General features: G+C 62.6%; 97 protein-coding genes, 2 pseudogenes and 1 riboswitch. Of the genes and pseudogenes, 21 read left to right on the top strand and 78 right to left on the bottom strand.

All coding sequences use genetic code 11. The annotated features are described in order from the left end of the window. Positions 1 to 606: 606 nt before the first annotated feature. Together guaA and HMPREF2808_RS06565 are read right to left on the bottom strand one after the other, a co-directional pair. Positions 607 to 2175 (bottom strand): glutamine-hydrolyzing GMP synthase, encoded by a 1569-nt coding sequence (gene guaA / locus HMPREF2808_RS06570; RefSeq protein WP_070521516.1) that lies wholly within the window; start codon positions 2173 to 2175, stop codon positions 607 to 609. Positions 2176 to 2199: 24 nt separating this feature from the next. Continuing rightward, positions 2200 to 3126, bottom strand: a complete 927-nt coding sequence (locus HMPREF2808_RS06565; RefSeq protein ID WP_070521519.1) for a LysR family transcriptional regulator — start codon at positions 3124 to 3126, stop codon at positions 2200 to 2202. A gap of 74 nt (positions 3127 to 3200) precedes the next feature. Between HMPREF2808_RS06565 and HMPREF2808_RS06560 the strand changes: the two genes are divergently transcribed. Next, a complete protein-coding gene (locus HMPREF2808_RS06560; protein WP_246818525.1) occupies positions 3201 to 4181 on the top strand; it encodes an EamA family transporter in 981 nt (326 codons plus the stop codon). 47 nt (positions 4182 to 4228) lie between these two features. On the opposite strand, the gene HMPREF2808_RS06555 is transcribed toward HMPREF2808_RS06560, so the two are convergent. Both HMPREF2808_RS06555 and guaB read right to left on the bottom strand, forming a co-directional pair. Beyond that, positions 4229 to 5389 carry a GuaB3 family IMP dehydrogenase-related protein gene (locus HMPREF2808_RS06555; RefSeq protein WP_070521525.1) on the bottom strand — a complete coding sequence of 387 codons (1161 nt, stop codon included), beginning with the start codon at positions 5387 to 5389 and terminating at the stop codon, positions 4229 to 4231. Between the two features lie 9 nt (positions 5390 to 5398). Continuing rightward, positions 5399 to 6913 (bottom strand): IMP dehydrogenase, encoded by a 1515-nt coding sequence (gene guaB / locus HMPREF2808_RS06550; RefSeq protein WP_070624286.1) that lies wholly within the window; start codon positions 6911 to 6913, stop codon positions 5399 to 5401. Between the two features lie 149 nt (positions 6914 to 7062). Between guaB and HMPREF2808_RS06545 the strand changes: the two genes are divergently transcribed. Continuing rightward, positions 7063 to 7437, top strand: a complete 375-nt coding sequence (locus tag HMPREF2808_RS06545) for a DUF5319 domain-containing protein (protein ID WP_070521533.1) — start codon at positions 7063 to 7065, stop codon at positions 7435 to 7437. 85 nt (positions 7438 to 7522) lie between these two features. Here HMPREF2808_RS06545 and HMPREF2808_RS06540 read toward each other — a convergent pair whose 3' ends face one another. Both HMPREF2808_RS06540 and HMPREF2808_RS06535 read right to left on the bottom strand, forming a co-directional pair. Then, on the bottom strand, positions 7523 to 8362 hold the full coding sequence (locus tag HMPREF2808_RS06540) for a hypothetical protein (protein WP_070521536.1): 840 nt from the start codon (positions 8360 to 8362) through the stop codon (positions 7523 to 7525). A 118-nt stretch (positions 8363 to 8480) separates the two neighbouring features. Beyond that, positions 8481 to 9098, bottom strand: a complete 618-nt coding sequence (locus tag HMPREF2808_RS06535) for a sigma-70 family RNA polymerase sigma factor (protein ID WP_070521539.1) — start codon at positions 9096 to 9098, stop codon at positions 8481 to 8483. A 348-nt stretch (positions 9099 to 9446) separates the two neighbouring features. Here HMPREF2808_RS06535 and HMPREF2808_RS06530 point away from each other — a divergent pair, with 348 nt between their 5' ends. Beyond that, positions 9447 to 9746 carry a WhiB family transcriptional regulator gene (locus tag HMPREF2808_RS06530; protein WP_070521542.1) on the top strand — a complete coding sequence of 100 codons (300 nt, stop codon included), beginning with the start codon at positions 9447 to 9449 and terminating at the stop codon, positions 9744 to 9746. Between the two features lie 222 nt (positions 9747 to 9968). Here HMPREF2808_RS06530 and HMPREF2808_RS06525 read toward each other — a convergent pair. The 5 genes and pseudogenes from HMPREF2808_RS06525 to HMPREF2808_RS06505 form a co-directional block, all read right to left on the bottom strand. After that, a pseudogene (locus tag HMPREF2808_RS06525) lies at positions 9969 to 12243 on the bottom strand (excinuclease ABC subunit UvrA). A gap of 169 nt (positions 12244 to 12412) precedes the next feature. Next, a complete protein-coding gene (gene groL, locus HMPREF2808_RS06520; RefSeq protein WP_070624285.1) occupies positions 12413 to 14035 on the bottom strand; it encodes a chaperonin GroEL in 1623 nt (540 codons plus the stop codon). An 18-nt stretch (positions 14036 to 14053) separates the two neighbouring features. Then, complete coding sequence (groES, locus tag HMPREF2808_RS06515) at positions 14054 to 14353, bottom strand: co-chaperone GroES (RefSeq protein ID WP_167595557.1); 300 nt, start codon at positions 14351 to 14353, stop codon at positions 14054 to 14056. A 140-nt stretch (positions 14354 to 14493) separates the two neighbouring features. Continuing rightward, on the bottom strand, positions 14494 to 15768 hold the full coding sequence (locus HMPREF2808_RS06510) for an FtsX-like permease family protein (RefSeq protein ID WP_070521546.1): 1275 nt from the start codon (positions 15766 to 15768) through the stop codon (positions 14494 to 14496). Beyond that, positions 15752 to 16357 carry an ABC transporter ATP-binding protein gene (locus HMPREF2808_RS06505; protein ID WP_070521548.1) on the bottom strand — a complete coding sequence of 202 codons (606 nt, stop codon included), beginning with the start codon at positions 16355 to 16357 and terminating at the stop codon, positions 15752 to 15754. The genes HMPREF2808_RS06510 and HMPREF2808_RS06505 overlap by 17 nt, the downstream gene beginning before the upstream one ends. 112 nt (positions 16358 to 16469) lie before the next feature. On the opposite strand from HMPREF2808_RS06505, the gene HMPREF2808_RS06500 reads away from it, so the two are divergent. Both HMPREF2808_RS06500 and HMPREF2808_RS06495 read left to right on the top strand, forming a co-directional pair. After that, positions 16470 to 17600 carry a sensor histidine kinase gene (locus HMPREF2808_RS06500; RefSeq protein ID WP_070624284.1) on the top strand — a complete coding sequence of 377 codons (1131 nt, stop codon included), beginning with the start codon at positions 16470 to 16472 and terminating at the stop codon, positions 17598 to 17600. Continuing rightward, positions 17597 to 18232 (top strand): response regulator, encoded by a 636-nt coding sequence (locus HMPREF2808_RS06495; protein ID WP_070521553.1) that lies wholly within the window; start codon positions 17597 to 17599, stop codon positions 18230 to 18232. The genes HMPREF2808_RS06500 and HMPREF2808_RS06495 overlap by 4 nt, the downstream gene beginning before the upstream one ends. 34 nt (positions 18233 to 18266) lie before the next feature. On the opposite strand, the gene HMPREF2808_RS06490 is transcribed toward HMPREF2808_RS06495, so the two are convergent. The 9 genes from HMPREF2808_RS06490 to glmS form a co-directional block, all read right to left on the bottom strand. Beyond that, complete coding sequence (locus HMPREF2808_RS06490; RefSeq protein ID WP_070446512.1) at positions 18267 to 18695, bottom strand: hypothetical protein; 429 nt, start codon at positions 18693 to 18695, stop codon at positions 18267 to 18269. Positions 18696 to 18773: 78 nt separating this feature from the next. Beyond that, positions 18774 to 19826, bottom strand: coding sequence for a tRNA (adenosine(37)-N6)-threonylcarbamoyltransferase complex transferase subunit TsaD (gene tsaD / locus HMPREF2808_RS06485; protein ID WP_070624283.1), 1053 nt, complete (start codon positions 19824 to 19826; stop codon positions 18774 to 18776). Beyond that, positions 19820 to 20314, bottom strand: coding sequence for a GNAT family N-acetyltransferase (locus tag HMPREF2808_RS06480; RefSeq protein WP_070624282.1), 495 nt, complete (start codon positions 20312 to 20314; stop codon positions 19820 to 19822). Before HMPREF2808_RS06480 ends, tsaD begins: the two co-directional genes overlap by 7 nt. Further along, complete coding sequence (gene tsaB / locus HMPREF2808_RS06475) at positions 20311 to 21003, bottom strand: tRNA (adenosine(37)-N6)-threonylcarbamoyltransferase complex dimerization subunit type 1 TsaB (protein WP_070624281.1); 693 nt, start codon at positions 21001 to 21003, stop codon at positions 20311 to 20313. Before tsaB ends, HMPREF2808_RS06480 begins: the two co-directional genes overlap by 4 nt. Further along, a complete protein-coding gene (locus HMPREF2808_RS06470) occupies positions 21003 to 21572 on the bottom strand; it encodes a hypothetical protein (protein WP_070624280.1) in 570 nt (189 codons plus the stop codon). Before HMPREF2808_RS06470 ends, tsaB begins: the two co-directional genes overlap by 1 nt. Positions 21573 to 21642: 70 nt before the next feature. Beyond that, positions 21643 to 23235, bottom strand: a complete 1593-nt coding sequence (locus HMPREF2808_RS06465; protein ID WP_070624279.1) for an aspartate:alanine exchanger family transporter — start codon at positions 23233 to 23235, stop codon at positions 21643 to 21645. Position 23236: 1 nt separating this feature from the next. Next, complete coding sequence (gene tsaE / locus HMPREF2808_RS06460; protein ID WP_070521575.1) at positions 23237 to 23701, bottom strand: tRNA (adenosine(37)-N6)-threonylcarbamoyltransferase complex ATPase subunit type 1 TsaE; 465 nt, start codon at positions 23699 to 23701, stop codon at positions 23237 to 23239. Further along, complete coding sequence (alr, locus tag HMPREF2808_RS06455) at positions 23691 to 24797, bottom strand: alanine racemase (RefSeq protein WP_070624321.1); 1107 nt, start codon at positions 24795 to 24797, stop codon at positions 23691 to 23693. Before alr ends, tsaE begins: the two co-directional genes overlap by 11 nt. 25 nt (positions 24798 to 24822) lie before the next feature. Beyond that, a complete protein-coding gene (glmS, locus tag HMPREF2808_RS06450; RefSeq protein WP_070624278.1) occupies positions 24823 to 26694 on the bottom strand; it encodes a glutamine--fructose-6-phosphate transaminase (isomerizing) in 1872 nt (623 codons plus the stop codon). 106 nt (positions 26695 to 26800) lie between these two features. On the opposite strand from glmS, the gene HMPREF2808_RS06445 reads away from it, so the two are divergent. Then, positions 26801 to 27622: a dienelactone hydrolase family protein gene (locus HMPREF2808_RS06445; RefSeq protein ID WP_070597131.1), complete on the top strand. Its 822-nt coding sequence runs from the start codon at positions 26801 to 26803 to the stop codon at positions 27620 to 27622. Positions 27623 to 27694: 72 nt separating this feature from the next. Here the strand turns inward: HMPREF2808_RS06445 and HMPREF2808_RS06440 are convergent, their stop codons facing one another. From HMPREF2808_RS06440 to eccCa, 10 genes are all read right to left on the bottom strand, one after another. Then, on the bottom strand, positions 27695 to 27913 hold the full coding sequence (locus HMPREF2808_RS06440) for a hypothetical protein (protein ID WP_070521584.1): 219 nt from the start codon (positions 27911 to 27913) through the stop codon (positions 27695 to 27697). Positions 27914 to 28270: 357 nt separating this feature from the next. Further along, on the bottom strand, positions 28271 to 29962 hold the full coding sequence (locus HMPREF2808_RS06430) for a zinc metalloprotease (protein ID WP_070624277.1): 1692 nt from the start codon (positions 29960 to 29962) through the stop codon (positions 28271 to 28273). Beyond that, positions 29962 to 30273, bottom strand: coding sequence for a hypothetical protein (locus HMPREF2808_RS06425; protein WP_070563739.1), 312 nt, complete (start codon positions 30271 to 30273; stop codon positions 29962 to 29964). Before HMPREF2808_RS06425 ends, HMPREF2808_RS06430 begins: the two co-directional genes overlap by 1 nt. A 139-nt stretch (positions 30274 to 30412) precedes the next feature. Further along, on the bottom strand, positions 30413 to 31756 hold the full coding sequence (gene glmM / locus HMPREF2808_RS06420) for a phosphoglucosamine mutase (protein ID WP_070530775.1): 1344 nt from the start codon (positions 31754 to 31756) through the stop codon (positions 30413 to 30415). A 163-nt stretch (positions 31757 to 31919) separates the two neighbouring features. Then, a complete protein-coding gene (rpsI, locus tag HMPREF2808_RS06415; RefSeq protein ID WP_070521636.1) occupies positions 31920 to 32456 on the bottom strand; it encodes a 30S ribosomal protein S9 in 537 nt (178 codons plus the stop codon). After that, a complete protein-coding gene (rplM, locus tag HMPREF2808_RS06410) occupies positions 32456 to 32899 on the bottom strand; it encodes a 50S ribosomal protein L13 (protein WP_010189505.1) in 444 nt (147 codons plus the stop codon). Before rplM ends, rpsI begins: the two co-directional genes overlap by 1 nt. Before the next feature lie 432 nt (positions 32900 to 33331). Then, positions 33332 to 33619 (bottom strand): WXG100 family type VII secretion target, encoded by a 288-nt coding sequence (locus HMPREF2808_RS06405; RefSeq protein WP_070521638.1) that lies wholly within the window; start codon positions 33617 to 33619, stop codon positions 33332 to 33334. A gap of 71 nt (positions 33620 to 33690) precedes the next feature. Further along, complete coding sequence (locus tag HMPREF2808_RS06400; RefSeq protein ID WP_070521640.1) at positions 33691 to 34008, bottom strand: WXG100 family type VII secretion target; 318 nt, start codon at positions 34006 to 34008, stop codon at positions 33691 to 33693. A 177-nt stretch (positions 34009 to 34185) separates the two neighbouring features. Then, on the bottom strand, positions 34186 to 35316 hold the full coding sequence (locus HMPREF2808_RS06395; protein ID WP_070624276.1) for a type VII secretion-associated protein: 1131 nt from the start codon (positions 35314 to 35316) through the stop codon (positions 34186 to 34188). Beyond that, complete coding sequence (gene eccCa / locus HMPREF2808_RS06390; RefSeq protein WP_246818524.1) at positions 35313 to 39041, bottom strand: type VII secretion protein EccCa; 3729 nt, start codon at positions 39039 to 39041, stop codon at positions 35313 to 35315. The genes HMPREF2808_RS06395 and eccCa overlap by 4 nt, the downstream gene beginning before the upstream one ends. A gap of 129 nt (positions 39042 to 39170) precedes the next feature. Here eccCa and eccD point away from each other — a divergent pair, with 129 nt between their 5' ends. Both eccD and HMPREF2808_RS06380 read left to right on the top strand, forming a co-directional pair. Beyond that, entirely contained in the window at positions 39171 to 40502 is a 1332-nt protein-coding gene (eccD, locus tag HMPREF2808_RS06385; protein ID WP_070624274.1) for a type VII secretion integral membrane protein EccD, read from the top strand. Beyond that, positions 40499 to 41743, top strand: coding sequence for a S8 family serine peptidase (locus tag HMPREF2808_RS06380; protein WP_083309039.1), 1245 nt, complete (start codon positions 40499 to 40501; stop codon positions 41741 to 41743). The genes eccD and HMPREF2808_RS06380 overlap by 4 nt, the downstream gene beginning before the upstream one ends. Here the strand turns inward: HMPREF2808_RS06380 and eccB are convergent. The 13 genes from eccB to secY form a co-directional block, all read right to left on the bottom strand. Next, positions 41634 to 42893 (bottom strand): type VII secretion protein EccB, encoded by a 1260-nt coding sequence (gene eccB, locus HMPREF2808_RS06375; RefSeq protein ID WP_070624273.1) that lies wholly within the window; start codon positions 42891 to 42893, stop codon positions 41634 to 41636. The two genes, HMPREF2808_RS06380 and eccB, sit on opposite strands and share 110 nt — an antisense overlap. A 55-nt stretch (positions 42894 to 42948) precedes the next feature. Beyond that, positions 42949 to 43806, bottom strand: coding sequence for a tRNA pseudouridine(38-40) synthase TruA (gene truA, locus HMPREF2808_RS06370; protein ID WP_070521662.1), 858 nt, complete (start codon positions 43804 to 43806; stop codon positions 42949 to 42951). Positions 43807 to 43821: 15 nt separating this feature from the next. Further along, positions 43822 to 44655 (bottom strand): trimeric intracellular cation channel family protein, encoded by an 834-nt coding sequence (locus tag HMPREF2808_RS06365; RefSeq protein ID WP_070565043.1) that lies wholly within the window; start codon positions 44653 to 44655, stop codon positions 43822 to 43824. Positions 44656 to 44756: 101 nt separating this feature from the next. After that, positions 44757 to 45278 carry a 50S ribosomal protein L17 gene (gene rplQ, locus HMPREF2808_RS06360; RefSeq protein ID WP_070565046.1) on the bottom strand — a complete coding sequence of 174 codons (522 nt, stop codon included), beginning with the start codon at positions 45276 to 45278 and terminating at the stop codon, positions 44757 to 44759. Between the two features lie 78 nt (positions 45279 to 45356). Continuing rightward, positions 45357 to 46367 (bottom strand): DNA-directed RNA polymerase subunit alpha, encoded by a 1011-nt coding sequence (locus HMPREF2808_RS06355; RefSeq protein WP_070521667.1) that lies wholly within the window; start codon positions 46365 to 46367, stop codon positions 45357 to 45359. A gap of 69 nt (positions 46368 to 46436) precedes the next feature. Further along, the gene (gene rpsD / locus HMPREF2808_RS06350; protein ID WP_010189536.1) at positions 46437 to 47042 is read right to left on the bottom strand and encodes a 30S ribosomal protein S4; all 606 of its coding nucleotides are present in this window, start codon (positions 47040 to 47042) and stop codon (positions 46437 to 46439) included. A 21-nt stretch (positions 47043 to 47063) separates the two neighbouring features. After that, complete coding sequence (gene rpsK / locus HMPREF2808_RS06345) at positions 47064 to 47468, bottom strand: 30S ribosomal protein S11 (protein ID WP_010189540.1); 405 nt, start codon at positions 47466 to 47468, stop codon at positions 47064 to 47066. A 3-nt stretch (positions 47469 to 47471) separates the two neighbouring features. Further along, positions 47472 to 47840, bottom strand: a complete 369-nt coding sequence (gene rpsM / locus HMPREF2808_RS06340; protein ID WP_010189542.1) for a 30S ribosomal protein S13 — start codon at positions 47838 to 47840, stop codon at positions 47472 to 47474. A 185-nt stretch (positions 47841 to 48025) separates the two neighbouring features. Continuing rightward, the gene (gene infA / locus HMPREF2808_RS06335; RefSeq protein ID WP_003854422.1) at positions 48026 to 48244 is read right to left on the bottom strand and encodes a translation initiation factor IF-1; all 219 of its coding nucleotides are present in this window, start codon (positions 48242 to 48244) and stop codon (positions 48026 to 48028) included. A gap of 222 nt (positions 48245 to 48466) precedes the next feature. Next, complete coding sequence (locus HMPREF2808_RS06330) at positions 48467 to 49258, bottom strand: L,D-transpeptidase (protein ID WP_070624272.1); 792 nt, start codon at positions 49256 to 49258, stop codon at positions 48467 to 48469. Between the two features lie 51 nt (positions 49259 to 49309). Next, positions 49310 to 50104, bottom strand: coding sequence for a type I methionyl aminopeptidase (gene map / locus HMPREF2808_RS06325; protein WP_070624271.1), 795 nt, complete (start codon positions 50102 to 50104; stop codon positions 49310 to 49312). Positions 50105 to 50118: 14 nt separating this feature from the next. Beyond that, positions 50119 to 50664 carry an adenylate kinase gene (locus HMPREF2808_RS06320; RefSeq protein WP_070624270.1) on the bottom strand — a complete coding sequence of 182 codons (546 nt, stop codon included), beginning with the start codon at positions 50662 to 50664 and terminating at the stop codon, positions 50119 to 50121. Further along, complete coding sequence (gene secY / locus HMPREF2808_RS06315; RefSeq protein ID WP_070521679.1) at positions 50664 to 51989, bottom strand: preprotein translocase subunit SecY; 1326 nt, start codon at positions 51987 to 51989, stop codon at positions 50664 to 50666. Before secY ends, HMPREF2808_RS06320 begins: the two co-directional genes overlap by 1 nt. Before the next feature lie 380 nt (positions 51990 to 52369). On the opposite strand from secY, the gene HMPREF2808_RS06310 reads away from it, so the two are divergent. Then, positions 52370 to 53677 carry a class I SAM-dependent methyltransferase gene (locus HMPREF2808_RS06310; protein ID WP_070521682.1) on the top strand — a complete coding sequence of 436 codons (1308 nt, stop codon included), beginning with the start codon at positions 52370 to 52372 and terminating at the stop codon, positions 53675 to 53677. A 17-nt stretch (positions 53678 to 53694) separates the two neighbouring features. Then, positions 53695 to 55176, top strand: a complete 1482-nt coding sequence (locus tag HMPREF2808_RS06305) for an FAD-binding oxidoreductase (RefSeq protein ID WP_070624269.1) — start codon at positions 53695 to 53697, stop codon at positions 55174 to 55176. A gap of 12 nt (positions 55177 to 55188) precedes the next feature. On the opposite strand, the gene HMPREF2808_RS06300 is transcribed toward HMPREF2808_RS06305, so the two are convergent. From HMPREF2808_RS06300 to rpsH, 7 genes are all read right to left on the bottom strand, one after another. Then, positions 55189 to 55527 carry a hypothetical protein gene (locus tag HMPREF2808_RS06300; RefSeq protein ID WP_070624268.1) on the bottom strand — a complete coding sequence of 113 codons (339 nt, stop codon included), beginning with the start codon at positions 55525 to 55527 and terminating at the stop codon, positions 55189 to 55191. A gap of 140 nt (positions 55528 to 55667) precedes the next feature. After that, positions 55668 to 56114, bottom strand: coding sequence for a 50S ribosomal protein L15 (rplO, locus tag HMPREF2808_RS06295; protein WP_070521691.1), 447 nt, complete (start codon positions 56112 to 56114; stop codon positions 55668 to 55670). Positions 56115 to 56117: 3 nt separating this feature from the next. After that, positions 56118 to 56303: a 50S ribosomal protein L30 gene (rpmD, locus tag HMPREF2808_RS06290; protein WP_039673747.1), complete on the bottom strand. Its 186-nt coding sequence runs from the start codon at positions 56301 to 56303 to the stop codon at positions 56118 to 56120. Between the two features lie 3 nt (positions 56304 to 56306). Then, positions 56307 to 56933, bottom strand: coding sequence for a 30S ribosomal protein S5 (gene rpsE, locus HMPREF2808_RS06285; protein WP_070521694.1), 627 nt, complete (start codon positions 56931 to 56933; stop codon positions 56307 to 56309). 40 nt (positions 56934 to 56973) lie between these two features. After that, positions 56974 to 57375, bottom strand: a complete 402-nt coding sequence (gene rplR / locus HMPREF2808_RS06280) for a 50S ribosomal protein L18 (RefSeq protein ID WP_070521697.1) — start codon at positions 57373 to 57375, stop codon at positions 56974 to 56976. 3 nt (positions 57376 to 57378) lie between these two features. Next, complete coding sequence (gene rplF, locus HMPREF2808_RS06275; protein ID WP_070521700.1) at positions 57379 to 57915, bottom strand: 50S ribosomal protein L6; 537 nt, start codon at positions 57913 to 57915, stop codon at positions 57379 to 57381. Between the two features lie 14 nt (positions 57916 to 57929). Then, positions 57930 to 58313, bottom strand: coding sequence for a 30S ribosomal protein S8 (rpsH, locus tag HMPREF2808_RS06270; protein ID WP_070521703.1), 384 nt, complete (start codon positions 58311 to 58313; stop codon positions 57930 to 57932). Positions 58314 to 58623: 310 nt separating this feature from the next. On the opposite strand from rpsH, the gene HMPREF2808_RS06265 reads away from it, so the two are divergent. Further along, complete coding sequence (locus HMPREF2808_RS06265) at positions 58624 to 58872, top strand: DUF6457 domain-containing protein (RefSeq protein ID WP_070624267.1); 249 nt, start codon at positions 58624 to 58626, stop codon at positions 58870 to 58872. After that, positions 58869 to 59720, top strand: coding sequence for a formate dehydrogenase accessory sulfurtransferase FdhD (fdhD, locus tag HMPREF2808_RS06260; RefSeq protein WP_070624266.1), 852 nt, complete (start codon positions 58869 to 58871; stop codon positions 59718 to 59720). The genes HMPREF2808_RS06265 and fdhD overlap by 4 nt, the downstream gene beginning before the upstream one ends. On the opposite strand, the gene HMPREF2808_RS06255 is transcribed toward fdhD, so the two are convergent. The 6 genes from HMPREF2808_RS06255 to HMPREF2808_RS06230 form a co-directional block, all read right to left on the bottom strand. After that, a complete protein-coding gene (locus HMPREF2808_RS06255; RefSeq protein ID WP_070624265.1) occupies positions 59689 to 60474 on the bottom strand; it encodes a formate/nitrite transporter family protein in 786 nt (261 codons plus the stop codon). The genes fdhD and HMPREF2808_RS06255 overlap by 32 nt on opposite strands. Before the next feature lie 148 nt (positions 60475 to 60622). After that, positions 60623 to 61174, bottom strand: a complete 552-nt coding sequence (gene rplE, locus HMPREF2808_RS06250; protein ID WP_070521728.1) for a 50S ribosomal protein L5 — start codon at positions 61172 to 61174, stop codon at positions 60623 to 60625. 1 nt (position 61175) lies between these two features. After that, positions 61176 to 61490: a 50S ribosomal protein L24 gene (gene rplX / locus HMPREF2808_RS06245; RefSeq protein ID WP_005527724.1), complete on the bottom strand. Its 315-nt coding sequence runs from the start codon at positions 61488 to 61490 to the stop codon at positions 61176 to 61178. 4 nt (positions 61491 to 61494) lie between these two features. Next, the gene (rplN, locus tag HMPREF2808_RS06240; RefSeq protein ID WP_070521731.1) at positions 61495 to 61863 is read right to left on the bottom strand and encodes a 50S ribosomal protein L14; all 369 of its coding nucleotides are present in this window, start codon (positions 61861 to 61863) and stop codon (positions 61495 to 61497) included. A gap of 435 nt (positions 61864 to 62298) precedes the next feature. Then, entirely contained in the window at positions 62299 to 64305 is a 2007-nt protein-coding gene (locus tag HMPREF2808_RS06235; RefSeq protein ID WP_070530803.1) for a sucrose-specific PTS transporter subunit IIBC, read from the bottom strand. Between the two features lie 112 nt (positions 64306 to 64417). Continuing rightward, positions 64418 to 65731 (bottom strand): glycoside hydrolase family 32 protein, encoded by a 1314-nt coding sequence (locus HMPREF2808_RS06230; RefSeq protein ID WP_070624264.1) that lies wholly within the window; start codon positions 65729 to 65731, stop codon positions 64418 to 64420. Positions 65732 to 65752: 21 nt separating this feature from the next. Here HMPREF2808_RS06230 and HMPREF2808_RS06225 point away from each other — a divergent pair, with 21 nt between their 5' ends. Together HMPREF2808_RS06225 and HMPREF2808_RS06220 are read left to right on the top strand one after the other, a co-directional pair. Next, positions 65753 to 66622, top strand: coding sequence for a carbohydrate kinase family protein (locus HMPREF2808_RS06225; protein ID WP_070624320.1), 870 nt, complete (start codon positions 65753 to 65755; stop codon positions 66620 to 66622). Then, a complete protein-coding gene (locus HMPREF2808_RS06220; RefSeq protein WP_070624263.1) occupies positions 66619 to 67011 on the top strand; it encodes a hypothetical protein in 393 nt (130 codons plus the stop codon). The genes HMPREF2808_RS06225 and HMPREF2808_RS06220 overlap by 4 nt, the downstream gene beginning before the upstream one ends. Here HMPREF2808_RS06220 and HMPREF2808_RS06215 read toward each other — a convergent pair. The 12 genes from HMPREF2808_RS06215 to rpsJ all read right to left on the bottom strand — a co-directional run bounded on the left by HMPREF2808_RS06215 (position 67008) and on the right by rpsJ (position 73087). Beyond that, complete coding sequence (locus HMPREF2808_RS06215; protein ID WP_070624262.1) at positions 67008 to 67730, bottom strand: hypothetical protein; 723 nt, start codon at positions 67728 to 67730, stop codon at positions 67008 to 67010. The two genes, HMPREF2808_RS06220 and HMPREF2808_RS06215, sit on opposite strands and share 4 nt — an antisense overlap. Positions 67731 to 67918: 188 nt before the next feature. Beyond that, positions 67919 to 68200, bottom strand: coding sequence for a 30S ribosomal protein S17 (gene rpsQ, locus HMPREF2808_RS06210; protein ID WP_070521746.1), 282 nt, complete (start codon positions 68198 to 68200; stop codon positions 67919 to 67921). Between the two features lie 2 nt (positions 68201 to 68202). After that, positions 68203 to 68433 (bottom strand): 50S ribosomal protein L29, encoded by a 231-nt coding sequence (rpmC, locus tag HMPREF2808_RS06205; protein ID WP_005276944.1) that lies wholly within the window; start codon positions 68431 to 68433, stop codon positions 68203 to 68205. Further along, a complete protein-coding gene (gene rplP, locus HMPREF2808_RS06200; RefSeq protein WP_070521748.1) occupies positions 68433 to 68849 on the bottom strand; it encodes a 50S ribosomal protein L16 in 417 nt (138 codons plus the stop codon). Before rplP ends, rpmC begins: the two co-directional genes overlap by 1 nt. A gap of 3 nt (positions 68850 to 68852) precedes the next feature. Then, complete coding sequence (gene rpsC, locus HMPREF2808_RS06195) at positions 68853 to 69599, bottom strand: 30S ribosomal protein S3 (RefSeq protein ID WP_070446580.1); 747 nt, start codon at positions 69597 to 69599, stop codon at positions 68853 to 68855. Then, positions 69599 to 69961, bottom strand: a complete 363-nt coding sequence (rplV, locus tag HMPREF2808_RS06190) for a 50S ribosomal protein L22 (RefSeq protein ID WP_010189645.1) — start codon at positions 69959 to 69961, stop codon at positions 69599 to 69601. The genes rpsC and rplV overlap by 1 nt, the downstream gene beginning before the upstream one ends. Positions 69962 to 69964: 3 nt before the next feature. After that, positions 69965 to 70243 (bottom strand): 30S ribosomal protein S19, encoded by a 279-nt coding sequence (gene rpsS, locus HMPREF2808_RS06185; RefSeq protein ID WP_010189646.1) that lies wholly within the window; start codon positions 70241 to 70243, stop codon positions 69965 to 69967. A 13-nt stretch (positions 70244 to 70256) separates the two neighbouring features. Beyond that, a complete protein-coding gene (gene rplB, locus HMPREF2808_RS06180) occupies positions 70257 to 71093 on the bottom strand; it encodes a 50S ribosomal protein L2 (protein ID WP_070563577.1) in 837 nt (278 codons plus the stop codon). 35 nt (positions 71094 to 71128) lie between these two features. Next, complete coding sequence (rplW, locus tag HMPREF2808_RS06175) at positions 71129 to 71431, bottom strand: 50S ribosomal protein L23 (RefSeq protein ID WP_046648478.1); 303 nt, start codon at positions 71429 to 71431, stop codon at positions 71129 to 71131. Continuing rightward, a complete protein-coding gene (gene rplD, locus HMPREF2808_RS06170; protein ID WP_010189650.1) occupies positions 71431 to 72093 on the bottom strand; it encodes a 50S ribosomal protein L4 in 663 nt (220 codons plus the stop codon). Before rplD ends, rplW begins: the two co-directional genes overlap by 1 nt. Next, a complete protein-coding gene (rplC, locus tag HMPREF2808_RS06165) occupies positions 72090 to 72746 on the bottom strand; it encodes a 50S ribosomal protein L3 (protein WP_070521756.1) in 657 nt (218 codons plus the stop codon). The genes rplD and rplC overlap by 4 nt, the downstream gene beginning before the upstream one ends. Positions 72747 to 72781: 35 nt before the next feature. Beyond that, positions 72782 to 73087 carry a 30S ribosomal protein S10 gene (gene rpsJ, locus HMPREF2808_RS06160; RefSeq protein ID WP_003848085.1) on the bottom strand — a complete coding sequence of 102 codons (306 nt, stop codon included), beginning with the start codon at positions 73085 to 73087 and terminating at the stop codon, positions 72782 to 72784. 648 nt (positions 73088 to 73735) lie between these two features. Between rpsJ and HMPREF2808_RS06155 the strand changes: the two genes are divergently transcribed. The 7 genes from HMPREF2808_RS06155 (at position 73736) to HMPREF2808_RS06125 (ending at position 78021) form a co-directional block, all read left to right on the top strand. Next, on the top strand, positions 73736 to 74221 hold the full coding sequence (locus HMPREF2808_RS06155) for an Asp23/Gls24 family envelope stress response protein (RefSeq protein WP_070527779.1): 486 nt from the start codon (positions 73736 to 73738) through the stop codon (positions 74219 to 74221). A gap of 1 nt (position 74222) precedes the next feature. Continuing rightward, positions 74223 to 74528, top strand: coding sequence for a hypothetical protein (locus HMPREF2808_RS06150; protein WP_070527776.1), 306 nt, complete (start codon positions 74223 to 74225; stop codon positions 74526 to 74528). A gap of 32 nt (positions 74529 to 74560) precedes the next feature. Beyond that, positions 74561 to 74755: a hypothetical protein gene (locus tag HMPREF2808_RS06145; RefSeq protein ID WP_010189668.1), complete on the top strand. Its 195-nt coding sequence runs from the start codon at positions 74561 to 74563 to the stop codon at positions 74753 to 74755. Further along, entirely contained in the window at positions 74755 to 75642 is an 888-nt protein-coding gene (locus tag HMPREF2808_RS06140; protein WP_256388855.1) for an Asp23/Gls24 family envelope stress response protein, read from the top strand. The genes HMPREF2808_RS06145 and HMPREF2808_RS06140 overlap by 1 nt, the downstream gene beginning before the upstream one ends. Next, positions 75635 to 76213 carry a DUF6286 domain-containing protein gene (locus HMPREF2808_RS06135; RefSeq protein ID WP_070624261.1) on the top strand — a complete coding sequence of 193 codons (579 nt, stop codon included), beginning with the start codon at positions 75635 to 75637 and terminating at the stop codon, positions 76211 to 76213. Before HMPREF2808_RS06140 ends, HMPREF2808_RS06135 begins: the two co-directional genes overlap by 8 nt. Next, positions 76206 to 76772 carry an Asp23/Gls24 family envelope stress response protein gene (locus tag HMPREF2808_RS06130; RefSeq protein WP_070624260.1) on the top strand — a complete coding sequence of 189 codons (567 nt, stop codon included), beginning with the start codon at positions 76206 to 76208 and terminating at the stop codon, positions 76770 to 76772. The genes HMPREF2808_RS06135 and HMPREF2808_RS06130 overlap by 8 nt, the downstream gene beginning before the upstream one ends. A gap of 88 nt (positions 76773 to 76860) precedes the next feature. Further along, positions 76861 to 78021 carry an HNH endonuclease signature motif containing protein gene (locus tag HMPREF2808_RS06125; protein ID WP_070624318.1) on the top strand — a complete coding sequence of 387 codons (1161 nt, stop codon included), beginning with the start codon at positions 76861 to 76863 and terminating at the stop codon, positions 78019 to 78021. Between the two features lie 363 nt (positions 78022 to 78384). On the opposite strand, the gene HMPREF2808_RS06120 is transcribed toward HMPREF2808_RS06125, so the two are convergent. The 10 genes and pseudogenes from HMPREF2808_RS06120 to HMPREF2808_RS13500 all read right to left on the bottom strand — a co-directional run. Next, on the bottom strand, positions 78385 to 79188 hold the full coding sequence (locus HMPREF2808_RS06120; RefSeq protein WP_070624259.1) for a hypothetical protein: 804 nt from the start codon (positions 79186 to 79188) through the stop codon (positions 78385 to 78387). A 108-nt stretch (positions 79189 to 79296) separates the two neighbouring features. Further along, the gene (gene tuf / locus HMPREF2808_RS06115) at positions 79297 to 80487 is read right to left on the bottom strand and encodes an elongation factor Tu (RefSeq protein ID WP_010189688.1); all 1191 of its coding nucleotides are present in this window, start codon (positions 80485 to 80487) and stop codon (positions 79297 to 79299) included. Positions 80488 to 80856: 369 nt separating this feature from the next. After that, positions 80857 to 82983 carry an elongation factor G gene (gene fusA, locus HMPREF2808_RS06110; RefSeq protein ID WP_070525756.1) on the bottom strand — a complete coding sequence of 709 codons (2127 nt, stop codon included), beginning with the start codon at positions 82981 to 82983 and terminating at the stop codon, positions 80857 to 80859. Between the two features lie 301 nt (positions 82984 to 83284). Next, entirely contained in the window at positions 83285 to 83752 is a 468-nt protein-coding gene (gene rpsG / locus HMPREF2808_RS06105; RefSeq protein ID WP_070525758.1) for a 30S ribosomal protein S7, read from the bottom strand. Positions 83753 to 83758: 6 nt separating this feature from the next. Then, on the bottom strand, positions 83759 to 84130 hold the full coding sequence (gene rpsL, locus HMPREF2808_RS06100; RefSeq protein WP_005286791.1) for a 30S ribosomal protein S12: 372 nt from the start codon (positions 84128 to 84130) through the stop codon (positions 83759 to 83761). A gap of 251 nt (positions 84131 to 84381) precedes the next feature. Beyond that, entirely contained in the window at positions 84382 to 84984 is a 603-nt protein-coding gene (locus HMPREF2808_RS06095) for an isopentenyl transferase family protein (RefSeq protein ID WP_070525760.1), read from the bottom strand. A gap of 56 nt (positions 84985 to 85040) precedes the next feature. Next, positions 85041 to 85763: an energy-coupling factor transporter transmembrane component T family protein gene (locus tag HMPREF2808_RS06090; protein WP_070525764.1), complete on the bottom strand. Its 723-nt coding sequence runs from the start codon at positions 85761 to 85763 to the stop codon at positions 85041 to 85043. Positions 85764 to 85851: 88 nt separating this feature from the next. Beyond that, on the bottom strand, positions 85852 to 87288 hold the full coding sequence (locus tag HMPREF2808_RS06085; RefSeq protein ID WP_070624258.1) for an ABC transporter ATP-binding protein: 1437 nt from the start codon (positions 87286 to 87288) through the stop codon (positions 85852 to 85854). A 121-nt stretch (positions 87289 to 87409) separates the two neighbouring features. After that, entirely contained in the window at positions 87410 to 88054 is a 645-nt protein-coding gene (locus HMPREF2808_RS06080; protein WP_070624317.1) for an ECF transporter S component, read from the bottom strand. After that, positions 88043 to 88220: riboswitch (TPP riboswitch) on the bottom strand. It overlaps the preceding gene by 12 nt. Positions 88221 to 88682: 462 nt before the next feature. Further along, positions 88683 to 89110 (bottom strand): annotated as a pseudogene (locus tag HMPREF2808_RS13500) (hypothetical protein); the annotation flags it as partial.

Here is an 89110-nt window from a genome sequence, read left to right as displayed (position 1 = left end):
CCCCGCCGATTCCCATCGAAAGCCCGGCCCCCCCGCCGCGTTCCGCGCCGGGGCGAGCACCAGGCACTGCTCGCGCATCCTCAGATCCGCCAACATCCGGCCCGCCTGATCCGCGTTCCGGTCCGGCTGACGGCTCCAGCCCTGGGGCGCCGCCGCATAACTCCGGCGAACCTCCGGACCCCGCCACCGAGTTCATGAGTTCAACCAGCCCGTGAATCGTCGCCCGAGTCCCCAGGTCGAAGTCCAACCGGTCGCCGGATCAACAGGATCGATGGGTCGTAGGACGCCGGCTCACCGGCCTGCGACGCCTTAGCAACAAACAGCCGCTTTCACCAGCCGCCCGCTGAGAATTTTCGCTCGGCGTGCGGCTACTCGCGCGCGCGTTAAAGAGGTATGCGAGAGCTCTCGCCCGATTCGCGGAGCTGTACAGCAACGAGGCAACACAAACGCTCTACTCCGCGCCTCGGTCGGAGCTTGTGGCGACAAAGACGGTGCCAACGACAAGCCACGCGGGCTTGGTACCAGGGGCCGAAAACGGGAGCGCAGCCGCGCCCTGTTAATTCAAGGCACGGCCGCGCTACGCAGCGTCTGGGAGTTTGCTTCGCTTTACTCCCACTCAATGGTTCCCGGCGGCTTCGACGTCACGTCGAGCACTACTCGGTTAACTTCCTTGACCTCGTTGGTGATGCGGGTGGAAATCTTCTCCAACACGTCGTACGGCAGGCGGGTCCAGTCCGCAGTCATGGCGTCTTCGGAGGATACCGGGCGCAGGACGATCGGGTGTCCGTAGGTGCGGCCATCGCCTTGGACGCCGACCGAGCGGACGTCGGCAAGCAGCACCACCGGGCACTGCCAAATCTCGCCATCCAGGCCAGCGTTGGTCAGCTCAGTACGCGCGATGAGGTCTGCCTGGCGCAGGGTCTCCAGGCGCTCCTCGGTGACCTCACCAATAATGCGGATGCCCAGGCCCGGGCCCGGGAACGGCTGGCGTGCCACGATTTCTTCCGGCAGGCCCAGTTCGCGGCCAACCGCACGGACCTCGTCCTTGAAGAGCAGGCGCAGCGGCTCGACGAGCTCGAACTCGACGTCGTCAGGCAGGCCGCCCACGTTGTGGTGGGACTTAATGTTCGCGGTACCATCACCGCCGCCGGACTCCACCACGTCCGGGTAAAGCGTGCCCTGCACCAGGAACGCGGCATCCTGGCCGTCCAGGGCTTGGTCGACGACGCGCTCAAAGGAGCGGATGAACTCCGCACCGATGGCCTTACGCTTAGCCTCCGGCTCGGTCACACCAGCCAGCTTGGAAAGGAAAGCCTCGCGCTCATCAGCGGTGATGAGCTTCGCGCCAGTCGACGCCACGAAATCCTTCTCCACCTGCTCACGCTCGCCCGCGCGCAGCAGGCCGTGGTCGACGAAGACACAGGTCAAACGGTCACCAATAGCGCGCTGCACCAGGGCCGCGGCCACGGCGGAATCCACGCCACCGGACAGGGCGCAAATGGCATGGCCGTCCTCACCAATCTGCTCGCGCACATCCTCAATGAGGCGCTCCGCAATGTTCTCAGCAGTCCAGTTCTGCTCCAGGCCTGCTACCTCCGTCAGGAAGCGCGTGAGCACCTCTTGGCCGTGCGGCGAGTGAAGAACTTCCGGGTGGTACTGCACGCCGGCCATCTTCTTGGACAGGCACTCGAAGGCGGCCACGGGAGCGCCCTCGGAAGAGGCGGTGACTTCAAAGCCCTCCGGGGCTTCAGAAACCGAATCGCCGTGGGACATCCACACCTTGTGCGTATCCTCGAGGCCCTTGTGGAGCACACCGCCAGACACGGTCATGTCCGTGCGGCCGTACTCGCGGGCACCCGTGGAGGCCACGGTGCCGCCCAGGGCTTGGGTCATGGACTGGAAGCCGTAGCAGATACCAAAGACCGGGATGCCGAGCTCGAGCAGCTCCGGCTTCAGTGCGGGGGCGCCGTCCGCGTATACGGAGGACGGGCCACCGGAGAGGATCAGCGCGGCCGGGTTCTTGGCCTTGATGTCCTCCACGGAGGCGGAATTGGGGACAACCTCGGAGTAGATGTTGGCCTCACGCACGCGCCGGGCGATGAGCTGCGCGTACTGGGCGCCAAAATCCACCACGAGGACAGGACGCGGGGTTGTATTTGGGTTAGTCACGGTCATCAGTTTAACGCAAGAACCCACACCCTAGACCGCAGGGAGTGGCCCAAAATCTTTAGCGGTGGCAGCCGCCTTGCTCAACGCGGCCCGAAACGCCCGCAAGGCGGGGTGTCCCTCGCGCCCGGCGCGCACCGCGGTGTAGAGCGTGCGGGTGGGATTACCAGGCAAGGAAACCACGCGCACGCCCTCAATTTCGTCGAGGAAAAGGTCCGAGATCACCGCCACCGCGTGTCCGGTGCGCACCAGGTGCGCATGTAGAAAGGGGTCCGGGGTTTCATAGAGCACGCTGGGGTTAAAGCCATGCCTGCGGCACAGCCGGTGGACGAACCGCCCCAATAAAAACTCCTCCGGGTCCATGGCAAAGGGGATTTCCTCGTCATGCGCTGCAAAATCCTCTAAGCGCAACTCGCTCCAGGGCCCGGTGAGTGGGGTGATGAGGCGGAGGGGGTCGTCGAGAAGCAGCTCCCGGTGGGTGTGCTCATCCGTGGCGGGCATGTCCGACTCGTACTCCTCACCCAAGATGAGGTCCACCTCCCGGCGCGCCAGCAGCTCCATCGCGCCATCGGCTTCACGCTGAATGATCTGCACGCGCAGGTCCGGGTACTCCCTGGCCAACTCCGTCAGCGCCCGCGGGACCAGCGAGGACATGATGGTTTGAAAGGTCGTGACCTTAATCGTGCCCCGCACCGCGTTGGTTGACGCAATGACCTGCGACTCCGCCTCATCCGCCAACGCGAGCATTCGCTCCGCGTAGGAGGCCAGGATTTCTCCCTGTTCCGTCAAACGCACGCGCCGGCCGACCTTTTCATAGAGCGCCACGCCGACGTCCTTCTCACACTGCGCCAACTGCTGGGAGATGGCCGAGTGCGTATAGCGCAGCGATTCCGCCACCGCAGTGACGGTGCCGAGGCGGTGCAGCTCGTAGAGAATGCGGAGGCGGTGCAGGTCCAACATGGCAGAATCCCTAACGGGTACGTGTTAAAAACTGTAGATAGACTAACAGTTCTTCCCACCCCACAATGGACTGCATGACCAATCCGTTTGCCGTTCTGTGCGTCATCGGCTCGTGCATTTCCCTCCAGCTCGGAGCCAGCCTCGCCATCCAGATTTTCCCCATTGGAGGCCCCTGGGGCACCGCCTCGCTACGCTTGCTCTTCGCCGCTGTGATTCTGCTCTTCATCGCGCGCCCGCGCGTGCGCGAGTGGAGCCGCGAGAAGTGGATCTCCGCCACCATTTTCGGCCTCACGCTGGGCCTGATGAATGGTTCTTTCTATGCCGGCATCGAGCTCGTCGCGCTGGGCCCGGCGGTCACCATCGAGTTTCTCGGCCCGCTGCTGCTGGCGGCATGCCTCTCCCGCTCGCTTCGCGACGCCACCTGCGTCGCCCTCGCTCTCATCGGCATGGGCCTGCTGGGGTTGGACTCCTTCAACGGAGACCCCCTCGACCTGCGTGGGGTTTTCTTCTTGCTGTGCGCGGGTGCGATGTGGGCCGCCTATATCTTGGCCAGCAAGAAGGCGGGCGCTCTCTTTAGCGGGCAGGATGGTTTGGCCGTGGCCTTCCTCATCGGTGGCCTCGTGCTCCTGCCTGTCGGCGGGCGCGGCGCGGTGGCTTTGGCCAGCGACCCAACCCTCCTATTGCTCGCCCTAGGCACGGGCGTGCTGGCCTCGCTCATCCCCTATTCGTTGGAGTTCATTGCGCTGCGCAGGCTCGCCCCCAACGTCTTTTCCATCCTCATCGCCCTGGAACCTGTCTTCGCCGCACTCTTTGGCTGGCTCCTGCTCTCCCAGAATGCCTCCCAGCTTAAGCTGGCGGCTATCGGCCTGGTTGTGGTGGCCTCGGTGTTGCAAACCATGGTGCCGGCGCGCGGGCGCGTGGTATTCCGCAAGGTAGCGCTGCGCCCACGCCGCCTAAAGAAGCCCCAGCTGCCGTGGCGCCCGAAATCGCGCGCCAGCGACTCTAACGCTACGGCCACTGAGGCCAGCGCCACGGCCACTGGAGCGGTGACATAAACTCCGCCCCGAGCTTTGTTGAGCGGAGCAGCGTTACAACGGGCGGGCTAGCGAACGGCCAAGCCCACCTTCTGGAAGGACTTCAGGTCCGTGTAGCCGCACTTGGCCATAGCGCGCTTGAGCCCACCGACCAGGTTGAGCTCACCCAGCGGCTCGTTGGACGGGCCGTGGAGCACGACTTCAAGGGAGGTCGCTGAAGCGTCCTCGGCGGTGCCAGAAGCGTCAACTCCGGAAGCGTCGGTGCCGAGGAGGGCACCAGCCACGCCAACCGGCTCGATGATGCCGCGCGGGAAACGCGGGTGGCCGGCCGTGGACGGCCAGTACCAGCCCTTGCCGCCGGCCTCCGCCGCGCGGGCCAAGACTGGCCCGAGAACGACGCCATCGGCACCACAAGCAATGGCCTTGGCGATGTCTGCGGAGGTGAAGATGTCGCCGTCGGCAAGCACGTGCACGTAGCGGCCCCCAGTCTCATCCAGGTAATCGCGGCGTGCGGCCGCGACATCCGCGATGGTCGTCGCCATGGGGATATCAATGCCGACGGTCTCCGGGTTGGTGTTCACACCGGAGCCGACGATGATGCCCGCGGCACCGGCGCGCATGAGGTGCAGGGCCGTGGTGTAATCCGCCACGCCGCCGGCAATCACCGGGGTATCCAGCGAGCCGATGAACTCCTTCAAGTTGAGCGGCTCGCCACCGGTCTGCACGTGCTCAGCGGAGATCAAAGTGCCGTGGATGAACAGCAACTCTGCGCCGGCCTTAATAACCACGGGTGCCAGCTCGCGGGCGTGCTGCGGGGAGACACGCACGGCCACGGTCACGCCGGAATCGCGCACCTGCGCGATGCGCTCGGCCAGCAGCTCTTCGTTCAAGGGCGCTGCGTGCAGCTCCTGCAGCGTCGACAGGTCACCGTAGTTCTCCGTCACGCGGGCAATCGCGCCCTCCAGATCCTCGTGGCGGCCCCACAGGCCTTCCGCGTTGATAACGCCCAGGCCGCCCTGCTTGCCCATCTCGATAACAAACTCGGGGGTGGCCAGCGCATCGGTCGGCGCCGAGACAAACGGGACCTCGAAGGTGTACGCATCGATGTGCCATGAGGTGTCCACGTCCTTGGAGGAACGGGTGCGGCGAGTCGGCACCAGGGAGATCTGGTTCAGGTCATAGGTGCGGCGAGCCTCACGGCCCACGCCGATTTCTACGTAATCGCGCATGATTAGTCCTTAGCGGTAGTTCGGAGCTTCGACGATCTGCTGAAGGTGGTGCGGGTGAGACTCCTTGAGGCCCGCGGCGGTGATCTGGACAAACTGCTTGGTCTTGAGCTCGGCCAGGGTGGCGGAGCCGGTGTAGCCCATGGAGGCGCGCAGGCCGCCGACAATCTGGTGCACGATGGCATCGATGTCACCGCGGAATGGCACGCGGCCCTCCACGCCTTCCGGCACCAGCTTGTCCTCGCTCTTGACGTCAGCCTGGAAGTAGCGGTCCTTGGAATAGGAGCGCTTCTCCCCCGTCAGACCGCGGCCCTGCATGGCGCCCATGGAGCCCATGCCGCGGTAGCGCTTGTACTGCTTGCCCTGGACCACGACGATATCGCCCGGCGCCTCCGTGGTGCCGGCCAGCATCGAGCCCAGCATGACGGTATCGGCGCCGGCAGCCAGCGCCTTGGCAATGTCACCGGAGTACTGCATACCGCCGTCACCGATAGCCGGAACGCCCGCCGGGCCGGCCACCGCAGCGGCCTCCATGATGGCGGTGATCTGCGGGGCACCCACGCCCGCCACCACACGCGTGGTGCAGATGGAGCCCGGGCCAATGCCAACCTTGATGGCGTCGGCACCAGCCTCAATCATGTCGCGCGCCGCAGCACGAGTGGCCAGGTTGCCGCCGACGACGTCAACGCGGTCGCCGAAGTCCTTCTGCACGCGGGAGACCATCTCCAGCACGCGGTTGTTGTGGGCGTGGGCGGAGTCGACGACGAGGACGTCCACGCCGGCGTCGACAAGCTGGCCTGCGCGCTGGTAGGACTCCTCACCGGTACCGATGCCCGCCGCCACGAGCAGGCGCCCGGAAGCATCCTTGGAGGCGTTGGGGAACTGCTCAGTCTTGACAAAGTCCTTGACGGTGATGAGGCCGACGAGCTTGTTCTCATCGTTGACGATGGGCAGCTTCTCCACCTTGTTGGCGGACAGCAGCTCCAGCGCCTCCTCCTTGCTGACGCCCTCCTTGGCCACGACGAGCGGCATCGGCGTCATAATCTCGGAGACCTTGCGGGAGAAATCCGGCTCGAAGCGCATGTCACGGTTGGTGCAGATACCCACGAGGGTGCCCTGCTTATCGACGACCGGCAGGCCCGAAATCCGGAACCGCGCGCACAGCGTATCGACTTCATCGATGGTCATCTCCGGGGAAGCCGTGACCGGGTCGGTCACCATGCCGGACTCGGAGCGCTTGACAATCTCTACCTGCTGGGCCTGATCCTCAACTGACAGGTTGCGGTGCAGGACACCGATGCCGCCCTGGCGCGCCATGCCGATGGCCATGCGGGCCTCGGTCACCGTGTCCATCGCGGCGGAAGCCAGGGGCACGCCGAGGCGAATGTTGCGCGTAAACTGCGCCGAGGTATCCACCTCGGAGGGAACGACGTTGGATTCTGCCGGAAGCAGCAGGACATCATCAAAGGTAAGGCCGTAGAGTGCAATCTTGTCGGGGTTGTCTCCGCCGGTGTGGACGTGGCTCATGAGGGTGGGGCTCTCCTAAACTGACCAGATAGTTTTATGCGGTAGCCCTCACTGTAGTGCGTGGACGCCCCGTAGTGGTAGCCGTGGGTAGAGGAATAGGTATCTATAGGGAATTGCCATGCGCGCACGGAGTCAATAGGCTCGCAGGCGTGAACTTTTTCGCCAACATGCCCCGCGATCCTTTCGCGGACGACCCCAACGACCCAGCTTCCTTCCTCGAGGAGGATGATCACGTCGAGCCGCTGTCCGAGGAGGACCGTCTCGCCGTCATCCACGATCTGGCCATGGTCCAAGAGTTTGCGCGCGTGCTAAGCCCGCGCGGCATCGATGGCATCTTCTTTTTCTGCGAGGACTGCGAGGAGAACCACTTTTACGAGTGGGACATCATGGCCTCCAACATGCAGGCCACGCTGGCAGGCCAGCTAGCCCCCGTGCACGAGCCGGGCGCGGAGCCGGACCCGATGCGCTACGTCCCTTGGGATTATGCGGTGGGTTATCTCGACGGCATGGATTCGCGCTACTAGCTGCGGTCAGCGCGGTAGAACTACCGCGCGTTAAACGGAAAGAACCTCTTCCCTCCTGTTGCGGGGGAAGAGGTTCTTTGTGGTTTTATTGCTGGAATTGCGCCGGCGGGAGCTGGCCATTATCCGTGGCGCCATCCGAAGCTCCGTCGGAGTTGTCGCCTTGCGGAGGTGTTGCCTGATCGCCGCCCTGCTGGCCTGGCTCCGGCTGGTTCTGCTCCGGTGGGCTCAGCGGGTTGCCCGCCGAAACCGTGCGGGTCACCACGACGGTGGAAACCGCAGTCTCTGTCTGCGTTACGGTTTCCGGCTCCGGCGGCTGCTGCTCCTCCACTGGGGCAGGCTTCTCCACGGTCTGCGTCTGCGTCACCGTGGCGCTGGGCTGCTGCTTCGTGGTACGAGGGGCCTCTGCCTCACGTTCCCGCTTAGCCTGGTCCACCATCTTCCGGGCTTCTTCAAGCAACTGGCGGGTGCCATCCATGTCGCCTTGGGCGGAACGCTTCTCCATCTCATCGAGCGTTCCGGCAAGCTCCACTACGGACACATCGTGCTCGTCCGCGCCGAAGAGCGACTGGTTCACTCCGTAAAGCGGAGATCCCGGGCCGGCGTTGACGACCACAGCGCCGGTACCTGCGATGAGCAGCGTAGCTGCGGCCGCCCCGATGAGTCCGTGCATGAAAGGCTTGCTTCGACGGCGGCGTGCCGCGCCGAGGGAAATGATCTCCGGCTCTTCCTCCGCGCCCTCAATGAGAGGGGCCGGAGGCATCTGCTTTTCGACGTCCCCGCGCAGCTCCAGCAGAAGCCCCGCCAGTTCATCACCGCCATCGGAGGGATCTGTTCCTTCGGAGAGAGTAGTGAGGAATGCATCATCATCAACCAAGGGCTGCAGCTGCTCAGCGACACCCTGCTGAGGCTCGTCCTTCTTTGCCATGATGACCTCCCTTCCTTATTAGAGAATTATTAGTTTGTCGGTGCCAAGTGCCGATGGCTCACTGCTAGCTCTGGGCTAGCCCAATTACTGGTTCACTCTGCTGGTTCACATTGTTGGTTCACTGCGTCTCGTGCGAATCGAGGGATTTGCGCAATTGCGCGAGTGCACGATGCTGCGCCACGCGGACTGCGCCAGGGGTGGACTCCACAATTTCCGCGGTCTCCTCTGCCGACAGCCCCACGAACACACGCAAGATGATAATGTCCCGGGCCTTGTCACTTAACGTATCGAGCATGGCCCGCACTCTGTTACTACCGTCCACGGCAAGGGCGGATTCTTCGGGGGTAGCGTCCTGAGCAGCATCCTCCGGAAGGTCTTCCGTGGGGTGAGTGTGGTCGCGGCTCAGGGCGCGGTGGGCATCGGTCACCTTGTGAGCAGCAATGCCATAGACGTAGGCCATAAACGGGCGGCCCTTATCTTTGTACGTGCCAATAGACGTCGCCACCGCCAAACAGATCTCCTGCGCCACGTCCTCCGCCGTGGGCTGGCGGTGGCCGCCGATGCGCGCGCGACAATAGCGCAGGACCTGCGGGTGAATGATCCGCATGATGCGCTGGAGGGCGCGGCGGCTACCGTCGACGGCCAGCGGAACGAGGTCCGCTAATTCCTTATCGCTGTCGCGCTTCGCCGCCGTTGAGGAGCCGCTCGCGTCTGTAGCCTGAGTAGCCACTGCCATCCTTGCCGTTCTGCTTTTGCTCTTCTGCTTAATGCATTACTTCATATTCTGTATGAACATCATGGCATAACCTTTTGGCGAAACCCCAAAACGACGGGTCTCATCCCCAGCTTTGACCCCACTAGAAAAAGTTCATACACCGTTCATCTTAGCCTTAAGCGCAGGTCACAGGGGCTCCAGTTGAGGAGTTTCAGCCAGTTATACCTGCATGTCAGCATTGCGTAACGCGCTGTTTACCCAAGGGGGACACACTTCAATCTCGTCTCACTTCGCCTCGGCGTTCACGGGGGCGTGCCCGCAACGCGCCCCGCGCCTGGGCACTCTATCTTTGGCAAAGGAGAATCGAACGTGTCTCAGTCCTTCCTGCTCCCCGGGCCGAATACGGACTTTTGGGATTGGCAGCTTCATGGCGCATGCCGTGGAGAAAACTCTGACGTGTTCTATCACCCGGACGGCGAGCGCGGACGCGCCCGCGCCCAGCGCGAGAACCGCGCCAAGGCTATTTGCAGCACCTGCCCGGTCATCGAGATGTGCCGCGAACACGCTCTCGCCTCCGGCGAGCCCTACGGCGTGTGGGGCGGCATGAGCGAGTCGGAGCGCGTCGTCGCCCTGCGTTCTCGTCGCACCCACGCGGCCGTCGGCGCCTAGTCCGCTTCTGCCAGCTCCCAGCCTTGGGGTCGGACGGCAAACCACCACCTCTATTGGCTGGACGCGACAAGGCTGCTCTCCCCACTGGATGAGCCCGCCGTGGGCCGTCGCGCAGCGGGCCTTTTGCGAAGTTTCTTTAAGTAGCATCACGCCCCTCCCCCACCTGCACTGATATCCAACAGCCAGCACGGGCAAGGGGCAGCGGGTGAAAGACGCCAGTTTTTACAGCGCCTGCGCTAGGTAGCGGGCGGTCAGCGTGTCCTTGTCGAGGAACTCGCGCGGCGAGCAGGCCGCCACAACCTCGCCGCCGGCTGAGCCCGCGCCGGGACCGAGATCAATGATGTGGTCGGCGTGCGCCAGGACGGCGCGGTGGTGTTCGACGCAGATGAGGGTGAGATGGTCGTCGACAAGCGTGTCAAAGAGGCGCAGCAAGGTGTCGATATCTTTCTGATGCAGGCCCACCGTCGGCTCATCGAGCACGATGATGTCCGCAGTCGCCTTGCGGTCGCACAACCGCACCGCCAGCTTCAGCCGCTGGCGCTCGCCGCCGGAGAGCGTCGAGAGCGGCTGCCCCAGCGTCAGGTAGCCCAGCCCCACGGCAACGAGCTGCTCACACACGCGCTTGGCGGCAGTAACTTTGGCCTCGCGGCAAAACTCCACGGCTTCAACCGCGGGAAGCGCGAGTACCTCCGCGATGTTCTTGCCCGCCAGCTCGTAGCCCAAAACGTCGGCAGCAAAGCGGCGGCCCTCGCACACCTCGCAGGGCACATCCGCGCTGTCCATCACACCGAACTCCACGGTCACCACGCCAGCGCCGGAACAGGCCGGGCACGCGCCCTCCGAGTTGAAAGAGAACATTCCCGGCGTGGCCCCATCGTTGGCCTTGGCGAAGGCCTTGCGCAGCGCGTCCATCGCACCTGTGTAGGTGGCCGGGTTCGAGCGCCGCGAGCCAGACAACGAAGACTGGTCGACAACGAGGATGCGGTCGTCGTCCGGCAGGCATTCCCTCAGCGATGACTTTCCGGATCCCGCAACGCCCGAAATGACCGTGAGCACGCCCAATGGAATATCCACGTCGACGCCCTTGAGATTGTTATGGGACGCCCCACGGATTTCCAGCGCTCCGGTGGGCTCGCGTACCTCCTCCTTCAACGCCACCTTCCCGCTGACGGACGGTGCAGCACCGCCAGAAAGGATCTCGCCACCTTCCACACCGGCGCCGGGGCCAAGCTCGACGACGCAATCCGCAATCGCCATCGTCTCCGGGTTGTGCTCCACCACGAGCACGGTGTTTCCCTTATCGCGCAGCTGCAGGAGCAGCTCGTTCATCCGCGTGACGTCATGCGGGTGTAGGCCAGCGGTCGGCTCATCAAAGACATAGGTGACGTCCGTGAGCGCCGACCCGATGTGCCGCACCATGCGCGTGCGCTGCGCTTCGCCACCGCTCAGCGTTCCCGTCGGGCGCGCCAGCGTCAGGTAGCCCAGCCCCAAATCCAGGGCGGCCTCCAACCCACGCAGCGGGGCCACGGCAAGCGGTGAGTTGATGGTGCGGAGCCATGCGGAGGCGTCGGCAAGCTCCATGGCGCAGACATCCGCGATGGAGACGCCGTTGAGGTAGGACTCGCGCGCGTGCTGCGCCAAGCGCGTGCCGTGGCACTCCGGGCAGTCGACGAAAACCACCGCGCGCTCGACAAAGGCCCGCATGTGCTTTTGCAGGGACTCCACGGGCTTGCTCAGCACGTTGGTTTTCAGGCGCGTGACCAGCCCCATGTAGCTCATGTTGACGCCACCGACCTTGACTTTGGTCTCGGTTTCGTACAGGTCGCGCTTCTGTTCCGCACTAAAGTCCTTGACAGGTACATCCGCCGGGTACAGCCCGGACTCGGCGTAGGCGCGCCACATCCACGAGCCCACCTTCATGCCGGGGTACATGATGGCGCCGTCGTTCAACGCCAGAGTCTCATCAACGAGCTGGCGCTTGTCGACGTCCCCCACTTCCCCCCCTTCCCTCACACCTCGGGCACATGCCGCCGGTGCGCTCGAAGCGGCGGACTTCCTTCACACCGTTGACCTCGATGGCGCCCTGCCCGGAGGCGGAGGGCACGTTGAAGGAATAGGCCGCGGGGCCGCCGGCGCGGGGCTCGGCTAGGCGTGAGAAGAGCACGCGAAGGTGCCCGGTGATGTCGGTGGCGGTACCGAACGTCGAGCGCGCGGAAGCCGCCATGGGCTCCTGGCCCACGACGATGGCTGCGGTGAGCCCTTCCAAGCGGTCCACGTCGGGGCGGGGTGGGGCCTGCATGAAGCCCTGCACGAAGCCGGGATAGGTCTCGTTGATGAGACGCTGCGGTTCAGCCGCAACGGTATCGAAGACCAGCGAGGTCTTGCCGGAACCAGACACGCCGGTGAAGACGGTGAGCTTGCGCTTAGGGATGCGCACGTCCACGTTCTTGAGGTTGTTTTCGCGGGCGCCGGTGACGGTGATGAATTCTTGTTCCACGGCTCAGCAGTCTAGTACCGGGGCGGAGATTCCCGCCCCCACGGCGAAGGCCCGCCGCCCCGCAAAAATGCGGGTTAGCGGGCCTTCCTTACGGCAATGTGGGAACCCTTGTGGCTACGCGGGAACCCTTGTGGTTGTGCGGGAAACGAATGTTTCCCGCACGCACGGTTTAGTGCGCGTGCGAGTGCGCGTGCGCAGCCTGTGCCGGCTCTTCCTCGGCGGGCTTCTCCACAACGGAAGCCTCGGTGGTGAGCACCATGCGGGCCACGGAGGCGGCGTTAACCACGGCGGAGTGGGTGACCTTCACCGGGTCGATGATGCCCTGCTCGAGCAGGTTGCCGTACTCCAGGGTGGCAGCGTTGAAGCCCTCGCCGTTGGCCTTCTCGGCAACGTGGGCGACCACGACGGATCCGTCCAGGCCTGCGTTTTCGGCGATCCAGTAGGCCGGGCGGGTCAGCGCGCGGGCCACGGCCAGCACACCGATCTTGGCCTCGCCCTCGAAGCCCTCGGCGAAAGCCTCGAGCTCCTGGGAGATCTGGACCAGCGCAGAGCCGCCGCCAGCAATGACGCCCTCTTCAACGGCCGCGCGGGCGGCGTTGATGGCGTCCTCGACGCGCAGCTTGCGCTCGTTGACCTCGGTCTCGGTAGCAGCGCCAACGCGGATGACGGCAACGCCACCGGACAGTTTGGCCAGACGCTCCTCCAGCTTCTCCTTATCCCAGGTGGAATCGGTGCGCTCGATTTCGCGGCGCAGCTGCTCGCGGCGCTCCTCGACGGCCTCTGCCGTACCTGCACCATCCACGATCACGGTGTCCTCCTTGGACACGGTGACGCGGCGAGCGGAACCGAGAACCTCCGGGCCGACCTCCTTGAGGTTGATGCCAACCTCCGGGTCGACGACGGTAGCGCCGGTGACAACAGCCAGGTCATCCATGAAGCCCTTGCGGCGCTCGCCGAAGTACGGGGACTTCACGGCGGCGACCTTGAGGACCTTGCGGATGGAGTTCACCACGAGTGCCTGCAGCGGCTCGCCCTCGATGTCCTCAGCGATGATGAGCGTCGGGCGCGAGGACTCCGCGATCTTCTCCAGCAGCGGCAGGAAGTCCGGCAGGGAGGAGATCTTGTTGCGGACGAGGAGAATTGCGGCGTCGTCAAGCACGGCGTTGTAGGTCTCCTCCTCCGTCGCAAAGTACGGGGAGAGGTAGCCCTTGTCGAAGGAAATGCCCTCGGTGACGTCCACGGTGGACTCGATGGTCTGGGACTCCTCGACGGTGACGACGCCGTCCTTGCCCACCTTGTCCATCGCGCCGGCGACCATCTCGCCGACCTCCGCATCGCGGGAGGACACGGTGGCAACCTGGGAGACCTCCGCGGAGGAGTTCACCGGGGTGGCGCGCTTCTTGAGCTCCTCGACGACCTTCTCAGCCGCCGCGGCGATGCCCTTGTTCAGCTCAATGGGGTTAGCGCCGGCGGCAACGTTGCGCAAACCTTCAAAGACGAGCGCCTGGGCCAGCAAGGTGGCGGTGGTGGTGCCGTCACCGGCGATGTCGTTGGTCTTGACGGCCACGGACTTCACCAGCTGGGCGCCAAGGTTCTCAAACGGATCATCGAGGTCGATGTCGCGGGCGATGGTGACGCCGTCATTCGTGACGGTCGGGCCACCGAAAGCCTTGGACAGCACGACGTTGCGGCCGCGCGGGCCGAGGGTGACCTTGACGGCGTCGGCCAGCGTGTCTACACCGCGCTGGATGCCCTCGCGGGCCTCCTGGTCAAATGCAATCAGCTTTGGCATAGGGTTAATCGCCTACTTTTACTTCTCGATGACTGCGAGCAGGTCGCGAGCGGACAGCAGGAGGTACTCCTGGCCGTCGTACTTCAGCTCGGTGCCGCCGTACTTGGAGAAGATGACGGTGTCGCCCTCGTTGACGCCAACCGGGACGACCTCGCCCTTGTCGTTGGTGCGGCCCGGGCCGACAGCGACGACGGTGGCCTCCTGCGGCTTCTCCTTCGCGGAGTCCGGGATAACCAGGCCGGATGCAGTGGTGGTCTCAGCTTCAACGATCTGGACGAGGACCTTGTCCTCCAGCGGCTTGATGTTTGCCATGATGATTTCCTCCAAAGTGTTCCTAGTGCGCGTCCACGTGGACGCGCGCGTGCCGGTTGTGGGTGTCCAGCACAGCCGTCGTCGCGGGTGAACAACTGTGGGTCAAAACAACCTGCCTAGCACTCTACCCTCGCGACTGCTAGCCCTCAACGTTGTGGGCCGCTAACCCGTTCGCCCTCCGCGAACGACGCGACTCGGGTGTGTACAAAGCCGGCCAACGCCAGCTTGACGACGCCCAGGGCAATAAACATTGCGCCGAATATTACGGCGAAGGACGGCCACCACAGCTCCTCCAGGATTGTCCGACCGAGTGCCTCTTGTGGGGTAAGGAGGCGGTGGAGTGGGAGGAGCGTCGCCAAACACAGCGCCCAGACCACGCCGGCCGCAGTCAGGGTGAGGCACGCCGCCTCCCCCACTTGCACGCGCGCCCAGGCCGAGGGGGCGGCGCCCGCCAAGGTGAGGCCACGAATATCGGCCGCGATGCGCCCGTGCATAAGCAGCGAGGTAAGCACGGCGCCCACGATGCTAGGTGCGAAGACTGGACCCAAAAGGGCGAGGAAGGCCTGCCACGAGGACAGGGTGCCTCCGGCGCCTGCGTCGTTCCCAAAGCGCAGGCCCGAGCCGACGGCGACGATAAAGCCGCCGACGAGCACCCACGGCACGATGTGCGGGGTGGAAAAGCTTCGGCGCACGCGCACATTAGCCCCAGCGATGCCGGCCGCGCGGGTCCATTGATCCAGGACGGGCATAAGCCAGGGCAAAAAGAGCGCGACAAGGATGACCAAGCCCATCTCGGCCGAGAGGAGGTCACCGGGATCATCGATGTGTAGGCATCCATAGACCGTACTGCCGACAGCAACGGACGCGAGCAGGAATTTCACCATGAGCCACGCCGGGTGTGCGGTGGCGTGCGGCCGAAAGACTCGGCGCAGTGGAGGCAGCGCTCCGACTAGGGCCGCGGACATGCAGACAACTATCGCAATACCAACGACCTGGCCTGTAATCGCAATGTCTGGCAAAGGGATGCCGTCGCTGCGCAGGGCGCGCACGCACGGCGCGAGCAGTGGACGGGCCGGCAGCACACCAAGAAATCCGGCGGCCGCGCTGACCACCGCGACTTGGCCCAGAATGAAAATCAGGATCATCCACCCAGGCATGCCCACCATGCGCCAGGAACGGTAGACCGGCTCGCGCTCAGCGATGATAAGGCGCATCTGCGAGAGCGTCACCAGCACTACCACGCACAGTGACATGCCCAGCACTGTGCCGCCCAGAGGCCCAGCGGGGTTTTCTTCGGCTCCGGGGGAAGCGACCAGCATGGCTAGCGCTAGGGTGCACGAGGTGGAAGACACCACCAGGGTCAGCGCTACGGCCAGCCACGATAGCCAATTGGACTGTAAGTCCTTAAGCCACACCAGCATGGGCCACCTCCTCCAAGGAAATGACCCGGTCGGCCGCCTCGGCGGCAAGGTGCGAGTGAGTCACCATGATCACGCTGGCTCCATCGCGGGCAACGGCGTGAAGGTGGGAAAGGACGGTGGAAGCGGTGGCGTCGTCAAGCGCGCCCGTGGGCTCGTCAGCGAAGATATAGGGCGCTTGGGCCAGCAATGCCCGGGCGACAGCCACGCGTTGCTGCTGCCCACCAGAAAGCTGTGCGGGCAGGCGGCTCTCCAATCCAGCGAGACCGAGCGAATCGAAGACCTCTGCCACACGGCCGCGTGCAGGGCGCCGGCCGGAAAAGCGCGCCGTCAAGGTGGCATTGCGTTGCGCGTTGAGGGATTCCAGCAGGTTGTAGTCTTGGAATACAAATGCACGCTGCTTGCGCCCCGGCGCGTTGACTCGGCCGGAAGTGGGCTTATCGAGCCCGGATAACAGGTTCAGGAGCGTGGTTTTGCCGCTTCCCGATGGCCCCATGATGGCAACGAATTCGCCTGGGGCGATAGACACATTGACGCGATTGAGCACGGTGCGGCGGCCGTAGCGCTTACTAAGGTTTTCTGCTTTTAACATGCCTTTGATTCCACTCGGCCACGCACAACAATGACATGGGGCGGGCTGCCCGAAAAATGGTGGAGCTAGCTCCACTGCCCTTCCACCGGCATGGCGGATAGGGTCGAAGACTATGCGAACCTTCAAAGCCTGTGCGTGGAGCCTCCTCCTCGGCATGCTGTGTATCCCAACCTTGGTGATTTCGGTGCTGATGCTGCCGTGGATCCCGTTGGTGGGTCGCGCCGCGGAACTTGTCGGCCGGTTGGGCGCGCAGTGGATGGGCGTGGAAATTCCACCCCGGCGCGCAGATCGATGGTTTGATTGGCAGCAGTTCTATCACCTCGTGTTGCAGTTATTGATTTCGACTGCATGCTTTACCGCGTGGACGGCCCTGGGTTTCACAGCGGGTGTGCTAGCGATAGCGCCATTCGTACCTAAGGCCGAGTTCTCCGTTGGCGAGTGGTCCACCTCCAACCGACCGCTTATTTTCTTAACCTGCTGGCTGGCTGCTCTGTTGCTTGTGTTGTTACTGGTAGGTCTCAACCGCCTCTTGGTCTCAGCGTCGGTCTCGCTGACCCGACTGGCATTGAGTCCTTCGGCCGAGGAAATGGCGGCCTCGCGTGCCACGCTTATCGATGCCTTCTCCGGCGAGCGCCGCCGCATCGAACGCGAACTGCACGATGGCCCGCAGCAGTACCTCACTGCGCTCAAGCTCAACTTGGCCGCGGCAAAACTACAAGCCCCGCCCCAGGCACAGCAGGCCTTGACTGACGCAGAACATAATGCCTCTTTGGCTCTGGCTTCATTGCGGGCGACAGTGCGTGGCATTGCGCCGCAGGTGCTTTTCGACGACGGGCTTATCCCCGCCCTCGACGAGTTACTCGCCCATTCCGGGCTTGAGACCACACTTCGCGTAGAGGGCGCTGAGAGCTCGATAGACGAGACCACAGCACTGCTGGCCTATCATGCAGTCGCCGAGGCGCTCACAAACGCCTCTAAACACGGCGCAGCCACCGAAGCCGTGGTAACGGTCGCTTTTAGGGATATGCTGCGCCTAGAAATCGTAGATAATGGCATGGGCCCCACGGCCAAAGAGCCGGACGGTGAGAGTGCAGCTGTGGGTTCGGGCACGGGCCTCGCCGGGCTGCGTGAGCGTGCTGCTGCACTCGGCGGCACAGTAACCTTTGGTGCTGATAGCACCAAAGCTACGGGTAAAGGCGGCGGCCAGCTGCTGGTCAAACTACCGCTGAAGGAGGCGGAATGAAGTTACTACTCGCAGAAGATTCCGCGCTCCTGCGCGCGGGTCTGGAGCAACTACTCGGTGCTCTCGGTCATAGCGTCACGGCGGTCACAGATGCCGAAGCACTGCGCGCCATCGCAGTGCAGGAAGACTTCGACCTCATTATCAGCGATGTGCGCATGCCGCCCACGATGACCGATGACGGGCTTCAAGCCGTGCACGATCTGCGGGCAGCCGACCCCACCCAACCCGTGGTGGTGCTGAGCCAATACGTAGCGGCAAGCTATCTCGACCGCCTCCTGGAGCACGGCGGATTCGGGTACCTACTCAAGGAGCGCGTTTCTGATGTTGAAGAATTCGTGCGCACGCTTGACGATGTCGCCCGCGGCGGCACCGTGGTGGACCCAGAGGTGGTCACGGCGCTGCTTTCTGCAAGGCACACTGGTCTAGCCCGGCTCACCGCTCGCGAGCGGGAGGTACTGGGGCTTATGGCCCAAGGATTGAGCAATAAAGACATTGAAGACACGCTCGTCCTTACCTCCGGAGCAGTAAGCAAGCATGTCTCCAATGTATTTATAAAGCTCGGGTTTCGACCCGAGGACTCCAACCGGCGGGTGAAGGCCGTATTGGCATGGCTGCGCCACACCGAGCGCTAGAAAAGCGCTGAGGCCCTACAAACAAGGGCTGGAATTAGACCTGTCGGTGGGAGTTCAGCACAGCCGCGCGCCACAGCTGGTACTCCTCCGGGTTGTCCTCGCGGTAGTTCTTCACCGCGCGGATGCCGTGCTCCACGGCCTCGACGACCTCGTCGATGTTCTTGTCGTCACCGTCGGCCGCAACAAAGATGACTGGGCCGCAGATTGAGCGGATTGGGTCCTGCAGGAAAGCGGAGTTGCCGGTAGCCGCAGCGTTGCGGGCCAAGGAGGCCACCGGGTTCGGGTCGGCGTCGTCAGCCTTCGCGTTCGGGTTAAACAACGCCGCGTAGGTCTGGCCATCATCCTGGAAGGCCACGGAAACGCGATCCTCGGTGGTACCACCGAGGAATTGATTTGCCTGTTCGAGCTCAAACTCGATGATGCGGCGGGACAGATCAGGGTTAACGAGGAATCCAGTGGTCATAACGGTGTGAGCTCCTTGTGTGTGAGCCGGACGATTATCGGTCATCACACTACCGGCACCCTGGGGGTTGCGCATCCGCTAGCGCGCGGCGGCCACGAGCGGCACTTCCACCTCAAGCTGCGTATCGGTCCCGCATGCCAGGCCGGAGGGTTCTGCGCCTTCGTGAATGAGCTGGGCGGCCACCGCCGCGATCATCACGCCGTTGTCGGTGCACAGCTTGAAGCGCGGCACACGCAGCTCGATTCCCGCGGATTCGCAGCGCTTCGCCGCCAAGGCGCGCAGCCGCGAATTCGCAGCCACGCCGCCGCCGAGCAGCAGCACCTTGGCGCCAGTGTCCTGGCAGGCGCGCACGGCCTTGGCGGTCAGCACATCCGCCACCGCCTCTTGGAAGGAGGCGCAGAGATCCTCAACCTGGACCGTGGTGCCCTCGCGCTCGGCCTTTTCCACGTGGCGGGCTACTGCCGTTTTGAGCCCCGAGAAGGAGAAGTTGTGGCGGTTGGGCCCGCGCAGGTCCTCGGCCTTGGACAAACCACGCGGCAAATCGATGGTGGGCTCGCCTTGGGCGGCCAGCTTATCGATGACCGGCCCTCCCGGATACCCCAAACCCAACAGGCGGGAGACTTTGTCGTAGGCTTCGCCGGCGGCGTCGTCAAGCGTGGTGCCCAGTTCCTTCATGGGCTTGCCCACGGCTTCGACCTCGAGCAGCTGGGTGTGGCCACCGGAGACGAGCAGCGCTACCGAGTGCGGAAGCTCCTCGCCCTCCAGGTTGGCCACCGCGACGTGCCCGCCGAGGTGGTTGACGCCGTAGAAGGGCACGCCCCACGCGGAGGCGAAGGCCTTGGCTGCCGACGCCCCGACGAGGAGCGCGCCGGCCAGTCCCGGCCCCACGGTGGCGGCCACTGCATCTGGCTTCTCGACGCCCGCCTCCTCCAGCGCCGCCTTCATCACCTGCGGCATCGCTTCAAGGTGGGCGCGGGAGGCAATCTCCGGCACCACGCCGCCGAAGCGCGCGTGCTGCTCCATGGAGGAGGCGACGACGTCGGCGCGGATCTCCATGTGGCCGTTGTCAGACAGCTCGATGATTCCCACGCCGGTTTCGTCGCAGGAGGACTCGATGCCGAGGATTAACATCTCTCACTCTTTCGTGGTCGGTACATGGTGTGGGCGTCCGCGCCGGAGGGCTGGTAGTAGTTGCGGCGCAGGCCGTTGATGACAAAATCATAAGCCTCATAGAGGCGAATGGCCGGATCGTTGCCCACGCGAACCTCAAGGAAGATGGGTGCATCGTGGGAATCTGCAAGCTCGACGATGGCGTCCATCATCAGCCGCGCGATACCGCGCCGTTGGGCCGCGGGGTCGACGCCGATGGTGCGGATTTCGTATTCCGGCCAGGCCGCGGGCCCCATCCGCCCCACGCCGGCGTAGCCGAGAGCTTCGCCGCGGTCGTCGTTGTGGTCATCGCGGTTGACGCCTGCGTCAACCGCCCAGTAGGTGGTGTGCCCCGCCGCGATTTCCTGCTCGAAGGCACGCGCCGGCCAGGGAGTTTCACCGGGGAAGAGTACTTTTTCTAGTTCGGCGCAGCGGGGTGCGTCCTCAAGCACGAGTGGACGCAGCCTCATGATGCCGGTGTTTCCCCGATGCCGCCGACCAAGGCGGCCGAGCGCGGCTTCGCCTTCGGCTCCACGGCATCGGGACGGCGCAGGTACAGCGGGACGAGCGGCGCGGGCTCGGCAGAAAGATCAGCGCACGCAACCAGTCCCGCCGCGCGCGGGGTAGCCCACTCGCGGGGAAGGCCGGCGATACCTTCCGGAAGGCGCGGGGCAATAGACTCGGGGAACACCAGGCGCGTGGTATCCGCGCCCGACACCCCAGCGGCGCCCAGTTCCAGGGCCTCCGGCTTCGACACGTTCGGGCCGCTGAGACGCTTACCGTCGGCGTAGGTGGCCCAGTAGACCTCTTTGCGGCGGGCATCGATGGCCACCAGCCACTCCCCCGCGCGCCCGTGCGCGATGGCATCCAATGTGCACACGCCATGCACCGGCAGGTGAAGAGCCACCCCCAGAGCGGAAGCGGTAGCCATGCCCACGCGCAGGCCGGTAAACGGTCCGGGCCCCGTGCCGACGACGATGGCGGAGAGGTCGGAGTAGGTCAGGGAGGCGTCGGCAAGCAGCTCCTCGATAGCGGGGATGAGCTGCTCGTTGTGAGCGCGCGTGCCGCTAATGACGCGGTCGATACTCTCCCCGGTGTCGGTATCAACGATGCCCGTCACCAGGTCCGTGGTGGCGGTATCGAGTGCAAGAACCTTCATTAGCCTGCGAGGTGCCAGTCGGTGTCGACGTAGTCGGGGTTGTTCTTACCCATCTGCTCCACGTAATCCTGGGTATCGCGAATAAACTGCAGCGGCTGGCCCTGCTGGAACGGCAGCAGCGGCGGGATGTCCTGCTTGGCTGCTTCCGGCGACTTCAGCTGCTGCAGCAGACCATCACACAGGTCCACCTGTGCGCGCGGGAGCTTCTCCGCCTTGAATTCACCGGTCTGCGAAGCCAGCAGGATGTAGTTCACGTCATCAGGCACGGCCCCGTCGGCGAAGTCAATGCTCAGGTTCTTCGTCTCCACGCCGCCCTTCTTGAGCTGCTCCTCGGTGGCACCCGGGCAGACGGCGGCGACCGCACCCCACGCCTGGCCGTACACATCCTGCGGGATAAACATGGCGAAGTCCAGGTTCTTCGGGTACGCGCTCAGGGACTGGGCGACTGTCGACGGCTCCTTCGTCTCCGCCTGCGCTGGCCGGACCATCGGCAGCACGATGAGGGCGGCAAGGAATACGGCGAAGCCGCCGATAACGACAGTGGTGATGAATTGACCAAGCTTGTTCATAAAGGTGTTTTAGCTCCTCACGCGGGGGTAGCGGGAATAAACAGTACGGGGATATCCTACGCGACAACCATCAAACAATAATCAAGGCCAAGACCTGGCACATGAGAATCTTTCCGATCATCGCCGTGGGGTACACGGTGGCATAGCCGCGCTCTGCCAGCTGAGTACCGGTTTGCGGGTTGAGGTAGGCCATGATCGCCGGGTTCGTGGTCATGCCGGCGGCGATGCCCATCGACTCATCAAACTTGAGGCGCAGCGCCAGCATGGACACCGCAACGATGCCGATGGCAGAAACCAGCGTCAGCACAATGCCCACGCCCATGTACTTCAGGGAGGTCGGATCCGACAAGGCATCGCGGAACTGGCCGCCTGCCGACGTACCCACGCCCGCCAAGAACAAAGTCAACCCCAGCGTGGAAATCGTCTGCTTGGCGTGGAAAGGAAGCTGCCAGTTAATCGGGCCCGAGCGGCCCAGCGCGCCCAGGATGAGGCCGACGACGATGGGTCCGCCACCAAAGCCGAAGGACAACGTAGTGCCGCCCGGAAGCGGGATCGGAATAGCGCCGAAGAGCAGACCGATGAAGAGGCCTAGGGCAAAGGGCAACAAATCGACATTGCCGAGCTTGGCTTCGGAGTCGCCGAGGAAACGGCGGACGTCGTCAAGCCTGCCCGGCGCGGTGATGACGCGCACGCGGTCCGAGTAGTGCAGGACGGTTTCCTCGTTCGGCACGACGTCGGAGTCGCCGCGGCGCACGCGCGCGATGAGGAAGCCTTCCTTCACAGTGTCCAAGTCCTTGAGCTGATAGCCCGCAACACGTGGGCTGGACACGGTCAGGCGCCGGTAGACCAGACCATCCTCCTCATGAAGGTTGATGTGGATCTCCTCACCCAACTGGGAAATCGCGCTATCCAACGCGGGCGCTGTGCCGTTGAGCAGGAATTCCATGCCGGCACGCAGCGGGAGCTCCGGGTAGGCCAGGTCGTGCTCGTGCGGGTTGTTCACATGGCGGGTGGCGATGACGCGCTCACCGGTCACCTCTTGGAGGTCCCCCACCGTGGCGTCGAAGTCACGGGTCAGGCGCACTGCCCGCCACTCGAGCGGTTCTGCGATCATGCCCTCGGCGCGCGCGTCCTCAATGTGGTTCACGCGCAGCACCTTGGCGCCAATCGCGGCAACCAGAATGGTTCCGATGATGCAGCCCGGGTAGGCCAGGGAATAGCCCACCACCGGGGTGCTATCGCCGCCCAAGGCTTCGACGACCGCGGCCATACCAGGCGTCGAGCTCACCGACCCCGCCAGCGTGCCCACGCTGATCGCCGGGTCGAGATCAAACATGCGCATCGCCAGGGTGGTCAGCCCCGCCAACACGAAGAAGAAGACGATGACCACCATGGACATCTTCCATCCACGCCGGCGGAAATCCTGGAAGAAGCTACGGCCGAAGTTCAGGCCGATGACATACACGAAGATGGCCAAACCAAATTGATACACGAACGCCGGGACCACGATGTCCGGGTTGGCCGCGGACAAGCCTAAGGCCACGAACATCGCAGCGGCGGCGCCGAGCGAGATGCCGAAGACATTGATCTTGCCGACGGCTAATCCCACCGCCATGATGAGAAAAAGCGTGAGCAGGGGCTGTTCAGCAAGGAAAGCCAGCACGTTAATTCACCCATTTCCATGTGAATACGCGGACGTCATCGTCCGAATCGCGGTTGATTGTAACGGCGAGGTACGAGTCAGATAGCCGCTCCATGAAGCCCCCGCCCCATTCGGCGACGACGACGGCGTCCTCTATTTCGGTGTCTAAGTCTAGACTGTCCAGCTCCCCCAACGGATCCTCTGAATGATCCAAGAGGCGGTAGGCATCCACGTGCACCAACGTCGGCCCGCCCACGCGCGAGGGGTGCTCGCGCGCAATGACGAAGGTCGGCGAGGTCACCCGCCCCTTCGCCTGCATTCCGCGGGCAATACCCTGCGTGAAGGTGGTTTTCCCGGCGCCCAGGGGACCATCAAGAATAACCAGGTCCCCGGCCTCTAAAGCCGCGCCCAGCTCCTCGCCGAAGGCCTGAGCATCCTCCGGAGTGGCCGCCTCGCGGTGTCCTTCGTGTGGAAAATCACTGCGCATCGCTAGCTCCTTCGCGGTATGTGCGCTGGGTGCGCCCAGTGGGGCGGCACAGTACTTCGTAGTTGATGGTCCCGGCTGCCTCGGCCAGCTCGGTAGCGCTCATGCCGCCACGGCCAAAGATAACGGCTGTCTCCCCGGCGCGCACACCGTGGGGATTAGCCCCAAGGTCGACGACAATCTGGTCCATACAGACCCTGCCCACCTGCGGGTAGAGCTCGCCGCCGATGCCTACCTGCAGCGCCCCTTGAAAGGCCCGCGGCAGCCCATCGGCATAGCCCACGCTGACGGTGGCGAGTTGACGGTCGCTATCCGCGGTCCAGGTCAAGCCGTAGCAGGTGGACTCCCCCGCCGAAATCGGCTTCACCGCAACGACGGACGCTTCCCAGGTCATGGCAGGCTTCAGCCCATGGTCGCGCCCGGCCACCGGTTCGAGTCCATACAGGACCAGCCCGACGCGCACCTGCTCGAAGCGCGCCGAAGGGCGGGTCAAGGCCGCGGGCGAGTTGGCCAGATGGTTCAGCGGGCACTCAAGCCCGACCTCACGGGCAAGCTCTAGGGCCTGGCGGAACTCCGTTTCCTGATGATCATTGTGCGGGTGCTCCGGCTCGTCCGCACAAGCAAAGTGGGACATGAGGCCGAGGACGGTGATGTGGGGGGTGTCGGCAAGCAGGCGGAAGGTCTCCTCCCACGCGTGCTTGTCGACGCCCGAGCGGTGCATCCCCGTCTCCACCATCACGAAGACTTCGGTGGGCGCATCAGTGGCGGCGATGAGCGCCTGCGCGTGCGCCAAAGAGGGAATGCCGATCTGGATACCAGCGGCAAGGGCCGGGGCGAGGTCCTCCGTCGGCTCCCACAGCCAGGCAGCGATGGGAAGGGTGTCAATGACCTTCCGCAGCGCCACGGCCTCGGCCAGCGTGGCCACCCCGAAAGCGTCCGCCCCTGCCTTCGCCATGACCGGGGCGCAACGCTCGATGCCGTGGCCATAGGCATCCGCCTTGACCACGCACATGAGGCGGGCCGGGGCCACCGCCTCCTTCACGCGAGCGACATTGTGGGCAATAGCGTTGAGGTCAACGGTGGTTTTCAACATGCCCACCATTGTGCCACTTAAGGGTGCGGCGCTATTCGACGGTCACCGACTTCGCCAGGTTGCGCGGCTGGTCCACGTCGTAGCCCTTGGCAGTTGCCACACCGCAGGCGAAAATCTGCAGCGGGACGGTAGCCAGCAGAGGCTGCATGAGCGTCGGCGCCTGCGGGATGCGGATGATGTGGTTGGCGTAGGCCTCGACGGCCTCGTCGCCCTCTTCCGCGATGACGATAGTGATGGCACCACGGGCGCGGATCTCCTGGATATTGGAGACGACCTTGGAATGCAGGGAATCCCGGCCGCGCGGGGAAGGCACGATGACGAAGACCGGCTGGCCCTCTTCGATGAGCGCGATGGGGCCGTGCTTGAGCTCGCCGGCGGCGAAGCCCTCAGCGTGCAGGTAGGCGATCTCCTTGAGCTTGAGCGCGCCCTCCAGCGCGACGGGGAAGCCGACGTGGCGGCCTAGGAAGAGCACCGACTTGGCGTTCTCCATGGCGTTGGACAGGTCGTAGACCTGCTGCTCGTTGTCGATGATTGCCTGAACCTTATCCGGCATATCACGCAGATCCTCGAGGACGGAGTTGACCTCATCGGAGAACATGTTGCCGCGCAGGCGAGCCAGGTAGAGGCCCAGCAGGTAGGTCGCGGTGATCTGCGCCAGGAAGGCCTTGGTGGAAGCCACGGCGATCTCCGGGCCGGCGTGGGTGTACAAGGCGGCGTCGGACTCGCGCGGGATGGAGGAACCCTGGGTGTTGCAGATGGCAATCACCTTGGCGCCCTGCTGGCGGGCGTGGCGCACGGCCATGAGGGTATCCATGGTCTCGCCCGACTGGGACAGGGCCACAACCAAGGTCTTTTCGTTGACGATCGGATCGCGGTAGCGGAACTCGTGGGCCAGTTCCACCTCGCACGGGATGCGGCACCAGTGCTCGATGGCGTAGCGCGCGACGTGTCCTGCGTAGGCGGCGGTGCCGCAGGCGATGACGATGATCTTGTCGATGGACTTGAGCACCGACTCCTCGATGCGAATCTCATCGAGGACCAGGTTGCCGGTCTCATCGAGGCGGCCCAGCAGCGTATCGCGCACGGCTGCCGGCTGGTCGTGGATTTCCTTCTCCATGAAGGAGTTGAAGCCGCCCTTTTCGGCCGCGGCGGCATCCCACTTGATCTCGAAGGGCTTGCCCTGGGCGGGGTTGCCCTCATAGTCGGTGATCTCGACATCATCCGCGGTGATGGTGACGACCTGATCGTTGTCCATCTCCACGGCGGACTTGGTGTAGTCGATGAAGCCGGAGACGTCCGAACCCAGGAAGTTCTCCCCGTCACCCAGGCCGATAACTAGCGGCGAATCGCGGCGCGCGGCCACGATGCGGTCTGCCTGCTCGGCGTGGATAGCCAAGAGGGTAAACGCGCCTTCCAGGCGCTTGCCGGTCAGCTGCATGGCCTTGGTGAGGTCACCGCCGGCCTCGTTGTGGAACACATCCGCCAGGAGGGTGGCGGCGACTTCGGTGTCGGTCTCGGAAACGAAGTTGTGGCCCTTGGCCTCCAGCTCGGTCTTGAGCTCGGCGAAGTTCTCGATGATGCCGTTGTGAACGACGGCGAGCTTGCCGCCATCCACCACGTGCGGGTGGGCGTTCAGATCGGTCGGGCCCCCGTGAGTGGCCCAGCGGGTGTGCCCGATGCCCAGGACGGAATCCTGAAGCGGACGCGCGGCGATTTCGGCTTCCAGCGCGGCGACCTTTCCGGCCTTCTTGCGCCAGCCGATCTTGCCATCGGCGTACATTGCGACGCCTGCTGAGTCATAGCCGCGATACTCCAGTCGACGCAGGCCCTCCAGCACAACGTCTAGGGCAAAGTACTCACGGCCATCGGTGTTATGGCCAATGTATCCAACGATTCCACACATAGGTCGAAATTTTACAGCATGATTTAACATGCCGAATCGCAAGGATCCTACTTAATCTCCCGCACTGTTCACCGCTTTGCTTATTCTTTCCTCTATTCTGTAAAGCGTGTCTGCGAATTTGAAGAAGCATCTCGGTACGTTGTCTAAGCGCGGCCCGCACCGCGTCCTCGTCGGAGACCTGTCTTATGCAGGGCTTGAGGGCAAGGTGTACACCCCGGTTGAGGGCAAGGGCCTGCCCGCCGTGGCGTTTGCCCACGACTGGACGAAGAGCATCAAGGACTACCACGCCACCCTGCGCCACTTGGCCAGCTGGGGCATCGTAGTGGTTGCTCCGGATACGGAGACGGGCGTCTTTGCCAAACACCGCGACTTGGCTGCCGACCTCGAATCGGCCCTGCAGATTGCCGCCGGCGTTAGGCTGGGCGCCGGCAAGATTTCGGTCTCCGCTTCCAAGCTGGGTGTCTTTGGCCACGGTATGGGCGGTGGCGTGGCCACCCTGGCTGCCGTGGATAACCCGAAGGTCCGCGCCGTCGCGGCCCTCTACCCTGCCGATACTTCCCCGTCCGCAGTTCAGGCCGCACACACCGTGAAGGCACGCGGCCTCGTTATTGGCGCGGGCCAAGATGATATCTTCCGCGCGGGAAACCCCGCGAAGCTGGCCAACGCCTGGGGCGGTCCGGTGGCTTACCGCGAAATTGCTAAGGGCACGCAGTCCGGCTTCAGCGAGGACAAGCTCTTCAAGTTGGCGCTTGGCTCCGGCTTCTTCCAAGGTTCCGCAGTCGAAACTGCCCGCGGCCTTGTCACTGGCTTCTTCCTGTCCACCCTCGCTGGCGAATCCAAGTACGACGACTTTGCGGCTGCCGACGCCTCCGCCAAGGGCGTCGAGAGCTTCGTCGGCGAAGACCTCACCAAGCGCGCTGGTTTCTAGCACGACAGGAGTGGTTTCGACGAGCTAGCACCGCAAGGCGCACATGTGCTCCGACTAAAGCAGGACGATCGTTTATTCGTCCTGCTTTAGTCGTTTTAACCGAGGAACCTCAATGAAAAGCCAAGCGATAAGTGCAATGCCCGGCAGAAGCAACTGAGCGGCTGTCCACAGTTTTATGTGGGCCATTTCTCTGTCGTATTTAATCTCAATGCCAAGCACAACAAAAGCCACCAAGAGGTACAGCATGGGAAGAACGCCCCACAAGACGTCATAAAGCCAAGGAACTGTCATGCGGTCTTCCTCCAAACCCTGGTTGATACGTACAGCGATTACTCACGCCACGGTAGCACCTGGGGCTGCTGGCGCACAGAGGAGTTTCCCGGTTTCCGTGTCACCCGCGCCTGAGCACCGATTGCACTTGACCGCGCGGGCGGCCCCGCCCCTGCCCCTGGCTTTGGCCGTGCCCTACACCCCTGGCGGCTGGGCTTCGCCTCTGTGGGTCCGGGTGCACTTGGGTTTGGGCCGCGCGCTGCGCAGATCTTTCCAGCTCATCCTGTGCCTTAGCCATGGCTTTCTCAAACTCCAGTAGCCGTGCTGCTGTGCGCTCGCGGAATCCGCGCGCGAACTCATCAAAATCATTGTGCGGCATTACCACTGCCCTGCCTTTCGTGCGTGTACAGACGATGTCTCTGAGCTTTCTTGCGGCGCTATGTCTGGTGCGGCCTCAGTTGCGGGAGCGGGCCCTGGCGCTGGCTCGGATGCGGGTGCTGGCGCAGGATCCGGTGCTGGCACCGGTGCTTCCGCTGCTTGCATGTGTGCGAGCTTCTCCGGCGGTGCTTCTGGCTCCGGGACGTTGTTCAGCTCCGGCGGTGGCGGCGTAACACCATTGTCAGGAGCAGGTTCCGGCGCAGGCGGCGGACAGGGCTCTGGTTCTGGCTGGGGTTCGGGCTCTGGCTCAGGCACCGCCTCCGGTACAGGTTCTGGCTCCGGCAGGTTTTCGATGAAGTCCACAGCCGCCTCGGCCAAGAGGCCCAGCCCCAGGATGGCAACCCCTACGCCGAGGATTCCCAAGCTTCCGCAGCAGGATTCTTCAGGCTTGCACTCACCCGGCTCCGCAACTGGTGGCTGCTCTGGCGCCTCACAGTCTTCACCTTCTACTGGTTCCTCAGGGCACTCCTTCTCCTCAGCCACCGGCTCCATATCCTCCGGGCAGTCAATCACCTCCTGTTGAACGGGTTCGGTGAGACTCTCCACCCCTGCATCAGCTGGCTTCGTTGTTTCTATTTCACGTTGCTGCTCACTGCAACTGCAGGACTGCGCTTCTTTCTCCGCATGGCAGCCGCACGGTTCGTGCTGCACTTCTGGCGCAGTGGATTCCGGCTTGGGCTGCTCTACGGTTTCAATTGGTGTGCTTGGAGGCTGGCTCGGTTTCGCCGGCTGTGGCTTCTCTTCATCCGGTGGGCACTCTTTTTCCTGCGCCGCAGCGGGACGAGTTGGCGCCGGCTCCTCCGGTGGCACTACCGGTTTTTCAACCCCCTGCTCAACCGGTTGCTGCGGCGGGGCAGGTGTGGAAGGAGCCGGTGCGGGAGAAGGCTGCGCTGGCGCAACAGGTTCAGTAGACTGGGCTGGCTTCGTCGACTCACAAGGCTCAGGCTCAGGTTGTGGGCACTGCTTCGGTTTGTCCTCGCAACCACATTCGGGTTCCGGCGGGGTCTCCGGAAGCTCGCGCTCACACACCTCAGAACAGCGCCTCTCAAACTCGCCATAGCAATTCTCGATGGCAGTATCGCGGTCCCGGCAGGTCTGCGTAATAGTGTCATTCGTCTGATCGATAAGGTCTCCACCAATGCTCGAAATCATTGGGACGATGGCCTTTCCCAAAGGGTGCCGCTGCAATAGCATCGTCAGGATATTAAGCAGAGGAATGACAGCGGAGATGAGCTCTGCCACTGCAGAATCGGAAACATCGACCACATCCTCGATGGCCTCGGAGCACTGCTGCGCGGATTCCACCAGGTCATCGGCTTCCTCCCTTTCCTTCTCAAAGTCATCCTGCACGCCGCGAAGGTGATCCATGAGCGCTCCCCCGGCCAGCGATAGGACCGTTCCTAAAAGGAAATCTCGCAAACCATTGCCGCCGCGCCGCGGCCGCCGAGCACCCATCGCCGATGCGGTACTGCTCACCAGGTCATCCGGTTTTATCCCATCGACCGAACCCACCATGTCTCCCAACAAACCAATAGGTGTGCTGGGTCCGGAGTAGCCGCCTAAGCTAGCGGCCTGGAACTGGGACACCGCCTGTGAATAATCACCCAAAAGCGACTTGACCATCGTGGACATCAGTTCATCCCCGCTTCCTGCTCACCAAGCTGGCCAGAAAGGCCACGGTCGATCTCCCCGAAAGCACGCAGCTGTGCGCGTGCAGCATCCGCTGTGGCCGATATGTTGTCCAACCGCCACGCTCCGCGCTCATGCAGCTGGCTCAGCAACGCCTGAATCTGCGCCCCATGCCCGCCGAAGTCCCGGCCCGCGGATGACGCGGGAAAGTTCGGTCTGTCCCCACGATGCGCGTCACTTTGGGCGCGGGTTTGGTCCACGACGGCGTCGAGAAGCCGCGTGGCTTCGTCCTCATCAAAAAATACGTCGGGCATGAGCGCCCTCCTTCTCGTCCACAACAAACAGTGATTCCTGCCCTTATTGGACTGAGAAACCTCCCCTCCGGTTCCCCATCACCCACAAAACACGAAACCCCAGGCCACATGGCCCGGGGTTTAGCGTGGGTGCGTAGAACTAGACTGCAGCAACAACCGCAGCGAGCTTGCCCGCCACCTTGCGCGCCTGCTCCTCTTCAGCAGCCTCCACCATGACGCGGAAGAGCTCCTCTGTGCCGGACGGACGTAACAGAACGCGGCCTGTGTTTCCAAGCTCCGACTCGGCGGCAGCGATAGCTTCCTTGACCTCAGGAGCCTTAAGAATGACGGCTTTATCGGACACCGGAACGTTAATAAGCACCTGCGGCAATACCGTCATCACGGAAGCCAGCTCCTTGATGGACTTCCCGGACTTCGCCATGCGCGCCATGATGGACAGGCCAGTCAGCGTGCCATCACCAGTGGTGCAGTCATCCGGCAACACCACGTGGCCGGACTGCTCGCCGCCCAGGGAGTAATCGCCGCGGTTGAGCTCCTCCAGCACGTAGCGGTCACCCACGGCGGTTTCCTTGACCTCGATGCCCTGCTCCTGCATCGCCAGCTTCAGGCCCAGGTTCGACATGACGGTAGCCACCAAGGTGTTGAAGCGGAGATCGTTGTCTTCCTTCATGCCCACGGCGAGGATCGCCATGATCTGGTCGCCGTCAACAACATTGCCCTCGGCATCCACGGCCAAACAGCGGTCAGCGTCGCCGTCGTGAGCCAAGCCCAGATCGGCGCCGTGCTCGACGACGGCCTCCTGGGTCTTCTCAATATGCGTCGAACCGCAGTCCTCGTTGATGTTGAAAGCATTGGGCTTGTTGTGAATGGCAATGACCTCAGCACCCGCAGCCTCGTAGGCCTGCGGTGCCACCTTGGAGGCAGCACCATTAGCGGTATCGACGACAACCTTGATGCCGCTCAGATCCGTGGTCACGACCTCGGCCAAGTGCTTGAGGTAGCGCTCGCGGCCATCGGGGGCCTCCGAAATGATGCGACCAATCTTGGTCGCAGTAGGTCCGTCTTCGGTGAGGCTTCCCATGGCAGCCTGGATGCGATCCTCCACCTCATCAGGCAGCTTCTTACCGCCCGCGGAGAAGAACTTGATGCCATTGTCCGGCATCGGGTTATGGGAGGCGGAGATCATCACGCCGAGATCTGCCCCAAAGTCATCGGTGAGGAACGCGATAGCCGGGGTAGGCAGCACGCCGACGCGTACGACGTCGACGCCACGCGATGCTAAGCCCGATGCGATCGCCGCATCCAGCATCTCACCCGACACGCGCGGATCGCGCCCGATAATCGCGAGCGGTCGACGCTCATAGGACTCACGGTCCGAGGTCAATACCTCCGCCGCCGCCTGTCCCAAGCGCAAGGCCAGGATCGGAGTGAGCTTCTTGTTCGCTAGGCCGCGAACTCCATCGGTTCCAAAAAGTCGAGTCATAGTTGTTCATTATGCCTGCTACCCCATAGCTTCCGCAGATCGGGCCACCAACGATGTCTGTCTATGACTCGCGGCTTCACGTTGTGCAGGCCCTACACATAGCGAAAGCCGCCGCCTCCATACAAGGGAAGCAGCGGCTTTCGAAAAATGCAGTGCGCGAAGATTAACGCTTGGAGTACTGCGGGGCACGACGTGCCTTGTGCAGACCAGCCTTCTTGCGCTCCACGGCACGAGCGTCACGGGTGAGCAGGCCGGCCTTCTTGAGGGCCGGGCGGTCAGCCGGGTTGTAGACGTTCAGTGCGCGGGCGATAGCCAGACGCAGAGCGCCGGCCTGGCCGGTCGGGCCACCACCGTTGACGGTGACCTTAATATCAAACTGGCCATCGCGCTCAAGGATGGTCAGCGGCTGCAGGATGTCCTGCTGGTGCAGCTTGTTCGGGAAGTACTCGTCGAAGGCACGGCCGTTGACGGAGATGTTTCCGGAACCAGCAACGAGGCGAACACGAGCGATGGCGCGCTTACGGCGACCAACGGTCTGGATCGGGCCCTCGTGGATAGCCGGGGCAGCGGTCTCAACCTCAGCCTCGGTATCGGTTGCCAGGGAATCACCGATGGTGTTGGTGAACTCCTCGGTAGCGGCGGTTGCTGCAGCGATGTCGGCAGCGTCGGCTACATTGTTGTCGATGTTCTGCTCGGTCATTACTGTGCCACCTGCTTAAACTCAAAGGTTTCCGGCTTCTGGCCGGCGTACGGGTGCTCCTCGCCCACGAAAACGTGCAGCTTCTTGATGGAGGCGTTGGAAAGCTTGTTGTGCGGCATCATGCCCTTCACAGCTTCCTCGATAACGCGGACCGGGTTAGCGTCCAGGGACTGACCAAGGGTCATGGACTTCAGGCCGCCCGGGTAACCGGAGTGGCGGTAGCGCATCTCGCGCTCGCGCTTGTTGGAAGAAATGTGGATCTTGTCCGCATTCAGGATGATGATGTGGTCGCCGCAATCAACGTTCGGTGCGTACTGGGGCTTGTGCTTGCCGCGCAGCATGTCAGCCACGGTGGAAGCGAGCTTGCCCAGAACCACGTCGGTAGCGTCGATGACGTACCACTTGCGGGTGATGTCACCGCTCTTCGGGTGGAAAGTAGACAAAATGACTCCTTGAAAGTCTGTCTCGGAACTGCCGGCCATCGCTATGTAAGCCTTGACGCGGTACATACAGCGGCCGGTGGAGACCTGCAGCCCGCGCGCACCCACTAACGACGGGGTGCGGACACATAGATGTTTCACTTTAGTACGCAGCAGTTTGAAAACCCAAAACGCCGATATCGCCCCTCACCAACGCCTCCACCTCAATTCATTCGGGGTGGGGTAGAGACAGAAACGTTGATGAGAAGCGATACCGGCGCCTTCACTGGGCGGGCGGTGGAAGCTGAGTCAAGGCGGCGCGTCCAGCCCTTCCATTCCCTGCGCCTTCCTTTCCTAGCCTCCGCGCCTTCCTACCTACCGCTCATCACTCATGGTGGTGAATGGTGTTAAAGAAAAAGCTCACCCACCCAGTTCAAGACTCACAGCCGGGTCGGTTTATCCCCAGCTTGCGGCAGCGCGACGGTTGACGTCACTCATGTTGTCGTTGCCCTGGGAGACCGTGGTGGAGATGGTCGCCAGCACCGTGTTGAGCTCGGCGGCCGCCTTATCCCACTTAGCTTGCGCCGCGTTATATGCCGCAGCGGAATCTCCCTCCCAGGTCGATACCATCGGCTGCAGGGTGGCCTTCAGGTCACCGAGGAGTCCATTGATGCGACCGGAGGTGGAGTTGATGTCGGCTGCGGCGCCGGCGATGGCGCCGAACTGATACTTGATTCCAGACATTGCGTGTTCCTTATCTTCTGTGTGTTCGTGTGTAATTCAACGTGTGCTGTAGTCAGTGAACGCAGCTAGCGCTACAAGGCCAGTCCCGCGCCGCCGACGTTCTCGAAGGACTGGGCGTTATCCGCCTCAACCGTGTCGAAGTTGCGGGCATTATCCCTGATGTTTTCGCTGATGGCGGTTAGCGCTTCACGCAGCTGCTGCGCGGAGGAGTTGTAGCGCTGCATCAGGTTGTCAAAGGAAACCTGCGCGCGGCCTGCCCAGCTGCCGCGAACGGAATCCACAACACCCTGCAGACGGGTGAGCTCACCCTGTACCTCGTCATTGGTGGAGTCGACGCGGCCGGCGGTGGCCACCATTACGTCGGCTTCTGTGCGGAACGTTTGAGTCATGTTCTTCTCTTTCTGTCTTGTTCCCTACCTGGGGTATATCCCTTTTCCAAGGGCTTGGTGTGTGTTTCTTTCCCCCGAGAAGCACCCTGTGTCCTTCTCACCCTTATTGGACTGAGCTAGTGGCTCATCGGTTCCCGCCGCGTTCAAAAATCTTTTAGCTTCGCGGCGTGCTCCCTCCTACTCCTTTTTGACCAGAGATTCCGCAGCCATCCGGCAGGCGGCTTTCTGCACCACGTTGGGCTCAAACTTGGTGTGGCACCCCACGGACATCTGATGGCCCTTGTCCTCCCACATCATCCACGTCACCTGCGAACCGTCTCCAGGGTCCTCGGTATACGTCAGCCGCCCAGATTCCTCGACCGGATCACGGAGGGCGGGATCGGAGTCGATCTGTCCTTTAATCTCGGCGAAGAGGACGTCGACGGGAACGTTGAAGAGCGGATCAGCTGCCAAAAGGATGCGCAAATTGGGGTCTTCGCCGGCCGCAGTGACAAGCCCGTCCTCCACGCTGGTGCGGAATCCCTGCGGGAGTACCAGGGACATCCCTTCCACCTCGATGGCCTGCTGGCCAGGGCGCAGCTGCGTGCTGCCGGATCCCCCGGACTCCGCCTCCGCTGCGGCACCCCCAGGGCGCTCATCCCCATCGGGTGCTGCAGCCGTACCCGGCGCGCCGGCAGCCACAGACGTATTCTCATCCACCTGTTCGGAAGTCGACGCCGCCACTGCTGCATCCTTGCGCCCCACCGCCCACCAGGACACCCCGGCGACGACAACTACCATGACCGCTATCGCGATGTAGAAGGGATCGACGCCTCCCAACAGCGCCGTCCAACGGGATTGCGCTGCGCGATGGGAGCGCAAACGGCGAGCTGCCCGAGGCCGCTCAGCAGTTATCTCCTTCGCACCGTTATATTCGTTCTGATGCTCCCCCACCGCTGAGCGGGAAGCAGCCTGTGATGCGCTGACCGCAACCGGTGCCGGCGGCGGCGATGGTTCTGGCTCTAGGACCGTCGCCCCGGCACCAGCGAGTTGCCGGCGCAGGATACTCACGGCTTCGACACTGACATCCGTTCCGGATGGATCCGCCACCACCTCAACGGTGACGTCCGGCCATTCCGCCCCACAGACTTTTTCTGCCTGGTCAAGGACGGCCTCCAGCGCCCACCCCTCGGCGATTCCCGTGCCGGGCAGGTCATAGCGATAAATCGTTTCCGGGCCTTCATAAATCGTGGCGGCATCGAGCACCGTGACGATCAGCGTGGTCTCTGGCGCGGTTGTCGGTGTTCGCAGTGCGTGCGTCGCGGTCATTGGTTGTCTCCTTTGTTGCCTGTGGTCTGTGGTGGGTTGTGTGAACTATCGGCGCTCGGCACATACACCTGCGCCAAGCCCTGAGATATGCCGCGCAGGACCCATTGGCCGCGGCCTGGCGGCAGCGCTGTTGGCTTGATGCCGAAGATGGCGCCTTCGTCGCGGTCGGCGTCGAGAAGCAGCAGCGCCGGCTGCAGGTCCCGCACCGCAGAGAGGAACTGCCCAAACATCGCGCGCCCGATGCCGCCGGCTTTGCGCGCGAGCACCAGGTGCAGCCCCACATCGCGGGCATGCGGGAGGAGCTCGAGCAGTGGCGCCAGGGCAATGTCGCTGACCAGGTCGAGGTCGTCGATAACCAGGTAGATGTCCGGCCCCTCCCACCAGCTGCGCGCTGCAAGCTGGGCGGGGGTGACCTCGGGGCCGGGAAGGCGCTGTTCCAAGGTGCGCACGGTATCGAGGATGGCTTGGGTGGCCGCGCTTGCCGACGCCCCATACGCCGCCACCATTTCCTCATCCAACGTCCCCAAATGTGCACGGCGCTCATCGATGACCACGAGGCGGGCGGCTTCCCTGCCCAGGTGGCTAATTCCGGCCAGGATTACGCTGAGGAAGTTCGATTTGCCGGAGCCTTGGGAACCAATGCACACCAGGTGCGGCTGTGTGACTGGATCCCAACTAAGGACTTCGAGGTCCGGCCCGCCGATTCCCCAGGCCACCCCGTCCAGTGGCGAGCCGTCATCTGGCTCGGGCAACTCGGTGAGAAGGGCGGGCAGCATCTTCAGCGGTGGAACCGGTTCGGCACCGGCATGCACACCGCAGATGTGGGCGATGTCTTGCGGGGACGTTGCGGCAAACAGCAGGTTCTCCCCTGCCAGTGTGATTCCCCGTCCGGGCGTTGCCGGGAGCTTCTGCTGCGCCTTGCGGTCGATGAGTGAGTCCATTGCTTCACCCAGCCGCAGCTCGATACGGGCCGCGATGAGATCCCGAATAGACGGCCGCAGGCTCGTCCACCGCGCTGCAGCGATCACGACGTGGACGCGGGCGGAGGCGCCGTCGGCGACCAGCTGGGTGATCGGCTCAGCAAGGTCCTCAAAATCCGCGCCGGAGGTGCCGATGTGGTGCCAGCCGTCCACGATGAGGAAGGTGTGGCGGGGCTCCGGGCGGCGCACGAGGCCGGCGACTTCATCAACGATGCGACGGATTTTCTCCGGCTCCTCACGGCCAGCCACCCCGGCCACGTGGGGCAGCCGGTCCAGCACCCGCAGCTGCCCGCCGCCCAGGTCAATGACATAGAAACGCACCTGTCCCGGTGAATGCCGCAGCGCCAGACCGGAGGCGATACTGCGCAGCGCCATCGACTTACCCGACTGCGGTCCACCGCACAGCGCCAGGTGCCCACCTCCTGCCTTAAAGTCCACGGTGAGCGGGTCTTGGCGCTGGTGGTAGGGGCGGTCAATAAGCCCCACCTCGGCGCGCAACTCTCCGCCCGCGCCGGGAGAATCTTCCCGCAAGGAAGCAACGCTGGACAGCTCCACCACGGGCGGCAGGGGAGGCAGCCAGATTCTTCGCGCCGACTGGCCACGCCGAGCAGCCTCATCCCGGGCGGCGGCCACCACGGTGTCCAGGAGCGTGCTCGAGGAATCTACGAGCTCTGCAAATCCGAGTTCTTCTTCCACCGCGCGCTGCCCTGTGAAAAGCTCCACGCGCGCGGCGTGCCGCGCATTCATTTCAGAATCATCAGGCGCTACCCGGCGCGTGACCGGGCCAGACACATAGGAGGCGTGGAAGCGAGTAGGGGCATCGGCATCCGTCTTGAGGTAGCCGGCTCCCGGCTGGGCGGGGAGATGATAGGCATCGACCACGCCGAGAACTTGGCGGGACTCCCCCGCGGAGAAGGTCTTCAATCCGATGCGGTAGGACAGGTGCGAATCCAATCCCCGCAAGCGCCCTTCCTCCAAGCGCTGGGAGGCCAGCAGCAGGTGCACATGGAGCGAGCGGCCAAGCCTTCCCACCGCGACGAAGAGCTCGGCGAAGTCCGGGTGCTGGCCTAAGAGCTCCGAGAACTCATCCACCACGATGACCAACGCCGGCAGCGGTCCGTGCTCGGCCACCGCAGCAGCCGAGGCATTGAACTCGCCCACGTTCGCAAAATTGCCCGCCTTGCGCAGCAGCTCCTGGCGGCGGTTCATCTCGCCGGAGATGGCATCATACATGCGCTCCACCAGGGTCGATTCTTCCTCCAGGTTGGTAATCACGGCGGAGGTATGCGGCAGCTCCTCACACCCTAGGAAGGTTGCGCCACCCTTGAAATCAACGAGCACGAGGTTGAGCTCCTCCGGGCTATGGGTGGCGGCCAGCGCTACGACAAGCGTTCGAAGTAATTCCGACTTTCCGCTGCCAGTAGCACCAATGCACAAACCATGCGGCCCCATCCCGCCCTGCGCGGACTCCTTCACATCAAGCATCAGCGCGTGCCCGGACTCGTCCACGCCGATGGGCACGCGCAGCCGCTCAGCTGGGCTGCGTCCCTGCCACATGCCGGAGGCCTGAAGCGCATCCACGTCCCGATAGCCCAGCAAGGTCGGCAGGTCCGCATCGCGACCGTGCCGGGGCGCTGCCGCAGCATCACTGCCAAAGGGGCGGTGATAGGGCGCAAGCGTACGGGCGCGCAGGAGGGCCGTGGAATCGTCGACAAGCGCACAGCGTCCCAGCTCCTCCTCCCCCGCGGCAGTAACCACGGAGAGCGCGCCCTCCGCCCGCAGGTAGATGCCTTCTTCCTCAGCGCGGCGCCCGAGCGGCGAATGAGGCGTAACGCCCACGGCGATGGTGGTTGTGGGGGTATCCTCCAGCTCGTCACTGCGCGGCATGGCAACACCGCTTGCCTGGTCCTCCTCAACAACGCGGATGCGGAACTGGACTTGGGCCGGATCCCTGGCGTGCGGAAGCCACTTCAGCCACTCCCACTCCTCACCGTGGTACTCAATGCCCACGGTTTCCGGACCGTGCAGCACGGCCAGGTGTAGCAGCAGCGCGCGGGCAACCCCGGCCGCATCCTCGCCGGCCAGGCCAACGATGGGAAAGGCTTGCAGTTGGATGACCACCGGCATGTCCGCCAGCGTTCCCACCGCGCGCACGGTCTGGCGCAAGCTCACCGCGCACACCGGATCGAGGTCCTCCGCCGCGCCCGAATCCGGCACGTTAATGGGCGTGCACAGGGCCATCGGCCCCGTCCCCACCCGCACCTCCAAGGCGTCCGGGGCATCCGCGTCCCGTTCCCACAGGCGCGTTGTCGGAATCAATGCACCAAGCTGCTCAGGGTCAGGGTTGCGGTGTTCTTCATGCGCGCGTTGCGCCGCCCCGCGCTCCAGCGCTTCCTCCCGCAGCGCCTTAAGGTGGCGCAGGTAGGTCCGGCGGGTCTCATCCGGATCCTGCCCGCCTCCCTGCGGGTTAAACATCATGGCCATACTGGCCAGCATCATGAGCGGAAACATGAGGCTCATCGGGCTCATCCGGCGGGCATCCCCCGCACCGAGAACCATGAGCGCCACCATGCCCAGCATGGCCGCGATCATGACCAGCGGCATGAGCAGGCGAACCAGTGGCACGGGTTGAGCGCGAGCCGCCTCCGGCACGGCCTCGGCGTTAATCCTGCCCTGCGGCAACGGCGGTGCCGGCTCCCGATAGGCCGGCTGCCCAGTGTCCACGACGCGTGTGGGTACGCGCATGTCAAAGTCCTTCCCCCCGAAGTACTCCACCGCCTCCTGAAGCGGTGGACAGCGTGCCACCAGTAAGCCACAATGTGAGGCAATGGGCAAGGGGTTGCCCAGAAATTTTTCTCGGGGGAGGTACATTCCATGACTCGCGCACTCGCGCATTCTGTCCACGTCACCGTCCGTATCCACGCAGGTCATACTCGCAAAGAGGCGGACATATCCTTGCCGCTTTCTTCCAGCCTCGGGGAGGTGCTGGGGGAACTGCTCGTGCTTGTCGACGTCCCACCGGCCCCCATCCTGTGGCGCGCTACCACCGCGGCGGGCAAGACCATTTCGATGACCACACCACTGGACCGCACCAGCGTGGAAGACGGTTCCGTCCTCGTGCTCAGCCCCGATGAGCCATCGCCGGCGCCGATTGTGCGCGATGCCGCGGAGGCGCTCGCTGCCGACGTCTCTGCAGCGCAGTTTTCCGGCCTGGCCGGGTTCTGGGGCGCGGCGGGGCTCATCGCCGTCGGCGCGTTGCTTGCCGCCGCGCTGTCTCCCGCGGTTGGCTGCACCGCCGCTGCGATAATCGGCTTCGTGCTCGCGGCGTGGACCCGGCGCGGCTCCCTGCTCGCGGCCTCCCACGTGGCTGCCGGGCTGGCGGGGGCGCTGGCCACTGGGGTGCGCTTCTTTGCTGGCCCATCCGGAACCGCGATTCCGGCCGCGCCACTCGTGGCTGCGGCGGCGGCCGTGGGGACTGTGGCGGTGCTCTCCCATCTGGTGCGCATCGGCGGAATACGTGCTCGGGCAAGTGCCGCGACGTGGTGCCTGCTCGTGCTCATCGGCCTGCTTGGCCCCGCTCCGCTGCTTGCCGCCACCGTGGCCCTGCTCGCAGGCGCTCCCCTGTTCACCACGCGGCTCGCTGGCCTCCGGGTGCCACAACTTCCCACCGCCGGACAAGACCTGAGCATCTCCGATGAGGACCCTACGGATAACTCGCTCAAAGCCCGGCGCGCCGGGCAGGCCTACGAGGGAATCGCAGTGGGCTGCGCGCTGGCGGGCGTTCCTTCCCTTCTCCTCGTCGCGCTCAACGCTCACGAGAGCGTAACCGTCATTGTTTCCCAAGCCCTGTGCCTGAGTGTCGCGGGCGGTGTCATCGTGCATGCGGCACGCCACGCCCGGCCCGTCGCCGCGTGGGCGCTGGGAATCTATGGCCTTGCCGCTGCGTGTGCCGCGGTGGCCGTACCTCTACGCGAGTGGCAGCTGCTTTCCGCCCCAACGACGGGAACGTGGGTGCTCAGCATCGTTGCGGGTCTGGTCATCGCGGCCATGCTGTCCATGCCTGTGTGGGCAGGCAAGCTACGGCAGATTGAGCCGACCACCATTGTGTGGTTCGAGCGCGCCGAAGCTCTCGCCCTGGCCGCGTGCCTTCCGCTGGCCGCGCACGTGGCAGGACTCTTCGAGCTCATTCGGGGGTTGGGATCATGAATACCCTGACCCGAATAGGCGCTGCCGGCGCTGCGCTTGGTGTTTTCCTGGCTTGGGGTACCAGTGCTCTGTGTGCGCCCGTAGCCGTCGCCCGCGAACCGGATACCGCCTGCGCGAAGGCCACGCTCGCCACGGCAGGGCCACAGCCTTCCGCGCAGTACTCGGAGTACCGGGCACGGCTGCATTCTTTTGCCACGGGTGCTGGGGTGAAGGTCGCGGTCATCGATACCGGGGTGGCCGCCCACCCACAACTACGGGTGACGCCAGGAGCAGACTTCGTGACCCCGGAGGAGCCTGACCCGCTGCGGGACTGCGACCTGCACGGGACGGTGGTGGCCGGCGTCATCGCAGGCAAGGACCTCGGCGTGGCCCCGGATGCGGAAATCTACTCCATCCGGCAGACCAGCTCGCACTACCGGGCCCCAGCGCCGGACAATGGTGAGGCGGACCGCGCCGGGTCCGGCACGCTGGCCAGCCTGGCTGCCGCCATCGAAGACGCCGTCAGCGCGGGGGCTCAGGTCATCAACGTCTCCGTGGTGTCGTGCGTTCCACCGGAGGCCGCCACGCGGGTCGATCGTTCCGCCTTGGACGCGGCGCTAGAGCGCGCGGAAGGGGCTGGGGCGGTGGTTGTGGCGGCGTCGGGAAACGCGACGGCCGGCGGCTGTGAAAAGGATGACGTGGTCTTTCCCGCGGAAGCCGACACCGTCCTCGCGGTTGGTGCTCTGGCCACGCCGCACGACCTCGCGGAGTATTCCATCACGGCACCCCTCAGCGCGGAAGGCAGCGTTCCCCTCGCGCTGGAGCCCAGCGGCGGATGGGCCACGGGAAAGGAGGACACCGTCTTTCAGGGAACGTCCTTTGCAGCTCCCCTGGTCAGCGGCACGATCGCCTTGTTGGCGCAGCGCTACCCCGGGGACTCCCCAGCGCAACTGCGCCAGCGCATCATTGACTCAGCAGAGCCCGGGCATGGGGTGGTTGATCCTCTCACAGCAGTGACCTATCGGCCCGCGAGCGAATCCCGTGAGGAGCGTGCCGTCGCGGTGAGGCCGCAGGCGGCGCCACCCGCCAAGGGCTGGCCAATTGTTCGCCTTCTCCTCGGCGCCGTGGCCATCCTCGCCCTCGTAGCCACCCTCAGTGCTCAGACTCTAAGGCCTCCGCGCGGCTCAAAGCAGAGCCTTCCGGCAGCAGCCGCAGGATCTCCCACGGCACCCGCTCCGGTTCCCCCACACCCAGTGCTTTAAGCTCTGCCGCGCTAGCCAACTCGTGGCGCCTGCCGGTGGCGGAAACCACGTGGTAGCCGTGCCCGCTGTCCACGCCCACGCCGGCCTGGAGGCCGGCGAAACGCTGCGCGGCCGAGTCCCCCGGCAAGTCCACCGTGGCCGCCACCGGCCGCATAGTTCCGGCACCTTGCTTGTGAGTTGCGCACAACCAGCCTTGCTCAGGGGACAGGAAGTCCACACGGGTGGTGGGGAGGTTGAAGGACGGTGGGACGTCGCCCAGCGCGGCCACCTCCTGCGCCTGCGCAGGCAAACGCTGTGCGCCCAGGCCGACCAGCATCTCCGCCTGTGTGGGGGTGATGGAGAAAACACCCTGCTCCGTGCGCGCCCAGAGCTGCTCACCAGTATCCAGAATCTCCGGCGGGGCGGCCGGAAAGCTCAGCGGCTCCAGTTCGGCAAATGTGTTGAGCAGCTCCGCGGGCATGGCCCACACGGCGGTCTCCGCGGTCATCCCCAGCGCGCGCCGCAGAACCCGGCCTTGTGTGCTCGTAGCCTCGGGCAGCACGACGCGCCCCTGGCCGGTGAGCAGCCACTGCGTGCCATCGGTTTCCACTACGGCAGCGTGCTCTTCATCGAACCTGGGAACAGCGCGGTGCGCAACCACGGTCACGGTGCCAACGCGGCTGCTGGATTGCCAGTTCGCGCCCTGTGTTGATTCTTCCAAGCAGGCCGACCATCCTGGTTCCTGCCCAGTTGCGCTTGCAAGAAGGTTGGGGGCGTCTGCAATCCCCAGCGGGGTGCCCAGGCTCATCTCTTCTAAGAAGCTATCCCCTGCCACATGCGGTTCGACCGGCTCGTTGGCAATGAGTCTGGCCGAAGCCAAGTTAGCCACTGGATGATACGTGCCGTTGACCAGCGCTAAGAGCTGCCCTTCGGAGGAACGCACGACGGGCGCATCGCCGGGTTGCGGGTCCGGCTGCATCCAGGCGATGAGCCCCGAGCCAAGACTCAAGAAGGCTACTGCGGCTACCCCGCCCAGCAGGGCGCGTTGGCGCCTTTTCAATGGATCATGAATCATACGGATATCCCCGAACACGAGTCCGTGCTCGAGGCGGCGCAATAGAAACTTGTGGCCCGATACCTGGGCCTTGGTAGTTGGCAACGCGCGTGCCATGAGAATCCTCCCCCGAATCGCAGCGCCACCCTCCCACGGCGCAGTGGGTTCTAGATTAACCCAACTCGGTGTCCTCCGCAGCGCGACGACCACGGGTCATCTCCGCGCGCGCGGCTAACTGGTCCGCATCGGGATAGTCCACGCCCACCAGGCTCAAACCTTGAGCATCAGCAAGCGGGATCTCTGAGGACCGGCTTTCTTCCCGCAGCATATGGGCGGCGAAGTCAACTCCGCGCGAGCCCTCCCCCACCCGCAAACAGCAGCCCACCAACGAGCGCACCATGGACCAGCAAAAGGCATCCGCGGTTACGTGCGCCTCGTAGAGCTGCGGCTCCGCGGGCGTCGACACGTCCTTCCACTCAAAGGCAAGGAGCTCGCGAATGGTCGTGGCGTGCGGCTTCGCCTTGCAGAAAGCCACGAAGTCATTGAGCCCCACCAGCTGATCGGCCGCGGCCTGCATTAGCTCCAGGTCCACTGGCTTGAACCACGTCGCGGTATCGCGTGCGCGAGTCGGAAGTGCACCGCGCGGATGGGTGGTGATGCGGTAGACGTAGCGGCGGCGTAAGGCAGAAAAGCGCGCGTCGAAATCTGCGGGAACTTCGGTGCAGGCGTGGACGCGGACGTCGGCAGGCAGCAACTTGGCCAAGCGCTTCACCAGCTTGGTGGGATCGCCGTCAATGCTGCGCTGTCCCAGCGCCGCCCGTGTGGTATCTAAGTGCGCCACCTGACCGCTGGCATGCACTCCGGCATCGGTGCGCCCAGCCACGGTGAGCTCCACTGGGTGGCGCAGCACCATGCTCAGCTTCTCCTCAACGGTCTGCTGAACAGTGCGCAGGCCGCCCTTCTGCTTGGCCCACCCGTGGAAGTCGGTGCCGTCGTAGGCCAAGTCTAGGCGAAGGCGAACGTTAGTCATGGATGCTGATTCTACCTAGTCGTTGGCATTCCACTCGCGATTGAGTTCCCAATCCTGGGCCGCGTGCTGGCGCTTCGCGCTCTTGCTCACGCCCAGCTTGCTCAAAGCGGCATAGCCAGCCCGCTTGGGGTGCTTTAGATTCTTCTTGGCCTGGCCGGCTTTGCGCTTGGCCTTGCGGGCGCCATCCCGAACAATGCGGGCAGACAAGCGCAGGCGCGGGTCCATGGGTTGTTCGGCTCCCCGGTATTCAAACACCGGCAGCGACCATCCAAAGTAGATCGCAGCCACGCGCAGCGCCAGCGCTAGGCATACCGTCACGACGCCAGCGACCTCATCGCTGAGCCCCAGCTCCATCAATCCCGCATAAGAAAAGGCTGCAAGAACAGAAATGGAGGCGTACAGCTCGGCGGACAAGACCAGCGGGATACGGTCGGACAACAAGTCACGCAAAATACCGCCAAAGACACCGGTCAGCACCGCAGCCACGGCAGCGATAATCAACCCATGGCCATGTTCCAAGGCCTTCTGAGCACCAAGGACACTGAATACCGCAAGGCCCAGGGCGTCGAGAAGCAAGAATACATGCCGGAAATAGTGCATTAGGAAGGACATATAAACCGTGGCGACGGCGGCGGCCACCACGGCCAAGAGGAAGCGCGGTTCCGCCACCCACGTCAACGGGTAGGCGCCCAGCACCATGTCGCGGATCGTGCCGCCGCCCAATGCGGTGACTGCGCCCAACATGATGACGCCAAACAGATCCATCTTTTGCCGGCCAGCGGACAGCGCAGCGGTCATCGCCTCGGAGACGATGCCGATTACGTACAGCACAGTAAACAGCGGGGTCATAGAGTATACGTTCTGGTCGGGGTTATATAGCCCAGAAAGCATAACAAAAGGCCGCAGCCCCACCTAAGGTGGTACTGCGGCCTAGTTAAGGCGAGAGAAGTTTACTTCTCCTCGGACTCCTCAGCAGCGGTCTCCTCGACCTCTGCCTCGGTTGCCTCTGCCTTTGCTTCCTCAGCGGATTCAGCCTCAGCCTCTTCAGCCTTAGCTTCCTCAGCCTGCTTGGAGGCAGCAGCGCGGGTAGCGCGGTTAGCCTCGGAGGTCACGGTCTCCTCGAGAACGAGGGAGATCTGGGACATCGGGGCGTTGTCGCCGGAGCGGTTGTCCAGCTTGATGATGCGGGTGTAGCCACCCTCACGGTTCTCGAACTTCGGTGCCAGCTCGTCGAAGAGGTAGGCAACGACATCCTTCTGCGGGATGAGCTTGAGAACTGCGCGACGGTCAGCAACGGTGCCGGCCTTCGCCTTGGTGATGATCTTCTCGGCGTAAGGACGAAGCAGCTTCGCCTTAGCGTCGGTGGTCTTGATTGCGCCGTGCTCGAACAGGCTCGCTGCCAGGTTGCTCAGCAGGTGCTTCTGCTGGCTGGCGGAGCCGCCGAGACGCGGACCCTTCTTGGGGGTAGGCATTGTGTACTCCTCGTGTGCGGATTAAGTGAGCGCGCGACGGGGCGCACAAGTCGCGCCGTCACGATTCAGTGGAATTCTTTACTCGGAATCGTCGGAAGCCGGGTCTTTGAAGTCGCCGGTTTCTGCGTCGTAGCCTTCGAGCTGGGTCGGGTCGAAGTCCTCAGGGGTGTCCTTGAGAGCCAGGCCCAGGTTAGCCAGCTTGATCTTTACCTCATTGATCGACTTCTGACCGAAGTTGCGGATATCCAGCAGGTCCGATTCGGTGCACTCTGCGAGCTCACCAACGGTGTGGATTTCCTGGCGCTTCAGGCAGTTGTAGGAGCGGACGGAGAAGTTCAGATCCTCGATCGGCATGCTGTAGGCGGCGATGTACTCCGTCTCCTGCGGGGACGGGCCAATCTCAATGCCCTCAGCAGCGGTGTTCAGCTCGCGGGCCAGGCCGAAGAGCTCGACCAGGGTGCCACCGGCGGAAGCCAGGGCGTCGCGTGCGGAAATCGAGTTCTTGGTCTCGACGTCGATGATCAGCTTGTCAAAGTCGGTGCGCTGCTCAACACGAGTAGCTTCGACCTTGTAGGAGACCTTCAGCACCGGGGAGTAGATCTGGTCGACCGGAATGCGGCCGATTTCCCCGGAAGTGGAGGCAGCCGGGACGTAGCCACGGCCGCGCTCGACGACGAGTTCCATCTCCAGCTTGGCGGAATCATTCAGCGATGCGATGTGCAGATCCGAGTTGTGGATCTCCACGCCAGCCGGCGGCTGGATATCGCCTGCAGTCACCTCACCCGGGCCTTCCTTGCTCAGGTACATAACCACCGGCTCGTCAGAGTCGGAGGACAGAACCAGACCCTTGATGTTCAGGATGATTTCGGAAACGTCTTCCTTCACGCCGTTGATGGTGGTGAACTCGTGGAGCACACCATCAATCTTGATGGAGGTTACTGCCGCGCCCGGGATGGACGAGAGCAGCGTGCGACGAAGCGAGTTACCGAGGGTGTAACCGAAGCCCGGCTCGAGCGGTTCGATGACGAACTTGGAGCGAGACGAGTCGATGAATTCCTCGGTGAGCTGAGGACGCTGGGAAATAAGCATGGAGTTTCTCCTTGTCGGCGCCCGCTATATGACGCCGGTAGAAGGGGTAAAGATGAAAGTGTCGAAGGATTACTTCGAGTAAAGCTCGACGATGAGCTGCTCCTGCAGCGGAACGTCGATCTGAGCGCGCTCGGGCAGCTGGTGCACGAGGATGCGCAGGGTGTCCGGAACGACCTGCAGCCACGCCGGAACGTTGGCGTCTACCAGGCGGTCCTGAGCCTCTTCGAACCATTCCATCTTCTGGGAACGCTCACGAACATCGATGATGTCATACTGCGTAACGCGGAAGGACGGAACGTTGATCTTCTTGCCGTTCACGGTGAAGTGACCGTGGGAGACAAGCTGGCGAGCCTGGCGGCGGGTGTTGGCCAGACCAGCGCGGTAGATCACGTTGTCGAGACGGGACTCGAGCAGAACGACGAGGTTGTCACCGGTCTTGCCCGGGAGACGGTTAGCCTCGGCGTAGTAGCGGCGGAACTGACGCTCCAGCACACCGTAGGTGTACTTTGCCTTCTGCTTCTCCTGGAGCTGCAGCAGGTACTCAGATTCCTTGATGCGGTTGCGGCCAGCCTGTCCCGGTGGGTACGGGCGGCGCTCAAATGCCATGTCGCCGCCGACCAGGTCGACGCGCAGACGGCGAGATACGCGGGTAGCGGGGCCAGTATAACGAGCCATTTTCTTACCTCTTCCTTTCCCTTAAACCTTGCGGCGCTTGGTCGGACGGCAGCCGTTGTGCGGCTGTGGGGTGGCATCCGTGATCGAGGAAACCTCGAGGCCTGCAGCCTGCAGGGAACGGATGGCGGTCTCGCGGCCGGAGCCCGGACCCTTGACGAAAACGTCAACCTTCTTCATACCGTGGTCCATGGCCTTGCGGGCCGCGTTCTCAGCAGCCATCTGCGCTGCGAACGGGGTGGACTTACGGGAACCCTTGAAGCCAACGTGGCCGGAGGATGCCCAGGAGATGACAGCACCGTGCGGGTCCGTGATGGACACGATGGTGTTGTTGAAGGTGGACTTGATGTATGCGTGGCCAGCGGCCACGTTCTTCTTTACGACGCGACGACCACCACGGCGCGCGCCGGAACGAGTCTTAGGTGGCATGTGTTACTTCTTCTTTCCTGCGATCGTCTTCTTCGGACCCTTGCGCGTACGAGCGTTGGTCTTGGTGCGCTGACCACGAACGGGCAGGCCACGACGGTGGCGGATGCCCTGGTAGCAACCGATTTCAATCTTGCGACGGATGTCAGCCTGAACCTGGCGGCGGAGGTCACCCTCGACCTTCCAGGTAGCTTCGATGACGTCACGCAGCGCCGACAGCTGATCATCGTCGAGGTTGTCGGTGCGCAGGTCAGGAGAAATGCCGGTCTTTTCCAGCAGCTCCTTGGCACGGGCAGGCCCGATGCCGTAGATGTAGGTGAGAGCAACCTCCATGCGCTTGTTGCGCGGGAGGTCAACACCAGCTAGACGTGCCATATGGCTAGTCCTTTCGGGTTGTTACGATGGTTTTCTCCTCATCCGTCCCCCGCCACGCATACGCTTCGCCCCGGGCCGTGCCGGGGAACTGTGGGCATGCTTAGCAGCGTGGGCTCAGGCCATCGCAGCCTGAGGTAGAAAGGGACGCATCAAGTGCGTCCCGTGGGTGAGGAGGCTTACTGTCTTTACTTGTAGCGGTAGACGATGCGTCCGCGGGTTAGGTCATAAGGAGACAGCTCCACGACAACGCGATCCTCCGGGAGGATGCGGATGTAGTGCTGACGCATCTTGCCCGAAATGTGGGCAAGTACCTTATGCCCGTTGTCGAGCTCGACGCGGAACATTGCGTTGGGCAGGGGTTCGACGATGCGACCCTCAACCTCGATTGCGCCTTCCTTAGCCATAACCTCTACTTTTCTGGTGGAGTTCTCCGCGCCGCGCTTGGCGACGCCCCCACCTGCATGTTTGGTGTCTACTGCCTGGTGTCCTCCACAACCACTTTGGCTGCGTACAGACACCAGCTCTAAAGCATACGCTGCGGATACGTGTTTTCCAAATATAAAACCTCCCATCGTCCGAAGGCGCGGGAGGTATGCGAGACAGTCGGCTATCTTGCCGCTGCGGTTCTAGTAGATGAAGACCTTGGAACCCATCGGCACATCGTTCCAGTAGCGGACGGCGTCCTGGTGGGTCAGGCGTACGCAGCCATTGGACTCATAAGCCGGGGAGCCCTCGTGGAAAGCGTGGCCATTGTTGGTGAAGTACATGGCGTAGGGCATCGGCGCGTTTCCGAACTCCCAGGAGATCTCGTCCTTGATCTTGCGGTTGATATAGAACGTACCGGCCGGGGTCTCCTCACCTGGCTTACCGGTAGACATACCCTGAGCAACGTAGGTCACGTTGCCGTTGCCGTCCTGCAGCCACGAGCGGCGACCGGCGCGATCCACGCAGATGCGGGCGTCAGCCGGGCACGGCCCAACGTCGAAGCGCTGAGCCTGACGCTCAGCCTCAGCCTTGCGGGCAGCCTCTTCAGCAGCTGCCTTTTCGCGTGCAACCTGCTCAGCATGGGCACGCTCAGCTGCTTCGCGAGCCGCACGAATCTCGGCGTTCTTCTGCTCAATGAGGCCCGGGAAGACCAGTTCAATGGCACCGTCGATGACGGGGCGCAGGGCATCAGCGGCCTGCGGGTTAACGTTGTTCAGCGTCTCCAGCATCTGGTTGCGGCTGTTCCACGCGTTCTCACGGGTCTGGCCGGCAAACTCATCAATCTGAGATTGGAAGTCGGAGGACAGGGAATCAATCGAGGGGACCGTCTGTGCGTTTGCGGCGGGGGCAACCGAGAGAGTGGCGGCTACCAGGCCGATTGCGGTGGCGCGACGTAGGGAACGAGCACCAACAAAGGAGCGAATCTTAGACATGTGGAGAAGTATAAACCTTCCTCCACGGTTTTCCTACCTGAATGTTGCGTTTTAGTAACGCTGTGTCAGAATTCGAGGACCATTCTCCGTTGCCGCCACGGTGTGTTCCCAGTGGGCAGCCAGCGATCCGTCGAGGGTGACAACGGTCCAGTCGTCGTCAAGCACGGCGTTGTCCTCAGTGCCCAGCGCCAGCATAGGTTCAATGGCCAGGACGGAGCCCTCCTGGATGATGGGTCCGCGCCCTGCCTTGCCTTCATTGGCCAGGTAGGGGTCTTCGTGCATTTCGTGGCCGATACCGTGGCCGCCGTAGCCGTCAACAATAAACAGGTCCACGCCGAACTTATCCTCGGCACGGTAGGTGGCCTGTTCGAGGGCTGCGGAGACGTCGGTAAGCCGGTTGCCGGGGACCATGGCCTTAAGCCCTTCGTGGAGGACCCATTCGGTGGCATCAGACAGCGCCTGCGCCTCAGAGAGGAGCTTGCCGACGCCAAACGTCCACGCGCTATCCCCCACCCAGCCGTCGAGCGTAGCGCCACAGTCGATGGAGACGAGGTCCCCTTCAGCGAGGACAATCTCCTTGCTGGGTATGCCATGGACAATGACGTCGTTCACTGACGCACAGATGGACCCCGGGAAACCACCGTAGCCCTTGAATGTGGGCACCGCGCCGGCATCTCGAATGGTCTGCTCGGCCACTTCGTCGAGCTCGAGCGTGCTCACGCCAACTGCAGCGGCGGCACGCACCGCCTGCAGGGCGCGGCCGACGATTTCGCCAGCCGCCTGCATGGCATCGAGCTCGCCCGGAGTGCGGGCCGGAATCGTTTTAGTGCGTCGACGAAAAGCCATGACAAAAAGACGGGCTACTTGCCCATTGCCTTCAGGGTACGCTCGTTGATTTCCTCAACGGTTCCCTCAGCCTTGATGGAGATGATGGCATCGCCATAGTGCTCGATGAGCGGGAAGGTCTCCTCGCGGTAGACGCCCAGGCGTGTGCGGATGGTCTCCTCGGTGTCGTCCGCGCGGCCACGGGCGAGCATGCGCTCGACCACGACGTCCTCGGATACCTCAAAGTTCAGCACGCCGTCGAGCTTCAGGCTCTTGTCGGAGAGGAGCTTCTCAAGAATGTCGGCCTGCTCCACGGTGCGGGGGAAGCCGTCGAGAAGGAAGCCATCCTTGGCGTCATCCTGGTTGAGGCGGTCCTCCACCATGCGGGCGGTGACATCGGTCGGCACCAGCTTGCCGGCATCGATGTAGGACTTAGCCTCGACGCCGAGCGGGGTGCCCTCACCAATGTTGGCGCGGAAGAGGTCACCGGTGGAGATGTGCGGAACGCCGAGCTTTTCGCTGAGGAGGGCGGCTTGGGTGCCCTTGCCGGCACCGGGAGGGCCAAGGAGTACGTAACGCATTACTTAAGCAGTCCTTCGTAGTTGGATTGTAGGAGCTGGGACTCGATTTGCTTGACCGTGGTCAGGGCCACCGAGACCATAATGAGGATGGCAGTACCGCCGAAGGCGGAAGTGCCGCTGGCACCTGCGCGGCCCACGCCGAGGTCCAGAAGGATATTCGGCAGAACAGCGATGAGCGCCAGGTAGATCGAACCGACGAACAGAAGGCGGTTCATGACGAATCCCAGGTATTCGGCGGTCGGCCGACCCGGGCGGATACCCGGGATAAATCCACCATACTTCTTCATGTTCTCCGCCTGTTCAGCAGGGTCATACTGAACCGAGACATAGAAGTAGGAGAAGAAGATGGTGAGGACGAAGTAGAGGACGATGTACTGCCAGGAGCTCGGAGCCTGCAGGTGCGCAATCACGTTGCGCTGCCACCAGTTATCGGACACGCCCGGGGAGCCGGAGTTGACGATCTGGGTGATAAGCACCGGCATGTAAATCAGCGAGGAAGCGAAGATAACCGGGATAACGCCGGCCTGGTTGACCTTGAGCGGCAGGTAGGTCGACGAACCACCGTACTGGCGACGGCCAACCATACGCTTTGCGTACTGCACCGGAATGCGGCGCTGCCCCTGCTCGATGAAGGTGATGCCCACGACGAGGACGATGAGGCCGGCGACCACCATGGCGAAGACGAGGCCACCGTTGTTCTGCATGATGCTGACACCATCGGTGGGAAGGCGGGTAGCAATACCGGCGAAAATCATCAGCGACATACCGTTACCAATGCCCTTCTCCGTAATCAGCTCACCCATCCACATCACGAGGATGGCGCCGGAGGTCATGGTGATAACGAGCACGACGAGGGTAAAGAAGTTACGGTCCTCCGCCAGGACGCGGACGCCTTGCCCCAAGAGTTGCTCGCGGTCCGCCAGGGCCACAATGCCCGAGGACTGCAGAAGCGCCAGCGCCAGGGTGAGGTAGCGCGTGTACTGCGTCATCTTGGCCTGACCGGACTGCCCCTCCTTCTTCAACTGCTCGAAGTGAGGAATCACCACGGTGAGCAGCTGCACGATAATCGACGCCGTAATGTACGGCATGATGCCGATGGCGAAGATAGACAGCTGCAGCAGCGCACCACCGGAGAACAGGTTGATCACCGAGTAGAGGTTGCCGGATTCCTCCGTGAGGTCACGAAGGCGGCCGGCGATGGTGGCGTAATCAACGCCCGGCGACGGGATCTGCGCGCCAACGCGGTAGAGGATAATCAACACGAGCGTGAAGATGATCTTCTTACGCAGGTCGGCATCTTTAAAAGCCTGCAAAATGGCGGACACTACTTAATCCTCCTGGCCTACCGCGCTTGTTGTGCGGTTCGAATTCGCCGCGCACGGGGGTGGATCTCATCTGTTCCCAAAAGCTAAGAGCCCTCTTAAGGCATCTCATAGGAACGGTTGAACACTTTTGACCCCATTACCCTACCAGCCTTGGCCACTTTCGCCACATTAACCCCGCACATGGCCGCCCGGAGGTCCCCTTTTTAGTTTCTCCCTTAGCGCTATCCCCGGATTGGGCCTACCATTGCCTGTGTTGTCTGAAGGCAATGTCCTTACAAGATTTCTACGTCTTTTCGACCTCCCCCGAGACGCCCGGGGCGTCTCGGAGTATGGCCGTTCTTTTTCTGCCAGCCAATGAACCGAAAGAAGTATGTAGTTTTATGAGTAAGCGATTCTCTCCAATGACCGTGGCCGAGATTATCGATACCTTCGTCCCCAGCCCCAACCCCTTCCGCTGGGAGGCTTTCGATGGTTCCGCCACCGGCCCAGCCGATGCGCAGTTTACCGTCAAGATCAACAACCTCCAGGGCTTGGCCTATATCGCGACTCACCCAGGGGATGTAGGATTTGCCCGCGCTTATGTCACCGACGGCATCACTGTCGAGGGCGAACACCCGGCGCACCCCTACGGCATCTTCGATGCGCTGCACGCCATGTATGACAAGTTCACCCGCCCGGACGCGAAGACCTTGGCCAGGGTGGCACGCTCCCTGGCCTCGATGGGAGCTTTCCAGATCCAGCCGGTCCCGGAAGTCGAGCGAGCCTCGTGGCTGCGCCGCAAGCTGCACGAAGGATTGTCCAAGCACTCCAAGGAACGCGACGCGGACGTCATCTCCGATCACTACGACGTGGGTAATGACTTCTACGAGCTCTTCCTCGGTGACTCGATGACGTATACCTGCGCCTACTACCCCTCCCCCGACGCCACGCTGGATGAGGCCCAGGAAAACAAGTATCGCCTCATCTTCGACAAGTTGCGGCTCAAGGAGGGTGACCGCCACCTGGACGTCGGCTGCGGCTGGGGCGGCATGGTGCGCTACGCCGCCAAGCGCGGTGTGAAGTCCCTCGGCGTAACCCTCTCCAAGGAGCAGGCTGAGTGGGGCCAGGCCAAGATCAAGGAGGAGGGTCTCGAGGACCTCGCGGAAATCCGCTTCATGGACTATCGCGATGTCACCGAGGAAGGCTTCGACGCTATCTCCGCCATCGGGCTACTCGAGCACATTGGCGTCAAGAACTACCCGGACTTCTTTAGCTTCCTCAACGGCAAGCTCAAGCCGGGTGGATTGATGCTCAACCACTGCATTACCTACCCGGATAATCACAAGACTCCGAAGGGCGGCTTCATTGACCGCTATATCTTCCCCGACGGTGAGCTCTCCGGCTCCGGCACCATCACGAAGTGCATGCAGGATGCCGGCTTCGAGGTTGTCCACACGGAATCCCTGCGCTTCGACTACATGCGCACTCTGCACGATTGGTGCGAGAACCTCAAGGAGACGTGGGAGGAGGCCTGCTCTCTGGTGGGCCTTCCCACCGCGCGCCTGTGGGCCATCTATATGGCCGGCTCCGAGTGGGGCTTCGAGCACAACATCATCAACTTGTACCACTTCTTGGGAGTCAAGCTGGGTGAGGCCGGTTCTCGTTCCGGCGTGCCCGAGCGCCGCTGGTGGGAAGATTCGCGCTTCTAAAGACTTAAAGGAGTTCTATGCTGACTGATCTCATTCGCAATCACCGCAGCGTCGATGCCGTGGAGATCCCGCCGGTGGGCTGGAAAGCGCACGAGGAGGGCGTCGATAAGCTCCTGCGTAGCTTCCGCGCGGTGCCGAAGGACAAGCGCGTACGTCTAGCGAAGAAAACCTCGAATCTTTTCCGCGGGCGCAGCGGCGAGCAGGTGGGGCTCGACGTGTCCGGTCTGAGTGGGGTCATTGAGGTCGATCCGATTGCGCAGACCGCCGAGGTCCAGGGCATGTGTACCTACGAGGACCTTGTCGACGCCACCTTGCCGCACGGCCTGATGCCCTTCGTGGTGCCGCAGCTCAAGACCATTACGCTCGGCGGCGCGGTGACGGGCATGGGCGTGGAGTCCACGAGCTTCCGCGATGGATTGCCGCACGAATCCGTGCTGGAGATGGACATCCTCACCGGTACTGGCGAGATTCTCACGTGCTCACGTGAGGAGAACGTCGATCTCTTCCGCCTCTTCCCCAACTCCTACGGTTCCTTGGGCTATGCGGTGCGCCTCAAGATTGAGCTGCGCGCGGTGAAGCCTTACGTGGAGCTGCGGGAGGTGCGTTTCCACGACTTTGAGTCCTTGGCACGCGCGCTTGACGACGTCTCCCGCACCCACTCCTATGACGGCGTCGATGTCCACGGCCTAGATGGCGTGGTCTTCTCTCCGGAGGAATCCTACCTGGTCATGGCCCGTTTCACGGAGGAGGAGGGCCCAACCTCCGACTACACGAGGGAGGAGATTTTCTACCGCAGCCTCCAGCACGCCCGCGGTATCCGCCGCGACCGCCTCACGGTGCGCGATTACATCTGGCGCTGGGATACTGACTGGTTCTGGTGCTCGCGAGCCTTCGGCGCGCAGAATCCGCGGGTGCGCAAGGTGTGGCCGCGGCAGCTGCGGCGCAGTTCCTTCTACTGGAAGCTCGTGCGCCTGGACCGGAAATACGAGCTGGAGTACAACTTCATCAAGAAGCCGAAGGGCCTGCCGCGGGGTGAGCGCGTGGTGCAGGACATCGAGGTCACCCCGGAGAACTTGCCGGAGTTCTTGGACTGGTTCTTTGCGGCCTCCGATATCCAGCCGGTGTGGCTGTGCCCGATTAGGCTGCGCGAGGGCGTCGAAGACCTCGTCGGTACCGGTTCTCTCGCGGCTGATTCCCCCGCCCCGTGGCCGCTGTATCCGCTGCGCCCAGACCAGACCTGGGTCAACGTGGGGTTCTGGTCGGGCGTGGAGGGCAATCACGTCGACCCCTCCGCCCCGGGCAACGGCGCCTTCAACCGCGTCATCGAAGCTAAAGTCAGTGAGCTTGGCGGGCATAAGTCGCTGTATTCAGAAGCCTTCTACTCCCCCGAAGAATTTGCCGAGCTCTACGGCGGTGACCTGCCGGATCGTATTAAAGCGCTCACTGACCCGGACAGCCGCTTCCCCGGCCTCTATGAAAAGACGGTCAACGACGCCTAACGTGCTGCCTTCCTAGGCAACTGCATCGACGCGATCATAACCGTTGGTGGCTAGGGCCTTCATAACGCGGTCCACGGCGGCTTGGTCGGTATCCGGGTTGTAGGTTTCCAGGAAGACGATGTGCGCGGTGTCATTGCCTTCAAAGCGGATGGTCATGAAGTCGTGCCCCAGCTCCTGGGTGGCAAGGGCCAGCTCGCGCTGCACCGCCAGCTCGCCGCTAGGCAGGGTCTCCGTGCTGGTGGCGGACTCTGGCTGGGAGAGCATCTCCTGTGCATCGACGGGACCAGTAACGCCAGCCAGGGGCAGAAGTGCGGCGATGGCGGTTGCCACGATGGAAGATACGGACGACATAACACTCTCCTTAACACTTACTAAGATTTAACCAAGGGTGATACTACTCTTCTTAGCTCCGCGCGCACAATAGGCATGAAAAATCCCCCTGCCCCGCACGAATGCGGTGGACAGGGGGAAGAAATCTACTGAGTAGAGATTTACTTGGTGGTGGCGGTGCCGCCAGCAGCCTCGATCTTCTCAACAGCAGACTTGGAGAACTTGTCAGCGGTGACGTTCAACTTAACGTTGATGTCGCCGTTGCCCAGAACCTTGACCGGCTGGTTCTTGCGAACCAGGCCAGCAGCGACGATGTCCGCTACGGTGACGTCGCCACCCTGAGCGAAAGCCTCTGCGAGGTCAGCAACGTTGACTACCTGGTACTCAACGTGGTTCGGGTTCTTGAAGCCCTTGAGCTTCGGCAGACGCATGTGGATCGGCATCTGGCCACCCTCGAAAGCAGCGGAAACCTGCTTGCGAGCACCGGTGCCCTTGGTACCGCGACCAGCGGTCTTACCCTTGGATGCCTCACCGCGGCCGACGCGGGTTTTGGGCTTATTGGAGCCTGCGGACGGGCGCAGGTCGTGGAGCTTGATGATATCAGCCATGGTTTACTCCCCTGCCACTTCTTCGACGGTGACCAGGTGACGCACCTTGTGAACCATGCCGCGAATAATCGGGGTGTCCTGCTTTACAACAGAGTGTCCGATGCGCTTGAGACCAAGAGCCTCAATGTTGGCGCGGTGGTTCGGCTTGGTGCCCACAAGGCCCTTTACCTGAGTAATCTTCAGAGCCATTGCTTATGCCTCCTGACCTGCGCGCTTGCGCAGCATCTGGGCCGGTGCGACCTCCTCGAGGGACTTGCCGCGACGTGCAGCAACTTCCTCCGGGCGAACCAGCTGCTTGAGGCCGTCCACGGTAGCGCGGACGACGTTGAGAGCGTTGTCGGAGCCCAGGGACTTCGACAAAATGTCCTGCACACCGGCGCACTCAAGCACCGGACGAGCAGCACCGCCGGCGATGACACCGGTACCCGGAGCGGCCGGCTTCATCATGACGATGCCAGCTGCGTCGCGACCCTCAACCGGGTGGGTAATGGTGCCGGCAATCATCGGGACGCGGAAGAAGTTCTTGCGAGCCTCTTCTGCACCCTTCTGGATTGCGGCCGGGACTTCCTTGGCCTTGCCGTAGCCGACGCCAACCATGCCCTGGCCGTCGCCAACGACGACGAGAGCGGTGAAGGACATGTTGCGGCCACCCTTAACGGTCTTGGAGACGCGGTTGATGGTCACAACGCGCTCGATGTACTTATCGCGCTCGTTGTCCTGGTGGTTGCGGCGGTCGTTACGACGGCCGTTGTTGCGACCCTTGCGGTCGTTGTTGTTCTCGGCGGAGCGTCCGCCGTCACGCTGTTCACGGTCCGACATTAGGCGTTCCTTCCGTTGATGTTTCCGTATGCCTTAATCATTAGAACTGCAGACCACCTTCACGAGCAGCTTCGGCCAGCGCAGCAACGCGGCCGTGGTACTTGTAGCCTGCACGGTCGAAGACGACCTTCTCGATGCCAGCGGCCTTGGCGCGCTCAGCGATGAGCTGGCCTACCTTGGCAGCCTTGGCCTTCTTATCGCCCTCGAGTGCACGCACGTCGGCTTCCATGGAGGAAGCAGCGGCCAGGGTGTGGCCGGCCAGGTCGTCGATGACCTGAACGTGCATGTGGCGGGAGGAGCGGTGAACGACCAGACGCGGTGCCTCAGGGGTGCCGCGGAGGGTCTTACGGATGCGGAAGTGGCGGCGCGCGCGTGCTTCACGACGACGCGAGGAAATGTCCTTGCCAACCGGGGTGCGCTTTGCGTTTTCAGTGTTAGCCATTGCTTACTTACCCGTCTTTCCGACCTTGCGGCGGATCTGCTCGCCGTCGTAGCGAATACCCTTGCCCTTGTAAGGATCGTCCTTACGCAGGCGGCGGATGTACGCGGCGACCTGTCCAACCAGTTGCTTGTCAATACCAGATACGGAGAGCTTGGTTGCGCCATCCACAGCGAAGGTGATGCCCTCCGGAGCCTTGATGAGGATCGGGTGGGAGTAGCCCAGAGAGAACTCCAGGTCCTTACCCTTCTGCTGGACGCGGTAACCAACACCGAAGATTTCCATCTTCTTGGTGTAGCCCTCGGTCACGCCAACGACGGCGTTGTTGACCAGGGAGCGGGCCAGACCGTGCAGTGCGCGGTTCTTGCGGTCGTCGTCCGGACGGGAGACCTTGATCTCATCGTCCTCGACGGCTGCGGTGATCGGCTCCGGCAGCTCAACCTCGAGGGAGCCCTTGGACCCCTTCACGTTGACAACCTGGCCATTGATGGTGATGTCGACGCCCTTCGGGACGGCGATAGGTGCTAGACCGATACGAGACATGTGTCAATCCTCCCTTACCAGACGTAGGCGAGAACTTCTCCGCCTACACCCTTCTCCTGAGCCTGACGGTCGGTAAGCAGACCCTGAGACGTGGAAATGATGGCCACGCCCAGGCCGCCCAGAACCTGCGGCAGTTCGGTGGACTTTGCGTACACACGCAGACCCGGCTTAGACACGCGACGCAGACCCGAGAGGGAACGCTCACGATTGTTGTACTTAAGCTCGAGGGACAGCTCGCGGCCCTCGACGGAGTAGTCAGCGATGTAGCCTTCCTGCTTCAAGATCTCGGCGATGTTCGCCTTGAGCTTGGAGGTCGGCATCGACACGGAATCGTGGTGCGCATTGGATGCATTGCGCACGCGCGACAACATGTCGGCAATAGGATCAGTCATAGTCATATGAGTGACCTGTAACCTTTCTCGTTGCGGTTCCCTTAAAGCTCACCAAAGCGTTTTCCGTGTGATTTCGGGCTACTCACGCTCCCCGCGGTCAATACCGCGAGGCGCTCGCCACCCTTTGATACAGACAACGGTCCGCTGTCTACGGCGAGGGGCCTACAACAAAGTAGATGTGTTCAATTCTTCCGGCTTGGCACATTTGCGCACCTCCAGCGCCATTTTTGCGGCGCGGAGGAGGAAAAATGCAAGTCCGTCGGCTTACTTTACCCGCTGACATGCTGTTTTCCAAAACGCGTTAGCATGGGAAGTCATGAGTGAAGAACAAGACCCCATCCGCACGGCACACCAGTGGCTTGAGGAGGCTGCCGAGCTTGTCGGCGTCGCCCCGGCCGACGCCACCGCCTTGGTTAGAGAACTCCTCGATCTGACCAAGGACGTCGCGCATACCCAATCGCGCCCCGCTGCCCCGCTGACGGCGTACCTGGTCGGTTTGGCCTCGAAGGACGTCGACGAGGCCCGCACCCACATCGCCACGCTCAAGGAGGCCCTCAACCGATGAGCGGGCACGTCAACGCCACCTTCGCCGTGACCAAGGTGCGCCTCGATGAGCACGGAGAGGTCATCCAGGTCGATACCCGCGGCGATACCGTCGCCGGCGAAGAGCCTTTGGAGATCCGCGTGGGCGGACAAACGCTGACCACGACGATGCGCACGCCCGGCCACGATGTCGAGCTGGCCCATGGTTTTCTTCATTCCGAGGGCCACATCGAGAAGGCCAGCGATGTCACCGAGGCGCGCTACTGCGCCGGTGCCTCAGTGGACGGGCGCAACCCCTATAACCTGCTCGACGTTGAACTAGTCAACCCCCACGCGATTAGCCTCGCCGATCTACGCCTGACGACAACCACGTCTGCCTGCGGAGTGTGCGGTACCTCCTCTATCGAGGCGCTAATGAAACAGTCGCGATACCCAATCCCACAGGTGCCGGTGGATCCGGGGGTCGTCGCCAAGCTGCCCGGCGCCTTGAAAGCGGAGCAGAAGCAGTTCCGCAAAACCGGCGGCATCCACGCCGCGGGCGCCTTCACGCTCGAGGGAGAACCCGTCGTTGTACGCGAGGACGTCGGCAGGCACAACGCCGCCGACAAGGTTATCGGGCACCTACTGATGGAAGGAATGCTGCCCGCCAGCGACCTCATCCTGGTGATGAGCTCGCGCGCCAGCTTCGAGCTGGTCAACAAGGCTGCTATGGCCGGCTTCGGCATGCTCGTTGCGGTCTCCGCGGCCTCCTCGCTGGCGGTGGAAACCGCCCGGGAAACCGGCATGGCGCTCGTGGGCTTTGCCCGCGGCGACCGCTTCAACCTCTACTCGGGCGAACTTAGTCGCGGTACGCCTCCGGGCCAGAGTTAAGCCAGGCGTACACGCCGCCGATAAGGAAGCCGCCGCCGATGAGGTTTCCCACCCACACGATGGACCAGTTGGCCAACACCGCGCCGAGGGTGAAGCCCTCAGGCAGCGGGCTGGCGCAGAAGAAGGTCAGGGTCATCAGGCAGAAGTTGGCGATAACGTGCTCCAGGCCCAGGCCCACGAAGCAGGCGATGATCGGCACGATGACGAAGAACTTGGACACCACGTCCTTAGCAAAGACCGCGCCGACGATAGCCATGTTGACCACGAAGTTGGCCAGCATGGCCTCCACCAGCAGCCCGCCTGGACCCTTGGTCAGCTTGCCCATCGAGAGGTTGGCAATGAGATGGTTGGGGTCGATTCCGCCCAGCTTGGCCGACATTCCCATGGCTGCGGCAAAGAGGGTAGCACCAACCAGGTTAAACAGCGTCGTGACCACCAGCAGCCACAGGCCCTTGCCCCAGCCCACCTGTTTAGTTACGGCGCCATAGACCATGTACATCATGTTGCCGGTGGCCAGCTCCGCGCCGAGAAGGACGATGGCAAACAGGCCCAAGCCGAACAGGCAGGCAAAGACCAGCGAGCCCATGCCTTCCACATGCTTCTCGACGCCCATCCCCATCACCGCAGCAAACGCCGTACCGATGGCGAGGTACACACCCGCCAGGGTGGAGCGCACGGCAAACCGGCCAAAGGACTCGTCGAGCAACGCAACCTTTTTCTTTACCGCGGCTGCCGAAGCATCATTCAGGGACATTTCTTACCTCACTGGGGGACGCAGACTTCTCAGACGCTCGTAGTGTACTCCCCCGCGCTCAGGGTGACGAAACTCACCAGTGGCGCAGACACAAAAATTCCCCCGGAGCTCCTTCACGGAGTGCCGGGGGAATGATTCAAGCGCTACTTTACTTGAACGGGAAGCCGAGCTCGCGCAGGAGCTTGCGGCCCTCCTCGTCGTTGGTAGCGGTGGTCACGACGGTGATGTCCATACCGCGCGGGCGGTCCACCTTGTCGATGTCGATCTCGTAGAACATGGTCTGCTCGGTGAGACCGAAGGTGTAGTTGCCGTGGCCGTCGAACTGCTGGTCGGAGAGACCGCGGAAGTCGCGAATACGCGGCAGCGCGATGGTCAGCAGGCGGTCCAGGAACTCCCACATGCGGTCGCCGCGCAGGGTAACGCGTGCGCCGATGGGCATGCCCTCACGGAGCTTGAAGTTTGCGATGGACTTCTTAGCGCGACGCACCTGCGGCTTCTGGCCGGTGATAGCGGTAAGGTCCTCGAGAGCACCGTTGATCATCTTGGAGTCGCGGGCAGCGTCGCCCACACCCATGTTGACAACGACCTTGGTGACGCCCGGAATCTGCATCACGTTGTCGTACTTGAACTCGTCGTTCAGAGTCTTCTTGATTTCCTCGCGGTAGCGGGTCTTCAGACGCGGAGTGTAGTTCTCGCTCATGTTAGATGTCCTTCCCGTTGCTACGTGCGATGCGGACCTTCTTGCCGTTTTCGTCGAAACGGTAGCCCACGCGGGTCGGGTTGCCCTCGGAGTCAACGATCGCAACGTTGGACACGTGGATCGGAGCTTCCTGGGTAACGATTCCGCCGGACTCGGCGCCACGCTCGGTAGCGGAGTTAGCAACGTGCTTCTTGACGCGGTTGACGCCCTCAACGAGGACCTTGTCGCGCTTCGGGTATGCCTCGATGACCTTGCCCTTCGCGCCCTTGTCCGGGCCCGAAATGACGATCACCATATCGCCCTTATGAATCTTCATAAGATTAGATCACCTCCGGTGCGAGAGAAACGATCTTCATGAAGCGCTTGTCACGAAGTTCGCGAGCAACCGGGCCGAAGATGCGGGTACCGCGCGGCTCATTGTCGCCCTTGAGAATAACTGCGGCGTTTTCATCGAATGCGATGTAGGAGCCGTCCGGGCGACGGGTCTCCTTCTTGGCACGGACGATGACGGCCTTGACGACATCGCCTTCCTTCACGTTGCCACCCGGGGTGGCTTCCTTGACAGTGGCAACGACAACGTCACCAATGCCAGCGAAACGTCGAACGGAGCCGCCGAGAACGCGGATGACGAGGAGCTCTCGTGCACCGGAGTTGTCGGCGACGCGCAGACGCGATTCTTGCTGAATCACTATGGGTCTCCTGACCTGGATTAACGTGCATCAAGATTTCCGTCCTTGACACACCTGGTCTACTTGCTTGCGTGGCATAGGCTGTGCGACGAACTCGCTGTTCACAGCGGTCGAAGGGTCTCGGTGTGGCGATTCGGAAACGCATCGCGCTGCACCGACCGACCATATGCAACCCATACATTCAAGCATGTCCCCCACTGTTTCCCCAAATCGCGCACCCCACTACGTCCCGCCCCACAGCACACTCTCGAATGCATGGCCGGCCCCTACGCGCCACGCCCTCCCCCACCTGCCCTCACCCCACAGTGCAGATGTGCAGACCCGGAAGTGCAGAGGTGCAGGTGGGCGTCGTCAAGCGCACGCGCAGTGCTTGGCGACGACCAGGGCGTGTCTGCACATTCTGGTCTGCACTTATGGAATCGGCGGACGGAGGCTCTAGGCCTTCTCCGCCGAAGCGGCGGTGGTGGTAGCCGCAGGTTTCGGCTTCGGGTCCACGGTGAGTAATGCATCCCCGAAGGTGATTTCCGCACCGGTGGCATAGGCCGGGAGGACTGGGCCCGTCTTCTTCGAGTTGGATACCACCACAGGTGTTGTCACCGGGTAGTCCGCCGCCTTGATGGCGGCGATATCGAACTCGCAGAGGAGGTCACCGGCCTTGACCTCATCGCCCTTGGAGACGTGCGAGGTAAAGTGCTCGCCCTTCAGGTTCACGGTGTCGAAACCGATGTGCATGAGGATGTCAACGTTGTTGCCGTCGGCATCTTTTCCACGCACGGCATAGGCGTGCTTGGAAGGGAAGGTGACGGTGACCTTGCCATCAATCGGGGAGACGAGGCGCCCCTCGCTCGGCTCGATGGCCGCGCCCGCGCCCAGCTTGCCGGCGGCAAACATCGGGTCGGAGACCGATTCCAACGCGATGGCCTTTCCGGCCAGCGGGGAGGCCACGCGGTAGGCATTCGGATCAGCGGTTGCGGCAGGAACCGCACCGCCTACGTCGGCGTTGGCGGTACCGACCTCATCGGGATCGATGGAGCCGTTCTTGGAGATGAGGTAGCGGCCATATACAAAGGCCACGCCGAAGGAGAGGATGAGGGAGACGAAGGCGCAGATGAAGAACTGCGTGTAATCCTCCGGGCGCATTGAGACGAATCCGATGAAGCCGGCGGCGCCGAGGGCGGTAGCTTTGACGTCGAGAAGCGCGATGAGCGTCGAGGCCACTGCGGACGCGCCCATGCCGATGTAGAACGGCCAGCGCAGGCGGAGGTTCACACCGAAGATAGCGGGCTCGGTAATGCCGAAGAGCGCGGAAACACCCGAGGCGCCCGACAGGCCCTTGAGCTTCTCCGACTTGGTCAGGAAGTAGACCGCCAAGGCCACGCCACCCTGGGCAATGTTGGCCATGGAGGCCACCGCGAAGATGAAGGAACCGCCCTCGTTCCACAGCATCGTCTCAATCGGCGGGAAGGACTGGTGGAGGCCGGTGATAACGATCGGCGAGTAGAACAAACCGAAGATGAAGCCGCCCACCGGGCCGGCGAAGGTGTAAAGGTCGTTGAGCCCAGCGCCGAGCATGTCGCCCGCCGTGCGCAGAATAGGACCAACCGCGATGAAGGTGATAAAGCCCGTCACCAGCAACGTGAGCAGCGGGGTGAGCATGAAGTCCACGGTGCCCTTGAGGTGCTTGTGCAGGAATTTCTCAATCGTGGCCAGAATCCACGCGATGACCAAGATCGGCAGGATGGAACCCTGGTAACCCGCCTGGGCCACATCGAGGCCGAAGATATTCCAGTAGGACATCTCCCCCGCCTCGATGGTCGCGGCCACCTGATACCCGTTCACCAGGTCCGGCATCACCATGGCCATGGCCATGCCCGCACCGAGGAACTCGTTGCCGCCGAAGCGCTTGGTGGCGGTGAAGCCCACCAGGATAGGCAGGAAGGCAAACGGCGCGGAAGCCAAGAGGTTGATGAGCCCGGCGACATCCGCCATGGCCGGGAACATCTCGATGACGGATTGCTCGCCGAACAGCCCGTTGGCGGTCAGCACATTGTTGAGCGCCATGAGCAGACCGCCGCCGACCAGAATCGGGATGAGCGGCACGAAGATATCCGCGAGGACCTTCACTGCCCGGGAGAACCAATTGCCGGAGTCGGCGGCGATGTCCTTGAGCTTGTCAGTAGAAACTGCGATATCCTTCGAGGTCATCGCGTTGATCTGGTCGAATACGATGTTGACATCGCCCGGGCCGACGATGACCTGGAACATGCCCCCGGCCTCAAAGATGCCCTTGAGGTCCGGATCGTTTTCCAGTGCGGCCGTATCGACTTTTTTGCTGTCTTTCAGCACCATGCGCAGGCGGGTGGCGCAGTGCGCGAGCGCCACAATGTTGTCTTCGCCGCCGATTGCTTTGAGTGTTCGCGCCGCGACCTGTTTGTGATCCATACCGGCGTGCCTCCTCGGAAAGTGAGATGAATTAAGTAGCTTCACCTCCTATTAGACACGTTACCCAACATAAAGCCAACAATTCGGGCACAAATATAGGAAAATTCACACCCTACCGGGCTTCCCAGCCGCGCCAGCGAGCGTCGCCGGCACCAAAAACTGCCGACGCCCCCGCAATCCGCCCATCACCCGCGAAGACTTCTACCGCGCAGCCATCCGCGATGAGCTCCACAGAACCCGCCGGGCACGGCACGACGCGCTCATCCTCCCCAGAGCTAAGCCGCAACACTCCCCCGCCGTAGGTGACGCGGAAAGCGTCGGCACCGGAGTCGTCGACAAGCACATACGTTCCCTCCCCAGCCTGCAGCATGGCCACCGAACCGAACCCCTCTCGCGCCGGCCCCGCCGGCACGGACCACAGCGGTGCCTGGCGCAACCATCCATCCTCCAGCCAGACGCGCCGCGGAAGCGTCAGCGTATGCACCCAGCCCTGGGCGACAGTCGGGGTGTCATCCTGCGCGGGCAGCCCCATCCACCCCAGCATGATGGCCTCGCCATCCTTCTCCACCAGCTGCGGCGCATAGAACTGGTGGCCATAGTCCACCTCGCTGAAACCGCGCTCCACGTGGAAAACCGTGCTCTCAAGCCGGCCCACGAGGTAGCCGCACTGGTCGGAGGAGGCGTAGTGCGTGGCGTTACCGCGCACGGGATCTAAACCTTGCGGGCAGATGACCAAGACATCCTTGTCCTCCCCCGTGGCGCGGTCCCGCAGCGTGAGCAAATTCGGGCATTCCCACATGTAGCCGCCCGGCACCAGGTCGGGGCTCAGGCCCGGCTCAGCGCCTGAGGTGTCAAAGGTGAGCGCACCCTCAAAGGACCACTGCGCCAAGTCCGTGGAGCGATAGAGCACCACGTGCCCGGTTTCATCCTCCGCCTGGGCGCCGAGCACCATGCGCCAGCCGTCCTTGTCGCGGGTGATCTGGGGATCGCGGTAATGCCCGGTGAAACCTGCGGCGGGCCCGTCGATGAGGGGGTTCGCGGCGTCGTGCTCGTAGAAGCCGCCTTCTGGACCGCCGGCATCGACCGCGCGGACGCGGTTCTGCGAGGGAATCCGCACGCCATCGCGCTTGAGGTTGCCGGTATAAAACAGCCAGACGTCCTCGCCGTCGACCACCGCACCACCGGAATAGCAACCGTGGGCGTCGTGCTCACGGATGGGATAGAGCGCGTCCGGGAAGTGCCGCCAGGGCTGCGGCTCGCTTAAGCAAGTCACGGCGTGCCCCCAACCCGTCTGCTTCGGTGCGTGTGGGAAACAGGGGTCGTGCTGATAGTAAACGTGCAGGTTATCGCCATCAAGGAAGACCCCGTTTGGATCGTTAAGGCGACCGGACGGCGGGGAGAGATGGAAGTGCGGACGGTAGTTCATGCTCCCGATAGTATGGGCTCTATGGACATTATGGTGTGTGGCGAAGGCCTCGTTGACCTCGTTCCGCGCGGACGCGGGGGGCTGGCGGATCTCACCCCGGCGTTGGGCGGCGGCCCCTTCAATGTGGCGGTCGCGGCGGGGCGTTTGGGCGCAAGCGTGGGTTTTCAATCGCGGCTTTCGCGGGATGCATTCGGGCAGGCGCTCGTGGAGCGCCTACATAAAGAAGGAGTGGATACCTCGCTCGTGCAGCGCGGTGACGAGCCCACAACGCTGGCGGTCTGCAACATCGGGGAGGACGGCTCGGCCACCTACTCCTTCTATACGGAGGGCACGGCGGACCGCCTGGTGGAGCCCGTGCTTGCCGACGTCCCTTGGGCCTGCTTCGGCACCGTCTCCCTCGCCCTGGAGCCGGGCGCATCCCGCTATGCCGCGCTACTTCAGGAGCTTGCGGCGCGGGGCACGAAGGTGGCGCTGGATCCCAACATCCGCCTCTTCTTCACCACCCCGGCGCATCGCGAGTTTTTGTTGTCGTTGCTGCCGCACGTCACGCTGTTGAAGCTGAGTGAGGAGGAGGTTGAATTCCTCGGCGAGGACGCCCTTTCGCAGGTGCCCGTGGTCGTGACCACGCGCGGTGCGGAAGGTCTGAGTGTGCGCACGGACTCGGCATCGCTGCAGGTACCGCCGGTCGAGGTGGAGGTGGCGGACACCATTGGCGCGGGCGACACGGTGATGGCCGCGCTCTTGAGTCAGTTGGTGGAGCGGGACGTTAGCACTTTGGGCGTCGAGGAGTGGCAGGAGATCCTGCACTTTGCGGCGACGGCCGCAGCCATTACTGTTTCCCGCACGGGCGCGCAGCCGCCCACGCTTTCTGAGGTGGAGGAACTACTATGAGCTATCCCCTGCGCACGACCGGGCTCCACGGCCTGCTCTTCCTCGTGGTGACGGTGTCCTTCATTTTGCCCGTCGTCTTCGGCACGGGCGCGCTTCTGCCGGTGCCAGCTGCGGTGGTGCTGTCGGTGCTGTTGGGAGGTGCCGCGCTTGTCGACGCCTCCTACCGCGCCTTCTCCCCCGCCCAGCGCCCCACCCGGGGGCTGCGCGCTATCTCCGCGCTGGGCGCGGTTGCGCTCATCGCGGGCTGGCTGGTGTGGCTCAAGGTCTTTCGCACCGTCGACCTGGCCAGCGCCGCGCCCTACCGCATCGGCACGTTTCTTCTCGCGGTGGGCGCGGTGCTCTGTGTCTTTAGCATCGCTATCGCGCTCACACACCGGCGGGTGCGCTAAAGAATATCTGCCGGTATGTAGGGCATGCGCAGCGTGCCCATCGGGACACTCACATCGCTTTGCCAGAATCCGCTCGTGGCATCGATCGGCAAGGTGACCTTCGTGCCTTCGTAGCCGTCCCACAAATCCCCATTGCCAACTATTCCGATACATTCCTGGTTTGCACGAACCTCCACCTCACCCGGCCTGCCGCTCATGCTGCCGCTCAACGTGGTGGGCGCGTCCAAGGCCAGGACCCACACCTCTTCCGAGGCATATTCGGGCAAGACGATGCCGGGCTCTCCACCGTCGAGGTCGCCTGCTTCAGCCTTGTACACGGTGCCCGACACGGTAGACGGGACATCGGCAGGATTGCCCTCGCTGCGGACGCGGTCCTTCCGGTACACGCACTTCTCAATGCCGCTGGCAGCGGAGGTGCCCACACCGTCTTTAGCTACATCTTGTGCGTTGGACGTCTTCGCGCCTTCAGCCGCGCCAGAATCAGCGGCGCCAGGTGTATAGCCGGCTGGCAGCGTCGGGTTGGGTCCGGCCGCCTCGATGTTCGGCTGTGGTTGCGCGTCCGAATCCGGCTCGGCCTGCGTAGTTGAAACGTCGCCAGTGGATTCCACAGCCGGGGCATCAGCAGCAACCGGGGCAGGCTCCTCCGCGGCGCAACCAACGAGGGCTGCAACAGAGGAAGCGCAGACAAGGGTAAGCAGAGAGCGAGAGAACGCGGACATAGAGAGTTTGGCCTTTCAGGAGATGAACGGCCTTACCCTAACACGTTTTCGCAGCTTAATCCCCATAACTGGAGACCGCTCCCCTGACAGACTGGTGTCTCTGGCGCGCCGGATGCGGAAGCCAAGGGCGCATAAAAATGGCCCCCACGTTCACCGTGGGGGCCACTGATATCGAGGAGGGCTAGATTTTACTTAGCCTTCTCCACGATCTCGACGAGACGGAAGTGCTTGTCCTTGGACAGCGGGCGAGTCTCGGCGATGAGAACGCGGTCGCCGATGCCGGCGGTCTCGTTCTCGTCGTGCGCCTTAACCTTCTTGTTAGTGCGCATAATCTTGCCGTAGAGGGCGTGCTGCTTGCGGTCCTCGAGCTCGACAACGATGGTCTTGTCCATCTTGTCAGAGACAACGATGCCGGTGCGGGTCTTGCGAGCGCCCTTTTCCTTCTTAGTGTTCACGTTTGCCTCACTCATGATTAAGCCTCAGCTCCCGGAGCAACGGACAGGCCCAGCTCGCGCTCGCGCAGAACGGTGTAGATGCGGGCGATGTCGCGCTTAACCGTGCCGATGCGGCGGTTGTTGGTCAGCTGGCCAGTGGCCTTCTGGAAACGAAGGTTGAAGAGCTCTTCCTTCGCATCCTTCAGGCGGGTTTCCAGCTCAGCGTTGTCGAGCTCACGGAACTCGTGGGCGGGGGTACCGGTAGCCATTAGAACTGGTCCTCCTTCTTGATGATGCGGACCTTGCACGGAAGCTTCTGGCCAGCGCGGCGCAGGGCCTCGATGGCAACTTCGTCGTTCGGGTAGGTCATCTCGAAGAGGATGCGGCCCGGCTTAACGTTGGCAACCCACTTCTCGACGGGACCCTTACCGGAACCCATACGCACGCCGAGCGGCTTCTGGGTCAGGGGGCGGTCCGGGAAGATGTTGATCCACACCTTGCCACCGCGCTTAACGTGGCGGTTGATGGCAATACGTGCGGCCTCAATCTGGCGGTTGGTGATGTACGCCGGCTCGAGAGCCTGGATGGCGTAGTCACCGAAGTTGATGCGGTTACCGCCCTTGGACACACCCGAGCGGGTCGGGCGGTGCTGGCGACGGTACTTGACGCGCTTAGGAATCAGCATGGATTAGCCCTCCTGCTTCTGCTGTGCGCGCTGACGACGCTGGCCACCACGGCGCGAGCGACCGTTACGGTCACCGCGGCCACGGCCCTGCGCCGGAGCGTTCAGTTCGGACTCGCGCACGCCACCGACAACGTCACCCTTGTAGATCCACACCTTGATGCCGATGCGGCCGAAGGTGGTGTGGGCCTCTGCGGTGCCGTAGTCGATTTCGGCGCGAAGAGTGTGCAGCGGAACGCGACCCTCGTGGTAGCGCTCAACGCGAGACATTTCTGCACCGCCCAGGCGGCCGGACAGCAGAATCTTGATGCCCTTGACCTGCGGCTGGCGCATAGCGGACTGGATAGCCTTGCGCATTGCACGACGGAATGCGACACGGTTAACCAACTGCTCCGCGATGGACTGCGCAACCAGGGTTGCGTTGGCGTCGACCTGCTTGACCTCGAGAATGTTGAGGGCAACCATCTTGCCGGTGAGCTTCTCCAGCTCGCGGCGGATGCGGTCAGCCTCAGCGCCGCGGCGGCCAATCACGATGCCCGGGCGGGCGGTGTGAATGTCCACGCGGACGCGGTCGCGGGTGCGCTCGATGACGACGTCGGCAATGCCGGCGCGGTCGAGGCCCTTCTCCAAGTACTCGCGGATCTTGATGTCTTCGGCTACGTAGTTTGCGTAGTCCTTATCGGCGTACCAGTGGGTCTTCCAGTCGGAAGTGATGCCCAAACGTAGGCCGTGAGGATGGATCTTCTGGCCCATTACTTGGCCCCTTCCTTCTGGCTCTCGACAACCACGGTGATGTGGCTGGTGCGCTTACGAATCATGAATGCGCGGCCCTGTGCGCGCGGCTGGAAACGACGCATGGTCGGACCCTCGTTGGCGTATGCCTCGGAGATGACCAGGGTGCGCGGATCCAGGCCGAAGTTATTCTCAGCGTTGGCAGCTGCGGATGCAACAACCTTGGCAACCGGCTCAGCGGCGCCCTGCGGAGCGTACTTCAGGATTGCAAGTGCCTCGGCTACGGACTTACCGCGGACCAAGTCGATGACGCGGCGTGCCTTCATCGGGGTAACGCGGACGTAGCGAGCCGTTGCGGATGCGGAGGTGATGGTGTCACTCATCGCTTATCGACGTCCCTTCTTGTCGTCCTTGACGTGACCCTTAAAGGTCTTGGTGGGTGCGAACTCACCGAGCTTGTGACCAACCATGGAGTCCTCGACGAACACCGGCACATGCTTGCGGCCGTCGTGGACGGCGAAGGTGTGACCGATGAAATCGGGCAGGATGGTGGAGCGGCGAGACCAGGTCTTGATGACCTGCTTGGTGCCGGCCTCGTTCTGAGCATCAACCTTGTTGAGGAGGTGCTCATCGACGAACGGGCCCTTCTTAAGGCTGCGTGGCATTGTTTACCTCCTCTTAGCGCTTCTTGTTCGGGCGACGACGGCGCACGATCATATTGTTCGAGTAACGGTTCGGGTTGCGGGTGCGGCCTTCCTTGTGGCCCCACGGCGACACCGGGTGGCGACCACCCGAGGTCTTACCCTCACCACCACCGTGCGGGTGGTCGACCGGGTTCATAACGACACCGCGGACGGTCGGGCGGACGCCCTTCCAGCGCATACGGCCGGCCTTGCCCCAGCGGATGTTCATCTGGTCAGCGTTGCCAACCTCACCGACGGTGGCGCGGCAACGGATGTCGACGCGACGGATCTCAGAGGACGGCATACGCAGGATGGCGTACTTGCCCTCCTTACCCAGCAGCTGGATGGAAGCACCAGCGGAGCGAGCCAGCTTAGCGCCAGCGCCCGGCTTGAGCTCCACAGCGTGGATGGTGGTACCGGTCGGGATGTTGCGCAGCGGCAGGTTGTTGCCAACCTTGATATCTGCGTTCGCACCAGCCTCAACGATGGCGCCCTGCTTCAGGCCCTTCGGGGCGATGATGTAGCGCTTCTCGCCGTCTGCGTAGTGCAGGAGGGCGATGTTAGCGGTACGGTTCGGGTCGTACTCGATGTGAGCGACCTTTGCGGGGATGCCGTCCTTGTCGGTACGACGGAAGTCGATGAGACGGTAACGGCGCTTGTGGCCACCGCCGATGTGGCGGGTGGTGATGCGGCCGTAGTTGTTACGACCACCAGTCTTGCTCAGCGGGCGCAGCAGGGACTTCTCCGGGGTCGAGCGAGTGATTTCCTCGAACTCGGACACGGAGGATGCGCGGCGACCCGGAGTTGTCGGCTTGTACTTACGAATAGCCATAATTCTTCCTTTTCCTTTCGGCTCTTCGGTGGGGCTTAAGCGCCTGCGCCGAAGACGTCGATGGAGTCGCTGCCTTCACGGAGCGTCACGTAGGCGCGCTTGGTGGACTTACGCTGACCGAAACCGGTGCGGGTGCGCTTGCGCTTGCCTGCACGGTTCACGGTGTTCACGGAAGCAACCTTCACGCCGAAGATCTGCTCGACGGCATCTTTAATCTGGGTCTTGTTGGAGTCCGTGGAGACGTAGAACGTGTAGACGTTCTGCTCCATCAGGCCGTAGGACTTCTCGGACACAACCGGTGCGATGATGACGTCGCGCGGGTTAGCGAGCTTAGCCATTACTTCTCCTCCTTAGCTTCCTCGGCGGCGCCGGTAGCGCGCTCGACGAAGGTGTGCAGAGCCTCAACGGAGAACACAACGTCATCCGAGTAGAGGACGTCGTAGGTGTTCAGCTGGCCGGCGTCCAGGATCTGGACGTTCGGCAGGTTGTTGGCGCTGCGGCGAGCATTGATGTCCTCGCGGCCGATGACCAGAAGAACATTCTTGCGGTCGGTGAGGCGCTCGATGAAAGCCTTGGCCTGCTTGGTGGACGGGGTCTGGCCCGGGACGAGCTCCTCGATGACGTGGATGCGCTCGTTACGTGCACGGTCAGACAGTGCGCCGTAGAGAGCAGCCTTGATCATGCGCTTCGGGGTGCGCTGGGAGTAGTCACGCGGGACCGGGCCGTGCACGGTGCCACCACCGGTGTAGTGCGGCGCACGGATGGAGCCCTGGCGGGCGCGGCCGGTGCCCTTCTGGCGGAACGGCTTGCGACCACCGCCGCGGACCTCGCCGCGAGTCTTGGTCTTGTGGGTACCCTGACGAGCAGCAGCGAGCTGTGCGTTGACAACCTGGTGCATCAGAGCAATGGATGCCTCGGTGTCAAAGAGCTCGGCCGGCAACTCAACGGTGCCGTTGGTCTTACCGTCAGCGGTCTGGACGTCTAGCTTGAGGTTGCTCATGCGTGTGCACCGCCCTTCACTGCGGTCTTAACGGTGACGAGGCCACCGCGCGCACCCGGGATAGCACCCTTGATGAGCAGCAGGTTGGACTCGGCATCAATCTTCTGAATCTTCAGGTTCTGGGTGGTCACGCGGTCCTGGCCCATGCGGCCAGCCATGCGCTTACCCTTGAAGACGCGGCCCGGGAACGAAGCGCCACCAATGCCACCAACGCGGCGGTGAGCAGCCTGGTTACCGTGGGCAGCGCCCTGGCCTGCGAAGCCGTGGCGCTTCATGGCGCCAGCGTAGCCGTGACCCTTGGTGGTGCCGGTGACGTCAACGAAGGTAACGCCCTCGAAGATGTCCACCTTGACCTCCTGGCCGACCTCGTATGCGGAGGTATCGTCCATGCGGATCTCAGCGACGTAGCGGCGCGGGGTCACGCCAGCCTTCTTGAAGTGACCAGCGGCCGGCTTGTTGGCCTTGCGCGGGTCCTTCTCGCCGAAGGCAATCTGGATGGCGTTGTAGCCATCGGTTTCCTTGGTACGGATCTGGGTAACCACGCACGGGCCAGCCTCGACGACGGTCACCGGCACAACGCGGTTCTCCTCGTCGAAGACCTGGGTCATGCCGAGCTTGGTGCCCAGAATTCCCTTGATCTCGTTTTCACTCATTGTTTGTTCTCCACCAAATACGTTGTGTCGATCGCTTACTGGATATTCACGTCGACGCTTGCCGGAAGGTCGATGCGCATGAGGGCGTCAACGGTCTTCGGGGTCGGGTCGAGAATGTCGATGAGGCGCTTGTGAGTGCGCATCTCGAAGTGCTCGCGAGAGTCCTTGTACTTGTGCGGAGAACGAATAACGGCGTATACGTTCTTCTCGGTTGGGAGCGGCACCGGGCCGACAACACGAGCACCCGTACGGGTAACGGTCTCGACGATCTTCTTAGCAGAAGCGTCGATGGCCTCGTGGTCGTAGGCCTTCAGCCGAATGCGGATTTTTTGTCCCGCCACGCTTATCCTCTTCCTCGCTTCCCCACTTTCACATTCCCGGCGTATCCGGGGCGTGAAGCGGTGGGAAATTGCTTCTCGATTTCTCTATAACGTTGTCCGGGCTGGAAGCCATGGCTCAACGCCAGTTGTCTGACTGTCATGACGACCACGAGAGTGACTTAAGGCAAAAGCCCAGAGTGCAGTGCTCGTGACGGGGTACAAGACCCGTAGTCAAAGTAAATAGGAAGAAGACTGGGGCGTTAGATCTCAATGATCCGCAACCAAAGTCTTATTCATATACTGCCGCTGTTTATTTGCCATGCCCCTTCTCCGGTCCATCTTCTCGGGATTGTCTCTGCTCAAGCGCGGACCTAGCCCGATCGGATGACCTTCGCGTGCGGTTCTAGAAGAGCCCCACAACAAAGGTGTCATGTTCGCCTTACCAGCAACAACGCCCTACAAGCTGGAGCCTGCGGCTACGTCGCTGTGTTAAAGCAACCCCTGTATTTAAGCACGTAACCTCGCGTTTTCCAAACTTATGAAGAAACAGTGGGTAACATCACGTTTTGGCCAAGGATCAGCTCCCCGCCGCCCCGCGCTCCGCGTTCGCGGTTAAGCTCGTGACGTAGATACCGACATAAATCAACTACACAGTGAGAGGGATCCATCATGGCTGAAAACACCACCCCCAAGGACGTCGCCGAGCAGACCGCCACGGCTGCCGACACCACCCCGGAGCGCAACAAGAACCTGGAGACCGATTTCGGCACCACCCGTATTGATGACGTTGTCGTCTCTAAAATTGCCGGCATCGCCGCCCGTGAGGTCTCCGGTGTCGCTGCCCTCGGCGGCGGTGGCGCCCGCATGATGGGCTCCATCCGCGAGTCCTTCGGTGCCTCCGAGGACGTCCGCCAGGGTGTCAGCGTCGAGGTCAATAACGGCACCGCCTCCATCGAGATCGCCATCATCGCCGAGTACGGCGTGGCCATCCACGAACTTGCCGAGGCTATTCGCCGCAACATCATGAATGCGGTCGAGCGCATGACCGGCCTGTCCGTCGACCGCGTTGACGTCGTCGTCCACGACGTCAAGCTGCCGCGCGAAGAAGACGAGTCCACCGAGGCAGCCCCGGCGGTTACCCAGGGCCAGGCATAACGTGACCTCTGCTGAGCTCACCCTCCCCATTGCCACGTCCATAGCGGCGGCGGTGACGGATCTAAGGGGCGTCGCCAAGCTCTCGCCCGGCCGGTTCGGGGAGGTCGCACTGCTCTTTCCTGGTGAGCGCGTGCACGGCATCCGCCGCCCTAACCCGCAAGATGACACGCACCTGGAGCTGCACATCGTCGTTGATGTCAGCGCAGGTGTTCCACTCGCCGAGCTTGGCGACGTCACCCGCACCACCGTCCGCACCACCTGGCCCGCGGTGCGCCGCGTCGACGTGGTCTTCGACGACGCGGTCTAGAAGGAACCGACATACAGAACTAAAGGAAAACCATGAAGAACTACACCTCCCTCGGCGTGATCGCTGGCTTGGTTCTGGCCTTTTTCATCTACCTCGGCGTGTGGTACGTCGCGCTCGCGGTGCTCCTCGCCGCGGTGGGCGGCGTCATCGGCGCGCATTTCGACGGCCGCATTGACCTCACCGCGGTGTGGAAGGGCGTGGTCGGCCAGGATAGAGGCCGAGGCTAGTGAGCACCGCCAAGCACGGCCGCACCCGCTTTTCCCTGCGCGCGATGGAGAAGGTCATTAGCTCCGCCATCGCGAGCGTGCCGGGAACCGCGGCTGTCGACGCCAAGTTAGCCGGCCTCGCCGGCCGCGCCTTCCCGCGCGTGATGGCGCAAATGGATCCGGATACGCAGATGGTGGCGGTCGATGTCGACATTGCTGTCTGCTGGCCCTCCCCCGTCACCGAGGTTGCGAAGGCGGTGCGCGCAGCAATCCAGGAGGCTGTCCGCGATTTCACGGGCTTTCGCACCACTCGCGTCAACGTGACGGTGGGCGGCGCGGTCCCAGGCGAGCGCACAACCGCGCTGGCTGTTGAGACACGCACGCCGCTGTCGGCGCAGATTCCGGCGATTGTTCCGGAGCGTGCCTTGAAGCCGGTGGACGTGAGTCAGCACGCCGCGGTGCGTCAGGTGTCAACCCCTGTGCCGGTCCCGGTGCGCGGGGTGAGTGTGCCGGAGGCGGTGCGGGTGAGGGGCGTCGGCAAGCCTGCGGACGTTAAGGTACGCACGGAAGGTTTCGGCCCTGGCGAGAATCGCTACGAGGAGCTGCGCCCCATTCACACGGCCGAACCGCAGCCGCTGCGCGCGGTTACCGAGCCCGCGCCGGTGCAGGTTCGCTCGGTGCCGGCGCCACGGGAGTTCGCGCTGCGCCACGTCGAAGCACCCCGCCCGGTTGAGCCGCGCGGCGTGGAGCTTCCGCCCGCTGCTCCCCTACGCGTCCCGCATGCCACGCCGCTTCAGCTTCGCCCGATTACGATTCGGCCCTCGGCCGAATTCACCCGCCGGATAGACGTCCCGCGTCCGGTGCCGCTGCGCGCCATCACCATCCGCGAAGGAGGCCATCATGAGTGAGAAGTCGCTGCCCGCTGGCTTTGGCCAACGCCCGAAAGCCTCCCCGCCGGCACGCGGCTGGACCATCATCGTGGGCATCTTGCTGCTCGCGGCCGCCGTGGTCGTGGGGCGTGAGGCCTGGGTGATTGGTGCCAATGAGGGCGGAACCTCGTGGCTGCAGCCGTTCATCGACGTGATGTCCTCGCCGGAGATTCACACATGGATGCTCGTGGCCGGGGGCGTGGCGATCGTCGTCGGGCTGATTCTGTTGTGGGCGGCGTGTGCTCCGCGGAAGACAACGCACGTGCGGATTGGCTCCGAGGATGCGTCGATGTGGCTGCGCGCGGTGGATATTGCGCGGGTGGCGTCGGCAACCGCGCGTCGGGTTCCGGGGACCACGGCGGCGCGGAGTCGGGCGAAGATTACTAAGGAGCGCTCCCGTATTACCGTGACGGCCACGGGCGATGCTGATGATGCGCAGCTTAAAGAGCGCGTGACTGAAGCAGTGACGGCGGCGCTGGCGGCTATCACGCCGGCTCCGGAGGTTACCGTGGTGATTGAGAATGAACAGGAGGATATCGCCAATGTCTAAGGCACTTGCGGGTGTGGACCGCGCGATTTTAGCGATGTTGGGACTCTTGCTCATTGCCTTGGGCGTGTGGCCGATTCTCATTCACTTCGACGTGCCCTTCGCTACGTACTTGGCCACGTGGGTGGACCACGACACGTGGGCTGGATTGCCGGAACAGACCTGGTGGCCGTATGCGCTGTGCTTGGCGACGATCATCTGTGCCCTCGCCGGCCTGTGGCTCGTGATTAGCAACCTGCGTCATCACCGGTTTAATTCGATGACTTCGGAGGAGTCGAATGAGGAGGGCGCGATTAAGACGGAGATGTCCGCGATTGCGGGGGCGGTAGCGGATACGCTCGGTGAGGTCGAGGGCGTGGAGAAGGTCGCGCGGTTGGTGGCTTATGACCGCTCGCGGCCGACGCTGCAGTATGAGGTACTGGCGGATCCCGATACCCCACTGCTGCGCATCAAGGATGCCATTGAAGTCAATGACCGTGATTTCCGCGCGGCCTTCCCGGACGTGGATGTTGATACGCGGTACAAGGTTCATTTCACGAAGGTCCGCAACGCGGTCGCATAGGATTCTTTACTGCTCAGTGGCCGCCGCTGAGCTGGCTGTTTATTCTTCCGGTTGCGGGGTTGCGGGTGCTGTTTTAGTCTCTGTGCCCATGGGGGATATTGAAATCTACATCCGCCTACGCAACTCGGGGATTGCGCTGGTGGAGAACATACCCAGCGCACCCGATGAGCTCCGCGCGCTCGGAGCTTCTGCCTCCGATGCTGCCGAGCTTGCCGGCCTGCACCAGGTGTACTTCGGGCCCACCCGCTTTAGCGGCAAACAACGCAAAGCCCGCGCCGCCGCTCTTCAACAACGCCACAGCCTCGGCACCCTCACACTCATCGAAACCTACACATCCAAGGTGAAAAAGACCCTGGATGCGTGGAACCTCCGCGCAAAACTCGCCGCCACCCCCGCGCACCGCATCCGCCAGGTTGCCACCCAGCGCCTTAAAGAACTCCAAGCCAAACGCATAGCCAAACCAGGCGTGCGGATTACCTACAGAGCCGAAGGCCCCAACACCCTCTCCATTACCGATGACGCCACCACGATCGCCAACATGCGCGCAGTCCTAGAATCCACCAACACCGACCTCCTAAAGGCCGCCAACGACATCTTCTTCACAGAAGGCACCGGTTCCAAACCGGCAGTGCGCACCCAAATCATCATCACCCTCAACGAGCTAGACCAGATTATTAACGGCGACGGGGACGAGATCGAGCTCAACCTGACCAACGGCGCGCGCATGACAGGCGCTGAGTTCTTAACCCACAAGTTCGCCGAAATCGGCTACGCCACCCTCGTCCACCCTCTTGAAGGCCCCATCAACACCTGGCGACTAGAACGTAGAGCAAACCTCAACCAACGCCTCACCCTCCACGCGGAATTCCACACCTGCTCTAGACCTGGCTGCAATAAACCAGCTGATTACTGCCAGGTCCATCATTTGGTGCCTTGGCAGGCTGGTGGCTACACCAACATCAACAACCTGACCTTTCTATGTGCCTACCACAACGGTATTAACGACGATGACCCTTTAAGGCCTACCGGGCGTGGCTACATGTACCGACTCAACACCGGAGTCAGCTTCATCCCACCCTGGGGTGCGCCGATTACCGCAATGCCGGAATACCAAGAAGCACTAACCAGACTCAACACCGAACGGGAAACAGCCACAAAGACACAGGCCACAGCACCAGAACAAGGAGCTGCAACAACACCGGGCACAACACCACAACAACCACCAGCCCCACCACCCGACAGCAGCTAACACCCGCAGCCACCAGACACCGCGATGAGAGAAAGGAAAGGGCTCACCACCAGCACCAACACCACCCCGATGGAAGCACCCGCTAACCACAGCAAGGTACGCGGGCACATCGGCGAGCCTTATGCGAGCGCCACCCATCAACCAAATCCAGGCTGACGGGGGAATCGGCGATCTCAGGTCCCGCCGCACGTGCTGCCGGAAGTAGCAGGGGCAGAGACGACAGGCCTCCTTAAGCCCTTAAAGGGCGACTCCAGGATTGCGGGGATTTAGGCGATCTCAAGCCCCTCTGCACGTGCCGCCGAAAGCGGCAGGAGCAACGGGGTTTCTAAGCCCTTAAAGGGAAATCCGCTAACTACTGACTGCTTAATGGGGTGGCGAGGAGGGAGGGCTCCAAGGTTCAGACTCTGCGAGGATGAGCTCCTTGATGACGCCCAACGTGTGCATGGTGCCGCGCGAAAGATGGATACGGAGGGGCTTTCCTATTTCGCCTTCCTCGATTCGATGCCACGAGAAATCAGTGCGGATGAGCTCGCGGTTCTTGCGCTCGACCATATGCAGGCCATGGTCGAGGAGGATTGTCTCCGTATCGGTGCGGATGAACCACACACGATCCCCCACGCTGCGGCGCTTCAAGCCAGTCAAACTGCGACTGTCCTCGCGCAGCCGAGTAACAGACTCGACGACACCGAAGCGATGCTCGAAACCTTCCGTGTCTGCGAGGACAAGCGGGCGGCCAGGGCCCACCGCACGGAGCGCTGAGACCTGCCACGCCACAGGTTGCCCGCGCTGTCCTTCCTTAGACACCGGTCGCACTACAGCCATGCAACCGGGGCGTGAAGTCTGAGGTTCAGAGGGCTCGGTGAGGGCCTTGGCAACTGGGACGGCCGAGGCTTTGGAAAGGGCGTTAGGCGTCAAGGTAACGCGGTGGGACGGGGTGACGACGAGCCAGAGGCCTTCGGTGATGAGGTGGGCGTCGAGAGCCACGAGCGGCGGGTGGACGGCTGCCATGGACTCGAGGCGGGCGGTGAGTTCGTCGTCAGGCACGCCCCAGCCGTATCCTTCAGCCGCGAGCATGCCGAACAGGGTTCCCAAAGGCAGATCCGGTTGGCCCTCCCACGCGGCGCGTAACGCGGCGAGGGTGCGGTCAATACGGGTTGGGTCAAACATGACTCCTAAGCCTAGTAGGCCCGCGATCACCAAAGCCGCCCAACCCCGTCAGGGATTGAGCGGTTTTCAGACCTGCTAATCAGGAAGGGCCTTAAGCCCTAGCGAGAATTAGTCGAGGATCTTGGTAACGCGGCCAGCGCCGACGGTACGGGAGCCCTCGCGGATAGCGAAGCGCAGGCCCTCGTCCATAGCGACCGGCTGGATGAGCTCTACGGACATCTCAACGTTGTCGCCCGGCATAACCATCTCGGTGCCCTCAGGCAGCTTGATGACGCCGGTAACGTCGGTGGTGCGGAAGTAGAACTGCGGACGGTAGTTGTCCATGAACGGGGTGTGGCGGCCGCCCTCTTCCTTCTTCAGGACGTAGACGGAACCCTCGAACTTGGTGTGCGGGGTGTAAGCGCCCGGCTTGATGCAAACCTGGCCACGCTCAACCTCTTCACGCTTGGTACCACGCAGAAGCAGACCACAGTTGTCGCCAGCCTCGGTGTAGTCCATCATCTTGCGGAACATCTCGATACCGGTAACGGTGGTGGACATGGACTTGTCCTTGATACCGATGATCTCGATGTCCTCGTTGACGTTCAGGGAGCCACGCTCAACACGGCCGGTAACAACGGTACCGCGGCCGGTAATGGTGAAGATGTCCTCGATCGGCATCAGGAACGGCTTGTCCAGCTCACGCTCCGGATCCGGGATGGAGTCATCGCAAGCCTGCATCAGGTCGATGACAGACTGTACCCACTTCTCGTCGCCCTCAAGAGCCTTCAGAGCGGAGATGTGAACGATCGGAGCTTCCTCGTCGTAGTCCTGCTCGGCGAGCAGCTCGCGGATCTCCATCTCGACGAGTTCGATGATTTCCTCATCGTCAACCATGTCGCACTTGTTCAGTGCAACGAGGATGTACGGAACGCCAACCTGGCGAGCCAGCAGAACGTGCTCGCGGGTCTGCGGCATCGGGCCATCGGTTGCAGCAACAACCAGGATAGCGCCGTCCATCTGAGCAGCGCCGGTAATCATGTTCTTGATGTAGTCGGCGTGGCCCGGGGCGTCCACGTGTGCGTAGTGGCGCTTCGGGGTGGAGTACTCAACGTGGGAGATGTTGATGGTAATACCGCGCTCCTTCTCCTCAGGAGCCTTATCGATCATGTCGAAGGCGAAAGCGGTGTTCTCCTCCGGGTAAGCGTCAGCCAGAACCTTGGTGATCGCTGCGGTGGTGGTGGTCTTGCCGTGGTCGACGTGTCCGATGGTGCCGATGTTCACATGCGGCTTCGTACGCTCGAACTTCTCCTTTGCCACTGTTTGTCCTCCTGGACTCTATGGCGGCTACGTATTTCGCAGCCACGTGGTTTGTATTGCCATTGGCACTTCGGGCCGAAGCCCATAAGCGCTAATGACGCTTTCTTACGTGCCAGTTACACGATCCTAGATTTATGCCGCAGTTTTTTCAAACTGCCCAAATAGGAGGTAACCCCGCCCAACACGTGCGGACGTTGACCCTCGACAAGAATCAATTTAAAGGATCCTGGGAGGGTAACGGCCGGCTCAACGCGCAAAATGTTTACGCATTCAGCGGACCGCTACCTCCCCAGCGCTGGGAGTTGGTGTCTACTGGCGAAGACTACCAGCCCCCACAGGGAGGGGAATCGATCGGTTCCCCTTTAGCCCTTAGGCCTTGGAGCCGGTGCGCTCCTCGATGATCTCCTGTGCCACGGAGGACGGAACCTCAGCGTAGGAATCGAAGACCATGGTGAAGTTTGCACGGCCAGCGGTGGAGGAACGCAGGTCACCGATGTAGCCGAACATCTCGGACAGCGGAACCTTAGCCTTGACCACCTTAGCGCCGGAGCGGTCTTCCATCGCGAAGACCTGGCCACGGCGGGAGGAGATGTCACCGTTGACGGTACCCATGTACTCCTCCGGGGTCACGACCTCAACGGCCATGATCGGCTCAAGCAGAACCGGCTTTGCCTTGGCAACGGCCTCCTTGAGGACCTGGGAGCCAGCGAGCTTGAAGGCCATCTCAGAGGAGTCAACGTCGTGGTAAGCGCCGTCCTCGAGGGTGGCCTTGATGTTCACCAGCGGGAAGCCAGCGACGAAGCCGTACTGCATAGCGTCCTGAATACCAGCGTCGACGGACGGGATGTACTCCTTCGGAACGCGGCCACCGGTGACGGCGTTCTCGAACTTGTAGGTTGCGGACTCGCCCTCTTCCAGCTCCTCCGGATCCGGGTTGTAAGGCTCGATGGTAACGATGACCTTTGCGAACTGGCCGGAACCACCGGTCTGCTTCTTGTGGGTGTAGTCGAGGGACTCGACCTTCTTGCGGATGGTCTCGCGGTAAGCAACCTGCGGGTTACCGATGTTTGCCTCAACCTTGAACTCGCGCTTCATGCGGTCAACCAGAACGTCGAGGTGCAGCTCGCCCATACCGCCGATAACGGTCTGGCCGGATTCCTCATCGAGGTGAACGGTGAAGGTCGGGTCCTCTTCAGCCAGCTTCTGGATAGCGGTACCCAGCTTCTCCTGGTCAGCCTTGGTCTTCGGCTCAATAGCAACCTGGATAACCGGATCCGGGAAGTCCATGGACTCGAGGATAATCGGGTTGTCCGGGTTACACAGGGTGTCACCGGTGGTGGTTTCCTTCAGACCGATGAACGCGTAGATGTTACCGGCGTCGGCGTGCTCGACCGGGTTCTCCTTGTTCGCGTGCATCTGGAAGAGCTTGCCCACGCGCTCCTTCTTGTTCTTGGTGGAGTTGAGCATCTGCTCGCCCGGGATAGCCTGGCCGGAGTAGACGCGCACGTAGGTGAGCTTGCCGAAGAACGGGTGCACGGCAATCTTGAAGGCCAGTGCGGAGAACGGCTCGGAAACGGAAGGCTTACGGGTCAGGGTCTCCTCACCGTCGAGGGAGGTGCCGTTGACCTCGCCGATGTCCAGCGGGTTCGGGAGGTAGTCAACAATAGCGTCGAGCAGCGGCTGGACACCCTTGTTGCGGTAAGCGGTACCGCAGAGGACCGGGTAGATCTCGGAGTTCACGGTCATCTTGCGGATAGCGCCCTTGATTTCCTCAATGGTCAGCTCTTCGCCACCGAAGTACTTCTCCATGAGCTCTTCGTCGGACTCAGCGACGGCCTCGAGCAGCTTCTCGCGGTACTCTTCAGCCTTCTCCTGCAGCTCGGCCGGGATCTCCTCGATAGTGGCTTCGGTTCCGGTTTCTACCTTGCCGCGCCAGGTCAGCGCTTGCATGTTGATCAGGTCGACGACGCCGTCGAAGTCATCCTCAGCACCGATCGGCAGCTGCATGACCAACGGCTTAGCGCCGAGGCGATCAATGATGGTCTGAACGGTGAAGTAGAAGTCCGCGCCCATCTTGTCCATCTTGTTGACGAAGCAGATACGAGGGACGTCGTACTTAGCAGCCTGGCGCCACACCTGCTCGGACTGCGGCTCCACACCTTCCTTGCCGTCGAAGACAGCAACAGCGCCGTCGAGAACACGCAGGGAGCGCTCAACCTCAACGGTGAAGTCCACGTGACCCGGGGTGTCAATGATGTTGATCTGGTTGTTGTTCCAGAAACAGGTCACAGCAGCGGACGTAATGGTGATGCCGCGCTCCTTCTCCTGCTCCATCCAGTCAGTGGTAGCGCCACCATCGTGGGTCTCGCCGACCTTACGGTTAATACCGGTGTAGAAGAGAATGCGCTCGGTGGTAGTGGTCTTACCCGCATCGATGTGCGCCATGATGCCGATGTTGCGGACCTTATTCAGATCCTTAAGCACTTCTTGTGCCACAGTTAATACCCCAACTTAATTGTCGTCGACGCCCGAGTCAGCTAACCGCCAACCACGTTACAAGGACGTCTTCATGGATAGGTCTTGGTCTATTTTGCCACGTCTGGGCCTATACGTCAGCGTGAGGCGTGAAGCTCACGCCATAAAAAATGGCTCGAACAACGCTATTAAGGTTTAGATTCCGCACCGACTAGCGTGCGACGCTCCGCCGAAGGGAGCGCGTGCACGCACTGTCAGCGCAGGTAAACGATGATATCGCTGTTCGAGCCATAATGCCGTGTGGCGGGTTATACCGCAGGTATTACCAGCGGTAGTGAGCGAAGGCGCGGTTGGCCTCAGCCATCTTGTGAGTATCCTCACGACGCTTAACGGAAGCGCCCAGGCCGTTGGATGCATCGAGGATCTCGTTGGCGAGACGCTCGATCATGGTGTTCTCACGACGCTGACGGGTGAAGGTCACCAGCCAACGCAGAGCCAGGGTGTTGGAACGGGCCGGCTTAACCTCAACCGGGACCTGGTAGGTAGCGCCACCGACACGGCGGGAGCGAACCTCGAGGTCCGGGCGGATGTTGCCCAGAGCCTTCTCCAGGGTGCCAACCGGGTCGGTGCCGGTCTTCTCGCGGCAGACCTCGAGAGCACCGTAGACGATACGCTCAGCGGTGGACTTCTTGCCGTCACGCAGGATCTTGTTCACGAGCATGGTGACCTGCTCGGAGTTGTAAACCGGGTCCTTAACTACAGGACGCTTCGGTGCAGCATTCTTACGCATTGTTGATTACTGTCCCTTCTTTGCGCCGTAGCGGGAACGAGCCTGCTTACGGTCCTTCACGCCCTGGGTATCCAGTGCGCCGCGGATAATCTTGTAGCGAACACCCGGGAGGTCCTTCACACGACCACCGCGGACGAGCACCATGGAGTGCTCCTGCAGGTTGTGGCCCTCGCCCGGAATGTAGGCGGAAACCTCGATACCGGAGGTCAGGCGCACACGGGCAACCTTACGCAGAGCCGAGTTCGGCTTCTTCGGGGTGGTGGTGTACACGCGGGTGCACACGCCACGGCGCTGCGGGGAGCCCTTCAGGGCGGCCGTAGCAACCTTGGCCTTCTTGTCGTGGCGGCCCTTGCGGACCAGCTGCTGAATAGTTGGCATAAATCTAGTCTTTCTCTATGACTTCGGCTTGAACTGACCGTTTCCACTCGCCCAAACATGCAAAAATAGGGGCTCTTCTCCGGGGCCCTTCCGCATGTCCAGAACTTCTCTCAGCCACAGGGTGGCTGAGATACCGATCAGACTTTTCATCTCCTATAAAGATGAAACCTTGGACAGACTACCATTAGCCCGCTGATCTGCCCAAATCCGAGTTTCGTCCGCTTGGCTTGGCACTCGAACCGCAGTATGAACTAGCGCCACTCCCAGCTCAGGTCCGCCTCCACGGCGCGTTCGGCGAAGTGCTTTTGTTCCTGCTTCTCCCAGGTTTCAAACCACTCTTCATAACCGGGGTCGCGCTCAAGGGCGCGCTCGCGGCGCTTCTCGCGTGGGCCGTCGATTCGCACGGTCACCACGGAGCCACGCTCCTTGGCGGCGGCCACGGTGGCCTCGGTGACAGAACCCACGCCCTCGACGATCAAATCATCGCGTTCATCCAGGCTGGCCCAGTCCTTCGGGGCGTTGGCTTCCCAATCCCAGCGCCAATAGCCCGGGTTATTCTCCCGCAGCACTTGCTCTGAAACCATCTCTGAGCCTTCTTTGAGCCCATGCCAGCCGGGGTAGAACTCGTCGAGGTGGACTACTCGCCACCCCGTGCGCTCCGCTAGGGCCACGGAGGTCCAGGTTTTGCCGGCGCCGGAGGGGCCGTCGATAAGCACGGTGACTGGGCGCATCGGGCGCTTGCGCGCTGCCGCGAGCGACACCACATCATTCAAGAGCCTGTCCATCTCGGTGGCGTTGGTATCGGCAGTTCCCTTACCGCCTTCCCGTTGGTCCGTGCGGTCCGTGTCCTGCATGTTTTCTTTCACCACTTCTGGGTATGTCTAGCGTGCAGCTTTAAGAGAGAGTCATCCTAGAGTCCGAAGAATCTCCAGGACCCACTGAGAACCGAAACTACCACCGGAAGCGCCGCAAGGCCGGTTCCCACCACCATCACCAGCCAGTCCCGGCCGGCTAATTGGGAGGGCCGCGCCCACGTGCGCTGGCCGCCGCCCGGCGGGGTGCGACCAAATCCGCGCGCTTCCATCGCCGTGGCGAGCTTCCCGCCGCGGCGCAGGGCCAGCACCAACAATCCGAAGGACATAGTGATGAGGTGCTTGATGCGGCCTTCGTCGGTAAGCCCACGCGCACGCCGCGCCATGGCCAGGTACTGCCAGTCTGATTTGAACAGCGTCATCATGCGCACCCCGGCCACCGCCCCGATGACAAACCGGGAGGGCAGCTTGAGGATTTGAGAGAGGGCGTCGCCAAGCTCTGTCGGGTCAATATCTCGCGCCAGCACCACCATCGGCAGCGCCACTGCCAGCACACGCACCGTAATGGCGATGGCCAGCTCCAGTGAGTTATCCGTGACCGTAATCAGCCACCAGCTGAAGTACTCCCGCCCGCCGGGCGCACCGTAGAGCAGCATCGAAATACCGGACAATGGCGCAATAAGAAACAGGAACCACCCAGCCTTAAACAGCCGCGGCCAGGACACCCCGCACAGCGGCGCAAAGAGCAGAGTCATCCCCAACGACACCACCGCGGAGACCCAATCCACTGAGAGCAACAAGGGTGTCACCCACACGAACATCAGGAAGATGCGCGTCAGCGGATTTACCCCACGCAGCAATCCAGCGTTGCCCAAACGGCCAGCGTCCTTCACGCTCACCGAAGAAGATTTAGCCACGGCTCACCTCCACTCGGTAGTCGCCCAACGCGGAAATGAACAACGGATCGTGGGTCACCGAAGCAATCGTCGTCCCCTCATCCGCCATGCGCCGCAGCAGCCACACCAGCTCGGTAAAGGTATGAGGGTCTTGGCCAAAAGTTGGTTCATCAAGAAGCAACACCTCCGGCGCCGTGACCAACGCCGTGGCCACAGACAGCCTGCGCTTCTCCCCTCCGGAGAGCGTAAACGGATTGGCGTTGAGCAGATGCTCCAAACGCAAAGCCTCCACGAGCTCTGCAATGCGCTTCTCTGGCACCTCGCGGTGCATCACCCGGGGTGCCACGCGCAGCTCCTCCGCTACCGTGCGGGCGACGAACTGGTGCTCGGGGTTCTGGAAGACGAACCCGATGCGGTCCGCCAACTCCCGGGACTTCCACGTCAGCGGCGAGCCCTTCAGCCCCCGCCGCACGTACTCCGCCACGCCAATCTCCCCTGAGACTGCCGGAAGCAACCCCGCCACCGTCATCAGCCACGTAGTCTTGCCCGCACCATTCGGCCCAGTAATCACCGTAGACATCCCCCGCGGTAGCGCATAGCTGCGCGGCGGCCCAAAACGGGTGACCAAGTCCGTACTCCACAGCGCCGCCGCCTCCGCTACTACCCCAGCGCTGCTTGACGACGCCTCATCAATCCCCCGCGCCTGCGGCAAACCGCTAATAGAACGCGAAGCCACGACAGTCTCCAGTGGACCATCAGCGACAATGCGCCCATCCTTCAGCTCAACCGCTCGGTCGAGCACACCCTTCCACGCCGAGTGCTGATGTTCCACCACGATGAGCGTGGCACCTGTGCGCTCCACCATGGTGGATACCGCCTCGATGACCTCACGTGCACCTTCGGGGTCGAGGTTCGCCGTGGGCTCGTCCAGCAACACCATTCCCGCACCCATCGCGATGACACCGGCCAACGCCAGACGCTGCTTCTGCCCACCGGAGAGCTGCTCAGTGGGAAATGACAAGTCCACCGATGGCCCCACCATCGATAGCGCCGCCGACACCCGCCGCCAAATCTCCGAGCGCGGGTAGGCCAAGTTCTCACAGCCAAAGGCCACATCATCCCCCACTCGCGCGGCAATCACCTGTGAGTCCGGGTCCTGCAACACCAGCCCCACCGGAATCGTGTGCCCCGGTGGCTCGACGTGACCGGAGGAATCCTCAAGAAGAATCTCACCTTCGCGGGTGCCTTCATCATCCCCACCAAGCACTCCCGCTATGGCCGCCAGCAGCGTGGACTTTCCGGAACCGGAATCGCCGCACAGCAGCACCTTCTCCCCCGGCGATACAACCAAGTCAATATCCGCCAGCGCCGGCGCACGCCTCCCCGCATGCGTCCAGCCATAGCCACGAGCCACAAGCTTCGTAGCCCCAGCACTACCCACATCAGCCATCAGAACCAGCCATCACAGTCAGCAACGTCAACCAACATCAGTCAACGATCGACGAACAACAAACAACGCGAAACAATTAAGAACAGCGCAAAACAAGTAACAAGCGACAAGCAACGCTTGTCTAAGCGTTGTGCTGTTCGCGGCCAACCGCAAAGCGATCCAGCGCACCAGTCTTCGCAAGAGCCTTAACTACGAAATAGCCCACGACACCCGCCAGAATGGCTCCGGAGATACTCAGCGTCACCAGGTAGATGATGTTGAACTGCAGAGTCTTACCCAGGTTTCCGGAGGTAAACAGCTCCAGTACAAACGCACCCCAGCCCGCGGCCATGCCGCCGAGCATCGCAATGCCCAGACCAAAGCGGCGGTAGAGGAAGATTGCCAGGACAATCTCCACGCCAATGCCCTGCGCAATACCGGAGTACAACGTACTAATCCCCCACTGGGACCCAAGCACCGCCGACACAATCGCCGCCAACAGCTCTACGTAGAGTGCTGCACCCGGCTTGCGGATAATCAGGCCGCCAACAACACCACCCAGCAGCCAAATACCAGTGGCAATACCGCCCAAGCCCGGCGTGAGCGCATCCATGGCCTGGAACCATGCGTAGCCCACCGTGTTCCACGCCAGGAACACAATTCCACACGCCACACCCAGCACGGAAGCCACCACGATGTCGACGACACGCCAGTTCAAACTGCGCGGTGCAGCGCCGTTCACAGGTGCGCCGCTATTAACAAATCCACCATGAGATACAGAGTTCATGATTCCTCCCTTTCGCCGGCATTATCCGGATCAGGTTCGACGGTTCGCCGCTATGACGCGGCATCTCAGCCTCCTCAGCCATTCCATGCAAACCCATTAAGACAAAAGAAACGGAATCGGGCTAAGCACAATCAAGGAAGGCAAGGAAGCACCCGTGACGATGTGTAATTAGAAGCCGCCAGCACCAAAAGAGCACCAGCTAAGCACGCTCAAAAAGCACTGTCAGCTTAGCAAGACGTACCTCGCCAGAACACATCTACCTCTGCTTCAAACAAAGGAGAACGACCACTGGGAGGCACGGCTCAGGAGAAAAACGAAAGTACCCCGTCGCGTCCTCTGACCTACGCGACGGGGTACGTGCACACTGGCTTCAAAAAGCCAGTGGCCATGAGCCTCTACACCAGTAGCTTAAGGAAAGGAAAAGCTTCGGTAGAGACCCAAGACTATGGGAAATAACAAATCGTATTTCGGAACTATCAAACTAAATCGAGCAATGAGCCAGGTCACGCCACCGGGTTATAAAGCCCGGCAGCAATGTCCCGCTTCATCAACTCTCAAGTTGGGTAGGAGGTTAACGCACCTCCCGTGGCGGTGTTATTAAAGGGAACACGTCCCTACGCTGCGCGGATTACTTGGAGGAAGAGGAACCGTTAGAGGAACCTGCACCCGGCGCACAAGCATCAGCGATAAGGCCAATAGCCAGAGCACCCGCAGCAATCAGAGCCACAGCACCAGCAACCTGGTGATAATCAGCACCGAAACGCTTCAACTGCGCATCGATACCAGCCATCTTGTCAGCCAACGGACCGTTGAACACACCAGCCTGCTTCTGCAGCTGAGTATTCAGATCCTGAATCTGCTTGTTAATCGGAGCAACAAAGTCCGCCAGACCCGGAATATTCATCTGGGAAGCCAGACCAACCGGAATCAGGAACAGCAGCGGGATACCAACACCCAAACCGGTGTTGATGCAACGCTCGCTCGGCTTCGAAGACAGGTCAGAGGAACCATTACCCGGCTTAGACGGCTTCTTGTTGTCGTCGCGGCCCTTCTCGT

This window comes from Corynebacterium sp. HMSC078A10 (genome assembly GCF_001811565.1).
Taxonomy (GTDB): Bacteria; Actinomycetota; Actinomycetes; order Mycobacteriales; family Mycobacteriaceae; genus Corynebacterium; species Corynebacterium hesseae.
Note: the sequence above shows the minus strand (reverse complement) of the source record. Positions and strands in the feature narration are given on the sequence as shown.

What these genes read in the sequence shown, in the direction of transcription:
- guaA (WP_070521516.1), bottom strand. Translation starts at nt 2,175, where the DNA reads ATGACCGTGACTAACCCAAATACAACCCCGCGTCCTGTCCTCGTGGTG.
- HMPREF2808_RS06565 (WP_070521519.1), bottom strand. Translation starts at nt 3,126, where the DNA reads ATGTTGGACCTGCACCGCCTCCGCATTCTCTACGAGCTGCACCGCCTC.
- HMPREF2808_RS06560 (WP_246818525.1), top strand. Translation starts at nt 3,201, where the DNA reads ATGACCAATCCGTTTGCCGTTCTGTGCGTCATCGGCTCGTGCATTTCC.
- HMPREF2808_RS06555 (WP_070521525.1), bottom strand. Translation starts at nt 5,389, where the DNA reads ATGCGCGATTACGTAGAAATCGGCGTGGGCCGTGAGGCTCGCCGCACC.
- guaB (WP_070624286.1), bottom strand. Translation starts at nt 6,913, where the DNA reads ATGAGCCACGTCCACACCGGCGGAGACAACCCCGACAAGATTGCACTC.
- HMPREF2808_RS06540 (WP_070521536.1), bottom strand. Translation starts at nt 8,362, where the DNA reads ATGGCAAAGAAGGACGAGCCTCAGCAGGGTGTCGCTGAGCAGCTGCAG.
- HMPREF2808_RS06535 (WP_070521539.1), bottom strand. Translation starts at nt 9,098, where the DNA reads ATGGCAGTGGCTACTCAGGCTACAGACGCGAGCGGCTCCTCAACGGCG.
- groL (WP_070624285.1), bottom strand. Translation starts at nt 14,035, where the DNA reads ATGCCAAAGCTGATTGCATTTGACCAGGAGGCCCGCGAGGGCATCCAG.
- HMPREF2808_RS06510 (WP_070521546.1), bottom strand. Translation starts at nt 15,768, where the DNA reads ATGCTGGTGTGGCTTAAGGACTTACAGTCCAATTGGCTATCGTGGCTG.
- HMPREF2808_RS06505 (WP_070521548.1), bottom strand. Translation starts at nt 16,357, where the DNA reads ATGTTAAAAGCAGAAAACCTTAGTAAGCGCTACGGCCGCCGCACCGTG.
- HMPREF2808_RS06500 (WP_070624284.1), top strand. Translation starts at nt 16,470, where the DNA reads ATGCGAACCTTCAAAGCCTGTGCGTGGAGCCTCCTCCTCGGCATGCTG.
- HMPREF2808_RS06495 (WP_070521553.1), top strand. Translation starts at nt 17,597, where the DNA reads ATGAAGTTACTACTCGCAGAAGATTCCGCGCTCCTGCGCGCGGGTCTG.
- HMPREF2808_RS06490 (WP_070446512.1), bottom strand. Translation starts at nt 18,695, where the DNA reads ATGACCACTGGATTCCTCGTTAACCCTGATCTGTCCCGCCGCATCATC.
- tsaD (WP_070624283.1), bottom strand. Translation starts at nt 19,826, where the DNA reads ATGTTAATCCTCGGCATCGAGTCCTCCTGCGACGAAACCGGCGTGGGA.
- HMPREF2808_RS06480 (WP_070624282.1), bottom strand. Translation starts at nt 20,314, where the DNA reads ATGAGGCTGCGTCCACTCGTGCTTGAGGACGCACCCCGCTGCGCCGAA.
- tsaB (WP_070624281.1), bottom strand. Translation starts at nt 21,003, where the DNA reads ATGAAGGTTCTTGCACTCGATACCGCCACCACGGACCTGGTGACGGGC.
- HMPREF2808_RS06470 (WP_070624280.1), bottom strand. Translation starts at nt 21,572, where the DNA reads ATGAACAAGCTTGGTCAATTCATCACCACTGTCGTTATCGGCGGCTTC.
- tsaE (WP_070521575.1), bottom strand. Translation starts at nt 23,701, where the DNA reads ATGCGCAGTGATTTTCCACACGAAGGACACCGCGAGGCGGCCACTCCG.
- glmS (WP_070624278.1), bottom strand. Translation starts at nt 26,694, where the DNA reads ATGTGTGGAATCGTTGGATACATTGGCCATAACACCGATGGCCGTGAG.
- HMPREF2808_RS06440 (WP_070521584.1), bottom strand. Translation starts at nt 27,913, where the DNA reads ATGACAGTTCCTTGGCTTTATGACGTCTTGTGGGGCGTTCTTCCCATG.
- HMPREF2808_RS06430 (WP_070624277.1), bottom strand. Translation starts at nt 29,962, where the DNA reads ATGTCCACGATGGTCAAGTCGCTTTTGGGTGATTATTCACAGGCGGTG.
- HMPREF2808_RS06425 (WP_070563739.1), bottom strand. Translation starts at nt 30,273, where the DNA reads ATGCCCGACGTATTTTTTGATGAGGACGAAGCCACGCGGCTTCTCGAC.
- glmM (WP_070530775.1), bottom strand. Translation starts at nt 31,756, where the DNA reads ATGACTCGACTTTTTGGAACCGATGGAGTTCGCGGCCTAGCGAACAAG.
- rpsI (WP_070521636.1), bottom strand. Translation starts at nt 32,456, where the DNA reads ATGACCGAGCAGAACATCGACAACAATGTAGCCGACGCTGCCGACATC.
- HMPREF2808_RS06405 (WP_070521638.1), bottom strand. Translation starts at nt 33,619, where the DNA reads ATGTCTGGAATCAAGTATCAGTTCGGCGCCATCGCCGGCGCCGCAGCC.
- HMPREF2808_RS06400 (WP_070521640.1), bottom strand. Translation starts at nt 34,008, where the DNA reads ATGACTCAAACGTTCCGCACAGAAGCCGACGTAATGGTGGCCACCGCC.
- HMPREF2808_RS06395 (WP_070624276.1), bottom strand. Translation starts at nt 35,316, where the DNA reads ATGACCGCGACGCACGCACTGCGAACACCGACAACCGCGCCAGAGACC.
- eccCa (WP_246818524.1), bottom strand. Translation starts at nt 39,041, where the DNA reads ATGCGCGTACCCACACGCGTCGTGGACACTGGGCAGCCGGCCTATCGG.
- eccD (WP_070624274.1), top strand. Translation starts at nt 39,171, where the DNA reads ATGACTCGCGCACTCGCGCATTCTGTCCACGTCACCGTCCGTATCCAC.
- HMPREF2808_RS06380 (WP_083309039.1), top strand. Translation starts at nt 40,499, where the DNA reads ATGAATACCCTGACCCGAATAGGCGCTGCCGGCGCTGCGCTTGGTGTT.
- eccB (WP_070624273.1), bottom strand. Translation starts at nt 42,893, where the DNA reads ATGGCACGCGCGTTGCCAACTACCAAGGCCCAGGTATCGGGCCACAAG.
- truA (WP_070521662.1), bottom strand. Translation starts at nt 43,806, where the DNA reads ATGACTAACGTTCGCCTTCGCCTAGACTTGGCCTACGACGGCACCGAC.
- HMPREF2808_RS06365 (WP_070565043.1), bottom strand. Translation starts at nt 44,655, where the DNA reads ATGACCCCGCTGTTTACTGTGCTGTACGTAATCGGCATCGTCTCCGAG.
- rplQ (WP_070565046.1), bottom strand. Translation starts at nt 45,278, where the DNA reads ATGCCTACCCCCAAGAAGGGTCCGCGTCTCGGCGGCTCCGCCAGCCAG.
- HMPREF2808_RS06355 (WP_070521667.1), bottom strand. Translation starts at nt 46,367, where the DNA reads ATGCTTATTTCCCAGCGTCCTCAGCTCACCGAGGAATTCATCGACTCG.
- rpsD (WP_010189536.1), bottom strand. Translation starts at nt 47,042, where the DNA reads ATGGCTCGTTATACTGGCCCCGCTACCCGCGTATCTCGCCGTCTGCGC.
- rpsK (WP_010189540.1), bottom strand. Translation starts at nt 47,468, where the DNA reads ATGCCACCTAAGACTCGTTCCGGCGCGCGCCGTGGTGGTCGTCGCGTC.
- rpsM (WP_010189542.1), bottom strand. Translation starts at nt 47,840, where the DNA reads ATGGCACGTCTAGCTGGTGTTGACCTCCCGCGCAACAAGCGCATGGAG.
- infA (WP_003854422.1), bottom strand. Translation starts at nt 48,244, where the DNA reads ATGGCTAAGGAAGGCGCAATCGAGGTTGAGGGTCGCATCGTCGAACCC.
- HMPREF2808_RS06330 (WP_070624272.1), bottom strand. Translation starts at nt 49,258, where the DNA reads ATGTCTAAGATTCGCTCCTTTGTTGGTGCTCGTTCCCTACGTCGCGCC.
- map (WP_070624271.1), bottom strand. Translation starts at nt 50,104, where the DNA reads ATGGCTTTTCGTCGACGCACTAAAACGATTCCGGCCCGCACTCCGGGC.
- HMPREF2808_RS06320 (WP_070624270.1), bottom strand. Translation starts at nt 50,664, where the DNA reads ATGCGTTACGTACTCCTTGGCCCTCCCGGTGCCGGCAAGGGCACCCAA.
- HMPREF2808_RS06310 (WP_070521682.1), top strand. Translation starts at nt 52,370, where the DNA reads ATGAGTAAGCGATTCTCTCCAATGACCGTGGCCGAGATTATCGATACC.
- HMPREF2808_RS06305 (WP_070624269.1), top strand. Translation starts at nt 53,695, where the DNA reads ATGCTGACTGATCTCATTCGCAATCACCGCAGCGTCGATGCCGTGGAG.
- HMPREF2808_RS06300 (WP_070624268.1), bottom strand. Translation starts at nt 55,527, where the DNA reads ATGTCGTCCGTATCTTCCATCGTGGCAACCGCCATCGCCGCACTTCTG.
- rplO (WP_070521691.1), bottom strand. Translation starts at nt 56,114, where the DNA reads ATGGCTGATATCATCAAGCTCCACGACCTGCGCCCGTCCGCAGGCTCC.
- rpmD (WP_039673747.1), bottom strand. Translation starts at nt 56,303, where the DNA reads ATGGCTCTGAAGATTACTCAGGTAAAGGGCCTTGTGGGCACCAAGCCG.
- rpsE (WP_070521694.1), bottom strand. Translation starts at nt 56,933, where the DNA reads ATGTCGGACCGTGAACAGCGTGACGGCGGACGCTCCGCCGAGAACAAC.
- rplR (WP_070521697.1), bottom strand. Translation starts at nt 57,375, where the DNA reads ATGGCTAACACTGAAAACGCAAAGCGCACCCCGGTTGGCAAGGACATT.
- rplF (WP_070521700.1), bottom strand. Translation starts at nt 57,915, where the DNA reads ATGTCTCGTATCGGTCTAGCACCTATCGCCGTCCCGAAGGGCGTCGAC.
- rpsH (WP_070521703.1), bottom strand. Translation starts at nt 58,313, where the DNA reads ATGACTATGACTGATCCTATTGCCGACATGTTGTCGCGCGTGCGCAAT.
- HMPREF2808_RS06265 (WP_070624267.1), top strand. Translation starts at nt 58,624, where the DNA reads ATGAGTGAAGAACAAGACCCCATCCGCACGGCACACCAGTGGCTTGAG.
- fdhD (WP_070624266.1), top strand. Translation starts at nt 58,869, where the DNA reads ATGAGCGGGCACGTCAACGCCACCTTCGCCGTGACCAAGGTGCGCCTC.
- HMPREF2808_RS06255 (WP_070624265.1), bottom strand. Translation starts at nt 60,474, where the DNA reads ATGTCCCTGAATGATGCTTCGGCAGCCGCGGTAAAGAAAAAGGTTGCG.
- rplE (WP_070521728.1), bottom strand. Translation starts at nt 61,174, where the DNA reads ATGAGCGAGAACTACACTCCGCGTCTGAAGACCCGCTACCGCGAGGAA.
- rplX (WP_005527724.1), bottom strand. Translation starts at nt 61,490, where the DNA reads ATGAAGATTCATAAGGGCGATATGGTGATCGTCATTTCGGGCCCGGAC.
- HMPREF2808_RS06235 (WP_070530803.1), bottom strand. Translation starts at nt 64,305, where the DNA reads ATGGATCACAAACAGGTCGCGGCGCGAACACTCAAAGCAATCGGCGGC.
- HMPREF2808_RS06230 (WP_070624264.1), bottom strand. Translation starts at nt 65,731, where the DNA reads ATGAACTACCGTCCGCACTTCCATCTCTCCCCGCCGTCCGGTCGCCTT.
- HMPREF2808_RS06225 (WP_070624320.1), top strand. Translation starts at nt 65,753, where the DNA reads ATGGACATTATGGTGTGTGGCGAAGGCCTCGTTGACCTCGTTCCGCGC.
- HMPREF2808_RS06220 (WP_070624263.1), top strand. Translation starts at nt 66,619, where the DNA reads ATGAGCTATCCCCTGCGCACGACCGGGCTCCACGGCCTGCTCTTCCTC.
- HMPREF2808_RS06215 (WP_070624262.1), bottom strand. Translation starts at nt 67,730, where the DNA reads ATGTCCGCGTTCTCTCGCTCTCTGCTTACCCTTGTCTGCGCTTCCTCT.
- rpsQ (WP_070521746.1), bottom strand. Translation starts at nt 68,200, where the DNA reads ATGAGTGAGGCAAACGTGAACACTAAGAAGGAAAAGGGCGCTCGCAAG.
- rpmC (WP_005276944.1), bottom strand. Translation starts at nt 68,433, where the DNA reads ATGGCTACCGGTACCCCCGCCCACGAGTTCCGTGAGCTCGACAACGCT.
- rplP (WP_070521748.1), bottom strand. Translation starts at nt 68,849, where the DNA reads ATGCTGATTCCTAAGCGCGTCAAGTACCGTCGCCAGCACCGCCCGACC.
- rpsC (WP_070446580.1), bottom strand. Translation starts at nt 69,599, where the DNA reads ATGGGCCAGAAGATCCATCCTCACGGCCTACGTTTGGGCATCACTTCC.
- rplV (WP_010189645.1), bottom strand. Translation starts at nt 69,961, where the DNA reads ATGAGTGACACCATCACCTCCGCATCCGCAACGGCTCGCTACGTCCGC.
- rpsS (WP_010189646.1), bottom strand. Translation starts at nt 70,243, where the DNA reads ATGCCACGCAGCCTTAAGAAGGGCCCGTTCGTCGATGAGCACCTCCTC.
- rplB (WP_070563577.1), bottom strand. Translation starts at nt 71,093, where the DNA reads ATGGCTATTCGTAAGTACAAGCCGACAACTCCGGGTCGCCGCGCATCC.
- rplW (WP_046648478.1), bottom strand. Translation starts at nt 71,431, where the DNA reads ATGGCTAAGCTCGCTAACCCGCGCGACGTCATCATCGCACCGGTTGTG.
- rplD (WP_010189650.1), bottom strand. Translation starts at nt 72,093, where the DNA reads ATGAGCAACCTCAAGCTAGACGTCCAGACCGCTGACGGTAAGACCAAC.
- rplC (WP_070521756.1), bottom strand. Translation starts at nt 72,746, where the DNA reads ATGAGTGAAAACGAGATCAAGGGAATTCTGGGCACCAAGCTCGGCATG.
- HMPREF2808_RS06155 (WP_070527779.1), top strand. Translation starts at nt 73,736, where the DNA reads ATGGCTGAAAACACCACCCCCAAGGACGTCGCCGAGCAGACCGCCACG.
- HMPREF2808_RS06145 (WP_010189668.1), top strand. Translation starts at nt 74,561, where the DNA reads ATGAAGAACTACACCTCCCTCGGCGTGATCGCTGGCTTGGTTCTGGCC.
- HMPREF2808_RS06135 (WP_070624261.1), top strand. Translation starts at nt 75,635, where the DNA reads ATGAGTGAGAAGTCGCTGCCCGCTGGCTTTGGCCAACGCCCGAAAGCC.
- HMPREF2808_RS06130 (WP_070624260.1), top strand. Translation starts at nt 76,206, where the DNA reads ATGTCTAAGGCACTTGCGGGTGTGGACCGCGCGATTTTAGCGATGTTG.
- HMPREF2808_RS06125 (WP_070624318.1), top strand. Translation starts at nt 76,861, where the DNA reads ATGGGGGATATTGAAATCTACATCCGCCTACGCAACTCGGGGATTGCG.
- HMPREF2808_RS06120 (WP_070624259.1), bottom strand. Translation starts at nt 79,188, where the DNA reads ATGTTTGACCCAACCCGTATTGACCGCACCCTCGCCGCGTTACGCGCC.
- rpsG (WP_070525758.1), bottom strand. Translation starts at nt 83,752, where the DNA reads ATGCGTAAGAATGCTGCACCGAAGCGTCCTGTAGTTAAGGACCCGGTT.
- rpsL (WP_005286791.1), bottom strand. Translation starts at nt 84,130, where the DNA reads ATGCCAACTATTCAGCAGCTGGTCCGCAAGGGCCGCCACGACAAGAAG.
- HMPREF2808_RS06095 (WP_070525760.1), bottom strand. Translation starts at nt 84,984, where the DNA reads ATGCAGGACACGGACCGCACGGACCAACGGGAAGGCGGTAAGGGAACT.
- HMPREF2808_RS06090 (WP_070525764.1), bottom strand. Translation starts at nt 85,763, where the DNA reads ATGTTCGTGTGGGTGACACCCTTGTTGCTCTCAGTGGATTGGGTCTCC.
- HMPREF2808_RS06085 (WP_070624258.1), bottom strand. Translation starts at nt 87,288, where the DNA reads ATGGCTGATGTGGGTAGTGCTGGGGCTACGAAGCTTGTGGCTCGTGGC.
- HMPREF2808_RS06080 (WP_070624317.1), bottom strand. Translation starts at nt 88,054, where the DNA reads ATGAACTCTGTATCTCATGGTGGATTTGTTAATAGCGGCGCACCTGTG.